The sequence below is a fragment of the Belnapia rosea genome (assembly GCF_900101615.1).
Taxonomy (GTDB): Bacteria; Pseudomonadota; Alphaproteobacteria; order Acetobacterales; family Acetobacteraceae; genus Belnapia; species Belnapia rosea.
On sequence record NZ_FMZX01000009.1, the window covers coordinates 56,027 to 168,296 of the forward strand.

General features: G+C 70.2%; 100 protein-coding genes and 2 tRNA genes (2 of these 102 cut by a window edge). 52 read left to right on the forward strand and 50 right to left on the reverse strand.

Annotated elements, in window-relative coordinates:
• The 3 genes from cobS to BLR02_RS15840 form a co-directional block, all read left to right on the forward strand.
• Positions 1–795: the 3' portion of a cobaltochelatase subunit CobS gene (gene cobS / locus BLR02_RS15830; RefSeq protein WP_090561708.1), read on the forward strand. The gene continues 216 nt to the left of window position 1, outside the view; 795 of the gene's 1,011 nt are visible here — the last part of the coding sequence; the start codon falls outside the window, past its left edge; it ends in the stop codon at positions 793–795.
• 108 nt (positions 796–903) lie between these two features.
• Positions 904–2,772: a cobaltochelatase subunit CobT gene (gene cobT / locus BLR02_RS15835; protein WP_090561707.1), complete on the forward strand. Its 1,869-nt coding sequence runs from the start codon at positions 904–906 to the stop codon at positions 2,770–2,772.
• Between the two features lie 126 nt (positions 2,773–2,898).
• Positions 2,899–3,855, forward strand: a complete 957-nt coding sequence (locus BLR02_RS15840; RefSeq protein WP_090663884.1) for an esterase-like activity of phytase family protein — start codon at positions 2,899–2,901, stop codon at positions 3,853–3,855.
• A gap of 12 nt (positions 3,856–3,867) precedes the next feature.
• On the opposite strand, the gene BLR02_RS15845 is transcribed toward BLR02_RS15840, so the two are convergent.
• Positions 3,868–5,055: a BaiN/RdsA family NAD(P)/FAD-dependent oxidoreductase gene (locus tag BLR02_RS15845; RefSeq protein ID WP_090663885.1), complete on the reverse strand. Its 1,188-nt coding sequence runs from the start codon at positions 5,053–5,055 to the stop codon at positions 3,868–3,870.
• A gap of 83 nt (positions 5,056–5,138) precedes the next feature.
• Between BLR02_RS15845 and BLR02_RS15850 the strand changes: the two genes are divergently transcribed.
• The 3 genes from BLR02_RS15850 (at position 5,139) to BLR02_RS15860 (ending at position 8,345) form a co-directional block, all read left to right on the forward strand.
• Positions 5,139–5,510: a hypothetical protein gene (locus BLR02_RS15850; RefSeq protein ID WP_090561703.1), complete on the forward strand. Its 372-nt coding sequence runs from the start codon at positions 5,139–5,141 to the stop codon at positions 5,508–5,510.
• Positions 5,511–5,602: 92 nt separating this feature from the next.
• Entirely contained in the window at positions 5,603–7,783 is a 2,181-nt protein-coding gene (gene uvrB / locus BLR02_RS15855) for an excinuclease ABC subunit UvrB (protein WP_408735519.1), read from the forward strand.
• 58 nt (positions 7,784–7,841) lie between these two features.
• Positions 7,842–8,345, forward strand: coding sequence for an SRPBCC family protein (locus BLR02_RS15860; RefSeq protein ID WP_143021049.1), 504 nt, complete (start codon positions 7,842–7,844; stop codon positions 8,343–8,345).
• 72 nt (positions 8,346–8,417) lie between these two features.
• Here the strand turns inward: BLR02_RS15860 and BLR02_RS15865 are convergent, their stop codons facing one another.
• Positions 8,418–9,830: an ATP-binding protein gene (locus BLR02_RS15865; RefSeq protein WP_090663888.1), complete on the reverse strand. Its 1,413-nt coding sequence runs from the start codon at positions 9,828–9,830 to the stop codon at positions 8,418–8,420.
• Positions 9,831–9,838: 8 nt separating this feature from the next.
• Positions 9,839–10,981, reverse strand: a complete 1,143-nt coding sequence (locus BLR02_RS15870; protein ID WP_176849610.1) for a penicillin-binding protein activator — start codon at positions 10,979–10,981, stop codon at positions 9,839–9,841.
• Here BLR02_RS15870 and rsmI point away from each other — a divergent pair.
• Positions 10,969–11,862, forward strand: a complete 894-nt coding sequence (rsmI, locus tag BLR02_RS15875; RefSeq protein ID WP_090561695.1) for a 16S rRNA (cytidine(1402)-2'-O)-methyltransferase — start codon at positions 10,969–10,971, stop codon at positions 11,860–11,862. The genes BLR02_RS15870 and rsmI overlap by 13 nt on opposite strands.
• Positions 11,863–11,872: 10 nt before the next feature.
• Here rsmI and hemW read toward each other — a convergent pair whose 3' ends face one another.
• On the reverse strand, positions 11,873–13,024 hold the full coding sequence (gene hemW, locus BLR02_RS15880) for a radical SAM family heme chaperone HemW (protein WP_090561693.1): 1,152 nt from the start codon (positions 13,022–13,024) through the stop codon (positions 11,873–11,875).
• Positions 13,025–13,091: 67 nt separating this feature from the next.
• On the opposite strand from hemW, the gene BLR02_RS15885 reads away from it, so the two are divergent.
• From BLR02_RS15885 to BLR02_RS15895, 3 genes are read left to right on the forward strand one after another with little or no spacing between them, the layout of a single operon-like run.
• Positions 13,092–13,499, forward strand: a complete 408-nt coding sequence (locus tag BLR02_RS15885; protein WP_176849611.1) for an MAPEG family protein — start codon at positions 13,092–13,094, stop codon at positions 13,497–13,499.
• A 30-nt stretch (positions 13,500–13,529) separates the two neighbouring features.
• Entirely contained in the window at positions 13,530–13,907 is a 378-nt protein-coding gene (locus BLR02_RS15890) for a rhodanese-like domain-containing protein (protein ID WP_090561689.1), read from the forward strand.
• 4 nt (positions 13,908–13,911) lie between these two features.
• On the forward strand, positions 13,912–14,838 hold the full coding sequence (locus BLR02_RS15895; RefSeq protein WP_090561688.1) for a 3-hydroxyacyl-CoA dehydrogenase NAD-binding domain-containing protein: 927 nt from the start codon (positions 13,912–13,914) through the stop codon (positions 14,836–14,838).
• A gap of 53 nt (positions 14,839–14,891) precedes the next feature.
• On the opposite strand, the gene BLR02_RS15900 is transcribed toward BLR02_RS15895, so the two are convergent.
• The 5 genes from BLR02_RS15900 to BLR02_RS15920 form a co-directional block, all read right to left on the reverse strand.
• The gene (locus BLR02_RS15900; protein WP_090561686.1) at positions 14,892–15,047 is read right to left on the reverse strand and encodes a DUF3309 domain-containing protein; all 156 of its coding nucleotides are present in this window, start codon (positions 15,045–15,047) and stop codon (positions 14,892–14,894) included.
• A 72-nt stretch (positions 15,048–15,119) separates the two neighbouring features.
• Positions 15,120–16,439 carry a TRAP transporter large permease gene (locus BLR02_RS15905; RefSeq protein ID WP_090663889.1) on the reverse strand — a complete coding sequence of 440 codons (1,320 nt, stop codon included), beginning with the start codon at positions 16,437–16,439 and terminating at the stop codon, positions 15,120–15,122.
• The gene (locus BLR02_RS15910; protein ID WP_090561682.1) at positions 16,439–16,948 is read right to left on the reverse strand and encodes a TRAP transporter small permease; all 510 of its coding nucleotides are present in this window, start codon (positions 16,946–16,948) and stop codon (positions 16,439–16,441) included. Before BLR02_RS15910 ends, BLR02_RS15905 begins: the two co-directional genes overlap by 1 nt.
• A gap of 50 nt (positions 16,949–16,998) precedes the next feature.
• A complete protein-coding gene (locus BLR02_RS15915) occupies positions 16,999–17,991 on the reverse strand; it encodes a TRAP transporter substrate-binding protein (protein ID WP_090561680.1) in 993 nt (330 codons plus the stop codon).
• A gap of 122 nt (positions 17,992–18,113) precedes the next feature.
• A complete protein-coding gene (locus BLR02_RS15920; RefSeq protein WP_090561678.1) occupies positions 18,114–18,779 on the reverse strand; it encodes a dienelactone hydrolase family protein in 666 nt (221 codons plus the stop codon).
• Positions 18,780–18,822: 43 nt separating this feature from the next.
• Between BLR02_RS15920 and BLR02_RS15925 the strand changes: the two genes are divergently transcribed.
• The 3 genes from BLR02_RS15925 to BLR02_RS15935 are packed head-to-tail and all read left to right on the forward strand — an operon-like array spanning position 18,823 to position 19,894.
• On the forward strand, positions 18,823–19,020 hold the full coding sequence (locus tag BLR02_RS15925) for a DUF4169 family protein (protein WP_090663890.1): 198 nt from the start codon (positions 18,823–18,825) through the stop codon (positions 19,018–19,020).
• Between the two features lie 47 nt (positions 19,021–19,067).
• Positions 19,068–19,502, forward strand: coding sequence for a hypothetical protein (locus BLR02_RS15930; protein ID WP_090663891.1), 435 nt, complete (start codon positions 19,068–19,070; stop codon positions 19,500–19,502).
• Positions 19,502–19,894: a RidA family protein gene (locus tag BLR02_RS15935; protein WP_090663892.1), complete on the forward strand. Its 393-nt coding sequence runs from the start codon at positions 19,502–19,504 to the stop codon at positions 19,892–19,894. The genes BLR02_RS15930 and BLR02_RS15935 overlap by 1 nt, the downstream gene beginning before the upstream one ends.
• A gap of 7 nt (positions 19,895–19,901) precedes the next feature.
• Here the strand turns inward: BLR02_RS15935 and BLR02_RS15940 are convergent, their stop codons facing one another.
• Genes BLR02_RS15940 through BLR02_RS15965 form a run of 6 tightly spaced genes read right to left on the reverse strand, consistent with a single transcriptional unit; the run spans position 19,902 to position 23,666 of the window.
• Positions 19,902–20,345: an MgtC/SapB family protein gene (locus BLR02_RS15940; RefSeq protein ID WP_090561670.1), complete on the reverse strand. Its 444-nt coding sequence runs from the start codon at positions 20,343–20,345 to the stop codon at positions 19,902–19,904.
• A gap of 4 nt (positions 20,346–20,349) precedes the next feature.
• Positions 20,350–20,823: an MgtC/SapB family protein gene (locus BLR02_RS15945; protein ID WP_090663893.1), complete on the reverse strand. Its 474-nt coding sequence runs from the start codon at positions 20,821–20,823 to the stop codon at positions 20,350–20,352.
• 3 nt (positions 20,824–20,826) lie between these two features.
• Positions 20,827–21,921: a redox-regulated ATPase YchF gene (gene ychF, locus BLR02_RS15950; protein WP_090663894.1), complete on the reverse strand. Its 1,095-nt coding sequence runs from the start codon at positions 21,919–21,921 to the stop codon at positions 20,827–20,829.
• Positions 21,922–21,930: 9 nt separating this feature from the next.
• Positions 21,931–22,395, reverse strand: a complete 465-nt coding sequence (locus tag BLR02_RS15955) for a hypothetical protein (RefSeq protein ID WP_090561665.1) — start codon at positions 22,393–22,395, stop codon at positions 21,931–21,933.
• Positions 22,395–22,970 (reverse strand): aminoacyl-tRNA hydrolase, encoded by a 576-nt coding sequence (gene pth, locus BLR02_RS15960; RefSeq protein ID WP_090561663.1) that lies wholly within the window; start codon positions 22,968–22,970, stop codon positions 22,395–22,397. The genes BLR02_RS15955 and pth overlap by 1 nt, the downstream gene beginning before the upstream one ends.
• A 12-nt stretch (positions 22,971–22,982) precedes the next feature.
• Positions 22,983–23,666, reverse strand: coding sequence for a 50S ribosomal protein L25/general stress protein Ctc (locus BLR02_RS15965; protein ID WP_090561661.1), 684 nt, complete (start codon positions 23,664–23,666; stop codon positions 22,983–22,985).
• 213 nt (positions 23,667–23,879) lie between these two features.
• Here BLR02_RS15965 and BLR02_RS15970 point away from each other — a divergent pair, with 213 nt between their 5' ends.
• Complete coding sequence (locus BLR02_RS15970) at positions 23,880–26,501, forward strand: DUF2339 domain-containing protein (protein WP_090663895.1); 2,622 nt, start codon at positions 23,880–23,882, stop codon at positions 26,499–26,501.
• On the opposite strand, the gene BLR02_RS15975 is transcribed toward BLR02_RS15970, so the two are convergent.
• Both BLR02_RS15975 and BLR02_RS15980 read right to left on the reverse strand, forming a co-directional pair.
• Positions 26,473–27,066, reverse strand: a complete 594-nt coding sequence (locus tag BLR02_RS15975) for a histidine phosphatase family protein (protein WP_090561657.1) — start codon at positions 27,064–27,066, stop codon at positions 26,473–26,475. The genes BLR02_RS15970 and BLR02_RS15975 overlap by 29 nt on opposite strands.
• Positions 27,067–27,068: 2 nt before the next feature.
• A complete protein-coding gene (locus BLR02_RS15980) occupies positions 27,069–27,686 on the reverse strand; it encodes a glutathione S-transferase family protein (RefSeq protein WP_090561655.1) in 618 nt (205 codons plus the stop codon).
• 166 nt (positions 27,687–27,852) lie between these two features.
• Between BLR02_RS15980 and BLR02_RS15985 the strand changes: the two genes are divergently transcribed.
• Entirely contained in the window at positions 27,853–28,950 is a 1,098-nt protein-coding gene (locus tag BLR02_RS15985; RefSeq protein WP_090561653.1) for a branched-chain amino acid aminotransferase, read from the forward strand.
• Positions 28,951–29,052: 102 nt separating this feature from the next.
• On the opposite strand, the gene BLR02_RS15990 is transcribed toward BLR02_RS15985, so the two are convergent.
• The gene (locus tag BLR02_RS15990; RefSeq protein WP_090561651.1) at positions 29,053–29,985 is read right to left on the reverse strand and encodes a ribose-phosphate pyrophosphokinase; all 933 of its coding nucleotides are present in this window, start codon (positions 29,983–29,985) and stop codon (positions 29,053–29,055) included.
• Between the two features lie 247 nt (positions 29,986–30,232).
• Here BLR02_RS15990 and fliF point away from each other — a divergent pair, with 247 nt between their 5' ends.
• The 11 genes from fliF to BLR02_RS16045 all read left to right on the forward strand — a co-directional run bounded on the left by fliF (position 30,233) and on the right by BLR02_RS16045 (position 41,742).
• Positions 30,233–31,876 carry a flagellar basal-body MS-ring/collar protein FliF gene (fliF, locus tag BLR02_RS15995; RefSeq protein WP_245704812.1) on the forward strand — a complete coding sequence of 548 codons (1,644 nt, stop codon included), beginning with the start codon at positions 30,233–30,235 and terminating at the stop codon, positions 31,874–31,876.
• Positions 31,876–32,877, forward strand: a complete 1,002-nt coding sequence (fliG, locus tag BLR02_RS16000; RefSeq protein ID WP_090663896.1) for a flagellar motor switch protein FliG — start codon at positions 31,876–31,878, stop codon at positions 32,875–32,877. The genes fliF and fliG overlap by 1 nt, the downstream gene beginning before the upstream one ends.
• On the forward strand, positions 32,874–33,569 hold the full coding sequence (locus tag BLR02_RS16005; protein WP_090561645.1) for a hypothetical protein: 696 nt from the start codon (positions 32,874–32,876) through the stop codon (positions 33,567–33,569). The genes fliG and BLR02_RS16005 overlap by 4 nt, the downstream gene beginning before the upstream one ends.
• Positions 33,570–33,571: 2 nt before the next feature.
• Positions 33,572–33,895, forward strand: coding sequence for a flagellar motor switch protein FliN (fliN, locus tag BLR02_RS16010; RefSeq protein ID WP_245704813.1), 324 nt, complete (start codon positions 33,572–33,574; stop codon positions 33,893–33,895).
• A 2-nt stretch (positions 33,896–33,897) separates the two neighbouring features.
• Entirely contained in the window at positions 33,898–35,268 is a 1,371-nt protein-coding gene (locus BLR02_RS16015; protein WP_090561644.1) for a sigma-54 interaction domain-containing protein, read from the forward strand.
• A gap of 3 nt (positions 35,269–35,271) precedes the next feature.
• The gene (flhA, locus tag BLR02_RS16020; RefSeq protein ID WP_090561642.1) at positions 35,272–37,335 is read left to right on the forward strand and encodes a flagellar biosynthesis protein FlhA; all 2,064 of its coding nucleotides are present in this window, start codon (positions 35,272–35,274) and stop codon (positions 37,333–37,335) included.
• Positions 37,336–37,338: 3 nt separating this feature from the next.
• Positions 37,339–38,232 (forward strand): flagellar biosynthesis protein FlhF, encoded by an 894-nt coding sequence (locus tag BLR02_RS16025; RefSeq protein WP_090663897.1) that lies wholly within the window; start codon positions 37,339–37,341, stop codon positions 38,230–38,232.
• Positions 38,229–39,014: a nucleotide-binding protein gene (locus BLR02_RS16030; RefSeq protein WP_090663898.1), complete on the forward strand. Its 786-nt coding sequence runs from the start codon at positions 38,229–38,231 to the stop codon at positions 39,012–39,014. The genes BLR02_RS16025 and BLR02_RS16030 overlap by 4 nt, the downstream gene beginning before the upstream one ends.
• A gap of 87 nt (positions 39,015–39,101) precedes the next feature.
• Entirely contained in the window at positions 39,102–40,178 is a 1,077-nt protein-coding gene (locus tag BLR02_RS16035; protein ID WP_090561636.1) for an OmpA family protein, read from the forward strand.
• Between the two features lie 59 nt (positions 40,179–40,237).
• Positions 40,238–41,125, forward strand: coding sequence for a 2-dehydro-3-deoxygalactonokinase (locus BLR02_RS16040; RefSeq protein WP_090561634.1), 888 nt, complete (start codon positions 40,238–40,240; stop codon positions 41,123–41,125).
• Complete coding sequence (locus tag BLR02_RS16045; RefSeq protein WP_090663899.1) at positions 41,122–41,742, forward strand: 2-dehydro-3-deoxy-6-phosphogalactonate aldolase; 621 nt, start codon at positions 41,122–41,124, stop codon at positions 41,740–41,742. Before BLR02_RS16040 ends, BLR02_RS16045 begins: the two co-directional genes overlap by 4 nt.
• Before the next feature lie 13 nt (positions 41,743–41,755).
• On the opposite strand, the gene BLR02_RS16050 is transcribed toward BLR02_RS16045, so the two are convergent.
• Positions 41,756–42,559 carry an EAL domain-containing protein gene (locus tag BLR02_RS16050; RefSeq protein WP_342670581.1) on the reverse strand — a complete coding sequence of 268 codons (804 nt, stop codon included), beginning with the start codon at positions 42,557–42,559 and terminating at the stop codon, positions 41,756–41,758.
• Positions 42,560–42,737: 178 nt separating this feature from the next.
• On the opposite strand from BLR02_RS16050, the gene pcaDC reads away from it, so the two are divergent.
• The 5 genes from pcaDC (at position 42,738) to BLR02_RS16070 (ending at position 46,461) form a co-directional block, all read left to right on the forward strand.
• Positions 42,738–43,889 (forward strand): bifunctional 3-oxoadipate enol-lactonase/4-carboxymuconolactone decarboxylase PcaDC, encoded by a 1,152-nt coding sequence (gene pcaDC, locus BLR02_RS16055; protein ID WP_090663900.1) that lies wholly within the window; start codon positions 42,738–42,740, stop codon positions 43,887–43,889.
• Positions 43,886–44,581 (forward strand): protocatechuate 3,4-dioxygenase subunit beta, encoded by a 696-nt coding sequence (gene pcaH, locus BLR02_RS16060; RefSeq protein ID WP_090663901.1) that lies wholly within the window; start codon positions 43,886–43,888, stop codon positions 44,579–44,581. The genes pcaDC and pcaH overlap by 4 nt, the downstream gene beginning before the upstream one ends.
• Entirely contained in the window at positions 44,578–45,120 is a 543-nt protein-coding gene (gene pcaG / locus BLR02_RS16065; RefSeq protein ID WP_090663902.1) for a protocatechuate 3,4-dioxygenase subunit alpha, read from the forward strand. Before pcaH ends, pcaG begins: the two co-directional genes overlap by 4 nt.
• 102 nt (positions 45,121–45,222) lie before the next feature.
• Positions 45,223–45,399, forward strand: coding sequence for a hypothetical protein (locus BLR02_RS28715; RefSeq protein WP_143018164.1), 177 nt, complete (start codon positions 45,223–45,225; stop codon positions 45,397–45,399).
• A gap of 69 nt (positions 45,400–45,468) precedes the next feature.
• Positions 45,469–46,461 carry an SDR family oxidoreductase gene (locus tag BLR02_RS16070; protein WP_090663903.1) on the forward strand — a complete coding sequence of 331 codons (993 nt, stop codon included), beginning with the start codon at positions 45,469–45,471 and terminating at the stop codon, positions 46,459–46,461.
• A 19-nt stretch (positions 46,462–46,480) separates the two neighbouring features.
• Here BLR02_RS16070 and BLR02_RS16075 read toward each other — a convergent pair whose 3' ends face one another.
• From BLR02_RS16075 to BLR02_RS16085, 4 genes are all read right to left on the reverse strand, one after another.
• A complete protein-coding gene (locus tag BLR02_RS16075; protein ID WP_090663904.1) occupies positions 46,481–47,488 on the reverse strand; it encodes an alpha/beta fold hydrolase in 1,008 nt (335 codons plus the stop codon).
• Positions 47,489–47,509: 21 nt separating this feature from the next.
• Positions 47,510–48,901: a GntP family permease gene (locus tag BLR02_RS16080; RefSeq protein ID WP_090663939.1), complete on the reverse strand. Its 1,392-nt coding sequence runs from the start codon at positions 48,899–48,901 to the stop codon at positions 47,510–47,512.
• 148 nt (positions 48,902–49,049) lie between these two features.
• The gene (locus BLR02_RS30885; RefSeq protein WP_281201073.1) at positions 49,050–49,181 is read right to left on the reverse strand and encodes a hypothetical protein; all 132 of its coding nucleotides are present in this window, start codon (positions 49,179–49,181) and stop codon (positions 49,050–49,052) included.
• A 454-nt stretch (positions 49,182–49,635) separates the two neighbouring features.
• Positions 49,636–55,596, reverse strand: a complete 5,961-nt coding sequence (locus BLR02_RS16085) for an autotransporter domain-containing protein (protein ID WP_090663905.1) — start codon at positions 55,594–55,596, stop codon at positions 49,636–49,638.
• A 529-nt stretch (positions 55,597–56,125) separates the two neighbouring features.
• Between BLR02_RS16085 and BLR02_RS16090 the strand changes: the two genes are divergently transcribed.
• The gene (locus BLR02_RS16090; RefSeq protein WP_218127969.1) at positions 56,126–56,851 is read left to right on the forward strand and encodes an SGNH/GDSL hydrolase family protein; all 726 of its coding nucleotides are present in this window, start codon (positions 56,126–56,128) and stop codon (positions 56,849–56,851) included.
• 140 nt (positions 56,852–56,991) lie between these two features.
• Here BLR02_RS16090 and BLR02_RS16095 read toward each other — a convergent pair whose 3' ends face one another.
• Positions 56,992–58,017 carry an MBL fold metallo-hydrolase gene (locus BLR02_RS16095; protein ID WP_090663906.1) on the reverse strand — a complete coding sequence of 342 codons (1,026 nt, stop codon included), beginning with the start codon at positions 58,015–58,017 and terminating at the stop codon, positions 56,992–56,994.
• 199 nt (positions 58,018–58,216) lie between these two features.
• Positions 58,217–58,717 carry a cupin domain-containing protein gene (locus BLR02_RS16100; protein WP_090663907.1) on the reverse strand — a complete coding sequence of 167 codons (501 nt, stop codon included), beginning with the start codon at positions 58,715–58,717 and terminating at the stop codon, positions 58,217–58,219.
• Positions 58,718–58,919: 202 nt separating this feature from the next.
• On the opposite strand from BLR02_RS16100, the gene BLR02_RS16105 reads away from it, so the two are divergent.
• From BLR02_RS16105 to BLR02_RS16115, 4 genes are all read left to right on the forward strand, one after another.
• The gene (locus BLR02_RS16105; RefSeq protein ID WP_090663908.1) at positions 58,920–59,891 is read left to right on the forward strand and encodes a TIGR03885 family FMN-dependent LLM class oxidoreductase; all 972 of its coding nucleotides are present in this window, start codon (positions 58,920–58,922) and stop codon (positions 59,889–59,891) included.
• 10 nt (positions 59,892–59,901) lie between these two features.
• The gene (locus BLR02_RS16110; RefSeq protein WP_090663909.1) at positions 59,902–60,783 is read left to right on the forward strand and encodes an SMP-30/gluconolactonase/LRE family protein; all 882 of its coding nucleotides are present in this window, start codon (positions 59,902–59,904) and stop codon (positions 60,781–60,783) included.
• Between the two features lie 109 nt (positions 60,784–60,892).
• Complete coding sequence (locus BLR02_RS29565; protein ID WP_176849614.1) at positions 60,893–61,489, forward strand: ferritin-like domain-containing protein; 597 nt, start codon at positions 60,893–60,895, stop codon at positions 61,487–61,489.
• Between the two features lie 38 nt (positions 61,490–61,527).
• Positions 61,528–62,562 (forward strand): glycoside hydrolase family 43 protein, encoded by a 1,035-nt coding sequence (locus BLR02_RS16115; protein WP_176849615.1) that lies wholly within the window; start codon positions 61,528–61,530, stop codon positions 62,560–62,562.
• 10 nt (positions 62,563–62,572) lie between these two features.
• On the opposite strand, the gene BLR02_RS16120 is transcribed toward BLR02_RS16115, so the two are convergent.
• Both BLR02_RS16120 and BLR02_RS16125 read right to left on the reverse strand, forming a co-directional pair.
• A complete protein-coding gene (locus BLR02_RS16120) occupies positions 62,573–63,775 on the reverse strand; it encodes a glycoside hydrolase family 1 protein (RefSeq protein ID WP_090663911.1) in 1,203 nt (400 codons plus the stop codon).
• Between the two features lie 244 nt (positions 63,776–64,019).
• Positions 64,020–65,543 (reverse strand): family 1 glycosylhydrolase, encoded by a 1,524-nt coding sequence (locus BLR02_RS16125; protein WP_218127970.1) that lies wholly within the window; start codon positions 65,541–65,543, stop codon positions 64,020–64,022.
• Positions 65,544–66,517: 974 nt separating this feature from the next.
• Between BLR02_RS16125 and BLR02_RS16130 the strand changes: the two genes are divergently transcribed.
• Positions 66,518–66,931, forward strand: coding sequence for an Hsp20/alpha crystallin family protein (locus BLR02_RS16130; protein ID WP_218127355.1), 414 nt, complete (start codon positions 66,518–66,520; stop codon positions 66,929–66,931).
• Positions 66,932–66,945: 14 nt separating this feature from the next.
• Entirely contained in the window at positions 66,946–69,324 is a 2,379-nt protein-coding gene (gene lon / locus BLR02_RS16135) for an endopeptidase La (RefSeq protein WP_090663913.1), read from the forward strand.
• Between the two features lie 108 nt (positions 69,325–69,432).
• On the opposite strand, the gene BLR02_RS16140 is transcribed toward lon, so the two are convergent.
• Both BLR02_RS16140 and pip read right to left on the reverse strand, forming a co-directional pair.
• Positions 69,433–69,509, reverse strand: a tRNA-Arg gene (locus BLR02_RS16140).
• A 20-nt stretch (positions 69,510–69,529) separates the two neighbouring features.
• Positions 69,530–70,480 (reverse strand): prolyl aminopeptidase, encoded by a 951-nt coding sequence (pip, locus tag BLR02_RS16145; protein ID WP_090561600.1) that lies wholly within the window; start codon positions 70,478–70,480, stop codon positions 69,530–69,532.
• Positions 70,481–70,652: 172 nt separating this feature from the next.
• Here pip and BLR02_RS16150 point away from each other — a divergent pair, with 172 nt between their 5' ends.
• Positions 70,653–71,405, forward strand: a complete 753-nt coding sequence (locus BLR02_RS16150) for a hypothetical protein (RefSeq protein WP_245704814.1) — start codon at positions 70,653–70,655, stop codon at positions 71,403–71,405.
• Between the two features lie 25 nt (positions 71,406–71,430).
• On the opposite strand, the gene BLR02_RS16155 is transcribed toward BLR02_RS16150, so the two are convergent.
• The 11 genes from BLR02_RS16155 to BLR02_RS16205 all read right to left on the reverse strand — a co-directional run bounded on the left by BLR02_RS16155 (position 71,431) and on the right by BLR02_RS16205 (position 86,226).
• Positions 71,431–72,777: an aldehyde dehydrogenase family protein gene (locus tag BLR02_RS16155; protein ID WP_090663914.1), complete on the reverse strand. Its 1,347-nt coding sequence runs from the start codon at positions 72,775–72,777 to the stop codon at positions 71,431–71,433.
• On the reverse strand, positions 72,761–73,975 hold the full coding sequence (locus BLR02_RS16160) for a hydroxysqualene dehydroxylase (RefSeq protein ID WP_090561595.1): 1,215 nt from the start codon (positions 73,973–73,975) through the stop codon (positions 72,761–72,763). Before BLR02_RS16160 ends, BLR02_RS16155 begins: the two co-directional genes overlap by 17 nt.
• A gap of 1 nt (position 73,976) precedes the next feature.
• A complete protein-coding gene (locus BLR02_RS16165; RefSeq protein ID WP_176849616.1) occupies positions 73,977–75,587 on the reverse strand; it encodes a squalene/phytoene synthase family protein in 1,611 nt (536 codons plus the stop codon).
• Complete coding sequence (locus tag BLR02_RS16170) at positions 75,584–76,684, reverse strand: glycosyltransferase (protein WP_090663916.1); 1,101 nt, start codon at positions 76,682–76,684, stop codon at positions 75,584–75,586. The genes BLR02_RS16165 and BLR02_RS16170 overlap by 4 nt, the downstream gene beginning before the upstream one ends.
• A gap of 5 nt (positions 76,685–76,689) precedes the next feature.
• Positions 76,690–77,496, reverse strand: coding sequence for a lysophospholipid acyltransferase family protein (locus tag BLR02_RS16175; protein WP_090663917.1), 807 nt, complete (start codon positions 77,494–77,496; stop codon positions 76,690–76,692).
• Positions 77,497–77,587: 91 nt separating this feature from the next.
• Positions 77,588–79,189, reverse strand: coding sequence for a phytoene desaturase family protein (locus BLR02_RS16180; RefSeq protein ID WP_090663918.1), 1,602 nt, complete (start codon positions 79,187–79,189; stop codon positions 77,588–77,590).
• A 20-nt stretch (positions 79,190–79,209) separates the two neighbouring features.
• A complete protein-coding gene (gene crtI, locus BLR02_RS16185) occupies positions 79,210–80,799 on the reverse strand; it encodes a phytoene desaturase family protein (protein ID WP_090663919.1) in 1,590 nt (529 codons plus the stop codon).
• A 103-nt stretch (positions 80,800–80,902) separates the two neighbouring features.
• On the reverse strand, positions 80,903–82,549 hold the full coding sequence (locus BLR02_RS16190) for an acyl-CoA dehydrogenase family protein (protein ID WP_176849617.1): 1,647 nt from the start codon (positions 82,547–82,549) through the stop codon (positions 80,903–80,905).
• Between the two features lie 95 nt (positions 82,550–82,644).
• Positions 82,645–84,426: a DUF3140 domain-containing protein gene (locus tag BLR02_RS28725; protein ID WP_245704815.1), complete on the reverse strand. Its 1,782-nt coding sequence runs from the start codon at positions 84,424–84,426 to the stop codon at positions 82,645–82,647.
• A gap of 99 nt (positions 84,427–84,525) precedes the next feature.
• Positions 84,526–85,380 (reverse strand): aldose epimerase family protein, encoded by an 855-nt coding sequence (locus BLR02_RS16200; protein WP_090663921.1) that lies wholly within the window; start codon positions 85,378–85,380, stop codon positions 84,526–84,528.
• A 3-nt stretch (positions 85,381–85,383) separates the two neighbouring features.
• On the reverse strand, positions 85,384–86,226 hold the full coding sequence (locus BLR02_RS16205) for an NAD-dependent epimerase/dehydratase family protein (protein ID WP_090561581.1): 843 nt from the start codon (positions 86,224–86,226) through the stop codon (positions 85,384–85,386).
• An 89-nt stretch (positions 86,227–86,315) separates the two neighbouring features.
• Between BLR02_RS16205 and BLR02_RS16210 the strand changes: the two genes are divergently transcribed.
• Positions 86,316–87,749: an MDR family MFS transporter gene (locus BLR02_RS16210; RefSeq protein WP_090561580.1), complete on the forward strand. Its 1,434-nt coding sequence runs from the start codon at positions 86,316–86,318 to the stop codon at positions 87,747–87,749.
• A gap of 53 nt (positions 87,750–87,802) precedes the next feature.
• On the opposite strand, the gene BLR02_RS16215 is transcribed toward BLR02_RS16210, so the two are convergent.
• The 7 genes from BLR02_RS16215 to atpH form a co-directional block, all read right to left on the reverse strand.
• Positions 87,803–88,924, reverse strand: coding sequence for an endo-1,4-beta-xylanase (locus BLR02_RS16215; protein WP_245704816.1), 1,122 nt, complete (start codon positions 88,922–88,924; stop codon positions 87,803–87,805).
• A complete protein-coding gene (locus BLR02_RS16220; protein WP_090561578.1) occupies positions 88,921–89,775 on the reverse strand; it encodes a ferritin-like domain-containing protein in 855 nt (284 codons plus the stop codon). Before BLR02_RS16220 ends, BLR02_RS16215 begins: the two co-directional genes overlap by 4 nt.
• A 176-nt stretch (positions 89,776–89,951) precedes the next feature.
• Positions 89,952–90,362, reverse strand: a complete 411-nt coding sequence (gene atpC, locus BLR02_RS16225; RefSeq protein WP_090561576.1) for an ATP synthase F1 subunit epsilon — start codon at positions 90,360–90,362, stop codon at positions 89,952–89,954.
• Positions 90,363–90,504: 142 nt separating this feature from the next.
• Positions 90,505–91,932, reverse strand: a complete 1,428-nt coding sequence (gene atpD, locus BLR02_RS16230) for a F0F1 ATP synthase subunit beta (protein WP_090561574.1) — start codon at positions 91,930–91,932, stop codon at positions 90,505–90,507.
• Positions 91,933–91,948: 16 nt separating this feature from the next.
• Complete coding sequence (locus tag BLR02_RS16235; RefSeq protein WP_090561572.1) at positions 91,949–92,830, reverse strand: F0F1 ATP synthase subunit gamma; 882 nt, start codon at positions 92,828–92,830, stop codon at positions 91,949–91,951.
• Between the two features lie 19 nt (positions 92,831–92,849).
• On the reverse strand, positions 92,850–94,385 hold the full coding sequence (gene atpA / locus BLR02_RS16240) for a F0F1 ATP synthase subunit alpha (protein ID WP_090561570.1): 1,536 nt from the start codon (positions 94,383–94,385) through the stop codon (positions 92,850–92,852).
• Between the two features lie 2 nt (positions 94,386–94,387).
• Positions 94,388–94,990, reverse strand: a complete 603-nt coding sequence (atpH, locus tag BLR02_RS16245; protein WP_245704817.1) for an ATP synthase F1 subunit delta — start codon at positions 94,988–94,990, stop codon at positions 94,388–94,390.
• Between the two features lie 201 nt (positions 94,991–95,191).
• Between atpH and BLR02_RS16250 the strand changes: the two genes are divergently transcribed.
• Positions 95,192–96,388, forward strand: a complete 1,197-nt coding sequence (locus BLR02_RS16250) for an MFS transporter (protein ID WP_090663922.1) — start codon at positions 95,192–95,194, stop codon at positions 96,386–96,388.
• Between the two features lie 33 nt (positions 96,389–96,421).
• Here the strand turns inward: BLR02_RS16250 and BLR02_RS29570 are convergent, their stop codons facing one another.
• On the reverse strand, positions 96,422–96,577 hold the full coding sequence (locus BLR02_RS29570; protein ID WP_176849618.1) for a hypothetical protein: 156 nt from the start codon (positions 96,575–96,577) through the stop codon (positions 96,422–96,424).
• A gap of 84 nt (positions 96,578–96,661) precedes the next feature.
• Positions 96,662–98,899, reverse strand: a complete 2,238-nt coding sequence (locus BLR02_RS16255; RefSeq protein ID WP_090663923.1) for a primosomal protein N' — start codon at positions 98,897–98,899, stop codon at positions 96,662–96,664.
• 119 nt (positions 98,900–99,018) lie between these two features.
• Here BLR02_RS16255 and fsa point away from each other — a divergent pair, with 119 nt between their 5' ends.
• The 10 genes from fsa to BLR02_RS28730 all read left to right on the forward strand — a co-directional run bounded on the left by fsa (position 99,019) and on the right by BLR02_RS28730 (position 110,099).
• Positions 99,019–99,675 carry a fructose-6-phosphate aldolase gene (fsa, locus tag BLR02_RS16260; RefSeq protein ID WP_090561564.1) on the forward strand — a complete coding sequence of 219 codons (657 nt, stop codon included), beginning with the start codon at positions 99,019–99,021 and terminating at the stop codon, positions 99,673–99,675.
• Between the two features lie 11 nt (positions 99,676–99,686).
• Entirely contained in the window at positions 99,687–100,373 is a 687-nt protein-coding gene (locus BLR02_RS16265; RefSeq protein ID WP_176849619.1) for a DUF484 family protein, read from the forward strand.
• Positions 100,374–100,384: 11 nt separating this feature from the next.
• Positions 100,385–101,320, forward strand: coding sequence for a tyrosine recombinase XerC (locus tag BLR02_RS16270; protein WP_090561560.1), 936 nt, complete (start codon positions 100,385–100,387; stop codon positions 101,318–101,320).
• A 67-nt stretch (positions 101,321–101,387) separates the two neighbouring features.
• On the forward strand, positions 101,388–101,624 hold the full coding sequence (locus tag BLR02_RS16275) for a zinc-finger domain-containing protein (protein ID WP_090561559.1): 237 nt from the start codon (positions 101,388–101,390) through the stop codon (positions 101,622–101,624).
• A 79-nt stretch (positions 101,625–101,703) separates the two neighbouring features.
• A complete protein-coding gene (gene polA, locus BLR02_RS16280) occupies positions 101,704–104,472 on the forward strand; it encodes a DNA polymerase I (protein WP_245704824.1) in 2,769 nt (922 codons plus the stop codon).
• Positions 104,473–104,601: 129 nt separating this feature from the next.
• Entirely contained in the window at positions 104,602–106,773 is a 2,172-nt protein-coding gene (locus BLR02_RS16285; RefSeq protein ID WP_176849620.1) for a hybrid sensor histidine kinase/response regulator, read from the forward strand.
• A 56-nt stretch (positions 106,774–106,829) separates the two neighbouring features.
• Positions 106,830–106,919, forward strand: a tRNA-Ser gene (locus tag BLR02_RS16290).
• A 408-nt stretch (positions 106,920–107,327) separates the two neighbouring features.
• The gene (locus tag BLR02_RS16295) at positions 107,328–107,528 is read left to right on the forward strand and encodes a hypothetical protein (RefSeq protein ID WP_090663926.1); all 201 of its coding nucleotides are present in this window, start codon (positions 107,328–107,330) and stop codon (positions 107,526–107,528) included.
• A gap of 673 nt (positions 107,529–108,201) precedes the next feature.
• Positions 108,202–109,464 carry a tyrosine-type recombinase/integrase gene (locus BLR02_RS16300; RefSeq protein ID WP_176849621.1) on the forward strand — a complete coding sequence of 421 codons (1,263 nt, stop codon included), beginning with the start codon at positions 108,202–108,204 and terminating at the stop codon, positions 109,462–109,464.
• On the forward strand, positions 109,461–110,099 hold the full coding sequence (locus BLR02_RS28730) for a hypothetical protein (protein WP_143018167.1): 639 nt from the start codon (positions 109,461–109,463) through the stop codon (positions 110,097–110,099). The genes BLR02_RS16300 and BLR02_RS28730 overlap by 4 nt, the downstream gene beginning before the upstream one ends.
• 447 nt (positions 110,100–110,546) lie before the next feature.
• Here the strand turns inward: BLR02_RS28730 and BLR02_RS28735 are convergent, their stop codons facing one another.
• The gene (locus BLR02_RS28735; protein ID WP_143018168.1) at positions 110,547–111,140 is read right to left on the reverse strand and encodes a hypothetical protein; all 594 of its coding nucleotides are present in this window, start codon (positions 111,138–111,140) and stop codon (positions 110,547–110,549) included.
• Between the two features lie 560 nt (positions 111,141–111,700).
• Between BLR02_RS28735 and BLR02_RS16305 the strand changes: the two genes are divergently transcribed.
• On the forward strand, positions 111,701–112,270 hold the start of the coding sequence (locus BLR02_RS16305; RefSeq protein WP_090663928.1) for a hypothetical protein. Its footprint extends 1,722 nt past the window's final position; 570 of the gene's 2,292 nt are visible here — the first part of the coding sequence; its start codon is at positions 111,701–111,703; its stop codon lies off the right edge, out of view.

Here is a 112,270-nt window from a genome sequence, read left to right on the forward strand (position 1 = left end):
CGCGTGATGATCCAGGGCTACCATGGCACCGGCAAGTCGACTCATATCGAGCAGGTCGCGGCCCGGCTGAACTGGCCCTGCATCCGCGTCAACCTCGACAGCCACATCAGCCGCATCGACCTGATCGGCAAGGACGCCATCGTCCTGAAGGATGGCAAGCAGGTGACGGAGTTCCGCGAGGGCATCCTGCCCTGGGCGCTCCAGCACCCCTGCGCACTCGTCTTCGACGAGTATGATGCCGGCCGGCCGGATGTGATGTTCGTAATCCAGCGCGTGCTGGAGGTCGAGGGCAAGCTGACCCTGCTCGACCAGAACCGGGTGATCCGGCCGAACCCCTATTTCCGCCTCTTCGCCACGGCGAATACGGTCGGGCTGGGTGACACGACCGGCCTCTATCACGGCACCCAGCAGATCAACCAGGGCCAGATGGACCGCTGGAACATCGTCGCCACGCTGAACTACCTGCCGCATACGCAGGAGACGCAGATCGTGATGGCGAAGCTCGGCATCGACCCGTCGGATGCCAAGATGAAGAAGCGGGTGGAGGCGATGGTGGCGCTGGCCGACCTCACCCGCGCCGGCTTCATCGCCGGTGACATCTCGACCGTCATGTCCCCGCGCACCGTCATCACCTGGGCCGAGAACACCCGCATCTTCGGTGATGTCGGCTTCGCCTTCCGCCTCACCTTCCTCAATAAGTGCGATGAGGCGGAGCGGAGCACGGTGGCCGAGTACTACCAGCGCTGCTTCAACGAGGATCTGCCGAGCACCGGCCTGCTGAAGAAGGCGGGGTAGCCTCCTCCCCATTGTGCGCGCCTGCGGCTGTCCCGATGCCGCGGGCGCGTCGCCTTGAGAAGCATCGAGCAATCGGGCCGGCGGCCGGAACGAAGCGGAAGCCATAGAATGTCGAAGCAGGACCTGACCCGCCAGGAAGAGTTCAAGCGCGCCACCGCCGGGACGTTGCGCGCCATCGCCCATGCCAATGCCGAGGTCCAGGTGGCCTTCCAGCCCGGCCCCGGCGGTGTGGCCGGCAAGCGGGTGCGTCTGCCCCTGCCGACCCGGGCATTGCCGCCGGCCGAGATGGCCAAGCTGCGCGGCGCGGCCGATGCGGCGGCGCTGCGGCTTCGGCATCATTCCGAATCCGTCCACGCCTCCCGCCTGCCGCAGCGGCGAGAGGCGAAGGAGGTCTACGACGCGCTCGAGGACGTCCGGGTCGAGGCCGTCGGCAGCCGGCACATGTCCGGCGTCGCCGCCAATCTCAGGGCCCGGCTGACCGATCTCTGCGAGACCGAGGGCTACGACCGGATGACCCGGAAGGACCAGCTGCCGCTGCCCGCGGCGCTGTCTCTCCTGGCCCGTGAGCGGATCTCGGGCGAGCCGGCGCCGGAGGCGGCCCACCGGGTGCTCGATCTCTGGCGCGATTCCCTTGGGGATCAGGCCGATGCGGCGCTGGACGAGATGTCCCGCAGCACGGAGGACCAGGACGCCTTCGCCCGTGCCGCTCGCAAGCTGCTGACCGCGCTCGACCTGGCCGAGGCCGAGGTGGAGAGCGAGGCGGAGGAGCAGGAGGACGGCGAGGAGAGCGGCGAGCAATCCAGCCAGCAGGACCAGTCCGGCGAGGGCGAGGCCCAGTCCCAGGATCAGGAGAGCATGCTCGGCGCCCAGCCCGAGACGATGCAGGGCGAGGCAGCCGAGGAAGAGGCGCAGGAAACCGAGGACGAGGGCGCCGCCGCCGAAGGCGACGACAAGCCTGGTGGCCCGCAACAGCGCCGCGAGGTGCCGCAGACCGACGATGCCAGCCGGTACCACCCCTTCACGACCGCCTTTGACGAGATCACCGAGGCGGAGGAGCTCTGCGACCCGGAGGAACTCGGCCGGCTGCGCCAGCAGCTCGACCAGCAGCTCTCGCATCTGCAGGGCGTCGTGTCCAAGCTGGCCAATCGGCTGCAGCGCCGCCTGCTGGCGCAGCAGCAGCGCGCCTGGGAGTTCGACCTCGAGGAAGGACAGCTCGACGCCGCGCGGCTCGCCCGCATCGTCGCCAACCCGATGCTTTCCCTCTCCTACAAGCGGGAGAGGGAGGCGGATTTCCGCGACACCGTCGTTTCCCTGCTGATCGATAATTCCGGATCTATGCGCGGGCGGCCGATCACCGTCGCCGCCATGTGCTCGGACATCCTGGCCCGTACGCTGGAACGCTGCGCGGTGAAGACCGAGATCCTCGGTTTCACCACGCGTGCCTGGAAGGGCGGGCAGAGCCGTGAGCGCTGGGTGCAGGAAGGCAAGCCGCGCAATCCGGGGCGGCTGAACGACCTTCGCCACGTCATCTACAAGGCGGCCGATGCACCCTGGCGGCGGGCGAGGAAGAATCTCGGCCTCATGCTGCGCGAGGGGCTGCTGAAGGAGAATATCGATGGCGAGGCGCTGGAATGGGCCTACAAGCGGCTGCGTAACCGGCCCGAGCATCGCCGCATCCTGATGGTGATCTCGGACGGTGCGCCGGTCGATGACAGCACCCTCTCGGTCAATCCTGGCAATTATCTCGAGCGGCACCTGCGCAAGGTCATCGGTGATATCGAGGGGCGCGGGGATGTCGAGCTCATCGCCATCGGCATCGGCCATGACGTCACCCGCTATTATCGCCGGGCCGTCACCATCGTGGATGCCGAGGAGCTGGGCGGCACGATGATGAAGAAGCTGGCCGAACTCTTCGACGAGGATGCCGCCGAAGCCTGGCAGCGGGCAGCCACGGAGCGCTCCGCCGTCCTCGTCTAGGACACGTCTCCACGATTCCGCTGCGCGGCTTCGTGGAAACTCCTATATTCGCTTCGATCCCGAAGCCTTGGCACAGCCTTCCGCGGCCGAGCCACGGAAGGATGACAGGCAAGGGTTGGTTGCGACATGCGTTCTCCGGTTTCGCGCGGGCTATCGCGCCGGTCGCTGCTGGCGACGTTGGTGCTCGGGGCCTGCTCGCGCGGCGGGGCGCAGTCCCCGGCACGGATCCTGGCGCTCAGCCCGCTGCCGACGGGCAGTCGGCTCGAGGCGCTGGGCGGGCTAGAGCTTGATGACGGGGTGCTCGGCTTCGGCGGGCTCTCCGCCCTGCATATCGATGACGATCTTCGGCTGACCGCGATCAGCGATCTTGGCCACTGGGTGACGGCCAGGTTGGCACTGCGCGAGGGTCGGCCGGAAGGCTTGGCCGATCTGCGCACGGGCCCCCTGCGGGACGGTAGCGGAATACCCTTGCGCCGCGGCTATGGCGGCGATGCGGAGTCGCTTGCGCGGCTGCCGGATGGTGGCTGGCTGGTCGGCTTCGAGCGCTGGCAGCGCATTCGCCGTTACCGCGATATCAGCGGGCCAGGCGAGTATGTGGAAGCGCCACCGGGCCTGGAATTCGCCCCACGGAATGGCGGGCTGGAATCGCTGGCGGTGCTGCCGGACGGGCGGTGGCTGGCGATCGCCGAGAGCTTCCTGCCACGAGGGGATGAGAGCCTGCGGCGCGCCTGGATCGGCGGGCCAGGGGCCTGGCGGCGCCTGGTCTACCGGCCGGCCGAGGGCTTCAACCCGGCCGATATGGCTCCCCTGCCCGGGGGCGGGGCGCTGGTGCTGGAGCGGAGCTTCTCGATCTTCGCCGGCTTCGGCGGGCGCGTGGTGCGGCTCTCGGCGGCACAGCTGAACGGGGCGGTGCTGGAAGGCGAGGAGATCCTCCGCCTGGACGCACCGGTGCCGCGCGACAATTATGAGGGGATTACGGTCTTCCGCCATGCAGGCCGGACCCTGGTGGCACTCGTCTCCGACGACAACGAGAACATGCTCCAGCGGACCCTGCTGCTGGTCTTCGCCGTGGTCGATGAATGAGGCGCTGCAGCGTCACGAGCTCAGGTAATCGATAATGCCTTGGGCGGCCGCTCGCCCGGTGCTGAAGCAGGCCTGCAACAGGTACCCGCCGGTCGGAGCTTCCCAGTCCAGCATCTCCCCGGCGAGGAAGGTGCCTGGCCGGCGCCGCAACATGAAATGCTCATCCACCTCCGCCCAGCCGACCCCGCCGGCGGTGGAGATGGCCCGCTCGATCGGCGCCGGGGCGGTGAGGCGGAGCGGAATGTCCTTCACCAAGCGGGAAAGCGGGAGCGCGGCGCCGCCGTGCAACGCCTCCTGCACCAGGCCGATGGCGATGGGGGCAAGGCCAGCGCGACGCAGGTGGTTCGACAGTGACAGACCACCCCGTGGGCCATCGAGCCGTGCCGCCAGCGCCTCGGGCGTCTCATCCGGGCGGAGGTCCAGCCGCAGCGTCACGCCGCCTTCCGCAGCGATCTCGTCGCGCAGTGGCGCGGACAGCGCATAGACCGCGCCGCCTTCGAGGCCGGATGCCGTCACCACCGCCTCGCCGCGCACCCGGCGCCCCCGGAATTCGAGGGCGATGCGCTTGAGCGGCTGCCCCTCGAAGCGTTGACGAAAGATGTCGGACCAGGCGTGGAGGAAGCCGCAATTGGAGGGGCGCAGCGGCACCACGCCGGGCAGCAGCCCGGTCCACAACCCGTCCGAGCCCAGCCGGGGCCAGGATGCGCCGCCGAGGGCCAAAAGGGTGGCGGCAGGGCGGCAAGCGACAGCGCCCGCCGGGCCGGTGAAGCGCAGGCCACCCTCCGTATCCCACCCTTCCCACCGGTGGCGCCCCCGCAGCGTGACCCCCTGCCCTGCCAGCCGGGACAGCCAGGCGCGCAGCAGGGGTGAGGCCTTGAGCGCCTTGGGAAAGACGCGGCCGCTGGTCCCGGTAAAGAGGGGCTGCCCCAACCCCTCTGCCCAAGCCATCAGCGCCGAGGGGGGAAAGGCACGGATCGCTGGCTCCAGCCGCGCCTGGACGGCGCCATATCGCGGCAGGAACGCCTCGAGCGGTTCGGAATGGGTGAGGTTCAGCCCGCCGCGGCCGGCGATGAGCAGCTTGCGGCCGGGGCTCGGCATATGATCGATGACAGTGACCGCCAGGCCGGCCGAAGCCAGGGTCTCGGCCGCCATCAGCCCGGCCGGTCCAGCGCCGATCACCATGACAGGTTGGGAGGTCATGTCAGCTTGTAACGCTGCCGCCGGCCGCGGTGAACCCGGGACGGTTCCGGCCGTTAGGGGGCAAACCGAAATGGAGAAGTCCCATGGCTGATGGTTTCCTGTCCAGCCTCCTGTCCCGCGCCGATGACGTTCGTGAGGGCGCCGAGCGCTATGGCCGTCGTGCCTCAGGCAACCTGCGCGATGCCGGCGACACCCTCCGCGACCGTGGCGGCGACGCGCGTGGCGAATTGTCGCGTCTCTGGGGTCAGCTGGAGGATCTGGTGGAGCGGCGCCTGAGCCCGGCGGCGCATGATGCCGCCCGCTATGCTGGCAGCTATGCGCGGGACGGCCGCGAGACAGCGCTCGATGTTGCCCAGCAGTTGCGGGACGTGACGCGGTCCCGCCCCCTGCTGGCGATCGGCATCGCGGTGGCCGCGACCTGGGCGATCAGCAGCATGCTGCGTAGCCGTCGGTAAGGCCGAAGTCCGGTCCAGGGCGACCAGGCCCTGGACCTGGCACCGGCGAAAGCCAAGATAAGGGGGCGATGAACCAGATCCTGCCCCCCGTCATGTTCTACCCGCCGAAGCGGCCCGCCCCGCCGCCGGAGCGGAAGCTTAAGGTCGTCTCCCCTTTCGAGCCGAATGGCGACCAGCCAGGGGCGATCCGCCAGCTTGTGGCCGGCCTTCGCGCCGGAGAACGGGATCAGGTGCTGCTCGGCGTCACGGGCTCGGGCAAGACCTTCACCATGGCGAAGGTGATCGAGCAGCTGCAGCGGCCAACGCTGATTCTGGCGCCGAACAAGACGCTCGCCGCCCAGCTCTATGGCGAGATGAAGAGCTTCTTCCCAGAGAACGCCGTCGAGTACTTCGTCTCCTACTACGACTACTACCAGCCCGAGGCCTATGTGCCGCGGACCGACACCTACATAGAAAAAGACGCCCAGATCAACGAGCAGATCGACCGCATGCGGCACTCCGCCACCCAGTCCTTGCTGGAGCGGAACGACGTGGTGATCGTCGCCTCCGTCTCCTGCATCTACGGCATCGGCTCGGTCGAGACCTATTCGCGGATGGTGGTGAAGCTCGAGACCGGCGGGCGGATCGACCGGGACACGCTGATCAAGGGGCTGGTCGAGCAGCAATACCGGCGCAACGACAGCTTCTTCGCCCGCGGCACCTTCCGCATCCGCGGCGAGACGGTGGATATCTGGCCAGCCCAGCTGGAGGATCGCGCCTGGCGCGTCAGCCTCTTCGGCGACGAGATCGATGGGCTGAAGGAATTCGATCCGCTGACCGGCGAGATCACCGGCGAGATGGCGCGGGCCCATATCTATGCCAACAGCCACTACGTCACGCCTCGGCCGACGATGCAGCAGGCGATCATCTCCATCAAGGCGGAGCTGAAGCAACGGCTGGCGGAACTGCATGCGGCAGGCCGCCTGCTGGAGGCACAGCGGCTGGAGCAGCGCACCCAATTCGACATCGAGATGCTGGAGACCACCGGCTCCTGCAAGGGCATCGAGAATTACAGCCGCTACCTGACCGGCCGGAAGCCAGGGGAGCCGCCGCCGACGCTGTTCGAGTACCTTCCCGAGAATGCATTGCTGGTTGTCGACGAGAGCCATGTCACCGTGGGCCAGCTCGGCGGCATGTATCGTGGCGACTTTGCACGGAAGACGGTGCTGAACGAATTCGGCTTCCGCCTGCCCTCCTGCACCGACAACCGGCCGCTGAAATTCGAGGAATGGGAGGCCTACCGGCCCGAAACCGTCTTCGTCAGCGCGACGCCAGGGCCCTGGGAGATGGAGCGCACCGGCGGCACCTTCGCCGAGCAGGTCATCCGCCCGACCGGGCTGATCGACCCGGTGACCGAGATCCGCCCGGTCGAGGGCCAGGTGGACGACCTGCTGGCCGAATGCCGCGACCAGATCGCCAAGGGTGGCCGCGTGCTGGTGACGACGCTCACCAAGCGCATGGCGGAGGACCTGACCGAGTACATGACGGAGGCGGGCATCAAGGTCCGCTACCTGCACTCGGATGTCGATACGCTGGAGCGGATCGAGATCATCCGCGATCTCCGCCGTGGCGTGTTCGACGTGCTCGTCGGCATCAACCTGCTGCGCGAGGGGCTCGACATCCCGGAATGCACGCTGGTCGCCATTCTCGACGCCGACAAGGAAGGCTTCCTCCGCTCCGCCACCTCGCTGATCCAGACCATCGGCCGCGCGGCGCGCAATGCCGAGGGGCGCGTCGTGCTCTATGCCGACCGGATGACGGACAGCCTCAGGAAGGCGCTGGAGGAGACCGAGCGGCGCCGGACCAAGCAGATGGCCTGGAACGCCGAGCACGGCATCACGCCCCAGACCATCAAGCGGCAGATCGCCGATGTCATGCAGTCCGTCTACGAGCAGGACTACGTGACGGTCGAGGCGGTGGAGGGCGATGCCTCCGCGCAGTTCATCGGCAGCAACCTGCGAGCTACCATCGCCGAGCTGGAGAAGCGTATGCGGGCCGCCGCCGCCGATCTGGAATTCGAGGAGGCGGCGCGGCTGCGCGACGAGATCAAGCGGATGGAAGCGCTCGATCTCGGGCTGGAACCGAACCTCGCCGGGCGCAGCCTGCAGGACAGTGCCCCCAAGGCCGGTGCCAGGCCGTCCAGGCCGAAGGGCGACTGGAAGCCGAAGCCCCTCGGGCCTGGTGGTGGTGGCTATGACCCGGAGAAGCGGCGCGGCGGCCGGCGCCGGGCCTGACCCAGGGAACACCCTGCCCACCCTCCGCGTTGGCGACATCAAAAGCGAGGAGGCGGACATGGGTGAATTCACCGGCAGGATTGCCATCGACCGGCCAGCAACGGAGGTCTTCGCCTTCCTGTCCGACCCCACCGCCATGCCGCGCTACCTGCAGACCGTCCGCAAGGTGGAGCAGCAGGGGCCAGGGCGCATCGCCATGGAAGGCGAGGCACAGGGCCATTCCTACCGTGACGAAGGCTGGATCCAGGTCGACCCCGAGGGGCGGCGGATGCGGTGGGGGTCCGACCGGCTGAAGGATTACGGCGGGAGCCTCGAAGTCACCGAGGCCGGCAGCGGCGCCGAGGTCTCGCTGCAGCTCAGCATCGTGCCGGAACCCGCGGTCGCCGAGCGGATGGAGCGCGAGGCGGGGGCGGTGGATCATGCCATACGCATCGCCATGGAGAGAACGCTCGGTGCCATCAAGGCGGCCTGCGAAGGGCGCGAGGATGCGCCGCGCAGCGCGGACGATCTGCCCGACAGCCGGCCCTTCGGCAGCAGCGCCACGCTCAACCCGGACATCTGAGTCCGGCCTGGTCAGGGCGTATCCGTTCGCACGCGCTCACGAAGGCGCTCTGACCTGTTTGCCGGGCGTGCCCTAACCCGGCGTTGCCGATGACGCGCCGGAGGGCAGCCAGACCTTGAAGCAGGCGCCCATTGCCGGTTCGCTCTCGATGAGCAGCAGGCCACGATGCCGGTTGACTATGTGCTTCACGATGGCCAAGCCAAGGCCGGTGCCGCCAGCGCTGCGCGAGCGGCCCCGATCGACACGGTAGAACCGTTCGGTCAGGCGTGGGATGTGCTCGGCGGGAATGCCGGGACCATCATCCAGCACGGCCAGCAACACGCCAGGCCGCGCCGGCAGCCTTGGGCCACCTGTGCAGCGCGCAACGGAGAGGCGCACGGCGCCGCCTTCCCGCCCATGGCGCACCGCATTCTCCAGCAGGTTGCGGAGCACCTGGGCGACCTGTTCGCCATCGGCCGGCGTCGCCATGGCGCCTGGCTCCAATTCGGCTGAGAGGGTCACGCCCCGGGCCCGGAAAAGCGGCTCCAGCGCATCCGCCTCGGCCCGGGCGATGCCGGCCACATCGGCCTGGCCAGTGGGCGGTTGGTGCTCGGTCAACTCGATGCGGGAGAGGCCGAGCAGGTCGTCGATCAGCCGGCGCATCCGCTCCGACTGCTCCGCCATGATGCCGAGGAAGCGCTGGCGGGCCGCAGGGTCATCCTCGGCCGGCCCGCGCAGGGTCTCGATGAAGCCGATCAGGCTGGCCAGCGGGGTGCGCAGCTCATGGCTGGCATTGGCCACGAAGTCGGCGCGCATCCGCTCGACCGCGCGCTCGCGCGAGCGGTCGGACAGGACGATGACGATGCGCCCGCCATCGGCCAGCTCCGGCTCCATCGGGATCACCTGGGCCGCGATCTCGCGCACCACAGGGACCGGCAGGACAAGATCCGCGGTCTGCGGCTGCCGCTCGGCCAGCGCCCGATCCACGGCGGCGGCGAGCATCGGGTGGCGCAGCAGGGCGGCGACATCGCCGTCGCGCGGCGGGCCACCGCCGGCAGCCCCGAACAGGGCCCGGGCGGCGGCATTGGCCCGCAGCGGCCGCCGCTCCGGCGACAGCACGAGCAGCGGGTCCGGCAGGCGCTCGACGATCGCCTCATCGGCCCGGCGGAGGCGGCCGACAAGTTCGCCCTGATCGGCCAGCCTACGTGCCAGCCGGTCAACGCCCTCGGCGATTTCGGCGACCGCAGGCAGCAAGGGCGTGTTGTCCGGCGGCACAAGCCGGCCATCGGCCGCGGCCGCGCGGCGCAGGGCCTCGGCGAGCCGGGCGAGGTTGCCGATCCAGAGCTGCGCCACGGCCAATGCCGCAAGCAGGCAGGCGAGGAGGGCCAGCGCCCCTGGCCCTGGCGCCAACTCGCCTTCGGCCAGCAGCAGCAGCAGCACGAGAGCCGGCACGGCCCCGATCAGGCCCGCGGCCGCGATCACCCGGCCCAGTGGCGGCGGCGCCATGGCCGTCCCTAGCTGGCGCCGGGGATGGGCGCCGGCTGGACAAGGCGGGGCTCACCCGAGGGATCGACGGAGAAGATGGCGAGGCCATGCTGCGCCAGCCCGTCCGGCTCGAGACGGACCGGACCGTCGGCTCCGAGCATCGCCTCGCCGATCGGTGCCATGCCGCCGCGCGCCGCGCGGCTGGCCAGCGCCGCAGCATCATAGGCGACGCCGGCCAGGCGCGGTGGCCTCTCGCCGAATGCCGACTGATAGCGCTGGTCGAAGGCTGCGCGGGTCGCCGGGTCAGGGCCGGGGAACCAGGCATCGGCCAGGGCCGGCTCCTGCGCCACCACCGGGTCCTGCGCCCAGAGCACGGTCCCGAGCAGGCGGGGCTTGGCCGGCTGTGCTGTGGCCAGCACCTGCGCGGCCGCCTTGGCGCGCTCGCCCGACAGGCCGAGCAGGACGGCGTCCAATCCGTCCGGCCCGGCCTGGGCGATCAGGTCCCGGGCGGCGGAGGCGCTGTCGCCGAGCCGCGCCTGCAGCACCACCAGTGGCGCAGGGAGGCCGAGCGCCGGCAGCCGGGTGCGCAGGGCAGCGGCGAGGCGGCGGCCGAAGGCGTCATCCGGGGCGATCAGGCCGAAGCGGCGGGCGCCGGCCTCAGCAGCCGCAGCGGCCACCCGCTCGGCCTGCTCGGCCGGGGTGGTGCCGAGCACCCAGACGCCATTGCCGGCCTGCGCCGCATCACTGGTGAAGGCCATGACCGGGGCACCGGCGGCACGGGCCGGGGCGGCCACGGCGCCGGTCTCGGCCAGGGTGAGTGGGCCGGCCAGCGCCCGGGCCCCCTCGCCCAGCGCCGACTGCGCGGCCTGCGCGGCACCAGCCGCCGTGCTCCCGGTATCGCGGGGGAGGAATTCGATGCCGGGGTCGGCCCGGTCGAACAGGGCCAGCTGAGCGGCGTTCAGCATCGCTTGGCCAAGCGGGCGGTTGGCGCCCGAAAGCGGCAACAGGAGGCCAACACGCGTACGCGCCACCTCGGGCAGCGCTGCGGCCGGGGTCTGGTAGGCCGGCACGGTATAGGCCGGCGGGGCTTGCGCGATGCAGGCAGCGAGGGGCAAGAGCAGGACGAGCCGCAACAGGTGGCGAAATGGGGTGCGGCGTAATGGAACCTGCAAGCGAACCTCCTGACCCTTCCCCCGAGGGGCCGCTGCCAGGGCTGACCCTGGTGGCGACGCCGATCGGCAATCTCGGCGATCTCTCGCCCCGCGCCCTCTCCACGCTGCGCGGCGCGGATGCCGTGCTCTGCGAGGATACGAGGGTAACCGGCGCCATGCTGGCACGACATGGCGTTTCAGTGACCCTGCTTCCTCTGCACGAGCACAACGAGGATGACCAGACCCCCCGCATCCTCGCGCGCCTCGCGGCGAGGGAGCGGCTCGCGCTCGTTTCCGATGCGGGGACGCCGCTGGTCTCCGACCCCGGCTACCGGCTGGTGCGGGCGGCGATCGCGGCCGGGCTGCCGGTGGGTGCGGTGCCCGGGCCGAATGCGGCGGTGATGGCGCTGACCCTCTCGGGCCTGCCACCCCATCCCTTCCTGTTCCAGGGCTTCCTGCCATCGAAGCAGGGGCCACGGGCGGCGGAGATTGCCCGCCTCCGGGCGGCGGAGCGGGCCGGGCTGGACGCCAGCCTCATCCTCTACGAGGCCCCGCATCGGCTGGCGGAGACGCTGGAGGCACTGGCGGAAGGGCTCGGCGGTGAACGGCCGGCTGCGGTCGCGCGGGAGATGACGAAGCGGTTCGAGGAAGTGCGCCGGGGCAGCCTTGCCAGCCTCGCGGCCCATTATGCCGCCGAACCGGCGCGGGGCGAAATCGTGATCGTGATCGGGCCGGCGCCCGAGGAAGCGGCCGGCGAGGCGGAGCTGGACCGGGCGCTGCGAGACGCGCAGGCGTCGGGATTGAGCCTGCGGGACGCGGCCGCGGCGGTGGCTGCGGCAACGGGGCTACCGCGGAAGCAGGTCTACCGACGCGCGCTGGAACTGGGCGGCGGCGAGGGCTGAGCCCGTCGATCTAGCGCAGCAGCACGGGCAGCATGGCGTCGAGCCGCATGCGGCCCTCATCGGTGGCGCGGAGGCGGCCGGCCTCCGTCCATTCGAGATAGCCCTCCTCGATACAGGCCAGCAGCATCGCCGGGTCGAGCGCGCTGGCGAGCGCCAGGCCGCTGCGTGCCTCGATACGCGCCGGATCGACGCCCTCGGCTAGGCGAAGGCCCATCAGCAACGCCTCGCGCGCACGGTCCTCGGGTGCAAGGCGCTCCTCCTCCACCGTGCCATGGCCATGGCGGCCGACACGGGCGAGCCATTCCTCCGGCGCACGATGGCGCCGGGTGGCGAGCATCACGCCTCCCAGCAGGAGGCGCTGATGCGCACCGGGGCCGATGCCGAGATAGTCGCCATAGCGCCAGTAGGTGAGGTTGTGCCGGCTCTCGGCGCCCGCTTTTGCGTAGTTCGATATCTCGTAGGGGGCGAGGCCGAAGCGGGCCGCCTCCTCCACCGTAGCCCAGTAGAGCCGGGCGGCCTCCTCGGCATCCGGCAGGGTGAAGGCGCCACGGGCATGTTCGGTGGCGAAGCGCGTCCCCGGTTCGATGGTGAGTTGGTAGAGGGAGAGGTGGTCGGCGGCGAGCGCCAGCGCCTGGCGCAACTCGGCCCGCCAGGCGGCCTCGGGCTGGCCGGGGCGGGCATAGATCAGGTCGAAGGAGAGGCGGGGGAAGATCGCGCGCCCGGTCTCCAGCGCCGCCACCGCCTCCGCCGCGTTGTGCTCGCGGCCGAGGAAGCGGAGCGCCGCCCCGTCGAGCGCCTGGACGCCGAGGGAGAGGCGGTTGACCCCGGCTGCATGGATCTCGGCAAGGCGGGTAGCCTCGACGCTGGTCGGGTTGGCTTCCAGCGTCACCTCGAGGTCGGGCGGCGCCTCGAACAATGCGCGGGCCTCGGCGATCAGGGCGGCCACCGTCTCGGGCGGCATCAGACTCGGCGTGCCGCCGCCGAAGAAAATGCTGGCGAGCGGCCGCCGGCCTACCCGCGCCGCCTCATGCGCCAACTCCTGCCGCAGCGCCGAACGCCATGCGGCCTGATCGATGCCTGCGCGCACATGGCTGTTGAAATCGCAATACGGGCACTTTCGCAGGCAGAACGGCCAGTGGATATAGAGCGCGAGGGGTTCCATGATGGGCCCGATATGGCGATGCGCAGGCGGCTTGTCGAACGCGCGGCCCCAAGCCAGGACCAGAAAGATGCCGCTTCCGGTCACCGCCCTCTACGCCGCCCTGCTCGGCCTCGTCTATGCCGGGCTGACCCTCCTGGTGGTCCGCGGCCGCTTCGGCACCGGGGTCATGCTCGGCAACGGCGAAGACCGGGGCCTGCACCGGGCAGTACGGGCGCATGGGAATTTCGCCGAATTCGTGCCGATCATCCTGATCCTCATCGGCCTGGGCGAGGGCCTGAAGCTCTCCGCCTTCCTGCTGCACCTGCTGGGTGCGGGGCTGCTGGTGGCGCGCATCCTCCACGCCATCGGCATCAGCCGGGAGCCGGATCTGCGGCCGGCCCGGGGCGGCGGGGCGATACTGACCCTCGCGGTGCTGATCATCGCCAGCCTCGCCGTGCTCGGCCGGGCGCTTACGGCGATCAATGTCCTGGGCTAGCCTTCCCCGTCACACCGAGGAGGGAAAGCCATGACCACGACCGTGAAGGAGATGGTGGCCGCAGCCAATGCCGCGGTGCCGCGGATCAGCCCGGCCGAGGCCCAGGCGCTGCACGCCAAGGGTGAGGCCGTCTTCATCGACCTGCGCGAGCCGGCGGAGATCGCCGCCTCCGGCAAGGTGCCGGGCGCGCTCCCCATTCCGCGCGGCCTGCTCGAGTTCCGCGTGGATCCGGAGAGCCCGGCGCGGGACCCGGCGCTCGGCAAGCCCACCGTCATCACCTACTGCGCCTCGGGCGGCCGCGCCGCGCTGGCCGGGCAGATGATGAAGCAACTCGGCTATGGCGATGTGCGCAACCTGGGCGGCTTCAAGGACTGGGTGGAGAACGGCGGCGCCGTGGAAAAAGGCTGACGCCATGGCGCGCCCCATCCGCCGCATCGCGGTCATCGGCGCCGGGACGATCGGCGCGAGTTGGGCCGCCTGGTTCCTCAGCCGCGGGCTGGAGGTGGTGGCGAGCGACCCCTCCCCCGATGCACCCGGCCTGATCCGCCGCATGGTGGAGACGGCCTGGCCGATCCTGCAGCAGCTCGGGGCGACGGCCGATGCCGATCCGGGGCGCTGGCGCTTCGAGCCGGACCCGGTCAAGGCCGTCGAGGGCTGCGATGCCGTGCAGGAAAGCGCGCCGGAGCGCTACGAAGTGAAGCAGCCGCTGCTGCGCGCCATCAGCGCGGCGCTGCCGGAGGGTGCGCTGATCCTCCTCTCCTCCTCCGGCTTGCTGGTCAGCCGCCTGTCCGAGGGCTGTACCCATCCGGAGCGGGTGGTGATCGGCCATCCCTTCAACCCGCCCCACCTCATTCCGCTGGTCGAGGTGGTCGGCGGCACGACGGCGAGCCCGGAGGCGGTGCAGGCGGCGGTCGCCTTCTACCAGGCAATCGGCAAGTACCCGATCGTGCTGAACAAGGAGGTGCCGGGGCACCTAGCAAACCGGCTGCAGGCGGCACTGTGGCGCGAGGCGGTGCATATGGTGGCGGAGGGCGTCGCCAGCGTCGCCGATGTGGACGCCGCGATCAGCCAGGGGCCTGGGCTGCGCTGGGCGCTGATGGGGCCCCATGCCACCTTCCACCTGGCCGGTGGCGAAGGCGGCTACGCCCATTTCATGCACCACCTGATGCCTGCGGTGACGAGTTGGTGGGAGAGCCTTGGCAACCCGGTGCTGACGCCGGAATTGCAGAAGGCGCTGATCGACGGCGTCACGCAGGAAACCGGCGGGCGGCCGATCCCCGCGCTGGCGGCGGACCGGGATGCCGCGCTGGTGCGGCTGCTGGCGGCGAAAACCGGCTGACCGGATGCCCGCGAGGCCGCCAGGCGGCCTCGCGGATGCGGCCCCCTGCCCCGTTACAGGCGCCCCGTCAGGGCCATGATGAGCAGCACGACGACGATAATTCCAAGGATGCCGCTCGGGTAGTAGCCCCAGCCACTGCTGTAGGGCCAGGTTGGAAGCACGCCCAGCAGCACCACGATCAGGATGATCAACAGGATCGTCGAATTCATCGCTCGCCCTCCGTCCGGCACCGTGCCGGTGCGAAGAGCCAACGTTATTAAATGGGCGTGGTTGCGATCAGGTCAACGCAGAAATTCCGGCGAGACGAGGCTGGGCAGCAGCAGCACGATCGAGGGGAAGAGGATGATCAATGCCAGCACCCCGAACATCGGCAGCAGCATGATCATCGTATCCTTCAGCGCATCGCCGACACGCATCCCGGCGACCGAGCAGGCAATCATCAGGCATAGGCCATAGGGCGGCGTCACCAGGCCGAAGGCCAGGGAGATGATGCCGATCATGGCGAAATGCACCGGGTCCATCCCCACCGCCTGGGTCAGTGGCTGGAGGATGGCGCCGACGATGATGATGGCTGGAATGGCATCGAGGAAGCAGCCGACGACGAGAAAGACGCCAGCGATGAAGAAGCCGGTGCCGATCCGCCCCATGCCCCAGGCCTGAACGCCCGACAGCAGGTATTCAGGGATCTGATAGAAGGCCAGAAGCCAACCGAAGGCCGAGGCAGTGCCGACGCAGAACAGGGTGACGCCGGCCAGCCGGCCGGTATCGCCAAGCGCGTTGACGAGACCGCGCCAATCCATCTCCCGATAGACCAGCAGCGAGAGGAAGCCGGCATAGAGCACGGCGATGCAGGCGCTCTCCGTCGCGGTGAACCAGCCGAAGATCTTGCCCCCGATGATGATGAGCGGCGTCATCAGCGCCGGGATGGAGACGAGGAAGGCGCGGCCGACCTCGCCCAGCATCGCCCGCGGATAGGTCGGGTAGCCACGCGCCTTCGCATAGGCATGGACGGTGCCCATCTGCACGATCGCGATCAGTGCGCCGGGGATGACGCCGGCGAGGAAGAGCGCCCCGATCGAGACCGTCAGCACGCCGCCCCAGACGATCATCAGGATGGAGGGCGGGATGATGACGGCGAGCACCGCCGAGACGGCGGTGATGGCGACGGAAAAGCTGTCGTCATAACCCTCCTTCCGCTGCGCCTCGATGAAGATCTTGGACTGGCTGGCCGCATCGGCCGTGCTGCTGCCCGAGATGCCGGCGAAGAAGAAGGAGAGCACCACGTTGATCTGCGCGAGCCCACCCGGGAAATGCCCGACCAGGGTGCGTGAGAGCGTCATCAGACGGTCCGTGATGCCGCCGATATTCATCAGGTTGGCGGTCAGCAGGAAGAAGGGAACAGCAAGCAGGATGAAGGAGTTGTAGGCGTTGAAGGTCTCCTGCGCGAGCATCATGGGCGAGAGCCGCGGCTCGATGAGCAGGATCGGCAGACAGGCGAGGCCGAGCGCGACGGCGACCGGCACGCGCAGCACCAGCAAGAGGAAGAAGATGCCGAAGAGGATCTGCGCGGCGCTGCCGGCGCCGAGGACATTGCCGCCCATCACGCCTGCTCCCTCAGCACCGCGGCCGCGTTCAGCATCCGCTCCGCCTCAAACAGGAGCCAGACCGCGCCAGCGATGGGCCAGGCGGCGTGAATGATCCAGAGCGGCAGCTCCGCCAGCTCGCTGATGCGGTAGATGGCAAATTCGGTGAACTCCCACCCCCACCAGAGAAAGACAAGGGCGAAGATCAGCACGAAGCTGCCGGCGACGAGCTCGACCTTGGCCTCGCCGCGGGGTGAGAGCCGCGGGAAGACATCTACGACGAAATGCGTTCCCTCCCGCACTGCCAGCATGGCGCCCAGCATCACCGCATAGACAAGGCAGAAGCGCGCCAGCTCCTCCGTCCAGATATAGGCCGGGATGAGCGGCGTGTAGCGCGAGAGGATCTGCAGCGTGACGGGGAAGACGAGGACGGCAACGCTGATGATCAGCAGGAAGGCGATAAGGCTGGCGAGCGCGGCATTCACGCGGCGCAGCAGCGCCGGCGCGCCGGGGGCATGAGGCAGCATAGGGATTCCTTGCAGGCGGCACCGGGTCGGCCCCGGTGCCGCGCGGGAGGTCAGGCGGTCAGCGCGTTGATGCGGTTGAGGATGCCCTCGGCATCGATCTCCCGCGCATAGGCGGCCATCACCGGATCGACGAGACGCTTCATCTCGGCCCGCTCGGTGAACTCCACCCGATGCAGCCGGCCGCCCTTCTCGAGCGTCTCGAGAATCTGGCTGTCGGCGCCGGCTTCGGCCGTGCGGTGGAAGGCGCTGGCCTCGCGGCCGGCGCGGCGGATCGCCGCCTGCAGGTCGTTGGGCAGGCGGCCCAGGACCTGGGTCGAGACGCAGAGCGGGCGGATGGTGATGGCATGCTGCGTCATCGAGAGCTGCGGCGCCACCTCGTAAAAGCGCATCTGCTCGACGCCGGCCGCCTCGTTCTCGCCGCCATCGATGACGTTGTTCTGGATGGCGTTGTAGATCTCGTTATAGGCAATGACGGTCGGCGACATGCCGATGGCGGAGAAGGTGCGCGACCAGATGGGGGCGCCCTGGACACGGACCTTGAGGCCCTTCAGCCCGGCGAGGTTGGTCACGCGCTTGTTGAAGAAGATGTTGCGCACGCCGCCGCCGCCATAGCCGATCATCGCCACCCGGGCGCGCTTCTCCACCTCATCGGCCACCGGCTTGAACATGTCCTGGTCGAGCACGGCGTTCCAATGAGCCGTGTCCCGGAACAGGAAGGGCGCGTCGACGAAGGGTGCCGCCTTCGAGAAGGTGGACATATGGGCCGGCGAGACGATGGCATAGTCCACGGCCCGGCCTTGGGCCATGTACTCGAAATACTGCTTCTCGAGCCCAAGGCTGCTGTTCTTGTGCAGGACGAAGTTGACCGGCTTGCCGTAATACTGCTTCACCAGCTCCTCGAAGCGGACGAGCGCCTTGGTATAGGGGTGGTCGTCACCGAATTGGGAAGCGCCGTTCAGGGTGATCGTGCCCTGGGCGCGAACGGGGATGGCGAGGAGGGCGGGCGCGGCCAGCGCCGCGCCGAGCAGGGACCTGCGGTACATTCTTATTCTCCCTTGGACGGACTCGGCCGGCTTGGTGCCGACTCTGAACGGGAGGGTAACCGCAAATCATGCCGGGTGGGAACTGGGCCTTGGCAGCCCGTCCCCGCGCCCCGCCAGCAGGATCAGCCGAGATGGGCGGCGAAGAAGGCAAGCGTCCGCTCCTGCGCGCGGGCCGCATCGGCGGGGACGTAGCTGCCTCGCTCCTCGCAGCCGAAGCCATGGCCGGCGCCGGGATAGACGAAGACCTCGACGCCCGGCTGGGCCTGCCGGATCGCCTCCACATCCGTCATCGGGATCGAGCCATCCGTCTCGCCGAAATGGAGTTGCACCGGGCAGGTCGGCTTCTCATCCCGTGCCGCGGCGATGCCGCCGCCATACCAGCCAACGCTGGCCGAGAAGGCGCTGCTGCGTGTTGCGCCATGCCAGGCGATGGTCCCGCCCCAGCAATAGCCGACAATGCCGCGCTTGAGCCCGCGCGGCAGGGCAGCGGCGGCGGCAAGGATGTCCAGCAGCGTCTTGCCCGGGTCGATCTGGCCACGCAGGCCGAGGCCGCGCTGGATATCGCCTCCCTCATAGCCAAGCTCGGTGCCGCGCTCCGCCCGGTCGAACAGCGCGGGGCTGACGACGGCATAGCCCGCGGCGGCGAAATCGTCGCAGACCCGGCGCATGTGCCGGTTCACCCCGAAGATCTCCTGCACGACGACGAGACCCGCCTTGGCCTCGGGGGGCCCGGCAGTATAGGCGCTGAGCACATGGCCGTCGGCGGCGGTCAGCTCGATGGTCGGCATGGAAAGCCCTCCCCTTCTGGGTTGCAGGGCCTATGCTGCGGGCATGGGCGAAATCGTCAACCTGAAGCAGGCGAAGAAACGGCAGGCCCGGGCGCAGGCCACGGCCGAGGCGGCAGCCAACCGGGCGAAGCATGGCCGGACGGCAGCCGAAAAGGCGAATGACCGGAGGGCCGAGGCGCGGCGCCAGGCGCTGCTTGATGGGGCACGGCAAGGGCCGGAGGCTTGCGCCGAGGACGGCTGAGGGATTTCCTCCCTGTCCCGACTCCACGGCCACCATCAGGGACCCGCATGCGCCATCCCCTTCCCATCCTCGGCCTTCTGCTGCTGGCCGCCTGCGCCAACGAGACCGCGCTGCCCGAGGCGACCTCTGCCCCCTCCGGCACCGCCACGGCACGAGCCGCCCCACCCCCGTCCCGTGTGACCGAATTCGACGGGCGCTGGATCGGCACCGTGACCCTCAACCCCGACCGGACACGGGAATGCCCCCGCGCGCCCTCCGGCGAACGGGAGATCACGATTACGCAGGGCCGGGCCGTCTTCGCGCTGAACCCGCAGATCCGGCAAACCCAGACCGGCACGGTGAATGCTGACGGCTCGATCCGCATGGTCGATGCGCTCGACCGCACCATCGCCACCGCGGGCCTCTTCGCCGATGGCCTGTTCCAGGGTGAGTACCGCAACGGGCTGTGCACCTATGCAGTGCGCCTGGTGAAGCGCAACTGATGCTGCCCCGGTGCCATATCCTGGCCGGCCTCCCACCCGGCGTCTCGCCCAGCAGCCATGCGGTGGAGGCCGATGGCTGGATCCACCTGACCGGCCAGCTCGGCCGGGACCTGGACAACCCGGCGGCGCCGCTGCCGGAGGGTTGCGCGGCGCAGGCGGAGCGGGCACTCGGCAACCTCGCGCGCGTGCTCGCGGCGCTCGGCCTCGGGATGGAGAACCTGGTGTCCTGCCGGGTCTATCTCACCCGCTTCGAGGCCGATTACGCGGCGCTGAACGAGGTCTGGGCCCGGAGCTTTGCGGAGGGAGCACGCCCGAGCCGGGTCTGCATCGGCGTCACGGCCCTCGCGCTCGGCGCAGTGGTGGAGATCGAGGCGGTGGCGCGGCGCCCCTGACGAGCGCTTATCGCGGTCCGCCCTCGGAAGGTGGCGCCCGCCGCTCGATCCAGGCGGAGAGCCGCCGCAGCAGCACATGGGCGAAGAAGACCAGCGCGGTGAGAGCCAGCGCCATGCCGTAGTCGCCGAGGCCGCTCGCGGTGCCGATGGCGGCCACGGCCCAGAAGGTGGCGGCGGTGGAGAGGCCCCGGACCGTCATGCCACGCCGCAGGATCACCCCGGCGCCGAGGAAACCCACCCCGGTGGCGATGGCGCCAAGCGCCGCACCAGGATTGCTGCCGCCATGCAGCACGGCGATGCGGGCGAAGATGCAGGCCGCGGCCGCCACGATGGCGCATGACCGCAACCCGCCTGGATGGCGGCGCCATTCCCGCTCCGCCCCAATCAGCGCCCCGAGGCCGAAGGCGATGGCGACGGCCAGCGCATTGGCGCTGAAGGACCCGGGCAGCATCGGCTCAGCCTTCCATCAGCCCCTCATCCTCCGAGCGCGGCGGCCGGCGCCGGCGGACCACCCGGGCCGCCGGCTTCAGGACGATATTGACCGCGAGCACGAGGAGTGTGAGCCAGATGGCCGCCACCTCCTCCCCCGCCCCGGCATTGGCGCCGATGGCGGCGAGGCACCAGAGAGTCGCCGCCGTGGAAAGACCGCGTATCGAGGCGCCGTCCTTCATGATCGCGCCGGCGCCGAGGAAGCCGACCCCGGTGGCGATCGCCCCGAAGCCGGCACCGAGATTGCCCGGATCGACCCGCACCACCACGAGATCGGCGAAGGCCGCGGCGGTGGTGCAGACGAGGACGCAGGGGCGCAGGCCGGCGGCATTGCGCCGCCACTCCCGCTCCAGCCCGACCAGCGCGCCCAGCACGAAGGCGAGCGGCAGACCGAGCAGGGTGACATCCGCCGTCAGCCAATCCCAGGCGCCGCCGAACATGGATCAGACGTTGAAGCGGAAGAGCAGGACGTCGCCGTCCTTCACCACATACTCCTTGCCCTCGACCCGCATCTTGCCGGCCTCCTTGGCGCCTTGCTCGCCGCCAAGGGCGATGTAGTCGTCATAGGCGATGGTCTCGCAGGCGATGAAGCCGCGCTCGAAATCGCCATGGATGACGCCGGCGGCCTGCGGCGCCTTCATGCCACGCGTGATGGTCCAGGCCCGCGTCTCCTTCGGGCCCACCGTGAAATAGGTGAGCAGGCCGAGCAGGGCGTAGCCGGCGCGGATGACGCGGTCGAGACCGCCCTCGTGCAGGCCGAGGCTCTCGAGGAAGTCGCCGCGGTCCTCCTGCGCCATCTGGCTGATCTCGGCCTCAATGGCGGCGGAGACGATCACCGCGCTCGCACCCTGCGCGCGGGCCATGGCGAAGACCCGCTCCGACTGGGCATTGCCGGAGGCGGCCGAGGCTTCCTCCACGTTGCACACATAGAGCACCGGCTTGGTCGTCAGCAGCTGCAGCCGCTTCGCCGCCTCCTCCTCGCCTTTCGGCACCGCGGTGCGGGCCGGCTTGCCGTCCTGCAGCGCCTTCACGATGGGGTCGATCAGCGAGAGCTGCTGTGTCGCCTCCTTGTCGCCGTTGCGGGCGCGCTTCTGCAGGCCGAGCTGGCGCTTCTCGAGGCCATCGAGATCGGCGAGCATCAGCTCGGTCTCGACCGTCTCGGCGTCGCGCACCGGGTCGACGCTGCCCTCGACATGGGTGACGTCGCCATCCTCGAAGCAGCGGAGGACATGAACGATGGCATCCACCTCGCGGATATTGGCGAGGAACTGGTTGCCGAGGCCCTCGCCCTTGGAGGCGCCACGGACCAGGCCGGCGATGTCGACGAACTCAAGCGTCGTGGGGACGATCTTCTGGCTCTTGCCGATCTTCGCCAGCGCTTGCAGCCGCGGGTCGGGCACGCCGACGCGGCCGACATTCGGCTCGATCGTGCAGAAGGGGTAGTTCGCCGCCTGGGCCGCGGCAGTCTCGGTCAGGGCGTTGAAGAGAGTCGATTTGCCGACATTGGGTAGGCCGACGATGCCGCAGTTGAAACCCATGGTGAACTCCTAGGCGGCGCTGGCGAGGGCTTGGGCCAGCGCCTCGGCGATGGTGGTGGCGGCGATGCGGGCGGCGCCGTCATCGGTGCCGAGGGAGAGCGAGGCGGCGCGAAGCGACGGCACCAGCAGATGGGGGGCGACGCCGGCGCGGCGGGCGGCGGCGGCGATGCGCTCGGCCGGGTCCCCGCCGGGAGCGATGAGTTCGGCGGCCTCCAGCAGCAGGGCGGCCTTCAACGCGGCCTCCCCGGCGGCGGCCATGGCAAGACGCTGGCGGCGGATATCGGAGAGCGGGCCGCCCATCGGGTCGCCCGGCGTCACCGCCGCGGCGGCACGGAGGGAGGCAGCGGCCTGGGCCAGCACCGCAGCCTCCCGCACCAGGGCGGCGGCGAGAGCCGCGGCGCCATTGGCGAAGTCCCCGGGCCCGGGGCCACCCATCATCTGGGCGGCGAAATCGGCCTCATCCTCCGGCTGCATCAGCGGGCCTCCTGGGTGAGCAGGGCGATGCGGGTCATGAATTCCTCGGGCTTGCCGGTGGCCAACAGCGGCGCCGTCTCGGCAAGCGCATCGAGCAAGGGCTCGAGCCAGGTATCCACCTTGGCGAAATTGCCGAGCACATGGCCGGTCACGCGATCCTTGTGGCCGGGATGGCCGATGCCGAGGCGCACGCGCCAGAAATCCGGCGTGCCAAGGGCCCGCTGCATGTCACGGAGGCCGTTATGCCCGGCCGCGCCACCCCCGCGCTTCACCCGGACCTTGCCGGGGGCGAGGTCGAGTTCGTCATGGAAGGCCCAGATATCGCCGGGCGGGATCTTGTGGAAACCGGCGGCAGGCTGCACCGACTCGCCGGAGCCGTTCATGTAGGTCTGCGGCTTGAGGGCGAGGACTTTGACCCCCGCGATGCTGCCCTCGGCAACAAGGCCTTTGTAGCGGCTGCGCCAGGGGGAGAATCCATGACGCCGGACGATCGCGTCCAGCGCCATGAACCCGATATTGTGGCGATGCCGCGCCTGGGAGGGCTCGGGATTGCCCAGGCCAACCCAGAGCAGCATCGCCGTTCGACCTTACTTCTTCTTCGCAGGAGCCTTGGCGGCAGCGGCCGGGGCGGCGCCGCCCTTGGCAGCCTTGCCCTTCGGCGCCGTCTCCGTCGCCGGAGCAGCCACCGGGGCGATTTCCTCGACCACCGTCGGGGCGGCGATGGTCGCCACCACGAAGTCGCGGTCGAGCACCGCCTTGGTACCGAAGCTATCCTTCACCGCGGACCAGCGCAGGCTGTCGCCGATGCCAGCTTCCGCCAGGTCGATCTGGAAGGCTTCCGGCACGGCGTCCGGGTCGGCCAGCACCTCGATCTCACGGCGGACGACATTCAGCACGCCGCCAGCCTTGAGGCCCGGGCAGGTATCCTCGTTCAGGAAGGCCACCGGCACGCGGACGCGGATGCGCTGGCCGGCGGCGAGGCGCTGGAAGTCCACATGCAACGGCCGGTCGGTCACCGGGTGGAACTGGATGTCGCGCATCAAGGTGCGCTCCGTCCCGCCACCCTTCACGGCGACCTCGTACAGGTGGCTCTGCCAGCCGCCCTTGTGCAATTCCTTCATCACGTCACGCGGGTCGAGGGCGATCAGCGTCGCCTCCTGCTTCGCGCCGTAGATGACTGCGGGGACAAGTCCCCCTTTCCGAGTTGCGCGCGCCGCCCCCTTACCGGCCTGCTCACGCGCCTCGGCCTCGATCCGGATGGTTTGGACCATGGTCGGTGCTCCGTATGCTCAGGATATGGACCCGGTATGGGGCCGATTGCCCAACGCCGAGTGCGCGGGCCTCCAGGGGTGCCCGCGACGTGGGGGCCTTAGCGGATCGGCCACCTGCTGGCAACAGAGCGCTGCAAAGGGGGCGCTGGAAAGGGCAGGCGCTGCAACTGGCCGTGGCTTGACCTGCCTGATGCGCCGGCGGAGCGTTCCGGCATGGAAGGCTTCCTCATTCTCCTGGTGCTCGGCTTCTTTCTGGGCTGGGCGCTCGGCATCGCCGGATACCGGAAGGCGAGCGCCCTCCAGCGCCGGGTCCAGGCACTGGAGGATGCGGTGCGGAACGGCGCCCCGCTCGCCGCACCGGCCCCGCTGCCTTCCCCTTGGGACAAGCCGGCAGAGGCGCCCGCACCGGTCGAGCCCGTGGAGCCGGCCCCGAAGCCGGTGGAGGAACCCGCCCTTGCAGCCGGACCACCGCCAGCCGGGCCATCACGGCGGCGGCCGGGCCTTGAGGAATTGCTCACCCTGCGCTGGGGCACCTGGCTCGGTGCCGGGGCCCTGCTGCTGGCCGGCGTCTTCCTGGTGCGAACCGCGGTGGAGGAGGGCTGGCTCGGGCCGGGGCCGCGCTGCGCGCTGGCCGGGCTGCTCGGCCTCCTGCTGATCGGCGGGGCCTTCTGGCTGCGGCGGCGGCCGGCGGCGGAACGGCCGGGCATCCCCTGGCCGGACCAGGCGCCGCCGGCCCTTGCGGCGGGTGGCCTCGCCATCCTCTTCGGCGCCGCCTATGCGACCGGGCCGATGTATGGGCTGGTGCCGCCGTTGGCGGGCTTCGCCCTGCTGGCACTGGTGGCGCTGGCCGGAATCACGCTTGCCCTGGCCTTCGGGCCGGTGGTGGCGGCCATTGGCATCGCGGGCGCCTATGTCACACCCGCCCTGGTCGAGACGCAGGACCCGTCGCTGCCCGGACTCTTCCTCTACCTGCTGGCCGTGACCGCGGCGGCGCTGGCAGTGCTGCGGCAGGTCGGGGCCGCCTGGCTCGGCTGGTGCGCGGCCGGAGCATCGGCGGCCTGGGTGGTGGCGGGCGGCATGATCGCCGCGGATTCGGCCGCGGCCTGGGCCCCTGCCCTCTTCGCTCCGGCAGCCGCCGGACTGCATGTCGGGCTGTTGCCACGGGCGGCCCTGGCGAGCGGGCTCGGCCGGCGGCTTGCCTTGCTGCCCTTCGCCCTGCTCGCCGCGGCCGGCCTGGTGCTGGTGCCCGGAGCGGGCAGCCTCGCCCCGGCGGCCGGGATTCTCCTGTTCTCGCCCATCGCCCTGGCCAACGCGGCATGGGAGAGGCGGCTGATGCCGCTACCCTTCCTGGCTGCGCTCGCGGGGCTGCTGGCGCTGCTCGCCTGGACCATCCCGGCCTGGCTGGCACCCGAGGAGGCGGTGACGATCGATGGGATGGTGCAGGCGCTGCTGCCCATCCACCCCTGGCCGCCGGAGGCGTTGCGCCCCTTCCTCGGCGCCGCGCTGCTGCTGGCGGCGATGCATGGGCTGACCGGAGCCTGGCAGGAACGGCGTTCGGCGCGGTCCCTGGCATGGGCGGCCCTGCCGGCTGCCGTCCCGGTCCTGACCCTGCTGGTGGCCTATGCGCGGGTGCGAGGCTTCGCCCTCGACGGGGGCTGGGCGCTGGCGGCGCTGGCGCTGGCCGCTGCCTCGACCGGGCTCGCTGGCCTGGCCATGCGAGCCGGGGCGGTGCAGCGGGCGGGCGCGCATGCCGCCGGCGCCATGGCGGCGCTCGCACTTGGGGCGGCGATGGTGCTGGCCGATCAGTGGCTGACCCTCGCCGTCGCCCTCTTCCTGCCGCCGCTTGCCTGGGTGGAGGGGCGGAGCGGCCTCGCGCCGCTGCGTCGGGTGGCGCTGGCGGTGGCCGGGTTGGTGCTGGTGCGGTTGCTGCTCAACTGGCATGTCGCCGAATACGCGGTGGGCGCGACACCGGTGCTGAACGGCCTTTTGCCAGCCTATGGCCTGCCCGCCGCCAGCTTCGCCCTGGCTGCCGCGATGTTCCGCCGCCGGCGGGACGACCTGCTGGTCGGGGTGCTGGAGGCCGGGGCGCTGGCTTTCACCACCGTGCTGGTCCTGGCCGAGATCCGCCACGCCATGACCGGTGGCGACTGGGCCGGGAGCGCGGATTGGAGCTTCCGCGAGGCGGCGCTGCAGCTCACCGCCCTGGCGCTGCTCGCCAGCCTCACCCGTTGGCTGGAGAGGCGTCTCGGCGGGCGGCGGGTCCTGGGCGTGGGCTGGCGGCTGCTCTTCACTGGCGTGGCCGGCTTCGGTGCCGTGCTGGTCCTGGCCAACCCGGCCTTCGACAGCGAGGCGGGGCTGCTGCCCGTACCGGTCTTCAACGAGTTGGCCCTGGCCTATGCGGTGCCCGGCGCCCTCGCCGGCCTTGCCTTGCGCGGGTTGGCGCCAAGGCTGCTGGCGCGGATCTTGGCCTGCTACGCCCTGCTGGCCGGCTTTGCCTGGGTGACGCTGGAAACGCGGCATCGCTTCCACCCCGGCGGCATGGCGCTCGATCTGGAGCCGGTGGGCGGGTCCGAGCTCTATGCCTATAGCGGCGCCTGGCTCGTCTTCGGGGCGGGGCTGCTGGCGCTCGGCATCCGCCAGCAGGTGCCGGCGCTGCGATTGGCAGCGCTTGGGGTGATCGGGCTGACCATCCTCAAGGCCGTCTTCATCGACATGGCCGAGCTCGAGGGGCTGTGGCGGGTGCTCAGCTTCCTCGGGCTCGGCCTGGCGCTGATCGCGCTGGGCGCGGTCTATCGCCGCTTCGTCGTCACTCCGGCGCCAGTTCCGCCGGGGTGACGGCCCAGGCGGAGCTGCCATCGGCCGGCGGCTCGCACCGGATCGGCAGGGCGTTCGGCGTCCGCACATTCGGCTCATGGCCGAAGGCGAGGCGCAGCGCCCGGAACAGCGCGCCATGCGCCACGACAAGGACGGGGCCGGGCCGGGCCGTGGCGCGGTTGATGGCGGCGACGGCACGGGCCAGCAGCCCGGCGAAGGGCTCCGCTCCGGCCGGGGTGTAGTGGCCGGCGATCCAGTCGTCGTACCAGTCGCCCATGGGCTGGCCCTCCTGCTCGCCGAAGCAGACCTCCTGCAGCCCCTTGTCGAGGGCGACAGGCAGCCCAAGCGCCTCGGCGGCGATCTCGGCCGTGACCTTCGCCCGGATCAGGGGCGAGGCGACGATGGTGGCGATGCCGCCGATGCCCACCAGCGTCTTCGCCGCCCGCCGGGCCTGCAGCAGGCCGACGCTGTTCAGCGGGATATCCGTCCGGCCCTGGGACAGGCCCTGGGCGTTCCAGTCCGTCTCGCCATGGCGGAGGAACCAGAAGGGGATGGGGTTCAGCTTCTCCGCCATGGCGTCCGGCATGCTCAGGCGAAGCCCTCGGCGGCCATGGTGCGCTGCACCGCGGGGCGGGCCTTCATCCGCTCGTAATGCGCGGCGACGTTCGGCGGCAGGGTCTTGTTCAGCCGCGCCGCCCACCAGAAGGAGACGTAAAAGAGCGCGCTGTCAGCGAAGGAGAACTCGCCGAGCAGGTACTGCTTGCCCTCCAGCGCCTTGTCGAAAAGCCCGAGGCCCTTCTCGAAGATCTCGACGCCCCTGGCCTTCACCGCCTCGTGGTCCGCCTCGTTCGGGGCGAAATTGCTCGGCCGGAAGATGCGGGAGAAGCCCTGCATATGGAGGGTCGCCACGGCATAGTCGGTGTATTCCAGCGCCTTGGCGAGACCCTCCGCACCCTGCGGCAGGAGCTTCGCCTCGGGAAAGGTGCTGGCCAGCCAGAGGGCGATGGCGGGGTATTCCGTCAGCACCGAGCCATCGTCCCGCACCAGCGTCGGCACCTTGGATTTCGGGTTGAGGCTGGTGAATTCCGGCTTGAACTGGGCGCCTTCCTTGGTGTTCAGCAGCACCGGCTCATAGGGCTTGCCGATCTCCTCCAGCAGCACGTGAATGCCGATCGAACAGGCGCCAGGCGCATAGAACAGCTTCATCGGGAGCCTCCCAGGTTGTGCCGGCAGATGAACCGAGCCCGGGCCGGCCGGCAAGAGGGATTCCGGGCCGGCTTGCATGGCTGGAATGACCGTGCAGAGGGTTCATGCGGCATGGGTGTTGCGCTAATGTGGCATGCCGAGAAACAAAACAACGGAAGCGGGCGCGATGCCATCCTCCCCTGACACCACCATCAGCATCACCCGCACGCGGTCGCCGCAGCAGCGGCCGGCCGATGCCTCGCTGTCCTTCGGCAAGGTCTTCACCGACCACATGTTCCTGATGGAGTACGACGAGGGCCAGGGCTGGCACAGCCCGCGCGTGGTGCCCTATGGCCCGCTGACCATGGATCCGGCCACCTCCGTCCTGCATTACGGCCAGGCGGTGTTCGACGGGCTGAAGGCCTTCCGCGGCGAGGATGGCCAGGTGCGGCTGTTCCGCGCCCAGCGCCATGCGGAGCGACTCAACCGCTCCTGCGCCGCGCTCTGCATTCCGGAGATGGATGCCGGGCTGATCCGCCGGAGCTTCGAGGCGATCGTCGCCGCCGACCACGAGTGGGTGCCCCGCAGCCCCGGCACCTCGCTCTATATCCGCCCGACCGTCGTGGCGACGGAGGTGATGCTCGGCGTGCATCCGGCGCATCGCTACACCTATTTCGTCATCTGCTCGCCGGTCGGCTCCTACTACAAGGAGGGGGTGAAGCCGGTGCGCATCCTGGCGACGGACAAGTATGTGCGCGCCGTGCAGGGCGGGCTCGGCGAGGCGAAGACGGCGGCGAACTACGCCGCCTCGCTCTCGGCCCAGCGCGATGCGGAGCGGCAGGGCTATACCCAGGTGCTCTGGCTTGACGCGCTCGAGCGGCGCTGGATCGACGAGGTCGGCACCATGAACATCATGCTCCGCATCGGCGACGAGGTGATCACCCCCCCGCTCGGCGGCACCATCCTCGATGGCGTAACCCGGAATTCGGCACTGGCCCTGATGCGGGACTGGGGGCTGCGCGTTTCCGAACGTCGCATCTCGATCGAGGAGGTGATGCAGGCCGGGCGCGACGGCTCGCTGCAGGAGATGTGGGGCACGGGCACCGCGGCCGTGGTCTCGCCGGTGGGCGAGCTTGGCTACAAGGACCAGAAGGTCGTCATCGGCGGCGGGCAGACCGGGGCGCTGACGCAGCGTCTCTACGACGCCATCACGGCGATCCAGTACGGCCGGGCGCCGGACCCGCATGGCTGGACGAGCGTGGTCGAGGCCCCCGTCGCGGCCTGAAGGGAGCAGGCCTTCCCGCGGCTTTGCCGCGGGACGATTCTGGAGCCTCGGGCGGAAAGCAAGACCGGCTCCCCGCGGCGCCGCGCAGCGGCGTCGTGGGAATTAATTGAACAGGGAGGAGACCGAGCTCTCTTCCGAGATGCGGCGCATCGCCTCGGCCAGCAGCGGGGCGATGGTCACCTGGCGGATGTTCGAGGAGACGCGAACCGCCTCCGTCGCCAGGATGCTGTCCGTCACCGTCATGTTCTCGATCGGCGAGGCGCCGACGCGGGCCACGGCGCCGCCCGAGAACACCCCGTGGGTGACATAGACCGAGACGCCGCTCGCGCCGTTCTTGATCAGCGCCTCGGCTGCGTTGCAGAGGGTGCCGCCGGAATCGACGATGTCGTCGACCAGGATGCAGTGCCGCCCCTCGACCTCGCCGATCACGTTCATCACCTCGGAGACGCCGGCGCGGGGGCGGCGCTTGTCGATGATGGCGAGGTCGGTATGGAGGCGCGACGCCATGGCGCGGGCGCGGACCACGCCGCCGACATCCGGGCTGACCACCATCAGGTCACGGCCCTTGTAGCGCTCCATGATGTCCCGCGAGAACAGCGGCGCGGAGAACAGGTTGTCGACGGGGATGTCGAAGAATCCCTGGATCTGCGCGGCATGCAGATCCATCGTCAGCACCCGGTGGGCGCCGGCCGCGGTGATGACATTGGCCACTAGCTTCGCCGAGATCGGCGTGCGCGAGCCTGATTTCCGGTCCTGCCTGGCATAGCCGAAATAGGGGATCACGGCGGTGACGCGGCGGGCGCTGGCTCGGCGCAGCGCGTCGAGCGTGATCAGCAGCTCCATCAGGTTGTCGTTCGCCGGGTAGCTGGTGCTCTGCACCACGAAGACGTCCTCGCCGCGGACGTTCTCGTTGATCTCCACGAAGACCTCCATATCGGCGAAGCGCCGGATGGAAGCACTGGTGAGCGGCAGGCCGAGCGAAGCGGCGACCGCCTCGGCCAGCGGCCGGTTGCTGTTGCAGGCGACGATCTTCATGCCCGGCCGGACCCCTGTCTGTGCGCCATCCGTACCATTCGCGATCCGGACGCCGCCGAAGCCCGCCTAACGCGGGGCGGGGCGGGAGATACCAAGCGGGCGGGGGCCTGTAAATCGCCCTTGCCCGCCTCCGTGACAGGCCAGGGACGCTTCCGTGGCAGCCGGGCGGAATGGCGGTCCGGCTTTTAACCGGCAGGTAATCCCCCATCCGGCAAATTCTGCCCGTTGGCAAAAGGCTGACCGGGGAATGAGCGATGCATCGGCCATACGCGGCTGGGCGGGACCGATGAACGGGGTGATCGACGGCCTGAAGGCCCTCGGGCGAGGGCGTCTCCTGGCGCTGGCCGGGGTCGCGGCCGGGCTGCTCGCCCTGCTGGCCGTGATGGCGCTCCGCGCCGGGGAGGTGCCGATGAGCCCCCTGTTCGGGGAATTGGAAGGCCGGGATGCCGCTGCGGTCGTCGCCATGCTGGAGCGCCAGCGGGTTCCCTTCCGTCTGACCGCCGGCGGCACCCAGGTGCTGGCGCCAACCGATCAGGTGGCCCGGCTCCGCCTGATGCTGGCGCGGGAGGGGCTGCCCTCCGGCGGCGGCGTCGGCTGGGAGATCTTCGACCGTTCCGAGAGCCTCACCACCAGCCCCTTCCAGCAGGATGTGAACCGGCTGCGGGCCCTGGAGGGGGAGTTGTCCCGCACCATCCGTGGCCTTGCCGGGGTGCGCTCCGCCCGGGTGCATCTGGTGCTGCCGCGGCGGGAGGCCTTCTCCCGTGAACGGGGCGAGGCCCAGGCCAGCGTGGTGCTCGCCATGCAGGGCGCCCAGCGCCTGGACCGCGAGGGGGTGCAGGCAGTGCTCCATCTGGTTGCCACGGCCGTGCCCGGCCTCAAGCCGCAGCATGTCTCGATCGTCGACAGCCGGGGCGAATTGCTGGCGCGTGGCGGTCAGGCGCTGGCCGGCGCCGCTCAGGCCCTCAACCAGGAGGAGTTGCGGCGGGCGCAGGAGATGCGGATCGGCCGGGCAGTGGAGGAGCTGCTCGAGCGGAGCCTCGGCCCCGGCCGTGTCCGCGCCGAGGCGACGGTCGAGATGGATTTCGACCGGGTGGAGACGCGTGAGGAGCGCTTCGATCCGGAGAACCAGGTGCCGCGCAGCACCCAGAGCGTGACCGAGCAGAATCGCGGGGCGGAGCCGCCATCGACCTCGGTCGCCACCAACCTGCCGGGACAGGAGGCCGCCCCCGGCGGCGCCAGCTCGGAGAACCGGCAGGAAGAAACCACCAATTTCGAGATCGGCCGCTCCAGCCGCAGCACGCTGCGCGAGCATCCGGTGGTGCGCCGCCTGTCGGTCGCCGTGCTGGTCGATGGCGTGGCCGATGCCGCCGGCGCCTGGCGGGAGCGGACGCCGGAGGAGCTGGCGCGGATCGCAAGCCTGGTGCGCAGCGCCGTCGGCTTCGACGAGCGGCGGGGGGACAAGGTGGAGGTTGTCTCCATGCGCTTCGTCGAGGAGGCGCAGGGGCCGCTGGAGCCACCGGGCTTCCTCGGTCTGCCCATCACGCCCGCGCTGGCGACCCGGCTGATCGAGAGCGGGCTGCTGGCCGTGGTGGCGCTGGCGGCCATCCTGGCGCTCGGCCGGCCGGTGATCGGCCGCGTGACGGCCAGCCTCGCCCCGCCAGCACCGGTGCTGGCGGAGGCCATTGTTGCAGGGGAAGGCGAGGCGATGACCGACGGCACGGCCGAGGCTGCAAGGCTGCCTGGCAGCGGGGAAACAATGCTGAGTCGCGCCCAGATCGAGGGCCAGCTCCGTGCCTCGGCGATCAACAACCTGCTGGAGCTGGTCGAGCAGCATCCGGATGAGGCGCTCTCGGTGCTGCGCCGCTGGCTGGCACCGGAGGAGGCGGGCTGATGGCGAAGATGCCGCTCACCAGGCCGCAGAAGGCAGCGGCGCTGATGCTGGCGCTCGGGGAGGAGCATGCAGCGAAGCTCTTCGCCCGCATGCATGAGGACGAGATCCGGGACCTCTCCATCGCCATGTCCACCCTCGGCACCGTGCCGTCCGGCACGATCGAGGATCTGTGCCAGGACTTCGCCGAGCAGCTCGGCCAGGCCGGATCGCTGACCGGCAGCTTCGAGAGCACCGAGCGGCTGCTGCTGAAGACCCTGCCGCCCGACCGCGTCGCCCAGATCATGGAGGAGATCCGCGGCCCCGCTGGCCGCACCATGTGGGACAAGCTGGGCAATGTGAATGAGGCCGTGCTCGCCAATTACCTGAAGAACGAATACCCGCAGACCGTCGCCGTGGTGCTGACCAAGGTCCGCGCCGACCATGCCGCCCGCGTGCTGGCCCTGCTGCCCGAAGGCTTCGCCATGGAGGTCGTCATGCGCATGCTGCGCATGGAGACGGTGCAGAAGGAGGCGCTGGAGGGCGTCGAGCGCACCCTCAAGATGGAGTTCATGTCGAACCTCGCCCGCGCCGCGCGGCGTGATGCGCATGAGATGATGGCGGAGATCTTCAACAACCTCGACCGCCAGGCGGAGGCGCGCATCCTGGGCGCCCTCGAGGAGCGCAACCGCGACAGCGCCGAGCGCATCCGCGGCCTCATGTTCACCTTCGAGGATCTTCAGCGTGTCGACGGCAACGGGCTGCAGGCGCTGCTGCGCGCGGTCGAGAAGGACAAGCTGGCGCTGGCGCTGAAGGGCGCCTCCGAAAACCTCCGCGAGCTCTTCATGAAGAACCTGACGGAGCGGGCGGCGAAGCTGCTGCGGGACGATATCGCGGCGCTCGGCCCTGTCCGGCTGCGCGACGTGGACGAGGCCCAGGCGACGATCGTCGCTGCCGCCAAGGACATGGCGGCACAGGGCACCATCACCCTGCAGGATGGGCGGGACGAGGAGATGCTGCCATGAGCGGCGCCTTCGAGCCCCTGCTCCTGCTGCGGCGCCCCCCGGCCGGGCCGCGCTCCGAGGCACCTTTCGAGATCCCGGACCTGGATGCGCCCCCTCCCCCGCCGCCCAGCGCCGAGCCAGGGCCCGATTCCGCTCTCCTGGCCGCCGAGGCCGAGGCCGCCGCGGCAGCGGCGGAGGCTGCGCGCCTCGATGCGGCGCGCGAGGCCGGCTACGCCGATGGCGAGGCGGCCGGCCGTGCCGCGGAAGCAGCCAGCCGGGCTGCGCGGGAGGCTGCTGCGCTCGCAGCCATCGCGGCCTGTCTGGCCGAGGCCAGCGCCGGGGTGGCGGCGGCGGTCGAGGCCGCGGCGGCGGAGATGGCGGGGATCCTCATCGCCGCGCTCGGCGCCGCGTTGCCGGCCGCCGCCGCCCGCCTTGCACCCGACAGCGCCGCCTGGCTCGCCACCCAGCTGGCGCCGCTGCTGGAGGAAGGCATCGCGGTCACCCTGCATGTCGCCCCGGGCTGTGCCGGGGCGGTCAGCCAGCGCATCGCGGACCCGCATATCCGGCTCGCCGAGGATGCCGCCCTGGCGCCAGGCGCGATCCGTGCCGCCTGGCATGGCGGCGGCGCCGAATTCTCGCCCGCAACGCAGCAGGCCGCCATCGCCGCCCTGCTGCACGGCTTCGGGCTGCACCCCACCAATGAGGAAGACTGACCATGGCCGACCCTTCCGGCTTCGAGACCCTGGGCCCGCTCGACAACGCCTCACCGCGCCCCGCCGGGCCGGGTGGACGGGATCTCGAGGCGGTCTATGACATCCCGGTGCAGGTCAGCGCCGTGCTCGGCCGTGCCACCATGCAGGTCTCGCAGCTGCTGAAGCTCGGCCGTGGCGCCGTGGTGGAGCTGGACCGCAAGCTGGGCGAAGCCGTCGACATCTATGTCAACAACCGCCTGGTCGCCCGCGGCGAGGTGGTGATGGTCGAGGACAACCGCCTTGGCGTGACCATGACCGAAATCGTCAAGGGCGACCGGGGGATCTGAGCATGGCAAGGCTCCTCATCATCGGCGCGCTGACGGCGGAACTCGGCCTGGCCGCGCGCATGGCGACGGCCCGTGGGGCTCGGCTGGCCCAGGCGGAGGGCGTTGCCTCCGGCCTCGAGCGGCTGCGGGCGGTGGGGGCGGATCTCGTGCTCTGCGAAGTCACGCACGATATCGGCTGGCTGGTGGAGCAACTCGCGGCGGAGCGCATCGCCTGCCCGGTGGTCGCCTGCGGCCGCAACGCCGACGCGGCGGCCGCGGTGCGGGCGATCCGCGCCGGCGCCAAGGAATTCCTGCCGCTGCCGCCGGATGCCGAGTTGATTGCCGCCATGCTCGCCGCCGCCGCCGGCGAGGCGGACGCCCCGGTGCATCGCGACCCGGCCATGGCGGCGCTGCTTGACCGCGCGGCACAACTGGCCACGGCCCAGGCCAGCATCCTGATCACCGGCGAGAGCGGCACGGGGAAGGAGGTACTGGCCCGCCACATCCACCGCAGCAGCCGCCGGATGCAGGGACCTTTCGTCGCGTTGAACTGCGCGGCACTGCCCGAGGCCCTCCTGGAATCGGAGCTCTTCGGCCATGAGAAGGGCGCCTTCAGCGGCGCCGTCGCGGCCCGGCGCGGCAAATTCGAGCAGGCCGATGGCGGTACCCTCCTGCTCGACGAGATCGGCGAGATGGACCCGCGGCTCCAGGCCAAGATCCTCCGCGTGATCCAGGAGCGGGAGGTGGACCGGCTCGGTGGCGGCGCCCCGATCAAGGTCGATGTGCGCCTGCTGGCCGCGACCAACCGCGACCTCGCGGCGGAGGTGCAGGCAGGCCGCTTCCGCGCCGATCTCTACTACCGCCTCAACGTGCTCGCGCTGCATATCCCGCCGCTCCGCGAACGCCCGCTCGACATCCTGGCGCTGGCCGGGCATTTCGCCATCCGCTACGCCGAGGCCAACGGGCTGCCGAAGCGCGCCCTCTCGCCGGCGGCCGAGGCGCTGCTGCTGTCGCATCCCTGGCCGGGCAATGTACGGGAGCTCGAGAATACGCTGCACCGCGCCGTGCTGCTGGCGCGCGGCCCGGCCATCGGGCCGGAGGCGGTGGAACTCACCCTACTGGCGCCACTGCCCCAGGCGGAGCCGCGCCCGGCAGCGAGGGCGGAGCCTGCTGCGTCACGCAGCCTCTCGGGCCTCGTCGGGCGGAAGGTGGAGGAGGTGGAGCGGGACCTGATCCTCGAGACATTGAGCCACTGCCTCGGCAACCGCACCCGCGCGGCGGAGATCCTTGGCATCTCCATCCGCACGCTGCGCAACAAGCTGCACGAGTACCGCGCCCAGGGCATGCCGGTGCCGGCCGCGCATCCGCCGCTGCCCTGGCCGATGGAGGCCTGACCGATGGGGGGCATCGCGCTGCCGGCCTGGCTGCACCGCCTCCAGCCGGGGGGTGATATCACGCTGGCCATCGGCGTCGGCCTGCTGCTGGCCGTGCTGGTGGTGCCACTGCCGACGCTGCTGCTCGATGCCGGGCTGGCGCTCTCCATCACCCTCTCCGTGCTGGTGCTGATGGTTGCGCTGTTCCTGCGCTCGCCGCTCGAATTCACCGCCTTTCCGCAATTGCTGCTGCTCACCACCCTGCTGCGCCTTGCCCTCAACGTGGCGACGACGCGCACCATCCTCAGCCATGGGCATGAGGGGCCGGAAGCGGCGGGGCATGTCGTCGCGGCCTTCGGCGGCTTCCTGATGGGCGGCGACGTGATGGTCGGGCTGATCGTCTTCGCCATCCTGCTGATCGTGAATTTCATGGTCGTCACCAAGGGCTCGGGCCGCATCGCCGAGGTGGCGGCGCGGTTCAGCCTGGATGCGATGCCGGGCAAGCAGATGGCGATCGACGCCGACCTCTCCGCCGGCATCATCGACGAGCCGGAGGCACGGCGCCGCCGCAGCGAATTGGAGCAGGAGAGCGCCTTCCACGGCGCCATGGACGGCGCGGCGAAATTCGTCCGCGGCGATGCGATCGCCGGGCTGATCGTCACGGTGGTGAACCTGCTGGGCGGTCTCGGGATCGGCGTGCTGCGGCATGGCCTGGCAATCGGCGAGGCGGCGACGACCTTCGCCACCCTCACCGTGGGCGACGGGTTGATCAGCCAGATTCCCGCGCTGCTGATCTCGGTCGCCGCCGGCATCGTCGTCACCAAGGGCTCCAGCAAGGAGCGCGCCGACGAGATGATGAGCCGCCAGCTTGGCGGCGGCTGGAAGCCGATGGCCTTGGCCTCCGGTGCCGCAGGCTTCCTTGCGCTGATGCCGGGCATGCCGCTGCTGCCCTTCCTCGCGCTGGCCGGCGGCGGCGGCGCCCTGGCCTGGCATCGGCGCGAGGCGGAACGCAAGCAGGCCGAGGCGCCACCACCGCCGCCGCCGCCGCCTGGGGAGCCGCCGGTCGCCGAGGCCCTCCGGCTCGACCTGCTGCGGCTGGAACTCGGCTATGGGCTATTGTCGCTGGCCGCCGGCGAGGCGCCGCGGCTGACCGAGCAGATCCGCAGCCTTCGCCGCACGATGGCGAGCGAGATGGGCTTCGTCCTGCCGAGCGTCCGCATCCAGGACAACCTGGAATTGCCCCCCGATGAATACATCCTGCGGGTGAAGGAGATCGAGGCCGCGCGAGGCCGGCTGCGCCCGCCGCTCCACCTCGCCATCGATCCATCCGGCCAGGTGCCGGCCATGCCCGGCGAGCGGACGAATGAGCCGACCTTCGGCCTGCCCGCGCTCTGGATCGAGGAGGCGCTGCGGGATGAGGCCCTGGCGCGGGGCTGCACCGTGGTCGACTGCGCCGGCGTGCTGGCGACCCACCTGACCGAGACGGTGCGCGACACCATGCCGGAGTTGCTCTCCTTCGCCGAGACGCAGAAGCTGCTCGACGAACTTCCTGCGGAACACAAGAAGCTCGTCTCCGACGTCATCCCGGCGCAGATCGGCGTCGGTGCCCTGCAGCGTGTCCTGCAGGCGCTGCTGGCGGAGCGGGTCTCGATCCGAGACCTGCCGACCATCCTTGAGGGCGTGCAGGAGGCGACCGCAGGTGGTGCCCGCGGCATGGGCCAGATCCTTGCGACAGTACGCGGCCGGCTGGCACGGCAGCTCTCCGAGGCGGCGCGCGGGCCACAGGGCTATGTGCCGCTGGTGCCGCTCTCGGGGGAATGGGAGCTGGCCTTTGCCGAAAGCCTCGCCGGACCGCCGGAGGAGCGGCAGCTCGCCATGGCGCCCTCGCGGCTGCAGGAATTCATGCAGCGGGTGCGCGAGGTGCTCGATGCCGCCGCGGCGGCGGGAGAGGCACCGGTGCTGGTCTGCTCGGCCGGGATCCGCGGTCATGTCCGCGCCATCGTCGAGCGCTTCCGCCCCTCGACCACGGTGCTGAGCCAGACGGAAATCCATCCGCGCAGCCGCATCCGCACCGTGGGCACGGTCTAACCCATGCGGCTCCGGCTGTTCCAGGCGGCAGGGATGGTGGAAGCGATGGCCCTGGTCCGGGCCGAGCTGGGCCCCGACGCCGTCATCCTCGACAGCCGGCGGGTGCGGGGCGGCGTCGAGGTGACGGCGGCCTTGGACCAGCCGGCCGCCGCGGTGCCGCTTCCGCACGGGCCGCTGCCTGGCCCCACCTCGCCACTCGCCCGGCATAACCTGCCGGCGGGACTGGCCGTGCGGCTGGGTGCCGGGCCGCTGGACGCGGAGCTTTCGGCCGCGCTGCGCTTCGCCCCGCTGCCCGATGGGCGCGCACGCCCCCTGCTGCTGGCCGGGCCGCCGGGGGCTGGCAAGACGCTCAGCTGCGCGAAGCTGGCGACGCGGGCCGTGCTCGCCGGTGCCCGGCCGCTTGTCGCCAGCACCGACGGGGTGCGTGCCGGGGCGACGGAGCAGCTCGGCGCTTTTGCGCGCGTGCTGGGCCTCCCACTCGCCGTGACACCGGAGCCGGACATGCTGCGGCATGCGCTGTCCCATCGCCAGCCCGGCCAGCCCGTGCTGATCGACAGTGCCGGCTGCGATCCCTTCGACCCCGTCCAGGCCGCCTGGCTGCGCAGCCTGGCGCTGGCCAGCGGGGCCGACCTGCTGCTCGTCCTCCCGGCCGGGCTGGACCCGGCCGAGGCGGCGGAGACAGCCGCCGCCTTCGGCGCCCTTGGCGCCCGCTACCTGCTGCCGACGCGGCTCGATGCCGTGCGGCGGCTGGGCGGCGTGCTGGCAGCCGCCAGCCTCGGCCTCGCCCTGACGGAGGCCGGCACCGGCACCGGCGTCGCCGATGGGCTGACCCCGATCGACCCGGCCTGGCTGGCACAGCGACTGACCGCCCCTTTCCGTCTGGAATCCGCCGCATGAACGACACCCGATCCGGCCAGATCATCGCCATCGCCTCCGGCAAGGGCGGCGTGGGCAAGACCTGGCTCGCCATCAGCCTCGCCCAGGGCCTGGCGGAGGCAGGAAGCCGGGTGCTGCTGGTGGATGCCGATTTCGGCCTGGCCAATGTCGATGTGCAACTCGGCCTCGCCCCCGGGCCGGATCTGGGCGAGGTGCTGGCAGGCCAGCGCTCCCTGGCGGAGGCGGTGAGGCCCCATGCGGCCGGCTTCGACATCCTCCCCGGCCGCTCCGGCTGCGGCAGCCTGGCCGGCCTCGGTACGGCGGCGCTGGCCCGGCTCGAACCCCTGCTCGCCGCCGCGGCCGGGCAGTGGGATGTGGTGCTGCTCGATCTCGGGGCCGGGCTGGAACCCGTCGTGCGTAGCCTCGCCGCCCTCGCCGATACCCTGCTCGTGGTAGCGACGGAGGAGCCAACCAGCCTCACCGATGCCTATGCGGTGCTGAAGCTCCATCGGCGGGACCGGCCGCCTGGCGACCAGCGCGTGGTGGTGAATCTCGCCACCGACCAGGCTGCGGGCCAGCGGGTCTGGCGCAGCCTCGACACTGCCTGCACCCGCTTCCTCGGTGCCGGCGTGCCGCTTGCCGGCATCATCCGGCGGGATGCGCGGGTGGCGGAGGCCATTCGCCGTCAGACGCCGCTGCTGACACGGCATCCGATGGCGCATGCCGCCGCGGATGTTCGTGCCCTGGCCGCCACGCTCACCACCCTGTCGCGCCAGGCGGGAAAGTTACATCCGGCCATTTGATGTCCGGCGCGAAAGGGATTACGGCAGAAAGCGGAAACGGTTTCCCGTCCTGCCGGGTGGGCCTGCCCTTTTCTGCCGGAGTATCCGATGACCCTGCGCCAGACCTTGCTTGCTACAGCCGTCGTAGCCTCCGCTGTCCTGCCCGGCTCCGGCATCGCGCAACCGATCTCGGGCCTCTACGTCGGCGCCGGCGCCGGCCTGAACAACTGGCTCGACAACAAGAACCGCGGCATCCACGTCCACGACAACGATATCGGCGTGGTCGCGCTGGCCTCCATCGGCTGGGGCTTTGGCAACGGGTTCCGGGCGGAGGTCGAGGGCAACTACCGCAACCAGGAGATCAAGCGCCTTTCGCTGAACGACGTCACGGTCGGGCGGTCCGGCGACGTGAATCGCTACGGCGCGATGGCCAATCTGCTGTTCGACTTCGACCTGTCCGGTTTCGGCATCGCTCCGCGCGTCTTCCAGCCCTATCTCGGCGCGGGTGCGGGCTATGCCTGGACGGAGTACAGCAATGCCCGGTTCAATCCGGGGGCCAGCAGCTACCGCATCGACGATACCGGCGGTGCCTTCGCCTGGCAGGCCATCCTCGGCGGCGCGGTGGGCATCGCCCCCGGCCTCGCCCTGACGGTGGAGTATCGCTATTTCAACGCCTTGCAGCCGGACCTCGCCGTCACCCGCACGGCCGGCCCGGTCAATGCGGCGGTGCCGGGCAAGTACCGGCCGGAAGGCGAGAACCACAGCCTGCTCTTCGGCCTGCGCTATGCCTTCAATGCCCCGCCCGCGCCGCCTCCGGTGGCCGAGGCGCCGGTGCAGACCCCGGCACCCGAGGTCGCCCGCACCTATCTCGTCTTCTTCGACTGGGACCGCGCAGACCTGACCGACCGTGCCCGGCAGGTCATCACCGAGGCGGCCACTGCAACGCGTCGGTTGCAGTCCACAAAGATCGAGGTGGCGGGCCATGCGGACCGCTCCGGCACCCCGCAGTACAATCAGCGCCTCTCCGAGCGGCGCGCCCAGGCCGTCGCCGCGGAACTGGTGCGCCAGGGCATCAACCGCAGCGAGATCGGCATCACCGCCTATGGCGAGAGCCGCCCGCTCGTCCCGACGGCCGATGGTGTACGCGAGCCGCAGAACCGCCGCGTCGAGATCGTACTTCGGTAGGGCCAACCGGCCTGCGGTCCTGCGTTGCATCCTGACCCGGAGCAGCGCAGGACTCCCGTATGATCGGCATCGACTGGGGCACCACCGCCTTCCGCGCCTACCGCCTCGCCCCCGGCGGCACCATTCTCGACCGGCGGGAGAGCGAGGGGGGCATCCTCTCCGTTCCACCCGGCGGCTTTCCGGCGGCGCTCTCCGCCGCCATCGGTCCTTGGCTGGCCGAGGGCGAAAGCCTCGTCCTGCTCTGCGGCATGGTCGGCAGCCGCCAGGGCTGGCAGGAAGTGCCCTATCTCTCCTGCCCGGCGGGCCCGGCCGAGATTACCGGCGCCCTCACGACCCTGCCCTTCGCTGGCGCCCGCTGCCTCCTGGTCCCGGGCCTCACGACGCGGGACTCGGGCGGCGTGCCGGATGTCATGCGCGGCGAGGAAACCAAGCTGATCGGGCTGCTGGCGGAGCTTGGCAATGCGTCGGCCCTGGCCTGCCTGCCGGGGACGCATTCCAAATGGGCCCGGCTTGAGGGCGGCCGCATCGCCAGCTTTTCCACGCATATGACGGGCGAGGTGCGTGCCGTACTGCTCGAGCACAGCATCCTCGGACGGCTGGCGAAGGAGGAGGCGCCGATGGACGAGGCAGCCTTCCTCCGCGGCGTCCGCCGGGCCCGCGAGGCGGGCGGGATGCTGCACCATCTCTTCGGCACGCGGGGCCTTGGCCTGATGGGCGAGCTGACGCCCGAGGCGACCAGCAGCTACCTCTCCGGCGTGTTGATCGGGCACGAGGTCTCGGCTGCGCTGGCCGATGGAGTGCCGCAGGGGCCAATCCACCTCGCCGGCTCCGCAACCCTGACCCGGTCCTATGCGCTGGCCTTCGGTGCCTTCGGGCTGGACCATCGCCTGCACGACCCCGACCTGGTTCTCAGGGGCCTGGTGCTGATCGCGGAGACTCTGCCATGACGATGCGAGACTGGCTGGCCCGTTGCCCCCTCGTCGCCATCCTGCGCGGCATCACGCCGGAGGAGGCGGTGCCCGTCGCCGATGCGCTGCTGAACGCCGGCATCACCATCCTCGAGGTGCCGCTCAACTCGCCCGAGCCGATCGAGAGCATCCGCCGGATGGCCGCGCATTGCGGCGAGCGGGGCCTGGTTGGCGCCGGCACGGTGATGACCGAGACGCAGCTGAACCAGGTGGCCGAAGCCGGCGGGAGGCTGCTGGTGACGCCGCATGCCGATGTGGCGCTGGTCCGCCAGGCGAAGCGGTTGGGGATGCTGGCCGCACCTGGCTTCTTCACCCCGACCGAAGCCTTCGCCCTGCTTGCGGCCGGGGCGGACGCGGTGAAGCTCTTCCCCGCCGAGGCCGCCTCGCCCGCCGTGCTGAAGGCGCTCCTCGCGGTGCTGCCGAAGGGCACGCCGGTGCTGCCGGTAGGCGGCATGGGGGCGGAGACCATCCCCGCATGGCGGGCTGCCGGGGCCGTCGGGTTCGGGATCGGCTCCTCGCTCTACAAGCCAGGCGATTCAGCGGAACAGGTCGGCGCGCGGGCGGTGGCGCTGCGGCAGGCCATCGCGGCCCGCTGAGCGGGACGGCAGGCTATCCCGCTGCCGATACAAGGAAGGGACTGCGTTCCGGAACGGGCAGGCTGCGGAAGCCAGGGCGGGCGAAGAGATAGCCTTGAAAGAAATCGACGCCCATGTCCCGCAGGATGGCGCATTCCGCCTCGGTCTCGATCCCCTCGGCAACGACCTGCACGCCGAGGTCCCGGCAGGCACCGATCATGGCGGCGAGGATAACCTGCCGGGCCCGGTGCGTGTCGCAGCCGCGGACCAGGCCCATATCGAGTTTCACCAGATCCGCCGGCAGGTCGGCGAGCAGGGCCAGCCCGGCATGGCCGGCCCCGAAATCGTCGATCGCCAGCGTGAAACCCATCTGCCGATAGGCCTGGAAGATGCGCAGCAGATGTGCGGGGTCGTGAACCCTCTCGCGTTCGCTGACCTCGAAGATCAGGCGATTGGTCGGGAAGCCCGTGCGATTGGCGGCCTGGAGCGTTGCCTGGATGCAGGCCACCGGATTGTAGACTGCATTGGGCAGGAAATTGATGGCAAGCTTGGCCCCGCTTTCTGCCAGGCGGAGGCGGCTCGCCTCCTCGATCGCCGCGACGCGGCAGGCCTGGTCGAAGGCGTAGAGCCCTTCGGGCGCGACCTGATCGATGACCCAGCCGGCACCCTGGCCCTCCGGCCCGCGCACCAGCGCCTCATGGGCATGAACACGTCCACCCTGCCCACCATCGAGAATGGGCTGGAAGGCCATGGCCAATTCGAAGTCGAGGCCATCTCCCTCGCGACAGCCGGCACAGGCCGGCTGTCCAGCAGCACTACGCGCATTCTGATTCGGCACCGGGGTCGTCATGGACGGGCTCATACGGGCCGGACACTAACCCAAAGTTGCCGAACCTATTTGGCTCATCGACCATTCACCGGAACTTGATGGCGCCGTTGCGGCCATTGACCGGCCCCCATCGCCGGGCAAGTCTCGCGTCTGCGTCAAGGGCCGGGTCGGAGAGGAGACACCGACAATGTTCATCCAACTCGACGACATCGCCGTCCATGCCGAGGTTTCAGGGCCGGATTCCGGTCCGCCCGTCCTGCTGCTGCACAGCCTCGGCACCAACTTCCATATGTGGGGTCCGCAGGCGAAAGCCCTGGCGAAGCGCCACCGCGTCATCCGGATGGACATGCGCGGCCATGGGCTGACCGAAGCGACGCCAGGCCCCTATACGATGGACCGCCTGGCTCAGGATGCGTTGGCGCTGCTGCATGCGCTCGGCATCCATGCCGCGCATGTGGCCGGCGTCTCCATCGGCGGGCATATCGCCATGCGGATGGCCGCTCTTGCCCCGGAACGCATATTGTCGCTGATGCCCTGCGACACAGCGCTCGATTTCGGCGGTGCCACGAATTGGCAGGGACGGATGGATGCGGTCGCCGCCGGCGGCATGGCCGCGGTCGCCGATGCGACGCTCGGCCGCTGGGTGCTCGACCGGTCGCTCGCCTCCTCGAAAGGGCTGCGGCGGATGCTGCTGACCACGGACCCTACAGGCTGGCTCGGCTGCGCCGCGGCGCTGCGGGATACGACGGGCAGCGAATTGCCGGGACGAGTGCGCTGCCCGACCACCATCCTGGTCGGCGACCGCGACGAGTCCACCCCCGTCGCGGCGGCCCAGGCCATCCATGCGGCGATCCCGGAGAGCAAGCTCGTCATCATCGCCGAGGCCGCGCATATCCCGAATTTCGAACGCGAGGAGGCGATGACCCGTGCCCTTCTCGCCCATATGAAGCTCGTCACCGCCCTGCCGGCCAGCGCCGCCGAAGCCGGCATGGCGGTGCGCCGGCGCATCCTGGGCGAGGCGCATGTCGACCGCTCCGAGGCGGCGCTGACGGCGCTCGACATGCCCTTCCGCGACTTCATCCTGGAGGGCGTCTGGGGCCGAGTCTGGACGCGGCCGGGCCTGCCCTACCGCGACCGCAGCCTGCTCTGCCTCGGCATCCTCGCGGCGCTCGGCCATCACGACGAGTTCCGCCTGCATGTGCGCGCCACCGCCAATACCGGCGTGACGCCGGAGGAGATCGCCGAAATCCTGCTGCAGGTCGCGGCCTATGCCGGGGTGCCAACGGCCAATACCGCCCTCCGTTTGGCGAAGGATATCCTGAAGGAAATGGAGGGATGAGCTTCCGCCAGCCAGCACCCGGCACCCAGCCACCCTATGACGCGCCGGAATACGGCAGCACCCACAGGCGCCACCCGAAGCAGCCGCTGATCCGCATCCCGCAGACGCTGACCGAGACCAGCGCCCCCCGCATGCGGCCCTCGCTCTACGAGACGACGCATAACCTCGCCAAGGGTCCGGGCTGGGAAGCGCAGGGCGAACGCATCACCGTCGCAGGCCGCGTGCTCGACGAGGATGGCCGCCCGGTGCCGGGCGCGATGGTCGAGGTCTGGCAGGCCAATGCGGCCGGCCGCTACAACCATGAGCGGGACCAGCACGACGCGCCGCTCGACCCCAACTTCAAGGGCGAAGGCCGCATCTTCACCGATGCGGAGGGCTGGTACCGCTACACCACCATCCGTCCCGGCGCCTATCCCTGGCGCAACCACCACAATGCCTGGCGGCCGGTCCATATCCATTACAGCCTGTTCGGCGCCGGCTTCGCGCAGCGCCTCATCACCCAGATGTACTTCCCGGGCGACCCGCTGCTGCCGCTCGACCCGATCTTCAACTGCGTCCCCGACCCGGCGGCGCGCGAGCGGCTGGTCGCCCGCTTCGACCTCGAGGTGACGGAGCCGGACCATGCGCTTGGCTACCGCTTCGACATCGTGCTGCGCGGGCGCGACGCGACGCCGATGGAAAACACCGCATGACGCCTCCGGCCACCGCGAGCCAGACCGCAGGCCCCTACTGGCACCTGATCGAGTTCCCCGAATGGGCCGACCTGCTGCGCCCGGACGGGCCGAATGCCGCCATCGCCGGCGAGCGGATCACCCTCGAAGGCACCATCACCGATGGCGATGGCGCGCCCTGCGCCGATGTCATGGTGGAGATCTGGCAGGCCGACCCCGAGGGCAGCTACGAGGGCGCCTTCCATGGCTATGGCCGCTGCGCGACCGACAAGGCAGGGCGCTTCCGCTTCGTCACGCTGAGGCCGGGGCCGGTGCGGGCGGAGGGCAATGCCTTCCAGGCGCCGCACATCGCCATCTCGCTCTTCGCCCGCGGCCTGCTGAAGCAGCTCATCACCCGGCTCTACTTCGCAGGCGAGCCACTGAACGATCAGGATCCGATCCTCGCCGCCATGCCGTCCGGGCGGCGCGGCACCGTCATCGCACAGCGGGCGGCAGACGGAGCTTGGCACCTCGATATCCGGCTGCAGGGCGACGGCGAGACCGTGTTCTTCGAGGTTTGACCCCGCCAGGCCGGTGAACCCCGCCGACAGCCCCATCCTCGGCGCCCTCTACGGGACCGGGGCCATGCGCTCCTGTATGGGCGAGATGGCCCTGCTGCAGCCATGCCGGATGTAGAAGCGGCGCTGGCGCGTGGCATCCCGCTGGCGGAGGCGCTGATAGCGGAGCCTGGGGTCGCGCCACGGCTCTCCACCGAGGAGGCCGCAGGGCTGACCGACCCCGCCGGCTATCTCGGCAGCGCCAGGGCCTTCGTGGACCGCGTGCTGGCCCGCCTCGCCTGAACCGCGGTTGAACCCCGGCCAGGGCTGCTCGTTGGAGAGGCCAGCAACCCCGGACAAGGCGGCAGCACCATGAACGACGACACTCCTCTGTCGCGGCGCCAGGCCGTTGGCGGAACCGGGCTCGGCCTCGCGGTCGCGGCCACCTCCTCCGCCGCGCGGGCGCAGTCGGAGCCGACGGCCCAGCCGATGACGGACCCGACCAGCCGCTACCCCAAGCCACCCTTCCAGAAGCAGTCCCAGCCCTGGCCCGGCCTGGCGAGCCGGATGACGCCACGGCCCGACCATGGCGAGACCAGCTACCGCGGCTCAGGCCGGTTGGCCGGGCGGAAGGCGCTGATCACCGGTGGCGATTCCGGCATGGGCCGGGCCGCGGCGATTGCCTATGCCCGCGAGGGCGCCGATGTCGCCATCAACTACCTGCCGGAGGAGGAGGCGGATGCGGGCGAGGTGATCGCCCTCATCAAGGCCGAAGGCCGGCTGGGCGTCGCCCTGCCAGGCGACCTGCGGGACGAGGCCTTCTGCACCCGCCTCGTCGCCGATGCCGTGCGGGCGCTCGGCGGGCTCGACATCCTCGTCAACAACGCCGCCCGGCAGCAGACGCGTGCCTCCATCCTCGACGTCACCAGCGAGGATTTCGATGCGACGATGAAGACTAACATCTATGCGCCCTTCTGGCTGATCAAGGCGGCGCTGCCGCATCTGAAGCCGGGCGCCTCGATCATCGGCACCACCTCGGTGCAGGCCTACGACCCTTCAGCCGAACTCTACGACTATGCGCAGACCAAGGCGGCGACGATGAACTACGTGAAGTCGCTGGCGAAGCAGCTCGGGCCCAAGGGTATCCGTGTGAACGGCGTGGCCCCCGGGCCGATCTGGACGCCGCTTCAGGTCAGCGGCGGGGCAACAATGGAGAGTCTGGAGAAATTCGGCGGGCAGACCCCGCTCGGCCGGCCGGGGCAGCCGGCCGAGCTGGCCTCGATCTATGTCCAGCTCGCCGCGGCGGATGCAAGCTACTCGACGGGGCAGATCTATGGCGCGGCCGGGGGCTCCGGCCAACCCTGAACCATCGGCGGCAGCGCCGCTACTCCTTCAGCGCTGCCACCAGTGCCGAGTGGAAGCGCTCCGGCGCCTCGGTCTGCGGGGCATGGCCGAGATCGGGGAATTCCACGAGCCGCGCGCCCGGGATGGCGGCCGCAGCCCGGCGCCCGAGCTCGGCATACTGGCCGAGGCGGGCAGCAATCTCCGGCGGCGCCCGGTTCGCGCCTGGCGCCGTGCGGTCCGCGCCGCCGATCATCAGCGTGACCGGCACCGCCATGCGGCCGAATTCATGCAGGATCGGTTGGCCGAAGATCATCTCGGAGGTCTGGGCCTGATTCCAGGCAACGACCTCCTTGCCAGGCCCCGCATACATCCCGGCGAGCATCGCCACCGGCGGGTCGTAGCGTGCCTCCCAGCGGCCACCGTAATAGAAGCGCTGCTGATAGGCCTTGATGCTGTCGAAACTCGTCCGCAACTCGCCCTGGTAGAGCGTGTCGATGGTTGCATAGGGCACACCCGCCGCCTGCCAATCCTCGAGGCCCAGCGGGTTGACCATCACCAGCCGCTCCACCATCGCCTGATGGTTCAGGGCAAGGCGCCCGGCCAGCATGCCGCCCATGGAATGGCCGATGATGGTCGCCTTGCCGATGCCCCGCGCCTCCATCAGCCGCCGCGTGTTGTCGGCGAGTTGCGGCAGGCTGAACTGATAGCCGCGCGGTTTGGTCGAGGCGCAGAAGCCGATCTGGTCCAGGGCGATGACCCGGAAGCCCTCCCGCGCCAGCACCGCGATCGTCGGCTCCCAGGTCGCGGCGCAGAAATTCTTGCCATGCAGCAGCACCGCCGTGCGCCCATTTGCCGGCCCGGTCGGAGCGACATCCATGAAGGCCATCGCCATCGGCTGGCCCTGCGAGGTGAACTCGAAACGCTGCACGGCATGTGGGTAGGCATAGCCCTCCAGCTGCGGGCCATAAGCCGGCTGGGACCAGGCCGGGGCGGCCATGGCCATGGAGAGGTCGGCGGCCAGGGTCAGGATCATCGTGGCGGTTCGCATGGCGTTGTCCTCCGCAGGAGCTCAGACCAGCCCTGTCAGGTAGTAGACGGCGATGACGAGGAAGACCGCGGCAGTCTTGGTGCAGGTGATGACGAAGATGTCGCCGTAGGACTGGCGATGTGTCAGCCCCGTCACCGCCAGCAGGGTAATGACCGCGCCGTTATGGGGCAGCGTGTCCATGCCCCCGCTCGCCATGGAAGCCACCCGGTGCAGCACCTCGCCCGGGATGCCGGCCGCTTCCGCGCCGGCGATGAACTGGCTCGCCATCGCTGCGAGCGCGATGCTCATACCGCCGGAGGCGGAGCCGGTGATGCCGGCCAGGGCGGTGACGCTGATCGCCTCGTTCACCAGCGGGTCGGGGATGGCGCGCAGCGCCTCCCGGATGACGAGGAAGCCCGGCAGCGCCGCGATCACCGCGCCGAAGCCATATTCCGAGGCAGTGTTCAGCGCGGCGAGCAGCGCACCTCCAACGGCCGATTTCGAACCCTCGGCAAAGCGCGCCGCGACGGTGCGGAAGGCAAACAGCAGCACGATGAGGATCCCGGCGAGCAGCGCGCCGATCACCGCCCAGATCGCCGCGACGGCCGGCACCTGCGTCACCAGCGGGTGGTCGAGCCCAGGCAGCGAGACCTGGTTGGTCACGCCGTAATAGGTGGCGATGAGCGAGGTGAAGACCTTGTTCAGCACGCCGACCGCGACCAGCGGCAGCAGCGCGACGGCAGGATGCACGAGGCGCTCACCGACGACCGGCTCCGGCTCGTTCGCATGGCCTTCGCCATAACCCTCGCCCGCCCGCGCGGCCTGGCGGCGACGCCATTCGAGATAGGTCAGGCCGACGAGAAGGATGAAACCCGCGCCGATGGTGCCGAGGATGGGGGCAGCCCAGGTATCGGTCTTGAAGAAGGTCGTCGGGATGATGTTCTGGATCTGCGGCGTGCCCGGCAGCGAATCCATGGTGAAGGTGAAGGCGCCGAGCGCGATGGTGCCCGGGATCAGGCGCTTCGGGATGTCGCCCTGCCTGAACATCTCCGCCGCGAAGGGATAGGCCGCGAAGACGACAACGAAGAGCGAGACGCCGCCATAGGTGAGGATGGCGCAGACCAGCACGATCGACAGCATCGCCCGCTGGCGCCCTACCAGGCCGATGACGGCGGAGACGATCGAGCGCGAGAAGCCCGACAGCTCGATCACCTTGCCGAAGACGGCGCCCAGCAGGAAGACCGGGAAGTAGAGCTTCACGAAGCCGACCATCTTGTCCATGAAGAGGCCGGTGAAGACCGGGGGCACCGCGGCCGGGTCCGTCAGCAACACCGCACCCATCGCGGCGACGGGCGCAAAGAGGATGACGCTGAAGCCCCGGTAGGCCACATACATCAGGAAGGCCAGTGCGGCCACGGCGATCAGGAAGCTCATCTCGTTCCTCTGGAGCGGGTAGCGGCAGGATGCGCCGGCCCGCATGTCCCGAGAACCGCGACGCGCCCCTCCCCAAGCCTGTGCAGGCGGCATGGCTGGCGGCGATCCCGGTAGCGGTACCGGCCGCCTTGGCCCTGCAACGAGCGCGTCAGTCCTGGCCCTGTCCGCCCCCTCGCCGGTCCTCGGTGCCGGGCATCCGCCGGCGGCGAGGGAAGACGCTGCGGAATTCCAGGCGCTGCAGCAACAGGATGCCGAGGCCGACGAGAACGATGACGATCAATGCCGTCAGCATGGCGCGGAGCCCTTTGCTGCACCCGGTGGTGTCCTGGACAGCCGGATACCCGTGTCGATGAAGTGCATGGCGCGCATTCCCGCCTTGGCCGCCACCCCGGCGGCCGACCCAGGCCCAACGGCAAGCCTGGGCCGAGGTTGCGCACGCCTCCCGAAGGGCAGCCCTGGCGGGCACCGACCAGCAGCCCGGCAAGCGGCGAGACAGTGACCGCGGTCAGGATCACGCCCTCCCGGCCGGCGCTGCAGCACAAGCCTCGAGCCGCGGAAACTGCGCCGCCCCTGCCCAAACGCCGGTCGGCTGTCTCCTGCGGTGGTGTCACGTGCCGGGCGGACCATCCATCCGGGCCAGAACAAAAAAAAGCTCCGGCCCCCATCGGGGGCCGGAGCGGCTCAGGTGTTTGGCGAGGAAGCAGATTGCCTCGCCGCTTATCCTGCGGCCAGCCTCACCAGGCGAAGCGGAGGCCGCCGGTGAAAGCCTGGGCCGTGGTGTTGTCACGGATCTGGGCGTTGTAGTTGACGTAGGCCATCAGCCCATTCGGCAGGTCAAGATTCGCGCCGACGCCGACGATGGCACCGTCCCGGCCGCTCTTGGCGCTGGCCGTCCGCATGGCTGCGTTCGTGTTGGCGAAGGCGGCCGTGGTGGAGGTCGTGACATCGGCCAGCTCATGCGTCCAGAACAGGCGGCCCGTCGGCGTCAGGCGATAGCCGTTGCCGAGATCGAACCGCCGCTCCACGCGTGCCCCGGCCATGCTGCGCAGGCTCGACAGCTCGTCGCTGCGGACCGTGAGGGCGAGGGCACCGCCCCCGGTCTCGGTCAGCTGGTCGCGGCCGAGCTCGTCGTAGCGCAGGCCGAGGCTCGGCTGCAGGCGCCAGCCTGCCAGCTCGTAGCGCGCACCGATCTGGATCTCGGTGTTGACGCCCCAACCATCGCCCTTGCCGCGGGCCTGCATGCGGAACACGCCGAGGTTACGCCGGGTCGTCACATCCGCATGGTTCAGGCCGAACTGCCCGTCCACGAAGAAGCGGCCGTGGGTCCAGCCACCATAGGCGACCATGTGCAGCATCTCGACATCGGCGCTGGCCCCGGTGGCACGCGACGTGGTGCGGCCACCGCTGTAGCCGACCGCCGCGCCCGCCAGGAAGCCGGCGTTGAGGCGCATATCCGCACCCACCGCGGCACCGCCGCTGGAGGTGTGGAAGCTGGTGCCGCCGGCCGCCCCGAACCGGGCATTCTGGCCGAGGCCGGTGGCCCAGGCGGTGATGCCGCTGGCCCCCCGCGCCGAGCCGAGGCCGGGCGTGACGGTGTCGCCGCGCCGGGCCGCCGCCTGCTCCGCCACCGCGCCGCCGAAGAGCCGGCTGCGCTCCACCCCGGCGATCAGCGCATCGCCATAGATGGTCGGCGCCAGGTGGTCGAAGGCGGTCGGCATCGCCGACGGGGTCAGCGAGAACAGCGTCCCCAGGGCATCCGTCGTGGCCGCATCGGTCCGCACGCCCGCCGCCGGGCGCAGGGCGTCGAGCGCCTGGCCGGTGGAGGTCTGGTTCCGCGTGAGGCCGACGCCGAAGGGGACGAGGTTCGCGTAGCTCGTCGGGGTGACGTAGAGGGTGATGGCGTTGCTGCCGTAGAGCGCGTCGAAGCGGCTGCCGTTCAGCAGGCCGTCCGTCGGCTGGACCAGCCCGCGGAAGCTGCCGTTGATGCCGTTATCCGACTGCACCACCTGGAAGCTCTGGCCCACGGACGGCGTGAAGGCATTCGTCGCGTCACCCGTGATGCCGCGCAGGATCGGCCGCAGGGTGCCGCCGGCGGTGAAGCTGCTGCCGGCCCCCTGCACCAGCACCCGGCTGTAGTTGCCGGCCCCTGTCCCGGTGCCCGTTCCGTCGATGTCGAGCGCGAGCGTCGACCCGGCGGCCAGGGTGAGCGGCGCGGTGAAGGTGAGCGTGCCCGGGCTGTTGCCCGGCGCCAGCGTGCCCAGCACCTCGGTCGACGTGGTGACGACGCCGGTGCCGCGCAGGGTGGCGTTGGCATCGACGGTGAGGCCCTGGGCGGTCAGCGTCAGCGGCCCGATCACCCGCGAGGTGCCGGTGAAGGCCAGCGTCTCGTTCTGGTCGACCACCATGGTGACGGGCCCCTCGAGGGAGACCGCGTGCCCGTTGGAGTCGATCGCGCCATCGGTGTTGACGGTGATGGCGCGGGTGGTCCGCAGGTCGCCGAGGGCCACCAGCTTGCCGTTGCCGATGGCGACGCCGCCGGAGGCCGCGCCGAGCGCCGCATCGGAGGCAACGGCCAGCGTCGTCGCCTCGATGATGCGCGTGCCGCCGGCATAGGTGTTGACGCCACTCAGGGTGAGCACGCCGCCACCAGCCGCGGTCAGGCCGCCGGTGCCGCCCAGGCTGCCGCCGAGCTGGACCTGCTGGCGGTTGGTGTCGACCGTGCCGTTCCCGACCAGCGTGATGTCACGGGCCGAGGAGAAGCCGGTCGAGGCACGGAGCGTGCCGTTCTGCAGCGTCAGGTTGCCGGTCGGCGCGCCCATCGCCGCATCGTTGCCGATGACGAGGACGGCATTGCTGACCAGCGTGCCGCCGCCATAGGTGTTCAGACCTGCCAGGGTCTGCGTGCCGCCGGTGATGGCAAGGCCGCCCGCGCCGCCGATGCTGCCGACGAAGGTCTCGCCCGCATTGGTCAGCGTCAGCGTCTGCCCGCCGAGCGCCACCTGGCCGCTGCCGGACAGGCTGGTGATCGACGCGCCGGCGGTGGTCGCCGAGATGTCGAACAGGCCATCGGTGGCGATGCCCGAGGAGGAGGCGATGCTGCCATTGCCGGTCAGCACCAGGCCGGCGCCGGCCTGGATGGTGGTGCGGCCGGTATAGCCGTTCACGCCCGCCAGGCTTTGCGTGCCGCCGCTGACGGCGAGGCCGCCGCTGCCGCCGATGCTGCCGGCGAAGGTCTCGCCCGCATTGGTCAGCGTCAGCGTCTGTCCGCCAAGCGCCACCTGGCCGCTGCCGGACAGGCTGGTGACCGAGGCGCCTGCCGTGGTGGCGGAGATGTCGAACAGGCCATCGGCAACCACGCCCGAGGAGGCGGCGACGCTGCCGCTGCCGGTCAGCACCAGCCCCGCGCCAAGGCGGATGTCGGTGCGGCCGGTATAGGTGTTGGTGCCGCTCAGCGTCTCGGTGCCGCCGGCGACGGTCACGCCGCCGCTGCCGCCGATGCTGCCGGCGAAGGCCTCGCCCGCATTGGTCAGCGTCAGCGTCTGCTCGCCGAGCGCCACCTGACCGTTGCCGGACAGGCTGGTGACCGAGGCGCCCGCCGTGGTGGCGGAGATGTCGAACAGGCCATCGGCGGTGACGCCCGAGGAGGCGGCGATGCTGCCGGTACCGAGCAGGGCGAGGGCCGCGCCGGTCTGGATGTTGGTGCGGCCGGTATAGGTGCTGGTGCCCGCCAGGGCCTGCGTGCCGCCGGCGACGGTGACGCCGCCGCTGCCGTCGATGCCGCCGGCGAAGGTCTCGCCCGCATTGGTCAGCGTCAGCGTCTGGCCGCCGAGCGCGACCTGGCCGTTGCCGGAGAGGCTGGCGACCGAGGCGCCCGCCGCGGTGGCCGAGATGTCGAACAGGCCATCGGCGGTGACGCCCGAGGCAGCGAGGTTGCCGTTGCCGACCAGCACCAGCCCCGCGCCGAGGCGGATGTCGGTGCGGCCGGTATAGGTGTTGGTGCCCGCCAGGGCCTGCGTGCCGCCGGCGACGGTGACGCCGCCGCTGCCGTCGATGCTGCCGGCGAAGGTCTCGCCCGCATTGGTCAGCGTCAGCGTCTGGCTGCCGAGCGCCACCTGGCCGTTGCCGGAGAGGCTGGTGACCGAGGCGCCCGCCGCGGTGGCGGAGATGTCGAGCAGACCGTCGGCGGCGACGCCCGAGGAGGCGGCGATGCTGCCGTTGCCCGTAAGGGCGAGGCCGGCGCCAGTTTGGATGGCGGTGCGGCCGGTATAGGTGTTGGTGCCCGCCAGGGCCTGCGTGCCGCCGGCGACGGTGATGCCGCCATTGCCGCTGATGCCGCCGGCGAAGCTCTCGCCCGCATTGGTCAGCGTCAGCGTCTGGCTGCCGAGTGCCACCTGGCCGTTGCCGGAGAGGCTGGCGACCGCCGCACCCGCCGAAGTGGGCGAGATGTTGAGCAGGCCATCGACAGTGACGCCCGAGGAGGCGGCGATGCTGCCGCCGCCGCTCAGGCTGAGGCTGGCGCCGGCCTGGATGGCGGTGCGGCCGGTATAGGTGTTGGTGCCGCTCAGCGCCTCGGCGCCGCCGGCGATGGTGAGGCCGCCGCTGCCGCCGATGCTGCCGGCGAAGAGGCCGCGCGCATTGGTCAGCGTCAGCGTGCGGTCGCCGAGCGCCACCTGGCCGTTGCCCGCCAGGCTGACGAGCGAGGCGCCGGCATTCGTCGCCACGATGTCGAGCAGGCCGTTGACCGTCACGGTCGAGGAGTTGGCGATGCCACCCTCGCCGGCCAGCAGCAGGGCCGCGCCGCTGTTGACCAGCGTCGTGCCCGCATAGGTGTTCGCCGCCGTCAGGGTCAGGCGGCCATTATGCCCGCCGCCGCCGACGACGAGGGAGCCGTTGGACAGCACGCCGGTCAGCACGGCATCGCTGGCCGCGTTGCCGTTCGCCTTGACGAGGATGGTGCCGACGCCGCCATTCAGGTCGATGTCGTTGGTGAGGGTGACGCGACCATCAGAGAAGTCGGAGCCGAAGAGCAACGCCCGGCCGGTCGGCACGAAGCTGTCGGTGGCCCAGCTGATGCCGAGGCCCTCGTTCAGCGTCACCGTCAGGTCGCCGCCGCGCGCGGCGAAGCCGCCGGAACCGATCCAGTTGACCCGGCCGTTCTCCGGGCCGAGGAAGCGGGCGAAGCTGCCGCTGGTCTCGAACACGCCGCCGTTGAAGGTGAGATTGCTGTCGCTGCCGAGGCCGACGCCGTCGGTCGCTCGCAGCACGCCGCCGTTCAGGACGGTGGCGCCGGAATAGGTGTTGGTGCCGTTGAAGATGACGAGGCCGCTGTTGATCGACAGCCCCGCGCCACTGGTCGGCCCGCCCTCGGCCGGCCCGTAATCCTTCGGCTTCGTCGTGTCCGAGATGGCACCGTTGAAGGTGATGACGTGACCGGCGCCCGGGTTGAGGATCACGGTCGAGCCGGCCATCATGAAGAGATCGGCACCGGCGCTGTCGCCCGCGCCGCCCCTGTTCTGGCTGCTGCCGCCGATGGCGTTGTTGCCCGAGAAGTAGGCATCCCCGGTGATGAGGAGGGTGCCGCCCTCACGCACGAAGATGCCGCCGCCGAGGCCGGCGCCGCCGCCGCCGCCGAGCGAGTTCGGGGCGCTCTGGCCCGTGCCGTTGCTGCCAACGCCGCCGCCGAAGCCGGCCATGCCGCCGGCGCCCGCGGCGCCGCGAAGGTCGCCGTAGCCGCCATCGCCGCCGCGGCCGCCGCCGGCGCCGAAGCCGCCCATGCCGCCCGCGCCGCCGGCGCCACCGATGCCGTCGCGGGCCGCGCCGCCACCGGCACCACCATTGCCGCCCGCGCCACCGGCACCGCCGCCGGCGCCGAAGCCGCCGACGCCGCCATCGCCACCGGCGCCGCCGTCGCCGCCAAGGCCGACCTGGCCCCGGTTGTTGGCCGAGTTCCAGTCCGCCAGCGCGGCGCTGGCGAGGCCGAGCGCGGTGCCGGCATCCGCCACATCGATCGTGGCCTGCACGATCTCGAGCGCGCTGGTGCCGCAGAGGTTGGCGGTGAGGGGATTGGCGCAGGCCGCCACATTGGCGGCATAGGCATTGGCCAGCGCCAGGCCAACGGAGGTGACGGTGAGCGAGGCGGTCGCCACTGCCGCCTCGAGGGTCGGGTTGTTGCTCCAGCCTTCCTGGCCATTGCCGCCGCGGCCGCCCGTGCCGCCCAGGCCGGCCCCGGAGTCGCCGGCGCGGCCATAGGTGCCCGGCAGGCCGTTGCCGTTGCCGTCGCCGACGAGGTTGCGGTTGTCCTCCCAGGTGAAGCCGGCCGCGCCGGTCGCGGCGGGCCCGGGCACCGGCATGCCGTTGAGGACGCCGCCCGTCAGCGCGGTGGTGCCGCCGAGGCCGCCGACCGCGCTGTTGCCGATGATGTTGACGTTGTTCAGCGTCGCGCTGGCGCCGCTATTGATGAAGATGGCGCCGCCCATGCCGGCGCCGCCGCCGCTGCCGGCGCCCCCGACCGTGCGGAAATTCAGCAGGCTGCCGTTGTTGATGGTCAGCGAACCGCTCTGCACCATGTAGCCGCCGGTGCGGCCGCCATTGATGGTGCCGGTCAGGGTCTGGTTGCCGGTGAGGATCTGCTGGCTCAGGGCGGGGTTGCTTCCCCCGATGGTGGCAACGACCGGCAGGGCTGCAATGGACGTCATTGCAGCATAACGACGGACGCGATTTCGATGTCGCTTCATGACCTACCAACGATTTATTGCGGCGAGGCCACACCTGTAACCAACCCTCGATTAACCATTTATGCGCGGTATGATTGTATGCAGTTGGGAACCGAAGCTGTTGCCCAAAAGCCACAGCAATCATCTCTTACATTTCCAAATCTTCACGTGAGCGTGGCCATCGCTGCCAGCCTGTGGAGCGGCCACCCCGATGCCGCAGGTGCAGCGAGATTCCATGGATGGGCTGACGCCACGCAGAACGCCCAGCTTTGCCGCGCACCAGGGGCGGAGCGGAGCCGCCTTGGGAGTGCAGGGCATTCCTCCCCTATCCGCCCTTCGCAGGACTGCGAAGGGAACTGACGTCGGCGCTGTACAGCCCCTCAGAGGGCAGCCGGGCCAACTCTCCGTCCAGCGACGCGTTCCTGGCCGCTCGGGGCATCGAGCCTCATCTAGCCCATCTGTCAGGAGGAGCATGACAACCGCTCCACGAATTCCCGGCTGGCCTCGCCGGATGGCGCTCGGCATGACGGCAACGGGCGGCCTGGCGGCTTGTGCAGGCCCCGCCAGCACGCAGGCGGTGGCGACGCAGTCGCCGGGCCATGTCGTCCTCCTGGGCGATTCCGTTCTCGACAATGCAGGCTACCTGCGGGGAGGAGGGCCTGACATCGCCGCCCAGCTCGGCATGCGCTTGCCGCCGGGCTGGCGAGCGACGCTTCTCGCCAGAGGCGGATCCGTTACGGCGGATGTAGCAGGCCAGCTTGGCCGGCTGCCGCGCGATGCCACACACCTTGTGATCAGCGCCGGTGGAAACGATGCCGGCCGGCAGGAGGCCGTGCTGGGGGAGCCGGCGGGGAGCGTGGCCGAAGGCCTTGCCCGCATCGCAGCCATCCGGGAGGCATTCGCCCGGGACTACCGGACAATGCTCGATGCGGCGCGGGGATCGTCCCTGCCCATCGCTGTCTGCACGATCTACGACCCGCGCTTCCCCGACCCCGGACGCCGCAGGCTGGCTGTCGTAGCCCTCGCCGCCTTCAATGACGTCATCACGCGCGAGGCCTTCGCGAGAGACCTGCCAGTCATCGACCTGCGGCTGGTCTGCAATGCTGATGAGGACTTCGCCGCGCCGACAGGGCCGGCGATACGGGGCGGCGCCAAGATCGTGGCTGAGATTGCCGCATGGGCTGCCAGGCGAGGTCCGGCGATTCGCCGTTCCGAGGTATTCGCCGGTGGCAGCTAACCCGTCAGCCGGGCATGAACGGCGTGCTCTGGCCAGCCAATCGAGTGGCCAGAATTTCCGCCATCAACCTCTCCAGGCTGAACCTCCCTGCCCTGGCCACCTGATACGCGGCAGGCCCATCATGGGCGAGGAGGGGTCCCTCAGGAAGGCGACACCACATCGCGCCCCGCAGCCGCGGCGATCTCCATGAGAAGCCGTGCTTCTTGCCCCAGGTAGCGCGGCGAGAAGTGGAAAGGCTCGATACGACGGACGCCGGCCTCCCGTGCGATTTCGCCAGCCGCACGGGTCGTCAGGTGCTGGCGATCCAGGGCCAAATGGGCATCCGCCGCAGCGAAAGGTGCCTCGATGAACAGGATATCGGCGCCGCGCGCCAAGGCGATGGCGGCGGCGCGGTTCGCCGGCATATCGGAAAGATCCGTGAGATAGGCCATGCGCTGCCCCGGCGTTACGCTGACGAGGTCGCGCAATGCGCCGAGCGGCAGCACGGAGGCACTCTGCATCCCGGAGGCATGCTCATAGACCGGGACCGGATGATCATCCGCCCGCCCTTCGGCCACGGCCGCCTTGAGGCCAGCCAGCCATGGGCCGGCCGTCAGCCGGCGCTCTTCCAGCCTGGTCGGCCAGACGTTGATATGCTTCGCTTCCTCCAGCGCGAAGCCGAGGCAGGCGGTGCCATGATCCAGCACTGCGGCACGCAGCCGCAACGGCCCTTGTCGTAGCACGGTGCCGTCCCGTGTCGCCGGAAGGGCCGGCAGCGCCTCGGCCTGAAAGCCACCATGCAGCCGGAGCCGGGCACGTGGCCAGGCTGCGGCCGTGGTCACCTCCGTGACCTCGAACACCAGGTCGGCCGGAATGCGGTCGGCGAGGTTCCAGGTATAGGCCTGCAGACGGTGAAACAGACGCTGCGTGAAACCCTCGGGCCCGATGACGGTCAGGCGCTTGTCCCGCCCGATCAACAGCCGCAACAAGCGGTCGAAGCCGGCCCAGTGATCCATATGGGCATGCGATATCGCCACCACCTCCAGCCGCAGCAGATGGCGCGGCGTGAGGGTTGAAAGATCGCCGCAATCCAGCAGGACCGCACCGGATTGATGCAGGACCTCCACATAGACGCCCGGATCGCCGGTCCGGCCGTTCAGCAGGCGTGGATGCAGGGTTGCTCGCATGCCTGCGGGAGTGCCACGCCTCGCCGGTGGCGTCGAGCCGAGCGGCTACGGCGCTTCCGGACAGGCACTGCAAGCCATGACGGCGGAGCGGGCGGATGAGTTCGCCACGCATCGTGGCACCGGACAGGCTACATCCTGCCTGCTTGCAATACGGCCAGGGCAAGCAGGGCCCGAGCCGCGCCCGATATGCGACCGCGGCTTAGCCCGTTGCCTGCTCGGCGTCACGGGTATCGGGGTTCGGTGCTGTCGGGTCCGGTGGCAACGCAGCGGCGGCGGTTCCGCCAGGCGGTGGCGCCGCCGCTGGGCGCCCCTGCTCCTCGGCCGCATGGAAGTCGAACTGGCCGTCATGCGACTGCCATTGCTGTACGGTCAGCACCTTCGCCCCGCCCCGGCTTTCATGTGGCCCGTGTACGGTGCCCGCGGCGTGGGTCAGGAAGGCACCGGGACCCAGCGCCTCCCCCGCCTCGATCAGGTCGCCCTCGAGGATGTAGTGCATCTCCGGCCCGCCCCGGTGGAAATGCGCCGGAATGCGGCTGCCAGCGGGCAGATGGACGATGGTGGTCACCACGCCCCGCGCCACATCCTGGTTGAGGATCTGGATCAGGAACGACCCGCCGGTCGCGCCCGGGATCTCGAAGGGTACGGCCTCGATGTCCTTGGCATCCACCATCAATCCCGCCGGGTCCATCGTCTCGTCCATCCTTGTCACTCGTCGGCGTCAACGCCCCTCCTTCGCGGGAGGTTGCCGCTACGCCCACCGTGCCGTACCGGCGCTCCAGCTGGTGCATCGTCAGGCCACTCGCCGGATGGGCCAATCCCGCCATAGCGGAACGTCCAGGCCGATGGCGCAACCGGGCGAGGTCTCGCAGGTTCCGTTGAGCTTCCACATAGGCATACGAATCATGGCGCTCCCGCCCCGTATCGGGTTTCACGCCTCGCACGAGCAGTTCCCGCCCTCCGAGTTGTTGGCGCTGGCGCGGCAAGCCGAGCAGGCAGGCTTCGACTGTGCGATGTCCTCCGACCATTTCCGGCCCTGGGGAATGGCACAGGGCCACTCAGGTTTTGCCTGGTCATGGCTGGGGGCGGCAATGGCATCGACCCGGTTGCCCTTCGGCGTCATCTCGGCACCGGGCTATCGCTATCACCCCGCCATCATCGCTCAGGGGGCAGCGACCTTGGCCGAGATGTTCCCTGGCCGCTTCTGGCTGGCCCTGGGCAGCGGCCAGCGCCTGAACGAGGACATCACCGGCCTGGCCTGGCCGGACAAGCCCGAGCGCACCGCCCGCTTGCGCGAATGCGCCGATGTTATCCGCGCCCTGCTCGCGGGTGAGACGGTAACCCATCGCGGCCGCGTCACGGTGGTCGATGCGAAGCTCTATAGCCGGCCCGCCCGGCCACCCGCGCTGCTCGGTGCGGCGGTCACCGAAGCGACGGCGGAAGCCGTGGGCGCCTGGGCCGACGGGCTTCTCACGGTGTCAGCATCCCCGGACCAGATGCGGAAAGTGGTGCAGGCCTTTCGCCGCGGCGGCGGCGAGGGAAAGCGCATGGTCGTGCAGGTCGCCTTGAATTGGGCACCGACCGAGGAGGAAGCCCTGGCCGGAGCGCATGAGCAATGGCGCACCAACATGATCGGCGGCGATGTGAATTGGGAGCTGCGCACACCGGAGGAGTTCGATACCGCGACACGGTTCGTGCGGCCCGAGGACATGCATGAGTCCGTCTGGATCTCCTCCGACCTCTGCTGGCACCTTGCCCGCATCGCGGAGCTTGCCGAGCTGGGCTTCGAGGAGATCCACCTTCATCAGGTCGGTCGCAACCAGCAGGTATTCATCGACAAATTCGGGGAGCAGGTGCTGCCCAGGCTGCGTGGGTGAGGGAGCCGGGATGACCGCCGCAGCTGCGGCATGCGGCACGGCGCGCCTTGTCTGGGCCGCCGGTGCCTGCCTGGGAGAGGGCGCACTCTGGGACGACCGGACAGGCGAGCTCTGGTGGATCGATATCCAGGGCTGCCGCCTGCATCGGATGGACGAGACGGGCCACACCCGGAGATCATGGGACCTGCCGCAGGAGCCAGGCTGCCTGGCGCTCACGGACCATCCCGCGAGGATCATCATAGGGCTACGGACCGGCCTCTTCTTCTTCGATCCCGAGACGGAGCATCTTGAGTTCCTGGCCGCGCCGGAGGGCCACTCCGCGCGCCACCGCCTGAATGATGGGAAAGTGGACCCCGCCGGACGGTTCTGGTTCGGCACCATGCATGTCGATGAGCACCCATCGGAGGGTGCGCTTCATCGCCTGGACGGCCCCCGGCAGCTGACGCGCATCGACGGGCCTTACACCGTTCCGAACGGCCCCGCCTTCGCTCCGGACGGACGGGTCATGTACTGCGCCGACAGCCCGGCACGCATCATCTATTCCTTCGAGCTGGGCGGTGGAGCCATGCGGAGGCGCGAGTTCGTTCGCTTCGCCGAGGACGAAGGCTATCCCGACGGGATGACCACGGATGCCGCGGGATGCCTCTGGGTCGCGCATTGGGGTGGCGGTTCCGTATCCCGCTTTGATCCTGATGGAAGGCGCCTGGCCAGGATCGAGGTACCAGCCGAGAATGTCACGAGCTGCACCTTCGGCGGTGCCGATATGCAGATGCTCTTCATCACGACGGCCGGCGGCTCGGGCATTCCCGGCGACGGGACTGCGGGCGGTGTCTATGCGGTCAGAACCGGGGCATCCGGCCTGCCCGCAGGACGAGCTTCGCGATTCTCCTGACATGCGCCGGCCCATCGATGCGAAGGCCGAGGCTGGGCCCATGCAACGAGGTCCCGGCTGCGCTGTTTCCATGCATGGGGGCCGTCATCGGCACCGGGGATCTGGAAGCATGAATGAGCGTAGCACCGCGGCTATCCCGATGGATCCGGCCTCTCAGCTGGCAGACCTGATCGACCTGCTCCAGCTGGAATTCGATGCGCTGCCAACCTATGCGGCCGCCATTTCCGCGCTGCGCCGCCCGGCCTTCCGGGACGCGCTGCAGGGTTACAAGGCCGAGCACCTGCGGCATGTCCGCGCGCTCTCGACGGAGATCGAAGCCCTTGGCGGCGTCCCGCTGCCATTCCCGCATCTGCCGACGGGCCTGTTCAAGCTTGCGGTACAACTCCTCGGCCTGCCGGGCGGCGACCGCGCCATCCTGCTGGCCTTCGTCTCGAACGAATGGCAGTCGCGGGAAAAATACGCCCGTTACGCCGCCCGTCCCTATCCGCCGAGGCTGGCCGCCCTGTTGCGCCAGCACGCCGATGACGAGGCTCGCCACTACGACTGGGCCTGCGCCGCGCTGGAGGAACTGGGTTGCGGGGAGGCCACGCCGCTCGGCCAGGCGAGCCGGCTCTTTGCGCGCTTCCATGGCACCACCGCGGATGCGCTGGAGAGCGTCGGCCGCGCCGGCGTCGAAGCAAGCGTCCGGATGTTGCGGCCAGCCTAAGGCCGCAACCGCGACTGACTCTGCCCACGGAGCACGGCTTGGCCCAGTATCTCGAGACCACCTATCGCAATCCGCTCATCGAGGAGGTCTGGGCCGACCCCGCCGTGACGGGGCCGGACGACGATGGTTTCTACTGGTCCTATGCCACGGATGACGACCACGAACCCCTGCCGCGCCGCCTCTTCAAGGTCGCCCGCTCCCGCGACCTGGTGCATTGGGAGACGCATCCGCCCGGCACGGAGGCCGGCGCCTTCGCCGCGCCCATCCCGAATTATGGCCGCTACCGCGCGGCCTGGGCGCCCGATATCCGGCGCCTCGGCGCGACGGGCTGGCGCTTCTACGGCACCTTGAAGTTCGACGACCATGAGGATGCCGGGCCCGAAGGCCATGGCATCTTCGTGGCCCCTTCGTCAGGGCCGACCGGCTTTACCGAACCAACCGTCCTGCAGCGCGGCCCGGGCTTCACCACCATCGACCCTTGCTTCTACCACTCGACAGTACTCGGCCGGAATTTCCTCTACTGGGGTTCCGGCCATGCGCCGATCCTCGGCCAGGAGCTGACGGAGGATGGGTTGGGCTTCGCCCCTGGCTCGGTGCCCCGAGCGGTGCTCGCCCCAACGCCTGGTGACTGGTCGGACCGCCTCTGGGAGGGCGTGCATGTCATCGAGAACCCGCTGACCCGGGAGCCGATCATGCTGGCGTCCAAGGTCGATACCTGGGTCGGTCCCTACCAGGCCTTCGCCCTCCGCGGAGGGGCGCATCCGCTCGATCCCTTCACCCCGGCACCGAGCCCTGCCCCGCTGCTGGCCGAGAACGCGGCCTGGAATCGCTGCGGCCAGGTCTTCGTGCAGGCGGACGCCATCGGGCAGCTCTGGCTCTTCTACCACGCCGTGCGCGGCGACCAGGTCATCCCCGGCACCGAGTCGCTCGAGGCGAATGGCAGGCGCGGCATCCCACTGCGGCAGATGTGCATGGAGCGCCTGCTCTTCGACAGCGCCGGCTTTCCCTATGTCGAGGGCGGCGGCCCATCCTCCACGCTGAAGACCGGGCCGGTGGTGTTGCACCGGGCCTGAGGCCTGCCAGTCAGCCCCGCAGCGCCTGCGCCGAGATGGCCCGCGGCGCCGCCGGCATCGCCTGGAACAGGGCCTGCTGCCGCGCAAGCTCGGCGGCGAGCGGGGCATCGACGATGCGCTGCCCGCCCCGTGCCTCCAGCTCGAACAACCCGTTGGGGCAATAGCGGTCGTCATCCCAGCCGAGATGGCTGAGGATGGGATAGAGGCAGATCCCCTCCACCGGCACGCCGGCCTGGATCGCAGCGCGCACCTCCTCGCTGACATAGCGCAGCCAGCTCGGGCGGGCCGCACCCTCGATGCTGGTCTCCGCCACGAAAAGCGGACACTGGTAGCGGGCATGGACCTCCGCCAGCATGTCCCGCAGGGGCCGCCAGCGCGGGTCGTAGACGGACAACGCGTCACGCGAGGGGCGCCAGTCCGGCCCTGCATCCGCCGGCCGGGCGGCATCGGGGAAGAGCCACTGGTTGTTCCAGTAGAAATTCACCCCGATGGCATCGACCGCCTCCGGGCTGCCGCCGAGTTCCGGCTCGCGGCGCCCGGTCAGCATGTCCCAGCCGTCGTACTGCGAGGCGGTATAGGTGCGGGCGATCTCGGGGTCCGCATATGGACGCGGGGCGATGTGGATGACCGGATCGATGGCGAAGGCCCGACTGCCGGGCACGGCCGCCCGCACTGCAGCCGTGCCGGCGAGCGCGGCCCGTACCAGCTGCCGCTTGAGCGCATCGGCCTGGCCCGTGGAGCCCGGATTCATGATCGCCATATCGCCCCCGGCCCAGGCAAAGAAGGCAATCTCGTTGACCGGACAAATCAGCGGCGGCCGCCCGGTCTCGTCCAGATGCAGCCGCGCGAAAGCGGCGGCATAAGCGGCGAAACCCTCGACGAAGTTGGGGGACCAGATGTCGATGTGATCCGGCCAGCCGTAATGGCAAAGGTCCCAGATCACTTGGCTGCCAGCCGCTTCCGCCGCCCGCAACAGCGGCAACAGGGAAGACCACTCGTACTGCCCGGGCTGTGCCTCGACCAGATGCCAGCGCACGCCGTCGCGAATGGTGCGGATGCCATGCTCCGCGGCCTGGCGGTAATCCTGCGCCGCCAGCGTGTCGTGCCTGGTGCCGGCGATCAGGTCCAGCCGCTGGCCATCGGCGCGCCGATGGGTGGAGCATTCGAAGCCCCCCAGGAAGAAGCTGCTGAAAAGCTGCGATCGGAACGGCATGGCTGGCGACTTCTCCTGGCGGGCAGGTCATCCGCGGGTAGTGGGCCAATCCTCGGCCGGAGCGGTGACAGGCTGACGGCAGGAAGACGGCTTGCCGGTGCTGGTTGCATCGGCAAGCCACCCGATATGCCCAGGACTCAAACCCAGAGCTCGACAGATTCAGCGGGCCGATCCCTCGCCGGGCAGGACGGCCCTCACCGCCATCCGGCCTTTTCATCCTGCACGAGAGAGCCCCGTCCCTCCGTCAGCCCGCCGCCTGCTTCGGCGGCACGAGGAAGCGGTCCTCGCGGCGCCACCAGCCGGGCTGTTGCAGCAGCGGATGCTCGAAGCGGCCCTGCCGTGCAATGGCTTCGGCCGCCTTGGCGATCAGCCGCGGATGCGGCCGTCCGCTCGGGTGGCGCATGTCGAAGACGCCCGGCTCATAATGTCCGGTCTTCTGGGTCAGCAGGCTGTTCCAGTCGACGGCGCCGAGCAGCGACCAGATCGTCACGGCCCGGATATCGGCACCCTCGGCGCGCAGCCCTGCCGCGGCATCCCAGGCTTCCAGGAACCAGCGGACCTGCTCATGCTCCGGGCACCAGCCGATATGCGCCTCGGTGATGGCCAGGGGAATGGAGCCGTATCGGTCCCAGGCCTCACGCAGGCGAGGCTCCCAGCCCGTTCCCTCATGCGGCGGCAACGGCACCCGCGCGGCCTCGATATCGGCATAGGCGTCGCGGCCGTTGCCGCCATGCATGTGCTCCGGATAGAGCGCCAGGCGGTGATCCAGGAAGCGTTCGCTGGTAATGTAGTAGTTGAAGCCGATCACCATCGGGCCGAGATCCTGGGCACGGAACTCGTCCAGCTCAGCCTCCGTCACGTCGGCGGCGAGCAACCGCCGCCACCAGGGATGGTCCCGGTCAACGCGGCCGGTCAACAGGTCGAGGCTGAGCCAGCGCCGCTCGTTCTCGTCCTCCGCCTGGTAGGCCAGCTTTGGCGTGCTGAAGGTCTTCCCCAGATCCTCGGTCTGCACCAGCTCCGCATCGGGGATGACACGGCGAATGGCGCGCATGGCCAGCACGACCGCGCGGCATTCATTCGCCAGGATGCGCAGGAAGGTCGCCTCGTCAGTCCCATGCGGGAACCAATGGCCGTAGAGGCCCGAGAAGCGTGCCGTGGTCAGCGGCTCATTCACCGGGGTCCAGGATTTGATCCAGGGATAGCGCCGCGCGGTACGCTCCGCCTGCTCCGCCAGCAGCTCCGGGAAGTTCGGATCGAGCAGGTTGGTGTAGTGCGGGCCGCCACCGTGGTGAACAAGGCCGGCGATCGGCGTGATGCCCAACTCCCTCAGCCGGGCCAGCCGCTCATCATGCCACCGCCAATCGCATTCGCCGGGCTGCTCCGGCGCTACATGCTCCCAGAGGACAGGGTAGCGCAGCTTGCGGAAGCCCAGCCGGGCCACCGCCTCGAGATCGTCGATGCGATGGTAATGGCCACTCTCGCGCAGCTGGTCCCGCCACATGTCGCCGACGCGGAGGACCGTGCACTCGATGCCTCCCCACAGCTCAAGCTCGGACGCAGCGCGCCGTGTCGCGGCCTCGGCGATGCCGAGGTCGTTGGCCGGCGTCTCGTTCAGGACACTGAGATCGTCGACGACAGGCGAAGACCAGGAGGCTTCCACGCAATCCCCACGTGGCCCAGGCGCCGGGTGCTGGTCGGCCGGTGATCCGGCTTGCAGCATATCACCCGATCCATCGTCGAGCATCGTGAAACTGGTGGAATCAGTCATGCAGGCTCCCCCAAAGCGAAACGCATGGACCTGCAATCACGCCCGAGGCTGAGGGTTCGTATAACGGTAGCGGATTGCTTGAGCCGCGGAGGCCTCGGCTGGGGTCGAGGGCACAGGGCCCGGCCTCGACGTTGCTTTTCATGTCATCCAGCAACAGTCTGAAAAACATGTTCTTTTTCTGAAGTGGCTGGAGTGCGCGAACTGTCGCGCCACTCATTACGGCCGCCGCTCTCTCCGATTAGTGACAGACCGCGAGCCATGGCCGTGACTGACCAAGGCCTGGAGCGGAGAAGGCAAGGTGGTGCCAGCCGTGCGCCCCCAGCCTGCCCGCATTTGCCGAAGCTGAATTCCGGCAGGAGGATCTTCAACCGAACAAGGGCCCAGCCCGAAAGCCCTGCCAGGTCCGGCACACGAAATGGGTCGGCCTTGGGCCGCATCAGCGGCCCGGCGCAGTTCGTGCCGGAAGGCAGGCGGGACGAGGACGGGTAGAGACGTACATCCCGGTTTTGACGCAAGCCGCATCTCGTTGATCATGGCACCGGCGATATCGTCAGCCTGCATGCTGAGCGGCAACGCCGCCGACAACGAGCGCGCGAGCCAAGTCATCGCTGGCTGCCATTTCTGCCCCACACCAATGTCAGCGATCCCGGCACCGGAGATGCTGAGGCGTATGGGCACCGCATCCGCTGGGATGCGGTCCCTGTGATCCAGCCTGCGAAGCCGCGATGCGGCTCCCGCCAAGTCGTGGCCATGCAGCAACAATGCCGCGGCCCGCGGGATACGGGGGAGGCAGTACATGCCCTTGGTCCAGGATCCGGAAGGACCCTTGCGGCGGCGACGTTCATGGAGGTCGTGCGGCCACAGCAAACTATCCAATTACGCCCTCAGCCCGCTGCGACTCAGGCCAATAATAACCTGTGGCACTATCGCGGCTGCATCGCGTTGGCCTCGAACTTCTGGAGCGTTGGGACGCCATGGCAGGACGACAGGATCCCGAGGGCTGGATGTGGGCAGAGGCCTGCGACACGCTCCTCCGTGCCGAACGGCTGCATCGCCAGTTCTTCCTCCCCCGCCATGCGCCGTCATCCCTGCCCGTCTGGCATCCGCCGACGGATGTGCTGGAGACCGAAAGGGAGGTGTTGATCCTCGTCGCCCTGCCCGGGGTAAGCCCCGATGCGGTGGAGGCCGTGATCGAGGACGGGGTGCTGCGCATCAGCGGCCTTCGGCTGCTACCAGCCGAGTTGCGCAATGCCGTCATCCATCGCCTGGAACTCCCGCAGGGGCGGTTCGAGCGGCGGATCCCATTGCCTGCCGGCCGCTATGCCACACCGGTTCGCCACAGCCTCGTCGATGGCTGCCTGCTGGTTCGGTTGGACAAGGCAGGCTGAGCCGGGAGCGCCCCATGCATCACCATCAAGCCCATCGCCTCTTCGCCCCGGATCTCGGCCCCGCCCCGGGCGGCGGGGACGGCGCCAGCCTGCCGCCGGATGCGCTGGCCATCCTCCCTGTCCGCGACACCGTGCTCTTTCCAGGAGCGGTGCTGCCCATCGCGGTCGGCCGCCCCTCCTCGGTCGCCGCCGTGCAGCACGCCATGCGGGACGGCCAGCAGATCGGCGTGCTCCTGCAGCGGGACCCGCAGTCACCCGAGCCCGGCACGGCCGACCTGTACCGCACCGGTACGGTGGCGAATGTGCTGCGCTGGCTGACGGCACCGGATGGCACCCATCAGCTGGTCTGCCAGGGCGTGCAGCGCTTCCGCACGCTGGACTGGATCAGTGGGCGGCCCTTCCTCGCCGCCGGCATCGTCAGGCTCGACGAGCCGGACCAGCGAACGACCGAGATCGAGGCGCGGGTCATGCACCTCCGCGGTCAGGCGCTGGAGGCGCTGCGGCTGCTGCCGCAGGTGCCGGAAGGGCTGGTGAACACCGTGCAGACGCTGGAGTCCGGCGCGGCACTCGCCGATCTCGTCGCCGGCTACATGGACCTGGCCGCCGCGGAAAAGCAGGAGATCCTCGAGACGCTGGAGCTGGTGCCCCGGCTCGACCGCGTCTCCGCCGCGCTGGCCGGGCGGCTGGAGGTCCTGCGGCTGAATGCCGAGATCGGCCAGCGGACCCGTGCCAGCCTCGATGCGCGCCAGCGCGAGATGCTGCTGCGCGAGCAGATGGCATCCATCCAGAAGCAGCTCGGCGAGGATGACGGCAAGTCGGTCGAGCTGAAGGAGCTGACCGAGGCGATCGAGAAGGCCGGCATGCCGGCGGAGGTGGAAGCCGCCGCACGCAAGGAGCTCCGGCGGCTGGAGCGCATGCCGGAAGCCTCGCCCGAGCACGGCATGATCCGGGGCTATCTCGACTGGATGACCGATCTGCCCTGGCGCCTGCCCGAGGAGAGGCCGATCGACATCGCCGAGGCGCGCCGGATCCTCGACGAGGACCATTTCGGGCTGGGCCGGATCAAGCAGCGCATCGTCGAGTATCTCGCGGTGCGGAAGCTGGCGCCGCAGGGCAAGGCGCCGATCCTCTGCTTCGCCGGGCCACCGGGCGTAGGCAAGACCTCGCTCGGCCAGTCCATCGCCCGCGCCATGGGCCGGCCCTTCGTCCGCGTCTCGCTCGGTGGCGTGCATGACGAGGCGGAGATCCGCGGCCACCGGCGCACCTATATCGGCGCGCTGCCCGGGAACATCCTGCAGGCCATCCGCAAGGTGCATGCGCGGGACTGCGTGATGATGCTGGACGAAATCGACAAGATGGGCCGCGGCATCCAGGGCGATCCCTCGGCGGCCATGCTGGAGGTGCTGGACCCTGAGCAGAACGACAGCTTCCGGGACAATTACCTCGGCGTGCCCTTCGACCTCTCCCGCGTGGTCTTCATCGCCACCGCCAACATGCTCGACACCATCCCCGGCCCGCTGCGAGACCGGATGGAGATCATCGAACTCACCGGCTACACCGAGGCGGAGAAGCTGCAGATCGCCCGGCGCTACCTGGTGCGCCGCCAGCGCGAGGCGAACGGGTTGCAGCCCGGGCAGCTCGAGATCACCGACGAGGCGCTGCGCGCCATCATCCAGGACTACACGCGGGAGGCCGGCGTGCGCGGCCTGGAACGCGAGATCGGCCGGGCCCTGCGCCATGCGGCCGTGCGTATCGCGGAGGGCAGCGCCACGACGGTGCGGATCGGGGCGGAGGATCTGGGTGGCATCCTCGGCCCACGGCGTTTCGAGAGCGAGGTGGCGTTGCGGACCTCCGTGCCCGGCGTGGTAACAGGCCTCGCCTGGACACCGGTCGGCGGCGACATCCTCTTCATAGAGGCGACCCGCACGCCAGGCGGCGGGCGGCTGATCCTCACCGGGCAGCTCGGCGAGGTCATGCGCGAGAGTGCCCAGGCGGCCCTCAGCCTGGTGAAGAGCCGCGCGGTCGAGTTCGGCATCGATCCGGCGCTCTTCGAACGATCGGACATCCATATCCACGTACCCGCCGGCGCGACGCCGAAGGATGGGCCGAGCGCCGGCGTCGCCATGTTTACCGCGCTGGTCTCGCTGCTCACCAACCGCACCGTGCGGCAGGATACGGCGATGACGGGAGAGATCAGCCTGCGCGGCCTGGTGCTGCCGGTCGGCGGCATCCGGGAGAAGGCCGTGGCAGCGGCGCGGGCCGGTCTGACGCGGGTGCTGATGCCCGCGCGGAACCGGAAGGACTACGAGGAGATTCCGGAGGATGCCCGCAACCGGCTGGAATTCGTCTGGCTGGAGCGGGCGGAGGAAGCAGTCGCCCAGGCGCTTGGCTAGGCGGGCGCCTCAGTAAGCAGGCTGCCTGTAGCGGGCCCGCCATGGTCCAGGCGGCCCAACCCGCAGCCTTGCTGCGTGACAGGGCGAACCGGCCCCGCAATCGCCCAATGGTGTCCCCGGCGGGATTCGAACCCACGGCCCCCAGATTAGGAATCTGGTGCTCTATCCTGCTGAGCTACGGAGACCCGGCAACAAGCCTAGCATATCAGCCGCGCCGCCGGAACCGCTCCACCGCACTGACGAGGGCCGTCCGCACCCCGGGCTCGAGGGCGGAATGGCCGGCATCGGCCACCACGGTCAGCCGCGCCCGTGGCCAGGCGGCGGCCAGATCGAAGGCGGTCTCGGCCGGGCAGACCATGTCATAGCGCCCCTGTACGATCTCGGCCGGGATATGGGCGATGCGGTCCATATGGCCGAGCAGCCCCTCCTGCGGGAGGAAGAGATCATGCGCGAAGTAATGCGCCTCGATCCGGGCGAGGCCGAGGGCGCTGCGGTCCTGGGCGAAGCTCGCCACCGTCTCCGGGCTCGGCAGCAGGGTGGAGCAGCTGCCCTCGTACTGGCTCCAGGCGCGCGCCGCGGGCAGGTGGACCATCGGGTCCGGATCGCAGAGCCGGCGAAGGTAGGAGCCGAGCAGGTCGCCCCGCTCCTCCGGCGGCAGGTGCTCGGTGAAGGCTGCCCAGGCATCGGGAAAGACCCGGCGGAGGCCCGTCAGGAACCAGTCCACCTCGCTGCGCCGGCCGAGGAAGACGCCGCGCAGCACGCAGCCGGTGACACGCTCCGGATAGGCCTGGGCATAGGCGAGGGCCAGGGTGCTGCCCCAGGAGCCACCGAAGAGCAGCCAGCGCTCGATGCCAAGGAAGCGGCGAAGCGTCTCGATATCCTCGACCAGATGCGGCGTGGTGTTGTCCCGCAGCTCACCGAGCGGGCGCGAGCGCCCGGCCCCGCGCTGGTCGAAGATCACCACCCGCCAATGGCCGGGATCGAAGAAGCGGCGATGCACCGCCCCTGCGCCGGCCCCCGGACCGCCATGCAGGAAGAGCGCGGGCTGGCCGCGCGGATTGCCGACCTGCTCCCAATACATGACATGGCCGCCGGCCAGGGGCAGCAGGCCGGTTTCGAAAGGTGCGATATCGGGGAAGAGGTCGCCACGGGGCATGTCCCAATATCCGCGGGTCGGGCCGGCTCGGCAACTGCCAGCGCGCCATCCAATTGCCCGGATTTCGCTCTTTGGCACCGGAAAGTGACAGAATCCGCCGGCACGTGACGCGCGTCATGCGCGGTGCCTCTTCGCCTTTTGCCGGAGCATGCCTAACTTCCAGCCAATGGCCATGTCATCGCCCGCCAATTCCCGCCCGACGGCGCCCGAAGCCTTGCCGCGCTGCGCCGTCTGCGGCACGGGCAGCCGGCAGCCCCCGTTCCGTCCGGGTCCGCCCGAACAGGCGCCGGACCTCGACCTCCGGCCGGGCGAGCCTGTGCGCTCGACCATGGCGCGCTGGCTGCAGCAATGCCCGAATTGCGGCTACTCCGCGCCCAACATCACCCGCGCCCATCCGGCTGCCGCCCAGGCCGTCCATGCCGCCCCCTTCCGCGCCTTGATGGCCGAGGCCACCTACCCGCCCCTCTCCCGCCGCTTCCTCGCCTGGGCGCATGTGCTGGAGGAAACCGGCGCCCTGCATGCCGCCGCCGAGGCCACGCTCCAGGCCGCCTGGGTCGCCGATGACCTCGACCAGCGCGAGCTGGCGCGGCTCTGGCGGCTGGAGGCAGTGGCGCTCTGGCGCGGCGGGCCGCCGCTCGACCACGAGCAGACGGTGCGCATCATCGATGCGCTGCGCCGGGCCGAGGCCTGGGACGATGCGGAGGCCACGGCCCAGAGCCTGTCCCGTGCCGATGCGCCGGAGGCGGTGGCGCAGGTGGTGGGGCTCGAAATCCGCCTGATCGCAGCGCGGGATGCCGGGCGCCATACGGTGGCGAGCGCCCTGCCCCCACCCTCCCGCCGGCCGCATGTGACCCATCAGCGCAGCCAGCCGAAGAGCGGCGAAGGCCTCCTCAACCGGCTGCGGCGCTGGTTCCGCGGCGGCTAGGCCCTGGCCCCAGACGAGGCCGGCTTCAACGCAGGATGCGCCGCACCAGGGCCCGCGCCCGCGCGCCTCGTGGCGGGTCGAGCAGGCGCGACAGGCTCCAGCCGCCATGCGCCACCCGGGCGCGGAGGGCGCTGAACTCCAGGAACCCCGCCTCGCCATTCCGCCGGCCGAAGCCGGAGGCTCCGACGCCGCCGAAGGCGAGGGCCGGGAAGGTCGCATATTCCACGCATCGCCCCTCCACGATGGCGCCGCTCCGCGTGCCGGTCGCGATGGCCGCCACCTCGGCCCGGCTCGCGCCGAACAGGTAGATGGCAAGCGGCGCCGGCCGGGCGGCGATCCAGGCGATGGCGGCGGCGAGATCGGGGAGCGGCTGCAGCGCCAGCACCGGGCCGAAGAGTTCGGCCTCGTGCAGCGGATGGCCGGGCGGCGCTTCGGCAAGGGCGATGGCGCGCTGGCGGCTGGGGCCATCGGGCGCCAGCGGGGTCACCGAGGCGCCCTCGCATAGTCCGGCGAGGCGTGCGGCCTGGCGGTCATTCACCACCACCGTCTCCGGCAGGCCGATGCCGCTCGCCCGGCAGGCCGCAAGGAAATCCGCCCGGTCATGGCCGATCAGCAGAACGGTATCCGGGGCGATGCAGGTCTGGCCCGCATTCACCGCCTTGCCGGCCAGGATGGCCTGCGCCGCCCGCCGCAGATCGGCACCCGGCAGCACCAGCGCCGGGCATTTGCCGCCAAGCTCGAGGGTCACGGGCACGAGGTTCGCGGCCGCGGCCGCCATCACCCGCCGCCCGGTCTCGGTCCCGCCGGTGAAGACCAGATGATCCCAGGGCTGGGCGGCGAAGTCGGCGGCGACCTCCGGCCCGCCCTGGACGGTGCGGGCGATATCCTCGCCCAGCGCCTCCTGCACCAGATCGGCGAGCAGGGCGGCGGTGCGGGGCGTTGCCTCGGCCGGCTTGACCACAAGGCGGTTGCCCGCCGCCAGCGCATCAATGGCGGGCAGCAGGGCGAGCTGCAGCGGATAGTTCCAGGGCGCCATGATGCCGATGACGCCCTTCGGCACCGGCTCCTGCCAGGCCCGTGCTGGCTGGAAGGGAAAGGGCACGCCGACGCGCCGCGGCCGGGCCCAGCGATGCAGGTGGCGCCGGGCATGCCGCGCCGCATCCACCACCAGCTTCACCTCGGCGAGCAGCGTCTCCTCCGGGCTGCGCCCGCCGTAGTCCGCATCGATGGCCGCCGCCGCCGCCTCGGCCCGGCGCAGCATGGTGGCGGCGAGGGCGTCGAGCAGGGCGCGGCGTCGGTCGAGGCTCGGGGTGCCGTCCCGCGCGGCGGCGGCCCGCAGCCCGGCGAGCGCCGCCTCAGCCGCGGAGGGCATCGGCCGCCGCCTCGCCGCTGCGGGTGGCGGCCTCGATCGTCGCGGGCAGCACCGGGTCGGTCCAGTCGCCGGCCAGGGCAAGGTTCGGCAGCGGCAGGCGCGGTGGGCGTGGCGGCGGCCCCGGCCTGTGGCGTGGCGTCGCCCGGCGCTCCTTCACCACCCGGCAGGGCGGCGCCTCCTCCGGCCAGTCGCCGGCGAGGCCGAAGGCCAGGGCTGCCTGGCGCAACTCGGCCCAGGCGCGCCGGGCGAGGCTGTCCTGGTCCTCCCGTGCCGCCTCGTCGCCGGCGCTGACCGTGACGCTGACGCCGGCGGGGCGCACCAGCACCCATTGGCAGAGGGCATCCAGCAGCCCGAGGAAGCGCACCGGACCAGGCCCCGGATGGGCGTAGTGCAGGTTGACGATGGGGGCGTAGCTCTCCGGCGTGGCCAGATGCGGCAGCAGGCGAAGGCTCTCCCAGGGCGGCGTCGCCAGCACGGCGGCATCCTGCGCGCCGAGCCTCACCGCGTCCTCGCCGAAATCGAGGACCGCGAGCCGCCCGCCCTCCACCGCCAGGCGCCGCAGCCGCGCGCCGAAGCGGATCTCCGCCCCGGCCGCTTCCAGCGCCATGAGCGCCGGGGCCACCAGGTCGGGCCCGAGGCCGGAGCGCGCCACCAGCAGCCGCGTCGCCCCACGCCCGCCCATCCGCCGCAGCACGGCCCCGAGCCGGCGGGAGGAAGCCTCGATCGAGGGCGTGTTCAGCGCCGCGATCACCAGCGGATCGACGAAGCCGCGATGGAATTCCGGATGTGCCGCCATCGCCTCCGCCACCGGCCTGTCGCCCCAGGGCGCCGAGAGCCGCGCCAGCGCCACCATCGCCCGGGCGGAGAACCCCGGCGGCCGGAGTGCCGGGTCGCGCCAGCCCAGGGGCGAGAGGGCGACGCGGAAGGCCCGCCCATCCCGCAGGTCGAGCACCGGCAGGCCGGCCGGCTCCGGCTCCACCCAGCCCTCCAGCGCGCCGATGCGCCGCAGCAGGCCGAGCGCCGCCGTATTCGCGCCGAGCAGGGCATGGGTTCCGTTGTCGGTGCCATCCGGCAGGGCGCGGCAGCGGCCGCCGGCACCGGGCGAGGACTCGTGCAGCACCACCGGGCGGCCCCGGTCGACGAGCCGCAACGCGGCGGCGAGGCCGGCCACGCCGGCACCGATCACATGGATGGTCATGTCAGCGGCCGAGCGCCATCCAGGCCATGCGCAGCTTCTCGCCCTTGGTCAGCCGAGGCCGCGGCCGCGCGCCCTCCCAGCCGCGGGCGACCAGGCGGTCGAGCAGGCGGCGGTAACCCCAGGCCATGACGGCGGCGGGGCGAAGGGCGACGGGGCTGTACCGGCGAATTTCCTCCTCGGCGCGGGCGAAGCCGGCCTGGGCGCGCTCCCCCAGCCGGGCGCAAATGGCGGCGAAGCGGGGGTGGCGGACAATCCCCTCCGCCGGCCCGTCCGGGATGCCCTCCGCGGCCAGCAGGTCGAGGGGGATATAGACCCGCTCCCGCAGCGCATCCTCGTCCACGTCGCGCAGGATGTTGGTCAACTGGAAGGTATGGCCGAGATCGAGGCCGAAGCCCTCCGCCTCCGGCGCGCCGAAGATGCGGACGGCCATGGCGCCGACGCTGCCGGCGACGCGACGGCAATAGAGATCGAGATCCTCCTCGGTGGCGAGGCGAAGGCGGTCAGCGCTGTCGGTCTCCATGCCGGCGATCATCGCCCTGCATTCCTCGAGCGGCACGCCATAGGCGTCGCGGGCCCAGGCCAGCTCGCGGGAGAGCACGCAATCCGGCCGTTCCAGCTTGCCCCGCCAATCGGCGAGGAAGCGGCGCTTCTCCGCCTCCGGCATGGCGCCATCGGCGATGTCGTCCACGGCGCGGCAGAAGGCATAGACCGCCCAGAGCGCCCGGCGCCGCTCGCCCTTCAGCGCCGCCATGCCGCGGGCGAAGGAGGAGCCGGCACGCGAGACGCGGCGGGCGACGATCGGCGCGTCCCGCGGGCCGAGCAGGGGCGCGGCGGCGAAGGCGCGGGCGAAATCCACCCGGCCCAACGCCACGCGGCCGAGCACCGGGTCGGCGGCGCGCAGCCGCGCCAGCAGCCGGCGGGCCAGGGTGATGGTGACGGTGCTCTGCCAGGCAAGGCGGCGGGAGCGCAGCAGGCGCGGCAAGCCCGAGGCGCGGTCGAGCTGCTCCTCGACGCGGTCGAGCGCCGCGTCGAGCACCTCCCGGCGGCGGGCGGCGTTGGCCGGGTCGAAGAAAGCCGCCTCGCCGCCCGCCAGTGCCATCCAGGACTGCGGCAGGTAGATGCGGTCGAGCTGGTCGCGGTCCGGCACCAGGTCCTGCAGGTGGTTCAGCACCTGCAGCGCGGTGCAGAGCCCATCGGCGGCGGCATTGGCGGCCGCGTGGTCGCCATCGCCATGCAGGCGGAGCAGCATGCGGCCGACCGGATCGGCGGAGCGGCAGCAGTAATCCTCGAGCGCCGCCCAATCGGCATAGCGGGCGCAGGTCGCATCCTGGCGGAAGGCGGAGAGCATCAGCCGCGCCTCCGCCGTGCCGACGCCGAGGCGGTTCAGCGGGATGGTGGAATCCTCGAGGCTCCGCTCCATCGCGTCCAGCCGGGCAAGCTTCTCCGCGGCCGGGAGGTCGGCGCTGTCGGCGATGTCGTCGGCGGTGCGGACGAAACGGTAGAAGGCCATCACCCGCGCCCGCGCCGGCCGGGCGAGCAGCAGCGAGGCGGTGGGGAAATTCTCGGTGTCGTGGTCCCGGTTCGGGGTGACGGCAATGGTGGCGCTGCTCATGCCGCCTTTGTGGCCGGATATGCGCGGCCTTTCCAGCCCGCCGGACGCCCGAGCAGCCAGCGGCCCAGCGCCGCCCATTGGATGGCCAGCGCCACCAGCACGGTCAGCGGGTGAAGCGGCACGGTCCACCAGGGCTCCCGCGCCCGCCAGGTGATGGCGGCACGCAGCGCCAGCATTAGCAGGATGGCGGCGATGGCGGGCGGGGCCGGCAGCAGCGCCCAGGGCCAGAGATGAGCCCCCGACAGCAGCACGGTCCAGACCGGCAGGCCCATGGGCGTCGCCATGCCCTCCCGCGCATTCTTCACGAAGCCGGCCCAGGACTCGGCGAAGCCGCCATACATCCGGCAGGTGGCGAGCGGGGCGCCGTCCACCACCTCGGTCCGGTGGCCCTCGGCCCGGAAGCGGCGGGCCAGTGCCAGCCCGTCATGCAGCACATGGCGGACGGCGCCATGGCCGCCCACCGCCTCATAGGCGGCCCGGTCGCAGAGGATGAGCTGGCCGCAGGCCGCCGCCAGATCGGCCCGCCGGGTGAAGGCACGGCCGACCGCCGGCAGGTAGCCGAGCAGCAGCAGGTTGATAGCGGGCACGGTCAGCGCCTCGCCGAGCGAGCCGATCAGCTGCCGCGGCACGCCGCTCAGCATGGCGATGCAGCGGGCATCGGCATGGGCGAGCAGGGCGGCGGCGGCCTCCGGGTCGAGGCGGACATCGGCATCGATGAAGAGCAGGTGGGTGCCGCGGGCGGCCTCGGCGAGGCGGGCGCAGGCATGGACCTTGCCGGTCCAGTCGGGCGGCAGGGGCGGCGCCTGGAGGAGGCGGATGCGCGGGTCGGCCTCGGCGAGACGGGCCACGATCTCGCCCGTGCCGTCCCGGCTCGCATCGTCCATCACCACCACCTCGACGGCGACACCGCGGCTGGCGAGCGCCGCCCGGAGGCAGGCCTCGATATTGGCGGCCTCGTCGCGCGCGGGGATGAGGATGGAGACCAGCCCCTCCTGCGCCGCACGGGGCGCCCGCAGGCGAGGCAGCAGCCAGAGATTGACGAGGCCGAACATCGCCGGCAGGGCGGCAAGGCCAAGGGTGATCCAGGCGAGTTCCATAGCCCTCAGCCTCCTGCGCGCGGATCATGACGCGGGTCGAAGGCCTCGCCGCGAAACGCCGCCCGGGCCTGCCGCCAGCCCTGATAGATGCCGCCCATCCCCGCCCTGCCCTCCAGCACCGGGCGGAAGCGGCCGGGATCGCGGGCGATGGCGTCCTCGGCGAGCCGGTCCATCACCGCCTCCAACGCGGTGCGGAGGCGGTTGGTGCGGGCCTCGCGGTCGAGCGCGGCCAATTCGGCCGCCGCGATGGGCGGGCCGAAAGCGGCGAGCATCTCGGGGGCGGCCTCGGTCCAGAAGGGGTATTCCAGGGCGAGCGGGAGGAAGCGCGCCTCCGGGGCCAGCTCCGCCAGGCGCACCAGTCCGGGGGCGATGGGGACGGGGCGCTCCCGCACATCGCAGAAGCGGCCGGGAGCATTCATCCAGAGCATATGGGCGGGATCGGCCAGCACCGCTTGCGCGGTGCGGAGGAAGGCGACGGCGCCGCGGGCCGATTGCTGCTCCACCCCGAAGACGCCGAGGCGGCGCATGAAGCCGTAGCGCGAGAGCGCCTCCGCCTCCATCGGGATGAACATGCGCCGGCCGGGCAGCAGCTCGGTCGACAGCACCATGAAGGCGACGCCATCCCACCAGGAGGGATGGTTGGCGTAGATGACGAGCGGCCCACTCCCCTCCCCCGGCCAGGGCGCGCCCCAATGGGCCAGGCGAATGGCGCGCAGCCGCCGCGCCGCGAAACGGCCGAAGATGAACCGGAAGAAGGCGAAGCGGGCCGGCGAGAAGAGCGCCGCCGGCCCCGGCTCATGCTGCGCGCTCATGGAGATCGCGCGGCAGGAGCCAGGATGATCCCGGTCGCATGATTCACGCCTCCGGGCGATGCCGCCCTTCGGCGATCATGCTCCGGCTCGCTCATTCGGCGGCGAGCGGCATGCGGAGGGCATCGGGCATGCCCGCCTCCCGCGCCGCCGCGCTCATGCCGCGCCCGCCGAGATCCTGGTCGAGGCTGTCGGCCGCGATCCAGCCGCTCATCATCACCATCGGCATGCCCGGCCCCGGATGCGCCGCGCCGCCGGCGAGGTAGAGCCCCTTCACCCGCTTCGACCGGTTGCCGGGCTTGAAGGCGCCGAGCCACGCGCCGTGGCTGGCGAGGCCGTAGATGGCACCGTTCAGCACCTTGTAGCGCTCATGGATATCGACCGGGGTGAGCGCGCTCTCGGTGACGATGCGCTCCTCGATATCCTCCATCCCGGCCGTGCGCTTCAGCTTGTCGAGGATGGTCTGCCGGTAGGGGGCGAATTGCTTCGCCCAGTCATGGCCGGGGCGGAGCCAGGGCGTGTGGACCAGCACATACAGCGCCTCGCCGCCCTCGGGCGCGACCGTCGGGTCGGTGCCGGAGGGGGCGGCGAGATAGGCGGTCGGGTCGGGCGCCGGAATGCCGCGCTTGTAGATGGCGTCGAATTCCTCCTCCGCATCGCGGGAGAAGACGAAGCAGTGATGCGCCAGGTGCTCGTAGCGCTTCCTGAGGCCGAGATAGAGCACGACGCCGGAGCAGGCCGGCTCGGGCGCCTTCCTGGCCACCTTGGCGCCGACCGGGCCGCCGACCAGCTCCTTGTAGGTACGGATGGCATCCATGTTCGAGATGACGGCATCGCAGGCGATGCGCTCGCCGCCTGCGGTGCGGACCGCCCTCACCGTGTTGTTCTCGATATCGAAGCCGGTGACCTCGACACCAGGACGGAGGTCGGCGCCAAGCGAGGCCGCGAGGTTGGCGAGGCCTTCGGCCACGGCGCGGGTGCCGCCCTTCGGGTACCAGATGCCCTCGCTCGCCTGCATGTCGCCGATCGAGCAGAGCACGGCCGGCGCCAGATAGGGGCTGGAGCCGACATACTGGCAGAAATGGTCCAGCATCTGGGCGAGGCGGGCATCCGGCACATGGCCGCGGATGACCTTCGCCACAGTCTTGCCCATCCGCAGCGCCAGCACCTCGCGCATGGTGTTCGGGTCGAAATTGGACTTCAGGTCGATGGTGTCGGAGAGGCCCTCGACCGACTTCCAGAAGAAGAATTTCTCCGAGATCTCATGCAGGCGGCGGGCCTCGGCCTGGAAGCGCTGGTAGCCCGCGCCCTGGCCGGTGCCGGGGGCGAAGCTGTCCATCGCGGCGGCCATCTTCGCCACGTCCTCGATCAGGTCGATCCGCGTGCCATCCTCGAAGAAGCAGCGCCATTGCGGGTCGAGCCGGACCAGCGGCAGGTCCTGTGCCTGGTCCCGCCCGGCCTCCGCGAAGATGCGGCGCAGCACCCGGGGGACGGTGAGGATCGTCGGTCCCATGTCGAAGCGGAAGCCCTGGTTGCTGCCGGGCCGCGCCGGATCGGGCAGGTTCAGCACCGCCGCCTTGCCGCCGAGCCACGGATTCTTGTCGAGCAGCGTCACCTTGTGGCCACGCGCCGCGGCCACCGCCGCCGCCGCGAGCCCGCCGAGGCCACCACCGACCACCACCACATGCGAGACCATGTCCGGTCTTCCTTTCCTGCCTAGCGCGCGGTCTGGTAGCTGGGCGCGATCTCGGCGAAGCCGGTGCCCTGCGGCACGGCGCCGAGGCCGAGATCGCGTGCCAGCAGCCCGGCGCTGATCCGTGCACCTTCGTAGATCACCGGCAGCCCGCTGCCCGGATGGGTGCCGCCGCCGACGAGATAGACGCCCTCCACCCCGTCGAAGCGGTTGCGCGGCCGGAAGCAGAGCATCTGTCCGAGATCATGCGAGAGGTTGAAGGTGGCACCGAAGCCCACCGCATACTCGTCGCGCCACTCGCGCGGCGTCACCATCCGCTCATAGCGGATCCGGCTTTCGAGATCGGTCAGGCCGAGCAGCTTCAGCCGGTCGAGGGCCAGGCGGCGATAGCGCGGCGCCTCGGCCTCCCAGTCGAACCCGTGTTCCTCGGCGTCCCGCATGTTGGGCACCGGCACCAGCAGATAGAGGCTGGTATGGCCCGGCGGCGCCATGCTGGCATCGGTCGCACCGGGATGGTGCAGATAGAGGCTCGGCACATCGGGGATCTCGCCCGCCTCGATCTGGGCGATGTTCCGGCGGTAGTCCTCGGCCAGCAGGATGGTGTGGTGCGCCAGCTCCGGGAAGCTGCCCTCGACGCCCAGATAGAGCATGAAGGTGGAGCAGGAATAGCGCGCCTTGGCGATGCGCCGGTCCGGCCAGCGGCGCCGCAACGCATCCGGGATGAGGCGCGGCATGGCATGGGCGAAATCGGCATTCACCACCACCGCATCGGCGGCGTGCCGGTTGCCCCCGACCTCCACGCCGGTGGCCTTGCGGCCATCGAAGGCAATGCGCTCGATCTCGGAGCCAAGGCGGATATCGACGCCCAGCCGCTCCGCAACCCGCGCCATGGCCTCCGAGACGGCACCGCAGCCGCCGACCGGGTGGAAGACGCCATGCTCGTATTCGAGGAAGGACAGGATGGTGAAGAGGCTTGGGCAGCGGAACGGGCTCATCCCCAGGTATTTGGTCTGGAAGGAGAAGGCGAGGCGAACCCGCGGGTCCTTGAAATACCGCGCCAGATCCTGATCGACCGTCTGATGCGGCCGCATCAGCGGCAGGCTCTTCAGCAGGCCGGGCGAGAGGAAACGGGTGGGAGAGGCGAAGGCATTCTCCAGCACCGGGCGGAAGGCCTCGAGCTTCCGCCGGTTCTCCTCGAAGAAGGGGCGAAGGCCGGCGGCATCGGCCGGGTTCAACCGGGCGATCTCGGCCTCCATCCGGGCGACGTCGGAGGTGGCCTCGATGGTTTCGCTCCCCTCGAACACCAGCCGGTACTGCGGGTCGAGGCGCTTGAGCGCGACCTCCTCCTCGAGGCTGGCGCCGCAGCTCGAGAAGATCTCCGACAGGATGCGGGGATAGAGGAAGAAGGTGGGGCCGAGGTCGAAGCGGTAGCCCTCATCGGTCGTCAGCGTCCGGGTGCGGCCGCCGACAACCTCGTCCTTCTCATGCAGGGTGACGCGGGCGCCCTGGGCCGCCAGCAGCATCGCCGCCGCCAGCCCCCCCGGCCCCGCCCCGATAACGGCGATACGTGGACGCGACGCCTGAAGGGCGGGAGCGGCAAGCGGAGCATTCATGCGCTTCTGTCATCCAGGCAAGGCAAAGGGACCGGTCCTCGGCCAGATGCGGTGGAGCCGGCCTTCCGCAAGGGTCTGATGCTGCAATAAGCCGCCGGACGCCTCACGCGGCAGGCAGCAGCGCGAGCAGCGCGTCGGCGGCCTCGACCTCCGCCAGCCGGGCGGCGGCACGGGGCAGCAGCCGGGCCAGGTAGAAGGCGCAGATCGGGGCATAGCGCTCATCCGCCCTGGCGGCACGGGCCAGCATCCAGCCGCCCATGGTCCAGCCCGCGGCATCCAGATAGGCGGCGGCCGAGGCCTGGGCCGCCGCCGCATCCCGCTGGCCACGATCGAGCATCCAGGCCGTCGCCCGCTCCAGCGCCTCGGCGGCGGCGGCGAGGCGCGGGTCGGTGGCGCGGATCTCGGCGATGACGGCCGCCATCTCGGCCCCGCCGTCGCGGAAGAGCTTCCGGGTGACGAGGTCGATGGCCTGGATGCCGTTGGTGCCCTCATAGATCGGGGCGATGCGGGCGTCGCGCAGAACCTGGGCCGCGCCGGTATCCTCGACGAAGCCCATGCCGCCATGCACCTGGATGCCGAGCGAGGCGACGTCGACGCCGCGGTCGGTGCACCAGGACTTCACGATCGGGGTCAGCAACGCGACGCGCGCCTCGCTGGCGCCGGCGAGGCGGGCGCGGTCGAGCGCGGCCCCGGCCTCCAGCGCCAGCAGCCGGCCGGCCAGGGTGATGGCCCGCATCTCGGCCAGCATGCGGGCGACATCCGGGTGGCGGCTGATCGGCCCGCCCCCCTGGATGCGGTCGGCGGCATAGGCTTCTGCCAAAGCGAGGGCGCGGGCGCCCTGGGCCACGCCCTCGACCCCGACCCCGAGGCGGGCGGCGTTCATCATGGCGAACATGGCGGCCAAGCCGCGATTGGGCTCGCCGACCAGCTGCGCCTCGGCGCCCTCGAAGAGCATGACGCAGGTCGGCGCGGCATGGATGCCGAGCTTCTTCTCGATGCCCCCGCAGCGCAGCGCATTGGCGGTGCCGTCCGGCAGGACCTTGGGCGCGGCGAACAGGCTGATGCCGCGGGTGCCCGGCGGCGCGTCCGGCAGCCGCGCGAGGATCAGGTGCAGGGTGTTCGGCGTCAGGTCATGGTCGCCGAAGGTGATGTAGATCTTCTGCCCGGTGATGCGGTAGCCGCCGGTGCCGTCCGGTTCCGCCTTGGTGCGGACCTGGGAGAGGTCGCTGCCGGCCTGGGGCTCGGTCAGGCACATGGTCCCGGTCCACTCGCCGGAGACCAGCCGCGGCAGCCAGGCCTCCTGCTGGGCGGGGCTGGCGAAGCGGGCCAGCGCCTCGATCGCGCCGCCGGTGAGCAGCGGGCAGAGGCTGAAGGCCATGTCGCCGCTGGTGACGAGTTCCGAAACCGCCATCCAAAGCGCCTGGGGCAATTCCTGCCCGCCGACCGGGATGCCGTTCACCTCGGCCGGCGCGGCCAGGCCCTGCCAGCCGCCCTCGACCCAGCCCTTATAGGCCTCGTGATAGGAAGGCGGCACCCGCACCACGCCATTCTCATAGACCGCACCATGCCGGTCGGCTGCCTGGGCATTCGGCCAGAGCAGCTCCCGCGCATAGCGTTCCGCTTCGCGGATGATCGCCGTGATGTCGTCCGGGCTGATCGGCAGCCCGGTGGCCGCGGTGATCCCGGGCAGGTCGACGATCCGGGTCAGGCCGAGGATGAGGTCCTCGGCGGGGGTGGTGGCTTGGGTCATCCTAGGATCGGCTCTCCCGAATGGCAGTTTTCCGAACCCTAGCATAGCCCGACGCGGCCCGTGCGAGCCGCGTCAGCTACGTACCGAGCCGGGGCTCAGTCCCGGCTGCGGCTCCGGGTCGAGCCGGTGCTGTTCCGCCCGCCCTTGGCTGCGGCCGGCGTGCGGCCGGCGGCGCCACGCTTGGTTGCCGTGCCGGTCGAGCGCTTGGCCGTCGAGGCGGTGGCGCGCTTGGTGGCCGTCCCGGCGGACTTCGCCGGGCTGCGCTTGGCGGTCGTGCCGGTCGAGCGCTTGGCGGTCGAGGCGGTGGCGCGCTTCGTCGTGCCCGTGCTGTTCCGCCCGCCCTTGGCCGCGGCGGCGGTGCGGCCGGCGGCGCCGCGCTTGGCGGCCGTCCCGGTCGAGCGCTTGGCCGTCGAGGCGGTGGCACGCTTCGTCGTGCCGGTGCTGTTCCGCCCGCCCTTGGCCGCGGCGGCGGTGCGGCCGGCAGCGCCGCGCTTGGCTGTCGTCGCGGCAGCGCCGCGCTTGGCTGTCGTCGCGGCGGCACCGCGCTTGGTGGTCGTCGCGGCGGCGCGCTTCGGTGTCGCGGTGCTGCTGCGGCGGGTGGCCGTCGTCTTCGAGGTGCCGCGCGCCGCGGCGCTGCGCGTCGCACCGCCCTTGGCGCCGTTGCTCCGCGCCGCGGCGGCCTTGCGCGGGGTGCGGGCGCTGCCGCCCTTGCGGCCACCCTCGCTCTGCGCCGCACGCCCCGCTGCGCTGCGGGTCGTCTTGCGGGTGGAGGAAGCCGCCGAGCGGGTGCCGGAGGAGGAGGCCCGGCCACCCTTCGCCGCGGCCGCGGTGCGGCCGGCGGCGCCGCGCTTGGCAGGCGCTGCTGCCGTGCGCCGCGTGCTGCCCGCCTTGGAAGCCGCCTTCGGCGCCGCGGCCCGCCGCGGCTTGCGCGCCGGGGCCTCGTCCTCGCTCGCGGCAGCGGTGCTGCGACGGGCGCGTGGCTTGCGGGCCGGCGCCTCGCCATCGGCGGCAGCAGCCGTGCTGCGGCGCGCGCGCGGCTTGCGCGGCGCGGGCTCTGCCGTCGCCTCGGAGGTGCCCTGGCCGGTGTCCTCGGACGCATCCGTCATCGGCGTGGAGTCTGTGTCATCGAGCATCGGGTCATGTCCCCAGTTCATCAGTGAATGCCGCCAGCGCGTCTCGCTGACGTCGCCATCGGGCCGTTGGGCCAGGTGGCGGCGAATGAAGCCGACCACCCGACGCTGGAATTCCTCATCCTCCTCCGCCTCGCCTTCGAGCAGAGCCAGGATGTGGCGGCCGGACTGGTGCCCCACCGCCTCGGTTTCGCCCTCATGCGTGAAGCCGGCCGAGCGGCTTTCCTCGGTGTCCAGCCAGTGCCGAAGCTTGGCGGCCGACATGTTGACCAGGCGACGGAAAGCCGCCCCGATCTCTTGCTGCTGGTCGTCGTCCTCCTGCATGTCCGTGCCGCTGCTCCCTTGCTGCGAATGGTGACGGGCGGCCGCGCTCTTGCTGGCGACATCCTCGGGCTGGGCGGAGAATTGCCGCCCTTCTTCCAGGTCATGCCGCTTGCGGTCGCTGGTCCGCTCGTATTCCTCCGGGGTCAGCGCCTCGCGCGCCGCCTTCGGCAGGTAGCGCTCCCCGGTCTCGAGCGAGTCCTCGCCGGAGCGCGTAGCCCATTCCTCGCGCGTCCATTCGGCGAGGTGGTTGTCGGGTTGCTTCGGGCCGTCATAGCCGCCGCCCCGCTTCTGGTATTCGGCGCTCGCCATCTGCGCCTTGCGGGCCGACCACTGGCCGGGCTTGCCGCCCTTGTCACCGGCGGTGACCTCGTCCTTCACACGCACCCAGAGTTCGGGATCGGATTTGCGCGCCGTGCCTGCCATGCTGCGCTTCCTGTGACATGGTTGCATCCGGCAACGTCACGCCAAGGCAAGCGTTCCCGCGCGCTCCACTCAGCGCACGCGGGAGTCAACGCGAAAGCGTCAGGCCTCCGCCGTCAGCAGCAGCGATGCGCCGAGTGTCCCGCCCGGCGCCAGCATCGTCAGCGGACCATAGCCGGCGAAGTCCGGGCGGTTCGGCGCATCCGGCACATGGCTCACCGGCTCGAGGCAAAGCACGTTGCCGCCGCCCGGCGCGAAGACATGCAGGTTGCGCGACCAGGCACCTTGCGCTGCCAGGCGCAGGCGGAAATCGGGGCGCAGGATCTCCGCCACGCCGTCCCAGCCGGCGAAATGCGTGTCCAGCCCCTCATAGGCGGCCTCATCGCCGACCAGCCCATCGCTCGGCTGCACGGCGACGGGCAGGGCACGCGCATCACGGGCGAAGAGCGCCGAGGCATGGAAGCGCAGCCCGGTGCCCGGCAGCCGCAGGAAGAAGGGATGCCAGCCAAGGCCGAAGGGAAAGGGATGCTCCGCCTTGTTGGTCAGCGTGAGTGAGAGCTGCACGCCGGCCGACTCGAGCGCCAGGCTGAGCCGTGCCTGATACTGGAAGGGCAGGCCCTCCGCCGCGCCGTCCATGTCCTGCAGCAGGCTGCAGCGGTCGGGCGCCTGCGCCTCCACCAGCCAGGCGCGGTCGCGTGCCAGGCCATGGATGGCGGTGTTGTCCTCCGGACGATTGATCGGCAGCTGATAGACCATGCCGGGCACCGGCAGCTGCCCGGCATCCAGCCTGTTGGTCCAGGGCAGCATGACGAAGGCGCCGCCGAAGCTTGCATTCGGGTTGGCGCCCAGCGGCAGCGGGACCAGCACGTCCTGCCCCCGCCAGGCGAGTTGCGCGACCGCCGCGCCCTGCTCCGGGAGGAGCTGCGCGCGCCAATCCGCACCGGCCAGTTCCAGCACGGCTCAGTCGAGCGCGAAGGGATCGCGCGGCGAGGGCGCGCTGCGCGAATACTCGATGCTGGTGTAGCCGCCACCCTGGTAGCGCTCCTCCACCGGGTCGCCCGAGAGGATGTGGCCGACCTCGGTGCGGTAATCCTCGGCGGTGTCCTGCGGCTGCCAGCCGATGCGGTCGCGGTGGTCGCGGCCCCAGAAGGTGGCCGGGTTGTTGGAGCAGGCCCAGATCACGCAATGCCCGCTGCGCGGCGCCTCGACCGCCGCCGTCACCAGCCGCGTCAGGTCGCCGAAGGACAGCCAGGTGGAGAGCATCCGTGCATTCACCGGCTTCGGGAAGCAGGAGCCGATGCGCAGGTTGACGTTCTCGACGCCGTGCTTGTCCCAGTAGAGCCGGCCCATCAGCTCGCCATAGGCCTTGGAGAGTCCGTAATAGCCATCGGGGCGGAAGGCGCAGTCCACATCGATCTTCGCCTCGTTGCCCTGCGGCCGCTCATGGAAGCCGATGGAGTGGTTGGAGGAGGCGAAGAGCACCCGGGCGCCCTCGCGCCGCGCCGCCTCATAGATGTGGTAGAGGCCGCGCAGATTGGGGCTGAGCACCGCCTCGAAGGGCTGCTCCACGCTGATGCCGCCGAAATGCAGGATGGCGCCGCACCCCTCGGCGAGCCGCGCGACGCCGAGCCCCTCACTCAGGTCGAGCCGGGTGAAGCTGGCACCTGCCGGCAGCGCATCCGGGAATGGGGTGATGTCGGTCAGCCGCAAGGTCCAGCCCTGCGCGGCCAGCGCCGGGGCGAGGACGCGGCCGAGATTGCCGCTGGCACCGGTGAGAAGGACGGGTTTCTGCGGAGCGGGCATGTCAAAGCCTTCATAGGGACGTTTCCGGCCGCATTCTGCGGTGCCGGCGGGCTTGGCGGCAACGGCTCCCGGGCATAGCGTCCCGCCTCGTGCCCGATCAAGCAGCATCCCCCGGCTACGCCGCATTCTCGCCGCGCGAGGTCCGCACCATCGTCATGGGGCTGATGCTGGCCCTGTTCCTGTCCAGCCTCGACCAGACGATCGTCGCCACCGCGCTCTCCTCCATCGCCGGGGATCTCGGCGGGTGGAGTCTCCTGCCCTGGATCGTCTCGGCCTATCTCATCGCCTCGACGGTCACCACGCCGATCTACGGCCGCCTCTCCGACCTCTACGGCCGCCGGCCCGTGCTGCTGGTCTCGGTCTCCATCTTCGTCGCCGGGTCGGCGCTGGCGGCGCTCGCGCCCAACATGCCGGCGCTGATCGCGGCGCGGGTGGTGCAGGGACTCGGCGGCGGCGGCCTGCGCGCGATCTCGCTCGCCGTGGTCGGCGACATCCTGCCGCCGCGGGAGCGGGCGAAGGTGCAGGGCTACCTCTCGGCCACCTTCGCCACGGCCAACATCATCGGGCCGCTGCTCGGCGGGCTCTTCGTCGAGTACCTGTCCTGGACCTGGATCTTCTGGATCAACCTGCCGCTCGGCGCCGCCGCCTTCGCCACCACCTATTTCCAGCTCCGCCGCCTGCCGAAGCCGGGAAAGCGGCCGCGGATCGACTGGGCCGGGGCGGCGCTGATCCTGCTCTCCTGCACGCCCCTGCTGCTCGGCATCACCCTCGTGCAGCGCGCCGGTTCCTGGCTGGCGCCCGAGGCGCTGGTCTGCTTCGCCCTCGGCCTCGCCTTCCTCGTCCTGCTGATCCTGCAGGAGCGCGCGGTGCCGCAGCCGATGCTGCCGCTCCAGCTCTTCCGCAACCCGGTCTTCACCATGGCCATCCTCGTCACCGGCCTGACCTCGATGGTGATGATGGCGCTGGTGATCCTGGTGCCGCTCGACTACCAGCTCGTCAGCGGCCTGACGCCGAAGGAGGCGGGGCTCCGGATGATCGCCATGACGCTCGGCAGCGTCACCGGCAGCTTCCTCGCCGGCCAGGCGGTGGCGGCAACGGGGCGCTACCGGCCCTTCGCCATCCTCGGCGCGGCGATGGCGACCGCGATGTGCCTGGTGATCTCCTTCATCGGGCTCGGCCATTCGCTGCTGCTCGACACCGTGGTGACGCTGTTGCTGGGCCTGTCCTTCGGCTGCCAGTTCTCGCCGATGACGGTCACCATCCAGAATGCGGTCGACCCGCGGGATGGCGGCATCGCCATCTCCTGCATGATGTTCTTCCGGCTCATGGGCGGCGCCTTCGGCGTGGCGGTGCTGTCCTCGGTGCTGCTCTGGCACCTGCCCGGCGGCGTCGCCGAGGGCGTCCCGCCGCTGGTCGCGGCGCCGGCCTTCTCGGTCGTCTTCCTGGTGGCCGGCGCCATCGCCGCGCTCTCCCTGGCCGCGGCACTCCTGCTGAAGGAGATCCCGCTGCGCGGCAGGACCTAGAGCGTCCTCCCCTCGGCCGCCGTCACGAAGGCCGCTCCAGCTTGTTGCTTGCTCTAGCCGCGCCGGCTGCCGAAGGCCGTGGCGAGGGCCTGCCACATGGGCTTCCGCCCCCCCGCATCATCGAGCGGCAGGCCACGATGCACCTGCCCGTCCTTCCGCATCACACCCGGGTCGCGCGCCAGCCAGCTATCCCTGTCGGACAGCCCCCAGGTGAGGACGGTGCGGCAGCCCGCATCGAGCGCCGTGCCGACCACCTGCCGCACCCGCTCCGCCACCGCCGCATCCCGCGCCGCGAGGCCGCCGGGAAGCTGCTGCCCCTCCCGCACATCGAGTTCGGTGATGAGCACGGCGAGCCCCAGCTCCCGCACCGCGCGCAGGAAGCCGGCGAGTGGCTCCGGCCGGAACGGCTCGTCCATCAGGAGATGCGCCTGCAGGCCGAGCGCATCGACCGGGCACTGCGCCCCCACCATCCGCCGCAGCAGGCGCAGCACCCGCTGGCGCTTCTCCTCCGCCCAGGGCGTGTCGCCCTCGAGCCCGTAGTCGTTATAGGTGAGGCGGAGCGTCCGGTCCCGCTCCCGCGCCTGACGGAAGGCTTCCTCGATATAGCCAGGGCCAAGGGCGCGCAGCCAGGGCGTGTCCCGCAGGTCGCCCTGGGCGGGGGTGGCGGCCGTGAAGGGGTTGCCCTCGGCATTGGCGACGGCTTCGTTCACCACGTCCCAGTCGCGGATGGCGGGGCGGGTGGCCGCCAGCACGCCATCCAGATGGGCCGCGAGCAGGCTGCGGGCCTTGGCCGCACCTTCGCCGAGCCCGTCCACCAGCCAGGACGGCATCGCCTCATGCCAGACCAGCACATGGCCGCGCAGCTGCTTGCCTTTCGCCTGGGCGAAGCTGGCCACGGCGCCGAGCGGACCGAAATCGAAACTGCCCGGCCTCGGCTGCAGGGCGGCCCATTTCGACTCCCATTCCGGCACGAGGAGCTGCGCCTCGGTGACGATCTGGGCGGCATAGGCCGCATCGCCGAGCCAGCCGGAGTTGATGGCGGTGCCGAAGGTGATGCCCCCGCTGCGGCCCAGGGCGGCGAGGCCCTCGCCCCCCTGGGCACGGGCCTGCCGGGCCAGCAGCGCCGCCAGGCCCGCCCCGAACAGGCGCCGGCGCGGCGGCAGGACCAGGCTCAAGCGGCCTGCGCGAGCGGCGCGGCCGGCGCCATGCGGCTGAGCGCCTGGCGATAACGGTCCCGCCGCCAGCAGAGCAGGCGCCAGGCACCACGGGCGGCGATCTGGGACAGCCGCCCCCGCGGCTCCAGCCCCACCGCCTTGAAGATCATCCCCATGCCCCGCTCCAGATGGCGCGGGCGGTAGAAGCCCATCGCCCGGCCCATATAGCCGGCGATGCAGCGGTCATGGCTGTAGGCGAGGCCTGGACCCTCGTTCGCGCAATGGAAGGCGAAGGCGAGCTCGTCATCCTCCGACTCGCCGACGCGGCCGAAGGCGACGCGCAGGCGGCGGGCGAAGGAGAGGTCCTCCCGCGCCAGGTAGCGCTTCATGTGGTCGTAGAAGAGCTTGAAGTGCCGGTACTCGTCGGCGGCGATCAGCTTGCAGACCTGCTGCAGCACCGGCTCCTCAGTCGCCTCGGCAAGCGCGGTGTAGTAGCTGCTGGTGCCGGTCTCGACGATGCAGCGGGCAATCAGCTCGCCGGTGCGGGAGCCACGGATCGAAGCATTGGCATTGATGTCGATGCTGTAGCCGTTGCGGTATCGCTCGAAGGCGGCCGCATAGTCCCAGCCCGGATCGGCCAGGCTCGCCCATTGCCCGAGCGCGTCGCCATGCTGGATCTCCTCCTCCGCCCAATGGTCGGCGGCCCGGGAGAAGTCCGGATCGTCCTTGAATACCCGCTTCAGGTAGATGGCGTAGTCACCGCCATTGCGTTCTACCATTGCCGCCGCCTTGACCAGCGGGATGATCTCCGGGTCCACCTTCGAAGGTTCGAAACGGTCCCAGGCGATCTGCTCAACGCGCCAGTGCTTCATCCTGTCCCCGCGGCCCGAAAGGGGCCGTTATCTTGCGACACCCGATATCCGGGCAGGGCCCCAACGCCACGCCCGAGCGCAATGTTCGGCAGGGTGGGCAGGGATTCAAGCGCTGTTGCCGGCGGGTTACGGTGTGGCGGCAGGAATTCGCCCCACCGTGGCCGGCGCGCTATGCCTCAGGCAGCTTCCGCGACGGAGACCGCGGTGCGCAGCGCCTGAACCCGGGCATAAGCGGCATCCCGCTTCGGCTCCGGCTCGGAGACGGCCTCCTGCAACGCGGCCTCGGCCTCGGCCAGGCGACGCTCGGAGGCGGTGCGGGAGAGGTTGGCCAGCGGCGTCGCCTCATCGGCGAGGATCGTCACCCGCTCCGGCGAGACCTCGGCGAAGCCGCCGGCGATGAAGAGCTTTTCCGTCTCGGCGCCATTCTCCCGAACCCGGATCACGCCACCCCGGAGGGCGACGATCATCGGGGAATGGCCGGGGAGGACGCCCATCTCGCCTTCCTCGGCGGGGATGGTCGCCATCTCCACCTGGCGGGAGAGCAGCAGCTTCTCCGGCGAGACGAGTTCGAGCAGGAAGGTGGCCATCTCAAGCTCCAAACCAGACAACGTGGGCCCGAGGCCTACGCCGAGGCCGCTTCCGCGGCCCGCCGCCCATGCGGCGAAAGCCAAGCGCGCGGGGGCGCGCGCCCGGCATTTGAGGGCGAACTAAAGCCTGAACAAGGCCGCGTTACGCGGCCACCTTCAGGGTCTCGCCCTTCTTCACCGCATCCTCGATGGTGCCGACCATGTAGAAGGCGGCCTCCGGCAGATGGTCGTACTCGCCGGCGCAGATGGCGCCGAAGCTGCGGACGGTGTCGTCCAGCTTCACGAAGACGCCCGGGCTGCCGGTGAAGACCTCGGCCACATGGAAGGGCTGGCTGAGGAAGCGCTGGATCTTCCGCGCGCGGGCGACGACCAGCTTGTCCTCTTCCGAGAGCTCATCCATGCCCAGGATGGCGATGATGTCCTGCAGCGACTTGTAGGTCTGCAGGATGCGCTGCACCTCGCGGGCGACGCGGTAATGCTCGTCACCGACGACGCGCGGGTCGAGGGCGCGGCTGGTCGAGTCGAGCGGATCCACCGCCGGGAAGATGCCGAGCTCGGCGATCGAGCGGTTGAGCACCGTCGTGGCGTCGAGGTGCGCGAAGGAGGTGGCCGGAGCCGGGTCGGTCAGGTCGTCGGCGGGCACGTAGATGGCCTGCACCGAGGTGATCGAGCCCTTCTTGGTCGAGGTGATCCGCTCCTGCAGCGCGCCCATGTCGGTGGCGAGCGTCGGCTGATAGCCCACCGCCGAGGGAATGCGGCCGAGCAGCGCCGACACCTCGGCGCCCGCCTGGGTGAAGCGGAAGATGTTGTCGACGAAGAACAGCACGTCCTGGCCCTGCTCGTCGCGGAAGTACTCCGCGATGGACAGGCCCGACAGCGCCACGCGGGCACGGGCGCCCGGCGGCTCGTTCATCTGGCCATAGACGAGGGCCACCTTGGAGCCCTCGGTCGTGCCCTCGCCGAGCTTGATGACGCCGGCATCGACCATCTCGTGATAGAGGTCGTTGCCCTCGCGGGTCCGCTCGCCGACGCCGGCGAAGACCGAGACGCCACCATGCGCCTTGGCGATGTTGTTGATCAATTCCTGGATGGTGACGGTCTTGCCGACGCCGGCGCCGCCGAACAGGCCGATCTTGCCGCCCTTCAGATAGGGCGCCAGCAGGTCGATGACCTTGATGCCGGTGACGAGGATCTCGGCGCTGGTCGCCTGGTCCTCGAAGGAGGGGGCGGCGCGGTGGATGGTGTAGGTCTTCTCGTGCGGGACCGGGCCACGCTCGTCGATCGGCTCGCCGATGACGTTCAGGATGCGCCCCAGCGTCCCCTCGCCCACAGGCACGGCGATGCCGGTGCCGGTGTCGACCACTTCCTGGCCGCGGACCAGGCCGTCGGTGCTGTCCATGGCGATGCAGCGCACGGTGCGCTCGCCCAGGTGCTGCGAGACCTCGAGGACCAGCGTGTTGTTGCCGTTCTTCGTGGTGAGCGCGTTCAGCATGGCCGGCAGTTCGCCCGGGAACTGCACGTCCACCACGGCGCCCAGGACCTGCGCGATGCGTCCGACATTGTTCTTCATGGTGTCTTGCCCCTCGTCAGACTGCCTCGGCCCCGGAGATGATCTCGATCAGCTCCCTGGTGATGTTGGCCTGGCGCGTGCGGTTGTAGTTGAGAGTCAGCTTGTTGATCATCTCGCCGGCATTGCGCGTGGCATTGTCCATCGCGGTCATGCGCGCGCCATGCTCGCCCGCCGTGCTCTCCAGGATCGCGCGGTAGATCTGGATGGCGAGGTTGCGTGGCAGCAGCGTGGCGAGGATCTGGTCCTCGGCCGGCTCGTATTCGTAGAGCGCCTGCGGCCCGACGGCCTCGACGGCACCTTCCGGCAACGGCGTCGGGATCAGCCGCTGCTCGGTCGGGATCTGGCTGATGACGTTGCGGAAGCGGTTGTAGATCAGGCTGCAGACATCGAAGGCGCCCTCCTCGAGCAGCCCCGCCACCTGCATCGCCACCGCCTCGGCATCGGCGAATTCGATGCGCTTCCTGCCGGCATAGGTCACCTCGCCGACGAAGCGGCTGGCGAATTCCCGCTTGAGGAAGGTCGCGCCCTTGCGGCCCACCGTCAGCAGCTTCACCTGCTTGCCCTCGGCCTCCAGCGCCCGGATCCTGGCCCGGGCAAGCCGGCCGACCTGGGTGTTGAAGGGGCCGGCGAGGCCACGATCCGCGGTGACGACCACCAGCAGATGGACCTTGTCGCCACCCGACCCGACCAGCATGCGCGGCGCATCCGGCGAACTCGCCACCGCCGCACCGAGGGAGGCAAGGATCGCCTCCATGCGCTGCGCATAGGGCCGCGCGGCTTCCGCCTGGGCCTGGGCCCGGCGAAGCTTCGCCGCGGCCACCATCTTCATCGCCTGCGTGATCTTCCGCGTGGATTTCACGCTGTTGATGCGACCGCGCAGGTCCTTGAGGCTCGCCATCGGGCCCGCTTCCTCTGCTTCAGGCCGAGAAGGACTTGGCGAAGTTGTCGAGGAAGGCGACCAGCTTGTCCTCGGTCGGCTTCTTGATCTCGCGGTCGGCGCGGATCGCCTCCAGCACCGCCGGCTCGCGCGACTTCAGCTCGGAGAGCAGCCGCCGCTCGAACTCGCCAACGGCCGAGACCGGCAGCTTGTCGAGATAGCCGCGGGTGCCCGCGAAGAGGGAGATAACCTGTTCCTCGACCGGGATCGGCTTGTACTGCGGCTGCTTCAGCAGCTCCGTCAGCCGCGCACCGCGGCCGAGCAGGGCCTGGGTGGAGGCGTCAAGATCCGAGGAGAACTGGGCGAAGGCCGCCATCTCACGGTACTGCGCCAGCTCTAGCTTGATGCGGCCGGCCACCTGCTTCATCGCCTTGATCTGCGCCGCGGAACCGACGCGGGAGACGCTGAGGCCGACATTCACGGCAGGACGGATGCCCTTGAAGAACAGTTCCGTCTCCAGGAAGATCTGCCCGTCCGTGATCGAGATGACGTTCGTCGGGATATAGGCGGAGACGTCGCCCGCCTGGGTCTCGATCACCGGCAGCGCCGTCAGCGAGCCCGCGCCGAAGTCGTCGTTCATCTTCGCCGCGCGCTCGAGCAGGCGCGAGTGCAGGTAGAAGACGTCACCCGGATAGGCCTCGCGGCCCGGCGGACGGCGCAGCAGCAGCGACATCTGGCGATAGGCGACGGCCTGCTTCGAGAGGTCATCGTAGAAGATGACCGCGTGCATGCCGTTGTCGCGGAAATACTCGCCCATGGCGCAGCCGGTATAGGGCGCCAGGAACTGCATCGGCGCCGGCTCGGAGGCGGTGGCGGCGACGATGATGGAGTATTCCAGCGCGCCGTTCTCTTCGAGCGTGCGAACCAGCTGGGCAACGGTCGAGCGCTTCTGCCCGATCGCGACATAGATCGTGTAGAGCTTCTTGCTCTCGTCCGTGCCGGCGTTGATCGACTTCTGGTTGATGATGGTGTCGAGGATCACGGCGGTCTTGCCGGTCTGGCGGTCGCCGATGATCAGCTCGCGCTGGCCGCGGCCGATCGGGATCAGGGCGTCGATCGCCTTGATGCCGGTCTGCATCGGCTCATGCACGGACTTGCGCGGGATGATGCCCGGCGCCTTCACCTCGACGCGGGTGCGCGTCACGTCGACGAGCGGCCCCTTGCCGTCGATCGGGTTGCCGAGGCCATCGACCACGCGACCGAGCAGGCCGCGGCCCACCGGCACGTCGACGATGTCGCCGGTACGCTCGACGGTGTCGCCTTCCTTGATCTCGGAATCGCTGCCGAAGACGACGATGCCGACATTGTCGGTCTCGAGGTTCAGCGCCATGCCGCGGATGCCGGCGGAGGGGAAGAGCACGAGCTCGCCGGCCATCACGTTCTGCAGGCCGTAGACGCGGGCGATGCCGTCACCCACGGTGAGCACGGTGCCGACCTCGGCCACATTCGCCTCGGCATCGAAGCCGGCGATCTGCTTCTTGAGGATCTCGGAGATCTCGGCGGGACGGATTTCCATGGTCAGGCGGCCCCCTTCATGGCGTACTGCAGACGCTGCAGCTTGGATTTGATGCTGTTGTCGTAGAGCCGGGAGCCGATCCGTACGATCAGCCCGCCGAGGATCGAGGGATCCACCTGCTCCGTGAGCTTGACGCCGGAATAGCCGGCCTCCGTCAGGCGCGCGGAGATCTGCGCCCGCTGGGTATCGGTCAGGGCATGCGCGCTGACCACCTCCGCCACCTGCTGGCCGCGCCGGGCGGCAAGCTGGGCGCCGAAGGAGGCAGCGACCTGCGGCAGCAGCGCGAGGCGCCGGTTGCCGATCAGCACGCCGGCCAGGTTCCGCACCTCGGGCCCCGTGCCGACCCGGTCGAGCACGGCGAAGGCCGCCCTGCGCTGGGCCACGGAGTCGAGGCGAGGGTCGGCGATGAAGCCGCGGAAATTCGCGTCTCCCTGCCAAAGGGAAGCAAGGGCTTCCATATCGGCGGCGATGCGGTCGAGCGCACCGGGGTCGGTCGCGCGCCGGTCATCGGCAAGCCCCAGCATGGCCAGCGCATAGCGCGCGGCGAGGCCGGTCGGGGTGGGCGCCTTGGGCGCGTCGGAGGCGATGGTCTCGGCAGAGGCCACGGGCGATCCCGGTCCTGTTCCTGGTGGTGCGCATGCGCGGGTCCGCGAAGGGCAGCCCGCCGCGGCGGCCGGGCTTTACCATGGGGCTTACAGCCCCGCAATCCGCGCCGGTGCCCACAATTCGCTTCACCGCCCGGCATTTTGGCCCAGGGATGCGGTAGCCTCGCAACGGGAGCGCCAGGGCCGGGATGGAATGCCGGGATGGAATACAGGCAGGGAGCATTCTTCGGCTGGCACGTCGTGGCTGCGGCCTTCCTGCTGGCGATGTTCAGCTGGGGCATCAACTTCTATGGCCCCTCGGTCTATCTGCACGCCCTGCATGCGCGCGAAGGCTGGTCGACGAGTCTCGTCTCCGCCGCGATCACCCTGCATTTCCTGGCCAGCGCCGTGGTCGTCGCCGGCCTGCCGCGGCTGCACCGCCGGCACGGCCTCGTCACGGTGACGCGGGCGGGCGTCGTCGCCATGGCGGCCGGCCTTGCCGCCTGGGGCGCGGCGACGTCGCCCTGGCAGATGGTCCCGGCAGCGCTGCTCACCGCGGCAGGCTGGGCGGTCACCAGCGGGGCGGCGATCAATGCCGTCGTCGCCCCCTGGTTCGACCGCCGCCGGCCGGCGGCGCTGGCCATGGCCTATAATGGCGCGAGCCTTGGCGGCGTGGTCTTCACGCCGCTCTGGGCGGCGCTGATCGGCGGCTTCGGCTTCGCCCGGGCCAGCCTGGTCGTGGCGGCCGCAACGCTGCTGGTGCTCTGGCCGCTCGCCGGGCGATATTTCGGCCGGGGCCCCGCCGCCTTCGGCCAATACCCCGATGGCGCGGCGGAGGCGCCGGCACCCCGGCCCGCCCTCCCGCCGGCCGGGCCCCTGTGGCGGCAACCGGCCTTCCGCAGCCTCTCCCTCGCCTTCGCCCTCGGCCTCACCGCGCAGATGGGCCTGCTGACCACCCTGTTCAGCATCCTGGCCGCGAGTCTCGGCGCGGCCGGCGCCGGGCTGGTGATGAGCCTCGCCACCGCCTGCGCGGTCATCGGCCGCACCGCGGTGGGCACGCTGCTGCCACCGGGCTTCGACCGGCGAAGGGCGGGGATGCTCAATTTCCTGATGCAGGCCACCGGCTGCGCCGTGCTGGCCCTGGCGGGCGGGGTGCCAGGCCTGCTGGTGGGCGGGGCGGTGCTGTTCGGCCTCGGGATCGGCAACCTGCTCTCGCTGCCGCCGCTGATCGCCCAGGCGGAATGGCCGCCGGAGGAGGTGGCCGCGGTGATCGCCCTGGTCACGGCCGTGAACCAGGCCCTCTATGCCTTCGGGCCCGGCCTCTTCGGGGCCGCGCTGGACCTGCTGGGCGGCTGGGCCCCACCGGCCGCGGCCTGCCTGCTGCAACTGGCGGCAGCCGGTGTGCTGGCGCGGCGCTGAAACCCGCCCGGCAAACCCGGTGCGGTCCGCCTCCTAGGCGTAGCCGATCAGCATGGTCTTCGCGGCGATGGCGGCCAGCGCCGCCGCCACGGCCGCGGTGGTCGTGCCACGCGAGGCGAGAAGGGCGTAGGCCACGGCACCGGCGATCAGTGCCCAGGCTGCGATTTCAGTGGCGTCGAGGATGGGCATGGCTCAGTCCTCCCGGTTTTAGTTACCTACAGGTAATTCCGATACCATGTTTTTGCCACGCCCAGCGATGGAAAAATTGGGCCGCTACAGGAAGCTCACCGGGTCCACATCCACCTGCACCCGGACGCTGTTCGGCACCGGCACGCGGGCCAGCCAGTCCCGCAGGATGGGCTGCACCGCGATCTCCCGGCGGGTCTTCAGCAGCAAGCGGCGGCGGTGGCGGCCGCGCAGCAGGGCAAGCGGCGCGGGCGCCGGCCCCAGCACCTGCACCCCCTCCCCGCCCGGCGCGGCAAGGCCGAGGTCGCGCGCGGTGCGGTCGGCCTCCCGCTCATCCTCCGAACTCACGATCAGCGCGGCGAGGCGGCCGAAGGGGGGCCAATGGCCCGGCCGGCGGATCGCCGCCTCCTCCGACATGAAGGCATCAAGGTCGCCGGAGATGAGCGCCTGCATCACCGGATGCTCCGGGCTGAAGCTCTGCAGCAGCACCCGGCCCGGCGCCTCGGCCCGGCCGGCGCGGCCGGCGACCTGATGGAGCAGCTGCACCGTCCGCTCCGCCGCGCGCAGGTCGCCGCCGGCGAGGCCGAGATCGGCATCCACCACCCCGACCAGGGTGAGGTGCGGGAAGTGCCAGCCCTTGGCGACGATCTGGGTGCCGATGATGAGGTCGACCTCGCGGTCCTGGATCTGCTGCGCCGCCATCCCGGCCGCGGCCGGGCCCGGCAGCGTGTCGCTCGCCATGACCAGCCGCCGCGCCTCGGGCCAGAGGGCCGCCGCCTCCTCCAGCACCCGCTCCACGCCGGGCCCAACCGCGACCAGGCTGTTGGCGGTGCCGCATTCCGGGCATTCGGCCGGCGGCGCCTCGGTGTGGCCGCAGTGATGGCACTGGAGCTGGCGCCGGGCCCGGTGCTCCACCAGCCAGGCGGTGCAGTTGGGGCAGCGCATCCGGTGCCCGCAATGGCGGCAGAGGGTCAGCGGCGCATAGCCCCGGCGGTTGAGGAAGAGCATCGCCTGCTCCCCGCGCTCCAGCGTGGCGTTGACGGCCTCGATCAGGGGCGGGGAGAGGAAGCGCCCGCGCTCCGGCGGCGTGCGGCGCAGATCGACCGTCTCGACCGCCGGAAGGCTCGCCCCGCCATGCCGCTCCGGCAGGTCGAGCGCCTCGTAGCGGCCGCTCTCGGCATTGGTCAGGCTCTCGAGCGAGGGCGTCGCGGAAACCAGGACACAGGCCGCGCCGGCCAGCCGGGCACGGACCACCGCCATGTCCCGGGCGTTGTAGACCACGCCATCCTCCTGCTTGAAGGCGGTCTCGTGCTCCTCGTCGACGATGACCAGGCCGAGATCGGGGAAGGGCAGGAAGAGGGCGGAGCGGGCGCCGACCACGACCGGCGCCTCCCCTTCCGCCACCGCCCGCCAGGTGTCGCGGCGGGTGCGCGGCGTCACCTCGGAATGCCAGAGGGCGGGGGAGACACCGAACCGCGCCTTGAACCGCTCGAGCCACTGCGCCGAGAGGGCGATCTCCGGCAGTAGCACCAGCGCCTGGCGGCCCTGCCGCAGGGCTTCCGCCACGGCATCCAGATAGACCTCGGTCTTGCCCGAGCCGGTGACGCCGGTCAGCAGCGTCACGCCGAAGCGGCGGGCCGCGACCTTGGCGACGAGTTGCGTGGCCGCCTCGGCCTGGGCACCGAGCAGGCGCGGGCCGGGATGGTCCGGGTCCGGCCGGCTGAAGCGGCTGGCATGCGGCAGCAGGGCCGGGCGGATCAGCCCGTTATCCGCCATGCCCCGCAGCACGCCGAGCGAGACGCCGGCCGCCTCGGCGAGCGGCGCCCCGGCATAGACCCGGCCCGGCTCCATCACCGCCAGCACCCGCTGGCGTTCCGGGGTCATCCGCGGCTGGCGGTTGGATCCGGGGCCGGCCAGGGTCCAGCCGGCCTGCTGGGTCGGCGGCTCGAGCGCGGCGGTCGAGCCCATCGCCATGCGCAGCACGGCGCCGGGCGGGCTGAGCGTGTAGGCCGCCACCCAATCGATGAAGCGCCGCAGGCTCACGGTCATGCGAGGTGCGGGCAAGATCGCGTTAACCGGCTTCAGGCGATGATCGGGGACTGGGACAGCCTCCGGCGCTTCGGCGGCATCCCAAACCACGCCGATCATCGGCCTGTGATTGAGGGAGACGGTCACGAATTCGCCTGACTGGATATCCAGGCCAGGCGGAACGCGATAGTCATAAGCGCCAGCGAGCGGGAGCGGTAAAAGAACCCGTACCCGTTGCGCAGAAAACACAGGTGGCGTGTCCTTCATATCGCGCCGCTTCCCCGACCCCTCAAGCATCGGCTATCCTGACCCTGAACAAATACGCAACGATCCTCGGTCCTTGAATTCCGCGGCCCGGTTGGCCGGGACCATCGTCAAACGCGGCCCGACTGAGCGCCGCCTGGGGGCCTACCCGCATGAAATTTTTCGTCGATACTGCCGAAGTGTCCGAAATCCGCGCGCTGGCCGAGGCCGGGCTGGTCGATGGTGTCACCACCAATCCCAGCCTCATCGCCAAGTCCGGGCGCAAGATGGCGGAGGTGATTGCCGAGATCTGCGAGATCACCCCGGGCCCGGTCTCCGCCGAGGTCACCGCGATCGACTTCGACACCATGCTGGCCGAGGGGCGCTTCCTCCGCGGCATCGCCAAGAACGTAGCGGTGAAGGTGCCACTGACCGAGGCGGGGCTCAGCGTCTGCCGCAGCCTCGCCGATGAAGGCACGAAGGTGAACGTCACCCTTTGCTTCTCCCCTGCCCAGGCGCTGCTCGCCGCCAAGGCCGGCGCCGCCTATATCTCGCCTTTCGTCGGCCGGCTCGACGATATCGCGTATGACGGCATGCTCCTCATTGCCGACATCATGAAGATCTACCGAAACTACTCCTATATTAAGACAGAAGTCCTGGTCGCGTCCATCCGCCACCCGGTCCATCTGGTCGAGGCCGCCAAGCTTGGCGCGGAGGTGGCGACCCTGCCGCCGAATGTCATCCGCCAGCTCTTCAAGCATCCGCTGACCGACCGCGGGTTGGAATCCTTCCTCGCCGATTGGCGCAAGACGGGCCAGAGCATCCTGTGAGCGCTATTCCCTTGAACGGTACCAGCCTGGCACCCCTCTCGGCGCCCGAACCGCAGCCCCTGCCCGCCCCCGTGCCGGCGCCGGAGGCGGTGGTGGACTTCCTCAAGTCCAACCCGGACTTCCTCGCCGAGAGGCCGGACCTGTTCCGTGCCCTCACCCCGCCCAAGCGCATCCATGGCGAGCGCCTGGCGGACCACATGGCAGCGATGCTGGCGGCCGAGCGCCGCCGCGTCCGCTCGCTGGAGGCCGAGGTGGATGCGGCCGTCACTGCCGGCCGCGCCGGGCATGGGCTGAGCATCCGCGTCCGCCTCGCCGTGCTGGCGCTGATGCGCGCCCAGGACGTGGTCGAGACCCTGACGGAGGAGCTGCCCGCCCTGCTCGGCGTCGAGACCTGCACCCTGCTGGCCGAGACGCCCGACCGCCGCGGCGTACCGAAGCTGCCGCGCGGCAAGGTGGGCGAGCTGCTCGGACCGGGGCGGGATGCGCTGGTCCGCGCCGCGCCCACCGATATCGAGCTGCTGCATCAGGAGGCCGCCTCCCTCGTCATGCGGGACGCGCTGGTGCGGGTGCCGGTCTGGACCGGCCATCCGACGCTGATGGCACTCGGCGCGCGGGACCCGCAGGCCCTGCCGACCCGGCAGGCGACGGCGACCCTCGCCTTCCTCGGCCGCGCCGTGGCGGCGGCACTGGCCCGCTAGGCAGGCTCGCCATGGCCGAGGCGCGCGCCCTCGCGGCCGGCTATCTCGATTGGCTGGCCCGGGAGCGTCGGGCGGCCGCGAATACGGTCGAGGCCTATGGCCTCGACCTGCGCGATTTCCTCGCCTTCCTCACCGGGCATCTGGGGGAGGAGCCGGACCTGGCGGCGCTGGCCGCGCTGCGGCCGGCGGATATCCGCGCCTTCCTCGCCGCCCGGGCCAATGCCGGTGCCGGCAATGCCACCCGCGCCCGCCAGCTGGCCGCCATCCGCGGCTTCCTCCGCCATCTGGCGAGGACATGCGGGCTGTCGCCGCTCGCCATCGCCAATATCCGCGGCCCCCGCGCCAAGCCGCCGGTGCCCCGCGCCCTGACGCCGGAGCAGGCGAAGGAGGTGGCGGCGCGGACCGGCAGCATCCACCAGCCCGGCCATGCCGAGAGCCCGGCCGAGCAGGCGGCGCGGGATACGGCGCTCTTCACCCTGCTCTATGGCTGCGGCCTGCGCATCGCCGAGGCGCTGGCCCTGGACGTGCGGGACGCCCCGCTGCCCGGCAGCCAGGCCGCGCTGCGGGTGACGGGCAAGGGCGGCAAGCAGCGCCTGGTACCCGTGCTGCCGGCGGTGCGCGAGGCGATCGCCGCCTATCTCGTGGAACGCGGCGGCGCGCCCCCCGAGGCCCCGCTGTTCCGCGGCACCCGCGGCGCCCGGCTCGACCCGGCGGTGGCCCAGCGGGCGATGCGGCACTACCGCCGCCTCGCCGGCCTGCCGGAACATGCGACACCGCATGCGCTGCGACATTCCTTCGCCACGCATCTCCTCGGCGGCGGCGCCGACCTGCGGGCGATCCAGGAGCTGCTGGGCCATGCCAGCCTCTCCACCACCCAGCGCTACACCCGGGTGGATGCCGCGGCCCTGCTCGAGACCTGGCGCCGGGCGCATCCCCGCGCCGGGTGACGTCTGGCCGGCCGGGGCGCCTGCGACTATGGTGCGCCCAACCCGACTCCCCCATTGAGGATCGCCGATGCGCGACGGCAAGATCACCCAGTACACCCCGAAGCTCGTCGAGGGCGTCACCCCGGTGCAGCGGATCGAGGTGGACAGTCGCAAGGTGCCCTGCGACGGCGAGGTGGCGGGGCCCGGCCTCGGCCATCCGCGCGTCTGGCTGCCGATGAACCCGAACGAGACGCAGGTGACCTGCCCCTATTGCTCCATCACCTATGTATTGAAGGCCGGGGCGGTTGTCGGCGACCACCACTAAGCCGGAGAGCGCCGAGGAGGCTGTCCCGGTCGCGGCGCCGGGGACCCGGCACCTCGTCCTCGTCGATGGCTCCGGCTACATCTTCCGCGCCTATCACGCCCTGCCGCCGATGACGCGGCCGGATGGCACGCCGGTGAATGCCGTCTTCGGCTTCACCCAGATGCTGTCGAGCTTCCTCGCCGAGCACCGCGGCAGCCACCTGGCGGTGGTCTTCGATGCCAGCCGCAGCACCTTCCGTAACGAGATCTTCCCGAACTACAAGGCCCACCGGCCCGAGCCGCCGGAGGAGCTGGTCCCGCAATTCGGCCTGATCCGCGAGGCGACCGAGGCCTTCGGCGTCGCCCGGGTGGAGGCGCCGGGCTTCGAGGCGGATGACCTGATCGCCGCCTATGCCCGCGCCTTCCACGAGACAGGCGGCGAGGTCACCATCGTCTCCTCCGACAAGGACCTGATGCAGCTGGTGCGCCCCGGCGTGCAGATGCTCGACCCGATCAAGCGGCGACCGATCCGCGAGGCGGAGGTGGTCGAGAAATTCGGCGTGCCGCCGGAGAAGGTCATCGAGGTCCAGGCGCTGATCGGCGACCCCGTGGACAACGTCCCGGGCGTGCCGAAGATCGGCCCAAAGACCGCGGCCGAGCTCATCCTCGCCTATGGCGACCTGGAATCGGTGCTGGCCAACACCGCGCAGATCAAGCAGCCGATGCGCCGGCAGAATCTCGAGCAATATGCCGAGCAGGCGCGGCTCTCGAAGCGGCTGGTGACGCTCGACGACCAGGCGCCGCTGACCCTGCCGATCGAGGCGCTGGCGGTGCGGCCGCCGGAGCCGGCGGCGCTGTCCAAATTCCTCGCCGAGCAGGGCTTCCGCAGCGTCATCGCCCGCATGGGCCTCGGCGAGGCCGCCGGCGATGCGTCGACGCGGGCGCGGAACAGCGCCATCAGCGCCGCCCAGGCCGCCGCCGCGCCGGCTGCCCCCGCCGATCCGGGCACCATACCCTTCGGCCCCTATGAGACGGTGACGACGCCCGATGCGCTCGCCGCCTGGATCGCCGAGGCAGCGGCCGCCGGCGTCATCGGCCTCGACACCGAGACCGACAGCCTCGACGCGCTCAAGGCCAATCTCGTCGGCGTCTGCCTCGCCACCGCGCCCGGCCGGGCCTGCTACATCCCGCTGCGGCATGTCACGCCCGGCGCCAATCAGGGCGACATGCTGGCCGAGCCGGAGAAGGCGGCGCCGCCGCAGCTCCCCTTCGCCGAGGCCATGGCGGCGCTGCGGCCGCTGCTGGAAGACTCCGGCGTGCTGAAGGTGCTGCAACACGCCAAATACGACCTCGAGGTGCTGGGCCGTGCGGAGAATGGCGGCATCGCCGTTACCCCGGTCGATGACACCATGCTCATCTCCTACGCCATGGAGGCGGGGAAGCACGGGCATGGCATGGATGAGCTCTCCCGCCTCCATCTCAACCACACCCCCATCCCCTTCGACCAGGTGACCGGCACCGGCCGCGCGCGGATCAGCTTCGCCGCCGTGCCGCTCGACCGCGCCACGGAATACGCGGCCGAGGATGCGGATGTGACGCTCCGCCTCTGGCATGTGCTGCGGCCAAGGCTGCGGGAGGAAGGCGCGCTCGCCCTCTATGAGCAGGTGGAGCGGCGGATGGTCGCCGTGCTGCGCGACATGGAGGTCGAGGGCATCAAAGTCGACGGCGTCGAGCTCGCCCGGATCGGCGAGGATTTCGTCGCCCGCATGGCGGTGCTGGAGCAGGAGATCCACGGGCTTGCGGGCCGTCCCTTCTCGGTCGGCTCGCCGAAGCAGCTGGGCGAGATCCTGTTCGACGAGATGGGCCTGTCGGGCGGCCGCAAGGGCAAGTCCGGCGCCTGGGGCACCGATGCCGCGGTGCTGGAGGAGTTGGCCGCGCAGGGCGTGCCGCTCGCGCGCAAGGTGCTCGACTGGCGGCAGCTCTCGAAGCTGAAATCGACCTATGTGGACGGGCTGACCGCGCAGCTCGACCCGCGCACCGGGCGCGTCCACACCGATTTCTCCATGGCGAATACCAGCACAGGGCGCCTCGCCTCGACCGAGCCGAACCTGCAGAACATCCCGGTCCGCACCGAGGAGGGCCAGCGCATCCGCCGCGCCTTCGTCGCCGACCCCGGCCATGTGCTGATGTCGGCCGACTACTCGCAGATCGAGCTGCGGCTGCTGGCCCATATGGCCGACGTGCCGGCGCTGCGGGAGGCCTTCGAGACCGGGCAGGACATCCATTCGCGGACGGCGGCCGACATCTTCCGCCTGGCGCCGGAGGCGGTGGACCGCGAGGCGCGGCGGCGCGCCAAGACCATCAATTTCGGCATCATCTACGGCATGTCCGCCTTCGGCCTGGCCGGACGGCTCGGCATCGGCGCGGGCGAGGCCAAGGGCATCATCGATGCCTATTTCGGCCAGTATCCCGGCATCCGCGCGGCGATGGAGCGGCTGAAGGAGGAGGCGCGGCTGCGCGGCTACGTCTCCACCTCCTTCGGGCGGCGGCTCTGGATCCAGGATATCGGCACCAAGGACCCGGTGCGCCGGGCCGGCGCCGAGCGCGCCGCGATCAACGCCCCCTTCCAGGGCGGCGCGGCGGAGATCATCAAGCGCGCGATGGTGCGGCTGCCGCGGGCGCTACGCGAGGCGGGGCTCAAGGCCCGGCTGCTGCTGCAGGTCCATGACGAGCTAGTGCTGGAAGTGCCGGAGGCGGAGGTCGAGCCGACCGGCGCCCTGGTCCGCCAGGTGATGGAGGGTGTCGCCACCCTCCGCGTCCCCCTGGCCGTCGAGGTGGGCACGGGGCGGAGCTGGGCCGAAGCGCATTGACGCTTTACGTTACGGGCTGACGCTCCGCACAATGTGATAAGACAAGGGCTGCACGTTATCGCACAGCCCTGAAACCATTTCGGAGACATTGAAATGAAGGGCGCCGCAGGGCCGGGTCTGCCCAGCCGCTTGCGAGCAAGGCTGCCGCCTTCCCTTCGGCTGCTGCTGGCCGCGTCGCTCGTCGTGCCCCTGGGCTTCCTGGTCGGTGCCGCCTGGTATGACCATCACCGCCTGCAGAACGAAGCCCATGCCAACCTGGCCCGCCTCTCGGCAGTGGCCAGGGAGCATGCGCTCAAGGTGGTCGAAACCAATTCCCTGGTGCTGGACCGCATGGAGGACCGCATCCGGGGGCTGAGCTGGGCCGAGATCGAAGCGCAGAACGAGCCCATCCAGCGCTGGCTCCGCGGCCTTGACGAGCGGTTTGCGCAGATCACCTCGCTGCACCTCACCCGCCCGGACGGGCGGGTGGTGACGCTCAGCATCGCCTGGCCGACGCCCAGCCTCTCGGTCGCGGACCGCCTCTACTTCCGCCGCCTCCGCGATGGCGAGCCAGGGATGATCTTCAGCGAGCCGGTGCGGTCGCGGCTGACCGGCATCGTCACCTTCGCCGTCGCCCGGCGCCGCGAAAGCGCGGATGGGCAGTTCGACGGCGCGCTCATCGGCTCCATCCTGCCCGGCTATTTCCAGGCGCAGTGGCACGCGATGGACCCGGAGGGCAGGGCGAGCTTCGCGCTGATGCGCACCGATGGCCAGATGCTGGCCGTGCATCCCTCGGCTGGCGACGGCCTGCACGGCCCGCCCGATCCCGCCACGGTGCCGGAGGCGGTGCGGCATCCGAGCATCGCCAACCCGGTCATCGCCCGCTTCGGCGAGCGTGGTGAATGGCTGACCGCCTTCCGCCAGGTCGGGCAGCACCCCCTCGTCGTCTCCGTCACCCTCTCGCTCGATCAGGTCCGGGCCGAATGGCTGGCGAATACGGCCCGGATGGCCCTGCTCTGCCTGGTCGCCGCGCTGGCGCTCGGCTTCACCACGCTGCTGGCCATCCGCCGCTGGCGCTCCGAGCAGGTCATGCTGTCCGAGCTGACCATCAGCCGCGACGAGTTGCAGGCCGAGATCGCCCGGCGGGAAGCGGCCGAGGCCGGGCTGCTGCAGGCCCAGCGGCTGGAGTCGCTCGGCCGCCTCACCGGCGGCGTGGCCCATGACTTCAACAACCTGCTGACCGCCATCCTCGGGACGGTCCATCTGCTGGAGCGGCATCTCGGTGCCGCCGCGGATGAGCGGATGCGGAAGTATATCGGCATGGTCCGCGACGCCGTGCAGCGCGGTGCCCGGCTGAATGCCAGCCTGCTGGCTTTCGCCCGGCGGCAGAAGCTGCATGCCACGAGCCTCGATGCGAACGACCTGGTGCAGGGCTTCGCGCCCCTGATCCAGCGCGCGCTGGGCGAGGCGGTGACGCTGGCCGTCCATCTCGAGCCGGGCCTGCCCCCCTGCCGGGCGGATGCCGCCCAGCTCGAGGCCGCCCTGCTCAACCTCGCCATCAATGCGCGGGATGCCATGACCCGCGGCGGCACCGTGATGCTCTCCACCCGCTCGGCCCCGCTCGATGCCGCGCAGCTTGCCACCAACCCGGATGCCCGGCCCGGCTTCTACGTGGCGCTGGCCCTGCAGGATACCGGGACGGGCATGCCGCCCGAGGTGCGCGAGCGGGCCTTCGAGCCCTTCTTCACCACCAAGCCGCAGGGCAAGGGAACCGGGCTCGGCCTGTCCCAGGTCTTCGGCTTCATGCGGCAGCTCGGGGGCCATGTGACCATCGAGAGCGCGCTCGGCGAGGGCACCGAGATCACGCTCTTCCTGCCCGTGGCCGCCGAGCCCCCGGCCGCCCTGCCGGTGCCGGCCCCCTCGCACCCTGACGGGCTCCGCCCCCCTGCCCATGCCACCATCCTGGTGGTCGAGGATGACGAGCGCGTCCGCGAGGTGGCGGCCGAGACCCTGCGCGATGCCGGCTTCCAGGTGGTCGCAGTGCAGGATGGGCCGGAAGCGCTGGCCATGCTGGGCCGGCCGGGGCGCTTCGACCTCATGTTCAGCGACATCGTCATGCCGGGCGGCATGACCGGGATCGAGCTGGCCCAGGCCGCCCGCCGGATGCATCCCAGGCTCCCGATACTGCTGGCGACCGGATTTGCCGCCACCGTCGAGGGGGCCGCCGATCATGGCTTCGAGGTGCTTCCGAAGCCCTATGATCAGGCCGCCCTGGTGCGCCGCATCGCCGAGCTGCTGGCCGAGCGGCAGCCGGTCGCCTGACCGGCCTCAGGCGTTGCGCTGCGGGCCGCAGCCCATTATAGGCTGCCTCCGACCATGGAGAGGTGGCGGAGTGGTCGATCGCGTCGGTCTCGAAAACCGAAGTACTCGCAAGGGTACCGTGGGTTCGAATCCCACCCTCTCCGCCAGTGCTGATCCGGCACGCTCCTCAATCGCCCGAAAAATCGTCTAAAATCAAGGCTTCGGGGATTTCCGGCTCGTTCCGAACGCAGCTTTCGGTCCGCCCGGGCACGATCACAGCCGGTATGAGGATGGGGTATCCACTGGGGCAGAATTCCGCCCTTCGGGACGATACCCCACTCCCTCCTCCAATCGTCAGACGTGGTACCCCACCAACTCCCCAGGCAGCGTTGCCGCATGCGGCCCGCAGGGTCGGCCGTACCAGGCCTGTCGGAAGTACGATCCGCGGAAGCTGGTCCAGCCCCGTCGGTGCACCGCGCACGGCCGGTCGTCCTATGCAAGATTTGCGGCCTATCCCGTCAGCGCTGCCAAGCGGACTTCGGAGACGAGGGCATCGTAAAGAATTCCAAAGGCGGATGGACAGGCAGATCGTCTACGCGCCCGGCCTGAAAAATGTCTCCGGAGAAGGCAAAAAATCCAAGGAATGGGAGGTCGCTTGCTTGGTCACCGATCATCTTATCTGTTCGGTGTACGCGCCGGTCTCAGAACCCGACGGCTGGGGCACCCCGCCGGACGTGGCGGCGCCCCGCCCCGACGGCAACCGGAGCGGCATCTAGGTAGCGGAACTGGTCGATAGCGCGACGCGAGCCAGTCACGCCTGGTGCCGGGTGGCCGAAGAGGTGCTCCGCATCGATTCCCGAGGGCGATCTGGCCGAGCCGCGAGCGTTCCGGGCAGTTCTCGAGGCGACCGACGCCGCTCGCTGCGTCGTTCGCAATACTGCTGCGGCGCTCGGGGTGGTCCACAGAGAGCAACATGCGGTGCCGGATCACATCGGCCACCACGTTTCCGAGGACTGTGCCGGGGAGCGGCTCACCACGGGCTGGAGCGGAATATCCGGGCGAAGCACCGAAAGCTCCGCGGCGTGGACCGGACTGCCGACTCCGAGATACTGCCCGCGGTCCTCGCCAACAAATTGGGGACCGCTGCGGAAGCGATATGCTGCGCTATATCGAATGTCGTCTATCGGCCAACGAACATCGGCTGCGTCACCCTGATCACCGGGTACGACCCCATCACAGGCGAGTGGCTAGTCATCCTCCGCTAGCGACCAGCAAAGGGACCTCTTCGTTCACGGTTACGCGAGAAAGAGCCGTGGGATCGGCTGCATTTGCGTCCAGAAATGTCCGACTTAATCCATTGTAGTACGAATTGATCCCCTATTATAGATGTGTCCATCTTAGATAAGTAACATGTATCTGTCTGTTCTGCCGGTTGCAAAAGGACAGATCATGCTGACGGATGCGCAGTGCAGGAAGGCAAAACCCAAAGAGAAGTCGTACAAAATTTACGCTGAAAGCGGATTGTACCTGCTGGTCAACCCGAACGGCTCGAAACTTTGGCAAATGAAGTACGTGTACGGAGATAAAGCACGCACGTACTCCATTGGCCCCTACGGGGATGGAAAGGATCAAGTCACCCTGGCTGAGGCACGAGAAAAACGGGAAGAAGCCAAAAAAATCTTGAAAGAAGGACGCGACCCGACACTTGTAAAACGCCTCAACCGTATCCAGACAACCACTGACCATTCCACGCTTTTTGAGGACGTCGCTCAGGCGTGGCTGGAGAAGAATCGCTCGGGTTGGGCTCCAAAGCACGCGACGGACGTCGCCTCCAGCTTCAAGAAGGAGGTTTATCCCGCCATCGGCAGACTGCCGATGGCCGAAATCACCAGTGTCATGATCATGAAGCTCGTGCTGGCTCCAATCGAGAAGCGCGGAACTTTCGAGACAGCCCATCGCATCCGCCAGCGTATCTCTGCCGTGTTCCGGTACGCCGCCGCCCTGGGTCTCGTCCCGAGGGAGCATGATCCGGCCGGTCCGCACCTGCTCCAGATTATGAAGCCCGTCCCGCGGAAAAGGCCGCAGCCTGCGATTACGGAGCTCGAGCCGCTGCGCGAGATGCTGCGAAAGGCCGAGGAGTACCCGTGCCATCCGACGACCAAGCTGGCGATGCGATTCGTCGCACTGACGGCCGTGCGCGTCGCAACGATGTCAGGCGCACGTTGGGAACAGTTCGTTGGCCTCGATGGCCTATTGCCGATCTGGGAGATTCCCGCCGAGCAGATGAAGGGCGAAACCGGACACAAGCTGCCCTTCACGGTTCCCCTTTGTAGACAAGCGGTCGAGGTCATTGAGGCCGCCCAGCGCATCAACGGCCAGTTCCCCTGGGTATTCCCCAACGATATTCGCCCGCAGAAAGGACCGATCTCCAACAACGCGGTGATCTTCCATCTTTACCGCGTCGGCTATCGCGGGAAGCACACGGCGCACGGCTTTCGCGCTTCGTTCTCCACCATCCTGAACGAACGGCACTCGTCTATGCGCGACATCATCAACTTCGCTCTGGCGCACGTGCCGAAGGATGAGGTGGAGGCTGCCTATAACCGCGCGAAGTACCTCGAGGAACGCCGCAGGCTGCACCAGGAATACGCAGACCTCCTACTCGCGGGCTTCCCCTCGGCGTTCGAGCTCCTCGACGGAAGGAAGCGTTGATCGGTGCAGGAACCGGCGCCGCGGCGAAGTGCCTGGGGTGGCATTTCATGGATAATCGGCATGCCCACACGGCACCTAACTTCCGGACCCTTGATCATGCCCGCCTGTTGTGGTGCAGGTGGAAACTACAGGACTCTCTGGTCCGACGCTCCTTTGGACGGCATCCAGAGGCGATCGGTAGTGGCGTCGACCGTTCAGGGAAGTCGCGGCACGTCCGCAGTTCCCCAAACGAGGCGCCGCCGCGGGAAGCCACGCAGGCTCTCGGCGACTTTATCCGGGCCCCGCATCTCGCGTTCCTCGACCTTGAGGCGTCGTCCCTCCACTATGATAGCTTTCCGATCGAGATCGGATGGGTGTTCGGAGACGGCTCGGGCAAGTCTGCGCTGATCAGGCCGGAGCCGGGATGGAAGGATTGGTCGCCCAACGCGCAGTCCTTGCATGGCATCTCCATAGAGACGCTCAGGCGTGAGGGACTCCCTGCGGCCGAGGTGGCGTGGTGGGCCGCCAGCTCATTGAGAGGGCTCCTTGTCGTCTCCGACGCACCAAGCGCTGACCAGCAATGGCTCAACCGACTGGCCGAGGCAGCGGACATCGACCGCATTGCCACCATCCGCCCCATCACTACGAGGCGCTGAATGTCGCCTGCCGTCGGCTGAACGCATTGATCGCGAACGGCGCGTCCGGTCGCGCGTGGTCGGACATACTCGTGCGGGATGCCGCCAGCCGCCTCGTCACGGAGGCATATTCCGGGGAACAAGTCCTATGCCCGCCGCGACATCGCGCACTATATGACACTCGGTCCCTGTGGAGGATCTGGATGTCTGTCAGCGACCCGGTCACGGACCTTTTGGCCCAGCACGGTACTTCATGAGGGCCAGGGCGTTCTCGCAGGGGCGGCGCTGTTTGCTAATCCCGGACGAGAACTCGTCTATGCGGCACATCATCGGCTCCGCCCTGGCGCACGTGCCGAAGAACGAAGTAGAATGAGCAGAACTTCCCGAGAATTCCTCCTCGGCGTTCGAGCTCCTCAGGGGAGAAAGCGCTGGCCGGCGCAGAAACCGGCGACGTGGCATTGCAGAACTTTACTGTCGTCTCAACCAAGCGATATCTCTAGGTTGTTCTCCTTTGTGAGATAGCAATATCTCCCAACAGAGATCGGTCCGGTCCAGCCGAGTATATAAACGTCCGGCATCATCCTCGCCATTACTGATATGCCGCTCCCACCAAGCGTCAAGACCCTGCAGTTTTTTCCAGGCTGGTGGTAGACGGGCGGTAGACTGCTGCAGTTCTGCACATGCCCGATAGAACGCCTGCCGATTCCCGAACTCGCCGCAAGCGACAGTCAGGCTATCACGCAATAGCCGGACCCTGGGCAACAGCGCTGCCAGGACGGTCTGCATCTCCTCCGGCAGCCGCCGGCCGACCGGCATAACCGCAGTTGTTGCGGCGACCGCACGCGGCACTCTGGTGCCCGCCCCCAAAATCAATGCTTCGTTGGCTGCCGCCACCGATGCCTCCGCCGCCTGGAGCAGTGCGCGTTCCTCAGCAAGTTCTGCTCGGAGAGCCTGGACCACGGCGTCGAGTGCCGGCTCCCGCGGCGTACCCCGCAAGCGCTCGTTCTCCGCTTGCATGGCCGCTTCGCGGGCACGTGCCGCGGCAAGTTGAGCCTCGACCAAGCGAAGCCGCAGTTCCCCCGCAGCGGGCGGTCCAGGGGCGGGTTGTCCGATGACCCGCTCCAACATCTTGGTCAGTGGCTCTGCCCCCGCCGGCCGGAGAAAGCGGACAAACCAATCCGCCTCGATTCCCTCCGCCGGTTCACCGAGCCAGGGTCCGGACCGCAGGACCGTGACCCCGGCCTGCCGCAGGCGCGCCGCGGACTCATCCCGAGTCGCCACGCTTCCAGCGACCAGGAGCCAAACCTCCTCCCCGCCCTCCACCAGGGCATAGGCAGTCGGCTCTACCGCCGTAGCCGCCGGACGGCAGGCGGCCAACGGTGTGCCAGCATGGGATACGTCGATGCTACCGGCATCACCAAGCGGGTAGGCAAGGCCGCGCCAAACGGCACCGCACCGACCATCGGGAAGCGTTACGGTTCGACACTGGCGCTGTTCTAGAAGTTTATCAACATCTAGAACCTGAACCAGGATATGTGTATCCATTGGAAAATGCGACATTCTAAGGTTGCAATGTTCCCGCGCGGGCATCAGGCAACGAAACCCGCGCGAGGTTCGTGCCCATGAGCATCATGCAGGCGATCGCGCCCGTCGTCTCCAATCCGATCACGGTTTATGGCGTGGTTGCGGCGTTGTTCGCTTGGGCCGGGTGGTCGGCCGTTCGTCTTGCCCAGGCCGCCACCAGGGTGCGGCTTTCCCTGGAAAGCGCCGCCGCAAGACTCACATCGACCGATAATGCCGTGGCCTTCGCCGGTAATTATGAGACCCTTTCCGACCAGTTTGGTGCGAGCGAATGGGTCGGCCCGCGCTGGCGCGAATACCGCGATTCGCTGGTCATCCCGCCCACCATCGGGCGTCCAATCCGGGCGACCGCGCGGCCCGATGGATGGTTCGATGCGGGCCAGATGCTGCGCGGGGCCGGCGTCGATCTTCGGTATCATGCGGCCCTGCCGAACCTGCTGGTCGGTGCTGGCCTGCTCTTCACCTTTCTTGGCCTTGCCGCCGCGCTGGCCTCGGCCGGCGGCATCGTGGCCGAGGGCGCCACGCAGCAGGCCCGGAACGGCGCGCTCAAGGCCCTGTTGGACGCCGCCTCGTTCAAGTTCGTCACCTCGCTCGCCGGCCTGTTCCTGTCG

Excerpts from the sequence above, each read along its gene's own strand:
- cobT (WP_090561707.1), top strand. The coding sequence starts at position 904 with ATGTCGAAGCAGGACCTGACCCGCCAGGAAGAGTTCAAGCGCGCCACC.
- BLR02_RS15840 (WP_090663884.1), top strand. The coding sequence starts at position 2,899 with ATGCGTTCTCCGGTTTCGCGCGGGCTATCGCGCCGGTCGCTGCTGGCG.
- BLR02_RS15845 (WP_090663885.1), bottom strand. The coding sequence starts at position 5,055 with ATGACCTCCCAACCTGTCATGGTGATCGGCGCTGGACCGGCCGGGCTG.
- BLR02_RS15850 (WP_090561703.1), top strand. The coding sequence starts at position 5,139 with ATGGCTGATGGTTTCCTGTCCAGCCTCCTGTCCCGCGCCGATGACGTT.
- uvrB (WP_408735519.1), top strand. The coding sequence starts at position 5,603 with ATGTTCTACCCGCCGAAGCGGCCCGCCCCGCCGCCGGAGCGGAAGCTT.
- BLR02_RS15860 (WP_143021049.1), top strand. The coding sequence starts at position 7,842 with ATGGGTGAATTCACCGGCAGGATTGCCATCGACCGGCCAGCAACGGAG.
- BLR02_RS15865 (WP_090663888.1), bottom strand. The coding sequence starts at position 9,830 with ATGGCGCCGCCGCCACTGGGCCGGGTGATCGCGGCCGCGGGCCTGATC.
- rsmI (WP_090561695.1), top strand. The coding sequence starts at position 10,969 with ATGGAACCTGCAAGCGAACCTCCTGACCCTTCCCCCGAGGGGCCGCTG.
- hemW (WP_090561693.1), bottom strand. The coding sequence starts at position 13,024 with ATGGAACCCCTCGCGCTCTATATCCACTGGCCGTTCTGCCTGCGAAAG.
- BLR02_RS15885 (WP_176849611.1), top strand. The coding sequence starts at position 13,092 with ATGCCGCTTCCGGTCACCGCCCTCTACGCCGCCCTGCTCGGCCTCGTC.
- BLR02_RS15890 (WP_090561689.1), top strand. The coding sequence starts at position 13,530 with ATGACCACGACCGTGAAGGAGATGGTGGCCGCAGCCAATGCCGCGGTG.
- BLR02_RS15895 (WP_090561688.1), top strand. The coding sequence starts at position 13,912 with ATGGCGCGCCCCATCCGCCGCATCGCGGTCATCGGCGCCGGGACGATC.
- BLR02_RS15900 (WP_090561686.1), bottom strand. The coding sequence starts at position 15,047 with ATGAATTCGACGATCCTGTTGATCATCCTGATCGTGGTGCTGCTGGGC.
- BLR02_RS15905 (WP_090663889.1), bottom strand. The coding sequence starts at position 16,439 with ATGGGCGGCAATGTCCTCGGCGCCGGCAGCGCCGCGCAGATCCTCTTC.
- BLR02_RS15910 (WP_090561682.1), bottom strand. The coding sequence starts at position 16,948 with ATGCTGCCTCATGCCCCCGGCGCGCCGGCGCTGCTGCGCCGCGTGAAT.
- BLR02_RS15915 (WP_090561680.1), bottom strand. The coding sequence starts at position 17,991 with ATGTACCGCAGGTCCCTGCTCGGCGCGGCGCTGGCCGCGCCCGCCCTC.
- BLR02_RS15920 (WP_090561678.1), bottom strand. The coding sequence starts at position 18,779 with ATGCCGACCATCGAGCTGACCGCCGCCGACGGCCATGTGCTCAGCGCC.
- BLR02_RS15925 (WP_090663890.1), top strand. The coding sequence starts at position 18,823 with ATGGGCGAAATCGTCAACCTGAAGCAGGCGAAGAAACGGCAGGCCCGG.
- BLR02_RS15930 (WP_090663891.1), top strand. The coding sequence starts at position 19,068 with ATGCGCCATCCCCTTCCCATCCTCGGCCTTCTGCTGCTGGCCGCCTGC.
- BLR02_RS15935 (WP_090663892.1), top strand. The coding sequence starts at position 19,502 with ATGCTGCCCCGGTGCCATATCCTGGCCGGCCTCCCACCCGGCGTCTCG.
- BLR02_RS15940 (WP_090561670.1), bottom strand. The coding sequence starts at position 20,345 with ATGCTGCCCGGGTCCTTCAGCGCCAATGCGCTGGCCGTCGCCATCGCC.
- BLR02_RS15945 (WP_090663893.1), bottom strand. The coding sequence starts at position 20,823 with ATGTTCGGCGGCGCCTGGGATTGGCTGACGGCGGATGTCACCCTGCTC.
- ychF (WP_090663894.1), bottom strand. The coding sequence starts at position 21,921 with ATGGGTTTCAACTGCGGCATCGTCGGCCTACCCAATGTCGGCAAATCG.
- BLR02_RS15955 (WP_090561665.1), bottom strand. The coding sequence starts at position 22,395 with ATGCAGCCGGAGGATGAGGCCGATTTCGCCGCCCAGATGATGGGTGGC.
- pth (WP_090561663.1), bottom strand. The coding sequence starts at position 22,970 with ATGCTGCTCTGGGTTGGCCTGGGCAATCCCGAGCCCTCCCAGGCGCGG.
- BLR02_RS15965 (WP_090561661.1), bottom strand. The coding sequence starts at position 23,666 with ATGGTCCAAACCATCCGGATCGAGGCCGAGGCGCGTGAGCAGGCCGGT.
- BLR02_RS15970 (WP_090663895.1), top strand. The coding sequence starts at position 23,880 with ATGGAAGGCTTCCTCATTCTCCTGGTGCTCGGCTTCTTTCTGGGCTGG.
- BLR02_RS15975 (WP_090561657.1), bottom strand. The coding sequence starts at position 27,066 with ATGCCGGACGCCATGGCGGAGAAGCTGAACCCCATCCCCTTCTGGTTC.
- BLR02_RS15980 (WP_090561655.1), bottom strand. The coding sequence starts at position 27,686 with ATGAAGCTGTTCTATGCGCCTGGCGCCTGTTCGATCGGCATTCACGTG.
- BLR02_RS15985 (WP_090561653.1), top strand. The coding sequence starts at position 27,853 with ATGCCATCCTCCCCTGACACCACCATCAGCATCACCCGCACGCGGTCG.
- BLR02_RS15990 (WP_090561651.1), bottom strand. The coding sequence starts at position 29,985 with ATGAAGATCGTCGCCTGCAACAGCAACCGGCCGCTGGCCGAGGCGGTC.
- fliF (WP_245704812.1), top strand. The coding sequence starts at position 30,233 with ATGAGCGATGCATCGGCCATACGCGGCTGGGCGGGACCGATGAACGGG.
- fliG (WP_090663896.1), top strand. The coding sequence starts at position 31,876 with ATGGCGAAGATGCCGCTCACCAGGCCGCAGAAGGCAGCGGCGCTGATG.
- BLR02_RS16005 (WP_090561645.1), top strand. The coding sequence starts at position 32,874 with ATGAGCGGCGCCTTCGAGCCCCTGCTCCTGCTGCGGCGCCCCCCGGCC.
- fliN (WP_245704813.1), top strand. The coding sequence starts at position 33,572 with ATGGCCGACCCTTCCGGCTTCGAGACCCTGGGCCCGCTCGACAACGCC.
- BLR02_RS16015 (WP_090561644.1), top strand. The coding sequence starts at position 33,898 with ATGGCAAGGCTCCTCATCATCGGCGCGCTGACGGCGGAACTCGGCCTG.
- flhA (WP_090561642.1), top strand. The coding sequence starts at position 35,272 with ATGGGGGGCATCGCGCTGCCGGCCTGGCTGCACCGCCTCCAGCCGGGG.
- BLR02_RS16025 (WP_090663897.1), top strand. The coding sequence starts at position 37,339 with ATGCGGCTCCGGCTGTTCCAGGCGGCAGGGATGGTGGAAGCGATGGCC.
- BLR02_RS16030 (WP_090663898.1), top strand. The coding sequence starts at position 38,229 with ATGAACGACACCCGATCCGGCCAGATCATCGCCATCGCCTCCGGCAAG.
- BLR02_RS16035 (WP_090561636.1), top strand. The coding sequence starts at position 39,102 with ATGACCCTGCGCCAGACCTTGCTTGCTACAGCCGTCGTAGCCTCCGCT.
- BLR02_RS16040 (WP_090561634.1), top strand. The coding sequence starts at position 40,238 with ATGATCGGCATCGACTGGGGCACCACCGCCTTCCGCGCCTACCGCCTC.
- BLR02_RS16045 (WP_090663899.1), top strand. The coding sequence starts at position 41,122 with ATGACGATGCGAGACTGGCTGGCCCGTTGCCCCCTCGTCGCCATCCTG.
- pcaDC (WP_090663900.1), top strand. The coding sequence starts at position 42,738 with ATGTTCATCCAACTCGACGACATCGCCGTCCATGCCGAGGTTTCAGGG.
- pcaH (WP_090663901.1), top strand. The coding sequence starts at position 43,886 with ATGAGCTTCCGCCAGCCAGCACCCGGCACCCAGCCACCCTATGACGCG.
- pcaG (WP_090663902.1), top strand. The coding sequence starts at position 44,578 with ATGACGCCTCCGGCCACCGCGAGCCAGACCGCAGGCCCCTACTGGCAC.
- BLR02_RS28715 (WP_143018164.1), top strand. The coding sequence starts at position 45,223 with ATGCCGGATGTAGAAGCGGCGCTGGCGCGTGGCATCCCGCTGGCGGAG.
- BLR02_RS16070 (WP_090663903.1), top strand. The coding sequence starts at position 45,469 with ATGAACGACGACACTCCTCTGTCGCGGCGCCAGGCCGTTGGCGGAACC.
- BLR02_RS16075 (WP_090663904.1), bottom strand. The coding sequence starts at position 47,488 with ATGCGAACCGCCACGATGATCCTGACCCTGGCCGCCGACCTCTCCATG.
- BLR02_RS16080 (WP_090663939.1), bottom strand. The coding sequence starts at position 48,901 with ATGAGCTTCCTGATCGCCGTGGCCGCACTGGCCTTCCTGATGTATGTG.
- BLR02_RS16085 (WP_090663905.1), bottom strand. The coding sequence starts at position 55,596 with ATGACGTCCATTGCAGCCCTGCCGGTCGTTGCCACCATCGGGGGAAGC.
- BLR02_RS16090 (WP_218127969.1), top strand. The coding sequence starts at position 56,126 with ATGGCGCTCGGCATGACGGCAACGGGCGGCCTGGCGGCTTGTGCAGGC.
- BLR02_RS16095 (WP_090663906.1), bottom strand. The coding sequence starts at position 58,017 with ATGCGAGCAACCCTGCATCCACGCCTGCTGAACGGCCGGACCGGCGAT.
- BLR02_RS16100 (WP_090663907.1), bottom strand. The coding sequence starts at position 58,717 with ATGGACGAGACGATGGACCCGGCGGGATTGATGGTGGATGCCAAGGAC.
- BLR02_RS16105 (WP_090663908.1), top strand. The coding sequence starts at position 58,920 with ATGGCGCTCCCGCCCCGTATCGGGTTTCACGCCTCGCACGAGCAGTTC.
- BLR02_RS16110 (WP_090663909.1), top strand. The coding sequence starts at position 59,902 with ATGACCGCCGCAGCTGCGGCATGCGGCACGGCGCGCCTTGTCTGGGCC.
- BLR02_RS29565 (WP_176849614.1), top strand. The coding sequence starts at position 60,893 with ATGAATGAGCGTAGCACCGCGGCTATCCCGATGGATCCGGCCTCTCAG.
- BLR02_RS16120 (WP_090663911.1), bottom strand. The coding sequence starts at position 63,775 with ATGCCGTTCCGATCGCAGCTTTTCAGCAGCTTCTTCCTGGGGGGCTTC.
- BLR02_RS16125 (WP_218127970.1), bottom strand. The coding sequence starts at position 65,543 with ATGACTGATTCCACCAGTTTCACGATGCTCGACGATGGATCGGGTGAT.
- BLR02_RS16130 (WP_218127355.1), top strand. The coding sequence starts at position 66,518 with ATGGCAGGACGACAGGATCCCGAGGGCTGGATGTGGGCAGAGGCCTGC.
- lon (WP_090663913.1), top strand. The coding sequence starts at position 66,946 with ATGCATCACCATCAAGCCCATCGCCTCTTCGCCCCGGATCTCGGCCCC.
- pip (WP_090561600.1), bottom strand. The coding sequence starts at position 70,480 with ATGCCCCGTGGCGACCTCTTCCCCGATATCGCACCTTTCGAAACCGGC.
- BLR02_RS16150 (WP_245704814.1), top strand. The coding sequence starts at position 70,653 with ATGTCATCGCCCGCCAATTCCCGCCCGACGGCGCCCGAAGCCTTGCCG.
- BLR02_RS16155 (WP_090663914.1), bottom strand. The coding sequence starts at position 72,777 with ATGCCCTCCGCGGCTGAGGCGGCGCTCGCCGGGCTGCGGGCCGCCGCC.
- BLR02_RS16160 (WP_090561595.1), bottom strand. The coding sequence starts at position 73,975 with ATGACCATCCATGTGATCGGTGCCGGCGTGGCCGGCCTCGCCGCCGCG.
- BLR02_RS16165 (WP_176849616.1), bottom strand. The coding sequence starts at position 75,587 with ATGAGCAGCGCCACCATTGCCGTCACCCCGAACCGGGACCACGACACC.
- BLR02_RS16170 (WP_090663916.1), bottom strand. The coding sequence starts at position 76,684 with ATGGAACTCGCCTGGATCACCCTTGGCCTTGCCGCCCTGCCGGCGATG.
- BLR02_RS16175 (WP_090663917.1), bottom strand. The coding sequence starts at position 77,496 with ATGAGCGCGCAGCATGAGCCGGGGCCGGCGGCGCTCTTCTCGCCGGCC.
- BLR02_RS16180 (WP_090663918.1), bottom strand. The coding sequence starts at position 79,189 with ATGGTCTCGCATGTGGTGGTGGTCGGTGGTGGCCTCGGCGGGCTCGCG.
- crtI (WP_090663919.1), bottom strand. The coding sequence starts at position 80,799 with ATGAATGCTCCGCTTGCCGCTCCCGCCCTTCAGGCGTCGCGTCCACGT.
- BLR02_RS16190 (WP_176849617.1), bottom strand. The coding sequence starts at position 82,549 with ATGACCCAAGCCACCACCCCCGCCGAGGACCTCATCCTCGGCCTGACC.
- BLR02_RS28725 (WP_245704815.1), bottom strand. The coding sequence starts at position 84,426 with ATGGCAGGCACGGCGCGCAAATCCGATCCCGAACTCTGGGTGCGTGTG.
- BLR02_RS16205 (WP_090561581.1), bottom strand. The coding sequence starts at position 86,226 with ATGCCCGCTCCGCAGAAACCCGTCCTTCTCACCGGTGCCAGCGGCAAT.
- BLR02_RS16220 (WP_090561578.1), bottom strand. The coding sequence starts at position 89,775 with ATGAAGCACTGGCGCGTTGAGCAGATCGCCTGGGACCGTTTCGAACCT.
- atpC (WP_090561576.1), bottom strand. The coding sequence starts at position 90,362 with ATGGCCACCTTCCTGCTCGAACTCGTCTCGCCGGAGAAGCTGCTGCTC.
- atpD (WP_090561574.1), bottom strand. The coding sequence starts at position 91,932 with ATGAAGAACAATGTCGGACGCATCGCGCAGGTCCTGGGCGCCGTGGTG.
- BLR02_RS16235 (WP_090561572.1), bottom strand. The coding sequence starts at position 92,830 with ATGGCGAGCCTCAAGGACCTGCGCGGTCGCATCAACAGCGTGAAATCC.
- atpA (WP_090561570.1), bottom strand. The coding sequence starts at position 94,385 with ATGGAAATCCGTCCCGCCGAGATCTCCGAGATCCTCAAGAAGCAGATC.
- BLR02_RS16250 (WP_090663922.1), top strand. The coding sequence starts at position 95,192 with ATGGAATACAGGCAGGGAGCATTCTTCGGCTGGCACGTCGTGGCTGCG.
- BLR02_RS29570 (WP_176849618.1), bottom strand. The coding sequence starts at position 96,577 with ATGCCCATCCTCGACGCCACTGAAATCGCAGCCTGGGCACTGATCGCC.
- BLR02_RS16255 (WP_090663923.1), bottom strand. The coding sequence starts at position 98,899 with ATGCTTGAGGGGTCGGGGAAGCGGCGCGATATGAAGGACACGCCACCT.
- fsa (WP_090561564.1), top strand. The coding sequence starts at position 99,019 with ATGAAATTTTTCGTCGATACTGCCGAAGTGTCCGAAATCCGCGCGCTG.
- BLR02_RS16270 (WP_090561560.1), top strand. The coding sequence starts at position 100,385 with ATGGCCGAGGCGCGCGCCCTCGCGGCCGGCTATCTCGATTGGCTGGCC.
- BLR02_RS16275 (WP_090561559.1), top strand. The coding sequence starts at position 101,388 with ATGCGCGACGGCAAGATCACCCAGTACACCCCGAAGCTCGTCGAGGGC.
- BLR02_RS16295 (WP_090663926.1), top strand. The coding sequence starts at position 107,328 with ATGGACAGGCAGATCGTCTACGCGCCCGGCCTGAAAAATGTCTCCGGA.
- BLR02_RS16300 (WP_176849621.1), top strand. The coding sequence starts at position 108,202 with ATGCTGACGGATGCGCAGTGCAGGAAGGCAAAACCCAAAGAGAAGTCG.